Source organism: Pseudomonas sp. TE3895 (assembly GCF_056278855.1).
On sequence record NZ_JBWBQE010000001.1, the window covers coordinates 284,992 to 400,334 of the forward strand.

Sequence of the window (115,343 nt, forward strand, 5' to 3'; positions counted from 1 at the left end):
ATGTAGCATCCTTGAACCCACGCCGCAGCAGCACAAGGCTGCCGGCAGCGGCACTCAACCAGAACAGCAGCGGCAGTACCGCGCTGATGACCACCACCAGGGTGGCCTGCACACGACCGCGCATGATGAAACTTGCTAACGCTCGCATGCTAATCCCTTACTGCTTGTCGACGACCCGGTCTCAGCGGCCGTGGCTGTCGGTGTAGGGCAGCAGGGCCAGGAAGCGGGCGCGCTTGATAGCGGTAGCCAGCTGACGCTGATAACGAGCTTTGGTACCGGTGATACGGCTTGGAACGATCTTGCCGGTTTCGGATACGTAAGCTTTCAGGGTGTTGAGATCTTTGAAGTCGATCTCTTTCACGTCTTCAGCAGTGAAGCGGCAGAATTTACGACGACGGAAGAAACGTGCCATTTAATAGGCTCCTCTAAAGGTCCGTGGATTACTCGTCAGCGTTATCGCTGGAGTCGCTGTCATTGCTGTCGTCGCCTTCGGCGGAGTCAGCATGCTCAGGACGCTCGCGACGCTCACGGCGCTCGCTGCGGTTCTCTTCAGCCTTCAGCATCTCGGACTGGCCGGTAACGGCTTCGTCGCGACGGATGACCAGGTTACGGATAACGGCATCGTTGTAGCGGAAGTTGTCTTCCAGCTCGGCCAGGGCCTTGCCGGTGCACTCAACGTTCAGCATCACGTAGTGAGCCTTGTGAACATTGTTGATTGCGTAGGCCAGTTGACGACGGCCCCAGTCTTCCAGGCGGTGGATTTTGCCACCATCTTCTTCGATCAGCTTGGTGTAACGCTCAACCATGCCGCCGACTTGTTCGCTCTGGTCCGGGTGAACCAGGAAGATGATTTCGTAATGACGCATGAATGCTCCTTACGGGTTAGTAGTCTGCCAGTGAATCTGGTCAGACAAGGAGTGAATGACACTGTATGTCTTGCACGGAGGGGAGGCACATGAGCGCCTGCCAGCTCGGCAAGGGGCGCAATTGTAGAGAAGCCGGGGCGCACAAGCAAGGTGATTGGTGAATATTTGAACAGCCTGAAACATATTCACAGGCTGCGGGCCCTTTCGCGGGTAAACCCGCTCCTACAGGGGAACGCAATCACCCTGTAGGAGCGGGTTCACCCGCGAATAGGCCGGAACAGGCTGAGAATCAGCGCTTGGCCTGGCGCTGACGCACGGCTTCGAACAGGCAAACCCCGGTCGCCACCGACACGTTAAGGCTGCTGACGCTACCCGCCATCGGCAACTTCACCAGGAAGTCGCAATGCTCACGGGTAAGCCGGCGCATGCCCTTGCCTTCCGCCCCCATGATCATCACCAGTGGCCCGGTCAGGTCCTGCTGGTAGATCTCCTGCTCGGCCTCGCCAGCAGTACCCACTACCCACAGGCCACGCTGCTGCAACTTCTCAAGCGTACGCGCCAGGTTGGTCACAGCCACCAGCGGAATGACTTCGGCCGCCCCACAAGCCACCTTTCGCACAACCGGCGTCAGCGTTGCGGACTTGTCCTTGGGCACGATCACTGCCGTGGCACCGGCCGCATCCGCGGTACGCAAACAAGCACCGAGGTTGTGCGGGTCGGTCACGCCGTCCAGCACCAGGATCAGCGGCGGCGTTTCTGTGCGCTCAAGCAGCTCTTCGAGCATCAGCTCGCCCCACACCTGGCTCGGACTGACCTCGGCTACAACGCCTTGGTGCACGCCTTCGACCCAGGCATCCATCTCACGGCGCTCGGCCTGGCCGACCGGCACGCGGTTTTCCGCGGCCAGCGCCAGCAAGGTTTCGAGGCGTGGCTCGCTGCGGCCTTCCGACAGCCAGATCTGCTTGACCCGCTTTGGATGGTGCTGCAGCAATGCCTGCACGGCGTGTACGCCGTAGATTTTTTCCAGCTGACTCATGAATTGCTCTTGTTTTTGCGTGGTGCGCCGGACTTCGGCGGGCCTTTACGGTGCTTGGTCGGTTTGCCGGACGGCTTGCCACCTTTCTCCGATTTGCTGCCAGCACTGCTGCGCGCGTCGGTCATCAGCGCTTTCTTCATCTCGCGGCTTTTGCGCACTTCAGCGTTACGCTGCACAGCATCCTTGGGGAAGTACGCTTCGGACGCTTCGCTTTTGCGGCTGCGCGGCTTGGGCGTGGCTTTCGCTTCGGTTGCCGGCTGCTGCTCGGCTTTTTCGGCAACCGGCGCGGCGCCACGCTGCTTGCGGCCGATCGGTGCGGCGAGGGTCTTTTCCGACACTTCGAAGTCGATCTTGCGCTCATCCAGATCAACACGCATGACCTTGACTTCGATGGTGTCGCCCAAGCGGAAGCTGCGACCGGTGCGCTCGCCGGCCAGGCGATGGTGTACCGGGTCGAAGTGGTAGTAGTCACCCGGCAACGCACTGACGTGCACCAGGCCCTCTACATAGATATCGGTCAGTTCGACGAACAGGCCGAAACCGGTCACCGCAGTGATCACACCCGGGAAGGTCTCGCCCACGCGGTCTTTCATGAACTCGCACTTGAGCCAGTTGACCACGTCACGGGTGGCTTCGTCGGCCCGGCGCTCGGTCATCGAGCACTGCTCGCCGAGTTGCTCCAGGGTGTTTTCGTCGTACGGGTAGATACGCGCCTTGGGAATGCTCATGGCGCCTGCACGCTTGACGTGCGGGGTATCGACCTTGGAGCGGATGATGCTGCGAATGGCGCGATGCACCAGCAGGTCCGGGTAACGACGGATCGGCGAGGTGAAGTGGGTGTACGCCTCGTAATTCAGGCCGAAGTGGCCGTTGTTCTCGGTGCTGTACACGGCCTGGCTCAGCGAGCGCAGCATCACCGTCTGGATCAGGTGGAAGTCCGGGCGACCGGCGATGCTCGCCAGCAGGGCCTGGTAATCCTTCGGCGACGGGTCCTTGCCCTTGTGCAGGCTCAGGCCCAGCTCGCCGAGGAAGGCGCGCAGTTTTTCCAGGCGCTCCGGCGGCGGGCCGTCGTGCACGCGGTACAGGGCCGGTACGCCGTGCTTCTGCAGGAACTCGGCGGTGGCCACGTTGGCCGCCAGCATGCATTCCTCGATCAGCTTGTGGGCGTCGTTGCGCACGGTCGGGCGGATTTCGGCGATCTTGCGCTCGTCGCCGAAGATGATGCGGGTTTCCTGGGTCTCGAAGTCGATTGCACCCCGGGTGTGACGCGCCTCCACCAGCACCTTGTACAGGTTGTACAGGTTCTTCAGGTCGGGCACGACTTCCTTGTATTCCTCGCGCAGCGCCTTGCCCTCACGGGTACGCGAGTGCTCGAGCATGCTGCTGACCTTGTTGTAGGTCAGCCGGGCATGGGAGTGGATCACGCCTTCGTAGAACTGGTAGTCGACCATCTGGCCGGCTTTGTTCATGGTCATTTCACAGACCATGGCCAACCGGTCGACATGGGGGTTCAGCGAGCACAGGCCGTTGGACAGCTCTTCGGGGAGCATCGGCACCACGCGCTCGGGGAAGTACACCGAGTTACCGCGCTGCTGGGCTTCGACATCCAGGGCAGAGCCCAGACGCACGTAGCTGGAGACGTCAGCGATGGCCACGTACAGGCGCCAGCCACCGGAGAACAGACGCAGCTTGCCCAGCGGTTCGCAATAAACGGCATCGTCGAAGTCGCGGGCGTCTTCACCGTCGATGGTGACGAACGGCAGATGACGCAGGTCGACACGCTTCTCTTTGTCCTTCTCCTCGACTTCGGAGCGGAACTTGCGTGCCTCCTTGACCACATCATTAGGCCAGACGTGCGGAATGTCGTAGCTGCGCAGGGCAACGTCGATTTCCATGCCCGGTGCCATGTAGTTGCCGATGACTTCGACCACATCGCCTTGCGGCTGGAAGCGCGGCGTTGGCCAGTGGGTGATCTTGATCTCGACGAACTGGCCGATCTTGGCACCGCCGTTGCGCCCGGCGGTCACCAGCACTTCCTGCTGGATCTTCGGGTTGTCCGGGGTCACGTAGCCGATGCCGCCCTCTTCGAAATAGCGGCCGACCACGCTTTCGTGGGCACGGGAGATGACTTCGACCAGCACGCCTTCACGGCGACCACGGCGGTCCACACCGGAGACGCGGGCCAAACCGCGGTCGCCGTCGAACACCAGTCGCATCTGGGACGGGCTGAGGAACAGGTCTTCGCTGCCGTCATCGGGAATAAGGAAGCCGAAGCCGTCGCGGTGGCCGGAGACGCGACCACAGATCAGGTCCAGCTTGTCTACCGGGGCATAAGTGCCGCGCCGGGTATAGATAAGCTGGCCATCGCGCTCCATGGCACGCAGGCGGCGGCGCAGGGCTTCGATCTGGTCTTCTTCATACAGACCGAACTCTTTTGCCAGCTCCTCGCGGGCAGCAGGTTCGCCTCGGTCGGCGAGACGCTGCAGGATCAGCTCACGGCTGGGAATGGGGTTGTCGTATTTTTCCGCTTCGCGAGCGGCCTCGGGATCGAGGGATTGCCAATCGGCCATCAGAAGGGGTTCACCTTGGGGTATATAGATAGGAATTCTGGCATAGGCCTATTGAAACCGGAAATGTCTGCCTTGGACAGCCCCCGCTGCAGTGCATAAACAGCAGAAATAGGCCTGTGGAATCAACAAGTTGAATTTTTTGAATTTTTTTTCGATTGGGGGCTTTACAGCCTTGGGGAGCGTCCGTATAGTGCGCACCACAACGACGGACAACCCCGAAGTTGTAGTAGAGATGAACGACGCTGTAAAGCATCAAGTAACCTCGAATGTGTGCCCAGGTGGCGGAATTGGTAGACGCGCTGGTTTCAGGTATCAGTGACCGCAAGGTCGTGGAAGTTCGAGTCTTCTCCTGGGCACCAAGTATTTTCAAGTAGCAGATGACCAAGGATCTGTTACTACTGTGTGAAAGCGAACGATAGTCGCCTTCTGCAGATGATGTAAAGCTTTGCCCAGGTGGCGGAATTGGTAGACGCGCTGGTTTCAGGTATCAGTGACCGCAAGGTCGTGGAAGTTCGAGTCTTCTCCTGGGCACCATACAAAAACCCACTAGCTTGCTAGTGGGTTTTTTCTTGCCTGCGTTTTTTGTGCCCCCTCCCCCCCGATACGCGCACGTCGTAGGAGCGGGTTCACCCGCGAAGAGGCCCGTACAGGCAACACACGCCCAGCCCCCCCTCCTTGCACCATGGTCTGACCATGAATTTCTCGTCACCCGGCCACTTGAGAAACAATTTCGTTTACCATTGTTTCCAAATATGTAGCCGTAAGCGAGGAAGTACCCGCATGACGATCCGCCCGCAACCGCTGATGCGTACCCTGGCCGCCGCAGTGCTGAGCCTGGTCATCGGCGCTCCGGCCGCCATGGCAGACGCACCGGTCACGCTGACCATGTACAACGGTCAGCACAAGGAAATCGGCGAAGCCATTGCCAAGGCCTATGAGGCCAAGACCGGCATTCACATCGACATCCGCAAAGGCAGCAGCAACCAGCTGGCCAGCCAGATCATCGAGGAAGGCGACCGTTCGCCGGCCGACATCATCTACACCGAAGAGTCCCCGCCCCTGAACAACCTGGGCGAGCTGGGCCTGCTGGCCAAGATTGACGACGCCACGTTGAACATGATGCCCAAGGAGTACGTTGGCGCCAACGGCACCTGGATGGGTATCACTGCCCGTACGCGCATCGTGGTGTACAACCCGAAGAAAGTCGACGAGAAAGACCTGCCAACCACGGTGATGGACTTCGCCAACCCTGAGTGGGAAGGCCGCGTCGGCTACGTCCCTACCAGCGGTGCGTTCCAGGAGCAGGCCGTGGCCATTCTGAAGATGCACGGGCGTGAAGCCACCGAAGAATGGTTGACTGGCTTGAAAGCCTTCGGCAAGACCTACACCAACAACATGGTCGCCCTCAAAGCCGTGGAAAAAGGTGAAGTGGCTGCGGTACTGGTTAACAACTACTACTGGTACGCGCTTGAACGCGAACGCGGCAAGCTGGACACCAAGCTCTACTACCTGGCCGACGGCGATGCTGGCAACCTGGTCACTATCTCCGGCGCAGCCGTGGTCAAGGCCAGCAAACACCCGAAAGAAGCCCAGGCCCTGCTCAACTGGATGGCCAGCGAGGAAGGCCAGCGCGTGATCACCCAGACCACCGCCGAGTACCCGCTGCACAAGGGCATGGTTTCTGACCGCGGCCTGAAACCGTTCGACGAGCTGCGCCCGCCGAAGATCTCGCCAGCTGACCTGGGCAATGCCGAGGAAGCCATCGAACTTGAGCGTGAGGTCGGCCTGCTCTGATGACTGCCGCCCTGTCCGAACCGGTGCCGGTACGCTTCGTACCGCGCCGCAAGCGCCCTTCCGTCTGGGTAGTGCTGCCTGTGCTGTTCCTTGTGGCAATGAGCTTGCTGCCACTGGCTTATGTCGCCATCAAAGCCTGGGAAGCCGGCTGGCGCGAAGCTTTGCACCTGCTGTGGCGGCCCTTTGTCTGGGGGCTGATGCGCAACACCCTGATGCTGATGGTCGGGGTGACGCTGACCTGCATGGTGGTCGGCCTGGCACTGGCCTGGCTGCTGGAGCGCAGCAACCTGGCCGGCCGCCGGTTGTGGGGTGTGGTGCTGTGCCTGCCATTCGCCGTGCCGTCGTTCGTCAGCAGCTTCACCTGGGTGTCGCTAAGTTCGGACTTTGAAGGCCTGGGCGGCGCGATCATGGTCATGGCCCTGTCCAAATACCCGCTGGTGTTCCTGCCCGTTGCCGCGACCCTGCGCAACCTCGACACGTCGCTGGAGGAGTCGGCACGCACCCTGGGTTGCAGCCGCTGGGGGGTGTTCAGCAAAGTCACCCTGCCACTGCTGTGGCCGTCGATGCTCGGCGGTGCGCTACTGATTGCCCTGCATATGCTGGTGGAGTTTGGCGCATTGTCGATCCTCGGCCTGCAAACCTTTACCACGGCGATCTACCAGCAGTTCGAACTGGAGTTCAGCAACGCCAACGCGGCCATGCTGTCTGCCGTGCTGCTGGCGATGTGCCTGGCAATGCTGTGGCTGGAACTGCGGGTGCGCGGCAAAGCCCGCCATGTACGTATCGGCCAGGGCGTAGCGCGTCGTGCGCAACCGGTGCGGCTGCGCGGCTGGGCGGTGCTGGCTCAACTGTTCTGCGTGGGCCTGGCGGTGCTGGGCAGCGGCATTCCGCTGGCGATGCTCGGTTACTGGCTGAGCGTGGGTTCTTCGGCGGCATTCCCGGTGGCGGCCATCTCGAAGGCGTTGTTCACCTCGCTGTCGGTGTCGCTGGGCGGTGCCGGCTTCTGTGTGCTGCTGGCTCTGCCTATCAGCTTCCTGGTGGTGCGCTACAAAGGCCGCCTGGCGATTTGGGCCGAGCGTCTACCCTATCTGCTGCACGCCCTACCCGGCCTGGTGATTGCCCTGACGTTGGTGTTCTTCGCCCTGCACTACGTGCCGGCGCTGTACCAGACCACGGCCTTGCTGCTGTTGGCCTATGCGCTGCTGTTCCTGCCGTTGGCGCAATCACCGGTGCGCACCGCGCTGAACAAGGCTTCGCCGACGCTGGAAGAAGCCGCGCGCACGCTTGGCGCGAGCAGCTTTGCCGCGTTCTGCCGGGTGACCTTACCGATCATCTTCCCGGCCATGGCGGCAGCCTTTGCGCTGGTGTTCCTGGATGCCATGAAAGAGCTGACGGCTACCCTGCTGCTCAGCCCGACCGGCATGACCACCTTGGCCACCGAGGTGTGGGCACACACAGCCAACGTCGAGTTCGCGGCAGCGGCGCCTTATGCTGCGTTGCTGATCGTGGTGTCGGGGTTGCCGGTTTACTTGCTGACTACGCGGATGTATCTGAACAAGGCATGAACTTCTTCGCGGGTTTGCCCGCTTCCACAAGCACAGCGCCGTACTCAGGGCCTGCGCTGTACCTGTGGGGGCTTGCCGGCCATCAGATGTTACGCAGCATGCGCCGCACAATTGGCCCATGGGCCTTGCCGACCGGCAACATGTAAAGCCGGCCGAAGGTGTTGAAGCACTGCACCGAGGTGGTCACGCTCAAGCGCTGACACCCCTCCCCCTGATCATCTAGATCCACACTCACCATTACAGCCAGGTGCGTATCACGCGAGGTCAGGACCAGTTGCTGGTCGCTGATGGCCTCGACCCTGAAAAAGTCCAGATGCTCACCCACTGCCGGCACCCGCTCGGGGCTACGCGATGAGAAACCGTGAATGGCAGTGACGTTGAAGCGCCGCGAGATGAAGTCGCGCAAGCGGAACGCCTGGGCCAGCCAGCCGGGGACATCCGAGGTCATCGCGCAGTAGGCTTGAAGCGCGGTCATGGGTGCAGCGATGTGCACGCTGTCGCAATGAAGAAAATCCAGCTCGGCCGGGGCGGCGACTAGTTGGGCAGACATGAACAACTCCCTTTGCCATGTGTCGTCGCCATCATAGCAACAGCGCCCTCTGTAGGAGCGGCCTTGTGTCGCGATGGGCTGCGAGGCAGCCCCTGGGTATTGGCGACAACCTATGAATTGCCGGGGCTACTTTGCAGCCCATCGCGACACAAAACCGCTCCTACAAGAACCGGGTCAGGCCCTGAACTGGCCCAGGCTGGCTCGCAGCTGCGCTGCCAGTTCATCCAGCACCTTGCTGCTGGCCGTAGTCTGCATCACCACCTCGGCCGAGCGCTCGGCCTGGGCATGAATGGTTTCTACCCGCCCACGCACCGCCTGCGCACCGCTCGCCTGCTGTTCGGCCGCCCGCGTTGCCAGGCCTATGGCCGCATGCACCTGTTCCACGGCCGCCTGCACCGACTGCTGGCGGCGTTCGTTGTCACGCAGCACCAGCAACCCTTCACTGGCCTTGAGCCCGGCCTGGCTGATAGTGGCCACGGCTTCCTTGGCGCCCTTCTGCAACGCAGCGATATGGGCCTGGATATCCCCGGTGGAGCTCTGCGTCTTGCTCGCCAGTGCGCGCACCTCGTCGGCCACCACGGCAAAGCCGCGCCCGGTTTCGCCAGCACGGGCCGCCTCGATGGCGGCGTTCAAGGCCAACAGGTTGGTCTGTTCGGCAATCCCGTGAATCACCGTCAGCACCACTTCGATCTGCTCGCTCTGCTTGGCCAAGCGCTCGATCACCTGAGAGCCGGCATCCACCTGCCCGGCCAGGTTCTCGATCAAACCCGCCAGTTGGGTCGAAGTGCGGCTGTTTTCATCCGTGGCCTGGCGGATATCCACCACCTGCTGCAACGCCGCCTGCATCGCATGGCTTTCGGCCTGGGCTTCGTCGGCCATGCTCGACAGGTCGCGCAGGCTCGCCGCTACTTCGTCGCGCTGCAACGCGGCGGCAGCATCGGCACCGGCATTACGCTGGGCCATCGCGCCAATCTCGACACCGGTGCGCTGCGCCACTTCACCCGCCTCGCGCACAATCGGCTGCAACTTGTCGACAAAGCGGTTCACTGCCGAGGCCATGTCGCCGATTTCATCTCGGCTGTCGAGCGGCACGCGCTTGGTCAAGTCACCTTCGCCGGCCGCCAAGTCATCGAGAGCGGCAATCAACAGGCGCAGCTTGCTCAGTACCCGGCGGCCTAGCACCAAAGCCACCACTACCAGCACCCCGAGGCCGACCAGCACCAGGCCCAGACCGATACGCCAGCGCAGCTCTGCAGCGGCATCGCGCACGGTTTGCGCGGTATTGGCCTGCATGGCGGCAGCACTGCTCTGCGCCTTCTCCAGGCGCTCACGCAGGGTCTTACCGCTATCGGCAGCAGCACCGACCAGGCTGTCGCCAACCAACTGCTCTCCGCTAGCGATCAGCGCCGCGAAGCGCTGGTCCAGCGCCTTTAGCTCATGGTCGATGCCGGCAGTGGAAACCCCCATCACCACCTTACCGATTTCCGTGCCATTGGGGCTGATCGAGGCTTCGACGAAGTACACCGCCGGGTCACGCCGGGCAGCATCAATCACCTTGTCCAGCGCACGCTCGCCCTGACCCTTTTCCATCAAGGCCTGGTTGATCGGGTTTTGCCGGTTGAGGTAGCGCGTCAGGTGCTGACCCTGAGCGTCGTCATACACCACGAACAGCACGTTCGGGTTGCGCTGAGCGCGTCGTGCGAAATCCGAGAGCACCGGCACGTCGTTGTCCCAAATCGCCCGCGGCGCAACCGAAGCCAGCAGCTCGGCCATGTCGTTGGCGGAGTCCTTGAGGTTCTTCTCCAGGGTGCTGCGCAGTTGCTGCTGTTCGCTTTGCAGGCGCTCCGACAACCCTGCGCTCAGGCGCTGGCGGGTACTGCTCGACAGGCCGTCGAGCCCAGAGCGCACATCTTGCCCGGCTTGCTCCAGATCGCTTGCGAGTTGGCGACTGTCATTACCCAGTCGCTCGCCAAGGTCAGCCTCCAGGGCGGTGACCGTGCTTCGGGTGAGCGCAACGGCAACCAGCACCTGCACCAAAAGAGCGATACCAAGGGCAACAAACACAGGCCGCAAGAGGCGGCTTCGTAACAGTGAGAGGATGGCAGACACGGTGTAACCCTCGTGTTTTCTGGCGCCACTATTTTGATGGCATCTACAGAAACTTCTTACAGCAAGGGTTGTGCCGTAGGTTGCGGGGAAATGCGCCAAGGTCTAGCAATGGGGTTTCGTGTGCCGGCCCTTTCGCGGGTGAACCCGCTCCTACAACGGCCTGGGCCCCACCCCTGATGTGTACTCACACCCAATCAATGTAGGAGCGGGTTTACCCGCGAATACGGTAGCGGCGGCAACGGTGGATTGGCCAGCCCCGGCATACCCACAAATGAAAACGCCGCAGCCCTTCTCAGGGCCGCGGCGTCAGATCAGCCTGGAGGGCAGATCAGGCGAACGGATGACGCAGCACGATGGTCTCGTTGCGGTCCGGGCCGGTCGAAATGATGTCGATCGGCGCGCCAACCAACTCTTCGATGCGCTTGATGTAGTCACGCGCAGCTTGCGGCAGCTCTTCCAGGGTTTTCACACCCAGAGTCGACTCGCTCCAGCCTGGCATCTCTTCGTACACCGGCTCAAGACCAATGTAGCTGTCGGCATCGGAAGGCGCGTCAATGACGGCACCGTTCTCGTTCTTGTAGCCAACGCAGATGTTGATGGTTTCCAGGCCGTCCAGTACGTCCAGCTTGGTCAGGCAGATGCCCGAGATGCTGTTGACGTCGATGGCGCGACGCAGGATCACGGCATCGAACCAGCCGCAACGACGGGCACGGCCGGTGGTGGAGCCGAACTCGTGGCCACGCTTGGCCAGGGTAGCACCGGTCTCGTCGAACAGTTCGGTCGGGAACGGACCGGAACCCACGCGAGTGGTGTAGGCCTTGGTGATGCCGAGGATGTAGTCGAGGTACATCGGGCCGACGCCGGAGCCGGTGGAAATACCGCCAGCAGTGGTGTTGGAGCTGGTGACGTACGGGTAGGTGCCGTGGTCGATGTCCAGCAGCGAGCCCTGGGCGCCTTCGAACATGATGTCCTTGCCGGCGCGACGCAGGTTGTGCAGCTCGGCGGTGACGTCGAGCATCATCGGCTTGAGCTGTTCGGCGTAAGCCATGCACTCGTCCAGCGTCTGCTGGAAGTCGATGGCTGGCTCTTTGTAGTAGTTCACCAGCTGGAAGTTGTGGTAATCCAGCAGCTCACCCAGCTTGGCAGCGAAACGCTCGCGGTGGAACAGATCACCCACACGCAGGCCGCGACGTGCCACCTTGTCTTCGTAAGCTGGGCCGATACCACGGCCGGTGGTGCCGATCTTGGCTTCGCCACGGGCTTTTTCGCGGGCCTGATCCAGGGCCACATGGTACGACAGGATCAGCGGCGCAGCCGGGGAAATGCGCAGGCGCTCGCGCACCGGTACGCCTTTCTCTTCCAGCTTGGTGATTTCACGCATCAGTGCATCCGGGGCAACGACCACGCCGTTACCGATCAGGCACTGTACGCCTTCACGCAGGATGCCGGACGGAATCAGGTGCAGAACGGTCTTTTCACCGTTGATCACCAGGGTGTGACCCGCATTGTGGCCACCCTGGTAGCGCACTACGGCGGCAGCATGTTCGGTCAGCAGATCGACGATCTTGCCTTTGCCCTCATCACCCCACTGGGTGCCCAGGACGACGACATTCTTACCCATTACATTGGTCCTCATTCACGCAAACTTGGTTGCCGGCCTGTTGCCGACGCAGAAACTCACTGGGCCAGCGGCAGAACCTGCCAGCGCCCGTCTTGCTGAATCAATTGCCGATCACAATCCGCCTCGAGAGCAGCACTCAACGGCTGGCCAGGCAGAGCCTGAACCACACGCTGGCCCTCGTTGCGCAACTGGCAGACTTGCTGCCAGAGGGCCGCATCGCCACTGTCCGGCATCCAGATGCCGCCAGTTGGCAATACGACCTCCGCTCGCCCCAGTGTGACCAGGGTCTTCAAATCCGTGGAGAAACCAGTGGCCGGGCGCGCCCGGCCAAAGTCGGCGCCGATATCGTCGTAGCGCCCGCCCTGGGCGATCGATTGGCCTTCGCCTGGCACGAACACGGCGAACACCACGCCCGTGTGATAGTGGTAACCACGCAGCTCGCCGAGGTCGAAGTACAGCGGCAGGTCCGGGTAGCGCGACGCCAGGCGATCAGCGATCGCCAGCAGGTCGTCCAGCGCCGCCAGCACGCTGGCCGGGGCGCGACCGAGGCGCACGCGGGCTTCAGCCAGTACTTCACGACCACCGCACAGCTCGACCAGGGCGCGCAGCATGTTGCCCAGGTCTTTCGGCAGGTCGGCGGTCAGCGCCTGCACTTCATCGACAGCCTTGCGTTGCATGGCGTCGAACAGCTGCTGTTCGACCGCGCCAGACAGGCCGGCGGCACGGGCCAGGCCGCGGTAAATACCGACGTGGCCCAGGTCCATGTGCACATCCGGCACATCGGCCAGTTGCAGCGTGGCGAGCATCAGGCTGATGACTTCGACGTCGCTGGTAGGGCTGGCATCGCCGTACAGCTCGGCACCCAGCTGGATCGGGCTGCGCGAGGTGGACAGGGCACGCGGCTGGGCGTGCAGCACGCTGCCGGCATAGCACAGGCGGCTCGGGCCCTCACGGCGCAGTGTGTGCGCATCGATACGCGCTACCTGCGGGGTGAAGTCGGCGCGGAAGCCCATCAGGCGGCCGGACTGCGGGTCCACTACCTTGAAGGTGCGCTGATCCAGGTCCTGGCCGGCGCCGGTAAGCAGCGACTCCAGGTACTCGATATGCGGGGTGACGACCAGTTCGTAGCCCCAACTCTGGAACAGGTCCAACACCTGGCGGCGCGCGATTTCGATGCGCGCAGCCTCAGGTGGCAGTACTTCCTCGATGCCATCTGGCAGCAGCCAGCGGTCTACCGTTGCCATTACGCCATTTCCCCTCTGGTCCGGGCGGCTTGCCAGCAGGCAAACCGTCAGAAAAGCCGGTATCGCGCACAGCAGCGGGCAGCACTGATCCCAGCGCAGCCACCGTACCCGACACCCTCAAATTGCCTTGCGAGCTGACCAAACTGTCAACCGGCGCTGTGCCAATCAACCTTGCAGACGCAAAAAAGCCGGGAAATTTCCCGGCTGCCTCATCATACACCCCTTTTCATTCAGGATGCACCCCGCCTGGTGCATTAGCTGCCAGGCGGGGTGCCGCTGCATGAAAATCAGGGCCTGAGCATCACGGTCTGCTCTTGTCCAGGTAACGGAAGAATTCGTTCTTCGGGTCCAGGACCATCACGTCGCTCTTGCTCGAGAAGCTCTCGCGGTATGCCTGCAGGCTACGGTGGAACGCATAGAAATCAGCGTCCTGGCTGTAAGCCTTGGCATAGATAGCGGCCGCTTGGGCATCGCCATCACCACGGGTTTCTTCTGCTTCGCGATAAGCCTCGGCCAGCAGCACACGGCGCTGACGGTCGGCATCGGCACGGATACCCTCAGCCAGCTCGTTACCCTTGGCACGGTGCTCGCGGGCTTCACGCTCACGCTCGGTGCTCATGCGGTCGAACACGCTGCGGTTGACTTCCTTCGGCAGGTCGATGGCCTTGACGCGCACGTCGACCACCTCGATGCCCAGTTCCTTGCTCGCCATGCGGTTCAGCGATGCAGTGATGTCAGCCATCAGTGCATCACGTTCACCGGAAACCACTTCGTGCAGGGTACGTTTACCGAACTGGTCGCGCAGGCCACTTTCCAGACGACGCGACAGACGCTCGTCGGCGATCTGCTTCATGCCGGACGTGGCGGTGTAGAAGCGTTCAGCGTCCTTGACGCGCCACTTGGCGTAGGCGTCGACCATCACCGCTTTCTTTTCCAGGGTCAGGAACCGCTGGGTAGGCGCGTCGAGTGTCATCAGCCGGGCGTCGAACCTGCGCACCTGGTTCACGTACGGAATCTTTACGTGCAGGCCTGGCTGAACATCCGCCTGGACCACCTTACCGAAACGCAGCAGTACCGCCCGCTCGGTCTGGGACACGATGTAGAAGCTGTTCCAGGCCACAATGGCCAGGACCACGGCGGCGATCAGGGCGATCAGCGATCTATTGCTCATCAGCGGCTCTCCCTAGTACGCAGCGGCTGCTGTTGCTGTTGCATGTCCTGCGCGGCACGAGCGGCCGCATCGTTAGCCGATGGCGACGCGCTGGTGGTTGGCACGGACGGCTTGCGGCTGCCTTCGACCATCTTGTCCAGCGGCAGGTAGAGCAGGTTGCTCTGCCCGTCCTTGGTTGCCACCATGACCTTGCTCGAGTTGCTGTAGACCTCTTGCATGGTCTCCAGATACAGACGCTCACGGGTTACGTCAGGTGCCTTGCGGTACTCGGCAAGCAGCTTGGTGAAGCGGTCTGCCTCACCCTTGGCGCGGGCAATGACTTCGTCGCGGTAACCATTGGCATCCTCGATGATGCGCTGGGCCTGACCACGGGCTTCCGGCACCACGCCATTGGCATAGGACTCGGCCTGGTTGCGGGCACGCTGCTCGTCTTCGCGGGCGCGGATCACGTCGTCGAAGGCTTCCTGCACTTCACGCGGGGCTGCCGCGCTCTGTACGTTGACCTGGGTAACGGTGATACCGGTGCGGTAGTTGTCGAGGAAGCGCTGCAGGCGTTCGCGGATATCCACGGCCATCTGCTCACGACCTTCGGTCAACACCTGGTCCATCGAAGTGGAACCCACCACGTGGCGCAGGGCGCTGTCGGTCGCGTGCTGCAAGCTCACCTCAGGCTGGTCGACGTTGAGCACGAAGTCCTGCAGGTTGCTGATCTTGTACTGGACGGTCAGCGGCACCTCGACGATGTTCTCGTCTTCGGTCAGCATCTGGCCCTGCTTGGTGTAGGCACGCTCACGCGTGACGTTTTCCATGTACTTGCGATCAATCGGCGGGAAGTAGATGTTCAGGCCGGGACCGACCGTCTCATAGTACTTGCCGAAGCGCAACACAACCGCCTGCTCCTGCTCGTCGACCACATACACGGCGCTGTACAGCCAGATTGCAGCCAGCACCGCCAGGCCGATGCCCAGCAGGCCCAGGCCACCGCCCTTGCCGACATTGCGATCACCGCCGCCACGTTTCTTGCTGCCGCCGAACATGCCATTCAGGCTGTCCTGCAGTTTGCGGAAGGCCTCGTCCAGATCCGGTGGACCTTTCTTGTCACCACCGCCGCCACCGCCACCGCGGCGGCCGCCCCAGGGATCCTGATTGTTCGAGTTGCCACCCGGCTCGTTCCAAGCCATAGCGCTCTCCATCTGATAAAGCAAAGACGCGCCCACGGCGCGCCGTCCAATGCTACAGAATGCCTGTCACTGCTGCCCGGCGACCTCGACGAGCATTTATTGCAAAGTGTGTTGCTGGACAAACACTTGCGGCTCCATGCCTTCGCGGCTGACCAGGCGATTCAGTTCGACCATGGGCAGTCGCACGCTCAGCAGGCTGCGCCCTTCTTCATCATGCTCTTCACTCTGCACGGCACCCAGGGCAAAGAATTGCGCGCGCAAGCGGGCAAAACGCTGCTCCAGGCACAGGGTACCGACAAACAGATCATCCCCCAGCAACTCGGCAACCGCCTGGCCAACCAGCTCCAGGCCACGCCCATCGCGTGCCGATACCCAGACCCGTTCCGGCTTGCCATCGGCATTGCGCTGGATCTGTGGCTCGACATCTTCGAGCAAGTCGAGTTTGTTGTACACCTCCAGGATCGGCAACCCCTCGGCACCAATCTCACCCAACACCGCCAGCACCTGCTCGATCTGCTCCATGCGCTCTGGCTCATGGGCGTCGATCACATGCAGCAACAGGTCGGAGTTGCTCGACTCTTCGAGCGTAGCCCGAAATGCCTCGACCAGCTTGTGCGGCAAGTGGCGAATGAAGCCTACGGTGTCGGCCAGCACGATCGGCCCCAGGTCGTTGAGCTCGAGCCGGCGCAAGGTCGGGTCAAGGGTGGCGAACAACTGGTCCGCGGCATACACCTCGGATTCGGTCAGGGCGTTGAACAGCGTGGACTTGCCGGCGTTGGTATAACCCACCAGCGACACCGAGGGGATATCCGCGCGCTTGCGCCCGCGACGCGCCTGCTCACGCTGGCTGCGCACTTTCTCCAGGCGCGACTTGATCTGGCGTATACGCACCCGCAACAGGCGGCGGTCGGTTTCCAGCTGGGTTTCACCCGGGCCGCGCAGGCCGATACCACCTTTTTGTCGCTCAAGGTGAGTCCAGCCGCGCACCAGCCGCGTGCTCATGTGCTCCAGCTGGGCCAGTTCGACCTGCAGCTTGCCTTCATGGGTACGCGCCCGTTGGGCGAAGATATCGAGGATCAGCCCGGTACGGTCGAGCACACGACACTCGAACACACGTTCAAGGTTGCGCTCCTGACTGGGCGTGAGGGTGTGATTGAAAATCACCAGGTCTACCTGTTCGGCATGGACCAGGTCGTGCAGCTCTTCGACCTTGCCACTGCCAATCAGGTATTTGGCGGAAGGCTGATGCCTTGTCACCGTGACCAGCGAGACGATGTCGGCACCGGCCGACAATGCCAACTCCTGAAACTCCTGCGGGTCTTCGCGCGCCTCAGGGTTCTGACCTTCCAAGTGAACGAGCAACGCCCGCTCACCACCACCGTGGCGCTCAAAGAACAATGCAGGCTCCTATCAGGCGTTGCCTGGCTCGCTGTCGCCGTGCTCGCTGTCGGTCGGGCTTGGCAGGCGGACCGGACGGGCCGGAACTACGGTCGAGATGGCGTGCTTGTAGACCATCTGGCTGACGGTGTTCTTCAGCAATACCACGAACTGGTCGAACGATTCGATCGAGCCCTGCAGTTTGATACCGTTGACCAGGTAAATGGATACCGGGACCTTTTCTTTTCTCAAGGTATTCAAGTAAGGGTCTTGTAGCGAATGCCCTTTTGACATATGCCGCACTCCTGTAAGGATAAATAATAGAAAATCAATAAAAACGATAAATTAGGCCGCCCCTTCGCAAGAATAGACGGCAATCAGCAGGGACTCAGCTCAATATGGAGATGGCCCCAAGGTATTTCAAGGTGCGGGACAGATTGTCGCAGGCCAGGCTGTCAAGCCAGTGCACGTCAGGCCAGCCACGCAACCAGGTGAACTGCCGCTTGGCCAGCTGCCGGGTAGCAATGATACCGCGTTCACGCATCTCATTCTCAGTCAGCTTGCCATCCAGGTAATCCCACACTTGCCGATAACCCACTGCCCGTATAGACGGCAGCCCGGCGTGCAAGTCACTTCTGGCTCGCAGCGATCGGACCTCGTCAACGAAGCCCTGTTCCAGCATCTGCGAAAATCGTAACGCAATTCGCTGATGCAAAATGTGACGATCTGTAGGAGCAATCGCCAAACTGGCGACAGTATAGGGCAAATGTCCGCCGGCGCCTGCGTCTGCGCCGCGACTTTCCGCGAATTGACGCCGACGATGAGCTGTCATGCTCTCGCCGCTCACCCGGTATACCTCCAATGCCCGGATCAGCCGCTGCGGGTCATTGGGGTGGATACGTGCCGCGGACTCCGGGTCAACTTCAGCCAACTGGCGGTGCAGCTCGGCCAGGCCCAGGGCTTCAGCCTGCGCTTCCAGCTCGGCGCGCACCGTCGCATCGGCGGCCGGCATGTCGGCCAGGCCATCGATCAACGCCTTGTAATAGAGCATGGTGCCGCCGACCAGCAGCGGGATCTTGCCGCGCGCGGTGATCTCGGCCATGGCCTCCAGCGCGTCGGCACGGAACTGCGCGGCAGAATAGCTCTGGGCCGGGTCGCGAATGTCGATCAGCCGGTGCGGGTGAGCAGCGAGGATTTCTTTCGACGGCTTGGCCGAACCGATATCCATGCCACGGTAGACAAGTGCCGAATCGACGCTGATCAGTTCACACGGCAGCACCGTGGTCAGTTCGATGGCAAGGTCGGTCTTGCCGGCCGCCGTCGGACCCATCAGGAATATTGCAGGGGGCTTGCCGCTCATTTCATCGACCGCGCAGGAAAAGTTTGTCCAGATCGTCCAGGCCCATCTGGGTCCAGGTAGGACGGCCATGGTTGCACTGGCCGCTGCGCTCGGTGTTTTCCATGTCGCGCAGCAGGGCGTTCATCTCGGGAATTGCCAGGCGCCGGTTGGCGCGCACGGCACCGTGGCAGGCCATGGTACCGAGCAGTTCGTTGAGGTGCGCCTGAATGCGATCACTGGTGCCGTACTCCATAAGGTCGGCAAGCACGTCCTGCACCAGGCGGTTGGCTTCAGCCTGCTTGAGCAAGGCCGGGATCTGGCGAATCGCCAGGGTCTCAGGGCCCAGGCGCTGCAATTCGAAGCCCAGCCGCTGAAACCACTGTGCATGCTCTTCGGCACAGTCGGCTTCACGCTGGCTAAGGGCCAAGGTTTCCGGCACCAGCAGCGGCTGGCCACTCAGGCCCTCGCTGGCCATGGCCACCTTGAGGCGCTCGTACATTATCCGCTCGTGGGCGGCGTGCATGTCCACCAGCACCAGGCCAACAGCATTCTCGGCCAGGATGTAGATACCCTTGAGCTGCGCCAGGGCATAGCCTAGCGGGGGAATGTCGCCTTGGCTTTCGGGCAGTGCCGTCGCAGGCGCAGCACCGGTTTCCAGCGGCTTATAGAACTCGCGATACACCGCCTGTGCCTCTGCGGCCGGCAGCGGCTGTGAGGGACGTGGGGTGTATTGATACTGGTAACCGGCGCCACTGCCACCATTGGAAAACGACTGTTGCGGGGCTCGAGGCTGTTCAAGCACCGGCGAGGCCAGGCGCATTTCACCCTGGGGCCCGAACTCACCGGCCTGCTGGCCGGTGGGGCGAACCAGCTCAGGTACGGCAGCAGGTGCGGCCAGCTGGTCTTCCGGACGTACATCGGCCAAGGCACGGTGCAAGGTGCCATACAGGAAGTCATGCACCGAGCGCCCTTCACGGAACCGTACTTCATGCTTGGTTGGGTGCACGTTCACATCGACGCCGTTGGGCTCCAGCTCCAGGAACAGCACGAACGTGGGGTGGCGGCCGTTGAACAGCACGTCCCGGTAGGCCTGACGCACGGCATGGGCGACCAGTTTGTCGCGCACTGCCCGGCCATTGACGAAGAAGTACTGCAGGTCTGCCTGGCTGCGCGAGAACGTCGGCAAGCCGACCCAGCCCCATAGGCGCAGGCCGTTGCGCTCGACGTCGATCGGCAGTGCCTGCTCCATGAAGCCCGGGCCGCAGATGGCACCCACCCGCCGTGCACGGGCGGTTTCGTCGTGGGCCTCGTGCAGGCTGAGGATGCTCTTGCCATTGTGGCGCAGGTGGAAGCCGACATCGAAACGGGCCAGCGCCAGCCGCCGGATCACTTCCTGCAAGTGATCGAATTCGGTTTTCTCGGCTTTGAGGAACTTGCGCCTGGCCGGGGTATTGAAGAACAAATCGCGCACTTCCACCGAAGTACCGACCGGGTGCGCCGCCGGCTGCACCCGCGGCGTCATGTCGCGGCCTTCGGTTTCTACTTGCCAGGCCTCACTGGCACTGGCGGTACGCGAGGTCAGGGTCAGGCGCGCCACCGAACTGATCGAGGCCAAGGCCTCGCCACGGAAGCCCAGGCTCAATACCCCTTCAAGGTCTTCCAGCTCGCGGATCTTGCTGGTGGCATGTCGGGCCAGGGCCAGCGGCAGGTCGTCGGCAGAAATACCGCTGCCATCGTCCCGCACCTTCAGCAGTTTGACGCCGCCTTGCTCGACTTCGATATCGATGCGCCGGGCACCGGAGTCCAGGCTGTTTTCCAGCAGTTCCTTGGCCACAGATGCCGGCCGCTCGACAACCTCGCCGGCGGCAATCTGGTTGGCCAGCCGCGGGCTGAGCAGCTGAATTCGCGAACCGCCACTCATCATTGCGCGGCCAAGGTTGTGGCGGGTACATCGAGGCGCTGGCCAACCTTCAGCTCATCGGTCTTCAGGCTGTTGATGCTGCGCAGGCTGGCCACGCTGACCTGGTAACGCACGGCGAGCATCGCCAGGGTTTCGCCAGGGCGCACGGTGTGTTCACGCGGGCCGGCGGCGATCTTGCCGGTGTCACGCAACCAGGCGATGTAGGTGCCAGGTGGCGGGTTCTGCTGGAAGTACTGGTGCACCCCAGTGCGGATCGACCGGGCCAGCGCCTGCTGGTGGCTGGAGGAGGCCAGTTTGGCTGCTTCGTTGTTGTTCGAGATGAACCCGGTTTCAACGAGGATCGACGGAATATCCGGCGACTTCAGCACCATGAACCCGGCCTGTTCCACACGCTGCTTGTGCAACGAAGTGACACGCCCCATGTTGCCCAATACCTTTTGCCCCACGTTGAGGCTGGAGCTGAGCGTAGCGGTCATCGACAGATCAAGCAGCACGCCCGCGAGCATGCGGTCCTTGTCGTCGAGGCTGACATTACCCGCACCACCGATCAGGTCAGAACGGTTTTCCGTGTCGGCCAGCCAGCGCGCCGTCTCGGAGGTGGCGCCACGATCGGATAGGGCGAACACCGAGGCGCCAAAGGCTGCGCGCGACGGGGCCGCGTCGGCGTGAATCGAAATGAACAGGTCGGCGCCTTTCTTGCGGGCGATTTCCGTACGCTTGCGCAGCGGAATGAAGTAATCACCGGTGCGGGTCAGCTCTGCACGGAAACCTTTTTCGCTGTTGATCTGACGCTGCAGCTCCTTGGCGATCTGCAACACGATGTCTTTTTCGTGCTGGCCACGCGAGCCGGAAGCGCCAGGGTCTTCGCCGCCGTGCCCGGCATCGATGGCAACCACGATGTCACGCTTGCCACTGGGTACCGGTGGCAGCTTGATCGCCGGCTGGGTCGGCGTCACTGGCACCGCGGGCGTTGTCGCAGGCGTTTGTACCGGGGCCGGCGCAGGTGGCGGCGTGCTGGCCGCGATAGCGTCAGCCTCCTGGTCATACAGGTCGACCACCAAGCGGTTGCCGTACTGTGCGTTGGGCGCCAGGGTGAAGCTTTTCGGGGTAACCGACTTTTTCAGGTCGACCACAACCCGAAGGTCGGTTGGCGTACGCTGAGCCGAACGCACACTGCTTATCGGCGTGTTGGAGGTGGCCACATTCAGTGGCGCGGCCAGTGTTGCGCCATTGATGTCGATGACCAGGCGATCGGGTGCGCTCAGGGTGAAGACACTATGCTGCACGGGGCCAGACAGGTCGAAGACCAGCCGCGTGTTGTCCGGTGCGCGCCACAGGCGCATGCTCTTGACTTGAGTGACGGCCAGAGCCTCAACGGTCACCGTTGTCAGCAGCAGCCCAACGATGGCGACCAGTGCGCGTATGCGCATACCTACCCCACTTACTGTTTATAGTGTTCGGCCAGTGCCACGCACCAGGCCTCGCCGCGAGCCCCCTGCGGCGAAAGGTTCAGCGAGCGTCCACTCGCTTGGGGGCTTATGGTAATGGTCAGGTCAGGCTTTGGCAAAACGCCCGCACCCTTTTGTGGCCATTCGAACAGGCACAGCGGGTCGCCCTCGAAATAGTCACGAATGCCCATGAACTCAAGCTCCTCCGGGTCGACCAGGCGATACAGGTCGAAGTGAAAGGCTCGGACCTCGCCGATTTCATAGGGTTCGACCACGGTGAACGTCGGGCTTTTCACAGCCCCAGTATGGCCCAGACCGCGGATCAGGCCACGCGACAGGGTTGTTTTACCCGCGCCCAGGTCGCCCTCTAGGAAAATCACGCCGCGACCGCCGGTCACCTCGGCCAGTGCTGCACCGAATTTGACCGTGGCCTCTTCATCGGCCAGAAACAGATTTAAGCCAGACACGCAGAATGCTCCTCCAACAACTCACGAATGACCGGCGCCAGATCACTGGCCGCCAGGCCTCTACCTTTTTTCCCAAGGCGCTCGCCGGCACAGGCGTGCAGCCACACCCCCAGGCAGGCTGCGCCCCAGGCATCCAGGCCTTGGGCCAACAGGGCTGCCAGCACGCCAGTCAGCACATCGCCCAGGCCGGCGCCGGCCATCGCCGGGTGCCCGCGCTCGCACAACGCCAGCTGCCCGCTCGGGGCTGCCACCAGTGTGCCAGCCCCTTTGAGTACACAGACGCTGTTATAACGCCGCGCCAGCTTGCGCGCAGCGCCAGGGCGGTCGGCCTGCACGGCCTCAGTGGCAATGCCCAGCAGCCGCGCCGCCTCCCCCGGGTGCGGAGTAAGGATGCTGCCACTGGGCAGGGCCAGCGGGGTTCGCGCCAGCAAATTCAAGGCATCGGCATCCCACACTTGCGGCCGCTCGGCGTTGGCCACCGCCGACAACAGGCTGCAGCCCCACGCCGCCTGCCCCAGGCCGGGCCCGACCACCAGGACCGAGGCGCGCTCCAGCACACCCATCAGTTGGTTGGCCGAACGGACACCCAGGCACATGACCTCGGGCAGGCGCGCCAGGCTGGCCGACACGTGCTCGGGCCGGGTTGCCACGCTGACCAGCCCGGCGCCGCAACGCAGGGCGGCTTCGGCACTGAGCAACACAGCGCCTCCGGTACCCAGGTCGCCACCGACCACCAGTACATGGCCAAAGTCGCCTTTGTGGGCATGCGCCTGCCGCGCCGGCAGGCGGGCAACCGTCACGCTGCTGAGCAATTGTGGGGCATTACTGGGGTGTTTGGTCTGCGGCATGGGGTCAAAGGCTCCAATGTCTGGCAGAATTATACGCACCTGAGCCCGTATTGCCTTGCCCATCCATGTCCGCCTCTATACCTGACCTCGCCCAACTGGCCCAATCGATCAAGATTTGGGGCCAGGAACTCGGTTTTGCCCATGTTGGCATCGCCGGGGTCGACCTTGGCGAACACGAACACCACCTGCAGCGTTGGCTCGACGCCGGTTATCAGGGTGAAATGGAATACCTGGGCGCCCACGGCAGCAAAAGGTCACATCCCGACCAGCTGATCCCCGGCACGGTACGCGTGGTCTCGCTACGTATGGACTACCTGCCCGGCGACACGCAGATGGCGCAGCGCCTTGCCCAGCCCGAGAAGGCCTACGTGTCACGCTACGCGCTTGGCCGGGACTACCACAAGCTGGTGCGCAAGCGCGTGCAGTTCCTCGCCGACCGCATCCAGGAAGCCATCGGCCCGTTCGGCTACCGCGCCTTTGTGGACAGCGCCCCGGTACTGGAAAAAGCCCTGGCCGAACAGGCTGGGCTGGGCTGGATCGGCAAGAACACGCTATTGCTCAACCGCAAGGCGGGTAGCTACTTCTTCCTTGCCGAACTGTTCGTCGACCTGCCGTTGCCGGTGGACGAAGCCACCACCAGCGAGCACTGCGGGCGTTGCCAGGCCTGCCTGGACATCTGCCCGACACAAGCGTTTGTCGGGCCCTATGTGCTGGATGCGCGACGCTGCATCTCGTACCTGACCATCGAGCTGAGGGGCGCGATCCCTGTCGAGTTACGCGCAAAGATGGGCAACCGGGTGTTCGGTTGCGACGACTGCCAGATCGTCTGCCCCTGGAACCGCTTTGCCAAGCACAGCCAGGAGCAGGATTTCCAGCCACGGCACGGGCTGGAAAATACCGACCTGGCGGCGATGTTCCTGTGGGATGAACGCACCTTCCTGCGCAAGACCGAGGGCGGGCCTTTGCGGCGGGCGGGGTACGAGCGGTTCTTGCGCAACCTGGCGGTGGGGTTGGGCAATGCGCCCTCCACGATTCCGGTGATCGAAGCGCTGAAGGCCCGGCGTGACGATGAATCGGAATTGGTGCGCGAGCATGTGGAGTGGGCGCTGGCCCGACACGACATTTCCTAGCCACACAATCTTTGTAGGAGCGGGTTCACCCGCGAATGCTGTGGCGGTGGCAAAATTGAACGCCTGGTAGAAATTGGCCGACAGGCCCGGTCCTTTCGCGGGTAAACCCGCTCCCACAGGGCTGCATCAGGCTACTGCTGGTCGTTGTAGTGAAACTTGGGCATTTCCCAGTGGAAGCGTATCGCCAACAGGCGCACCAGGAAGCCGCCAAACAGAGTCAGCAACATCGCCTGCTCCGCCGGCACCTTGAAATACACGCATCCCAGATAGAACCAGGCCGCCGCAAATGACACACTGGCATACAGCTCGCGGCGGAACACCAGCGGGATGTCGTTGCAGAAGATATCCCGCAGGATCCCGCCAAACACCCCAGTGATCACCCCGCTGATCGACGCCACCAGCATGCCCTGCCCCATCTCCAGCGCCGTCATGCAACCTATCAGGGTAAACGCCACCAGCCCCAGGGCATCAAGCACCAGGAACAGCGAGCGAAGGCGGCGCATCATTGGCGCAATGAAAATGGTCAGCAGCGCCGCAAAACTGGTCAGCACCAGGTACTCAGGGTGCTTCACCCAGGTCAGCGGGTAGTGCCCGAGCAGCACATCACGCACCGAGCCACCCCCAAGCGCAGTGACGCAGGCGATCAGCACCACGCCAAACCAGTCCATGCCGCGACGCCCGGCAGATAGCGCGCCAGTCATGGCTTCGGCGGTAATGGCGATAAGGTAGAGCATCAACAACATGGTGCGGGTCCGTGCAGGAAAGGCGCGCAGTCTAACCAGTTGCCCAAGGCACCAAAAGGGGGCGCAGATACAATATCTGCGCCGTTTCGACTCACAGCTTGATGAAGTGCTCGCGATAGTGACGCAGTTCGGCGATCGATTCGCGGATATCGTCCAGCGCCAGGTGGGTATTGCCCTTCTTGAAGCTGTCACGCACGTCCGGCGCCCAGCGCGCGGCCAGCTCCTTGAGGGTGGAGACATCCAGGTTGCGGTAGTGGAAGTAGTTTTCCAGGTTGCGCATGTGGCGGTAAAGGAAACGACGATCCTGGCAGATACTGTTGCCGCAGATCGGCGACTTGCCTTTAGGCACCCACTGCTCGAGGAAGGCGATGGTCTGTGCCTCGGCTTCAGCCATGCTGACCTTGCTCTCGCGCACGCGCTGGGTCAGCCCCGAAGCGCCATGGGTGCGGGTGTTCCACTCGTCCATGCGCGCCAGCACTTCGTCACTGTGGTGGATGGCGATCACCGGGCCTTCGGCCAAGGTATTGAGCTCGCTGTCGGTGACGATGGTGGCCATTTCGATGATGACGTCGCTGTCCGGATCCAGGCCGGTCATTTCCAGGTCGATCCAGATCAGGTTCTGTGGGTTTTGCATGCAGGGGCTCCTCATATAGGCGGTCATATTAGCCTAGTGGCCAAGGCACGCCCATTCACGGCACAAAGGTGAGCAGAATAGTCCAGCGGCTGGCGTGCTAAACTGCCTGCCGTTTTCAATGCCCACGCCGGGCCTCTCTTACGGTACCTTCATGGCCAAACGCCAGCTCAATCGCCGCCAAAACTGGCGGATCGAAAAAATCCAGGGCGAGCGCGCCGCTCGCGCGGCCAAACGCGAGCAGCATGCACTGCAGGAACTGGAAGGTGGCGACCTGGGGCCGGAGCAACTGGGCCTGGTGATCGCGCACTTCGGCGTGCAGGTAGAAGTTGAAGCTCAGGATGGCGAAACCGCAGGCCAGGTGTTCCGCTGCCATTTGCGCGCAAACCTGCCAGCACTGGTCACCGGCGACCGTGTCGTGTGGCGTGCGGGTAACCAGGGCATCGGCGTAATCGTGGCGCAGATGCCGCGCAGCACCGAGCTGTGCCGGCCGAACAACCATGGTCAACTCAAGCCGGTGGCAGCCAACGTCGACCTGATCGTGATCGTGTTCGCCCCGGCGCCGGAGCCGCACCCGAACCTGATCGACCGCTATCTGGTAGCGGCCGAGCACGCCGGCCTGCGCCCGCTGCTGCTGCTGAACAAAGCCGACCTGATCAACGACGAGAACGGCCCCGGCCTGCATGCGCTGCTGGAGGTCTACCGCGAACTGGGCTACCCGCTGCTGGAAGTTTCGGCACACCACGGCGATGGCATGCAGCGCCTGCAGCAACAACTCGACGGCCATATCAGCGTGTTCGTCGGCCAGTCGGGGGTGGGCAAGTCGTCGCTGGTCAACAGCCTGCTGCCAGACGCTGGCACCCGCGTCGGCGACTTGTCGGAATGGTCAGGCCAAGGTACCCACACACCACCACCACGGCGCGGCTGTACCACTTCCCCAACGGCGGGGACCTGATCGACTCGCCGGGTATTCGCGAGTTCGGCCTTGGCCATGTCAGCCGCGACGACGTGGAGGATGGCTTCATCGAGTTCCGCGACCTGTTCGGCACCTGCCGCTTCCGCGACTGCAAGCATGACCGCGAACCGGGCTGCGCGCTGCTCAAGGCACTGGAAGAGGGTCGGATCAAGCCGCAGCGCATGAACAGCTACCGCTCGATCATCGCCAGCCTGGCAGAAGACAGCTACTGAAACGCTCGGATTGAAAGTTGCCGCGATCCCTTGTAGGAGCGGGTTTACCCGCGAATACGGTGGCGACTGCAACGGTGAACGGCGGGTGGAAATTGGCCAGCAGGTCCGGCCCTTTCGCGGGTGAACCCGCTCCTACGACGGCCTGCGCCCAATCACCGATGCGTATGTAGGAGCGGCTTTAGCCGCGAACACCGGCAACGCCGGTGCCATTCACCGCACTGGCGGCTTCGCGGGTAAACCCGCTCCTACAGTGATCGCGCCAGCGTTCAGGTGGTGGGTAGCACAGTTGCCCACCCCAAAAAGCCGCTTACTGATCCTTGGCTTCATCCATCTTCAGCGTGCCATCTTCAAAGATGTTCAGCTTCTGGCGCAGCTCGCGCGGTTGCATCGGTGCCTGTTCAGTTGCCCCTGGGTCAGCCGGTGCCGAAGCCCCTGGCGCAGCACCACTGGCTGGCGCTGCAGGTGCCGTTGGCGCAGCTGGCGGTGTTTCCGGCGCACCCTGCTCACCTTCGATATTGCGCTGGGCTTTCTTGGTCAGCACGATGATGTCGATACGGCGGTTGACCGGGTTGAACGGGTCCTTGCGGTCGAACAGTGACGACGAGGCGTACCCCACCACCCGTGCCACCTGGCCGTCCGGGTAGCCACCCGCCACCAGGGCACGCCGCGCGGCGTTGGCGCGGTTGGCCGACAGCTCCCAGTTACCGTACTCGCCAGTGCCAGCATACGGCTTGGCATCGGTATGGCCGCTGATGCTGATCTTGTTCGGCACCGCCTTGATGGTGTCGGCCATGGCCAGCAGGATATCTTCGAAGTAAGGCTGCAGGCGCGCGCTACCGATGTCGAACATCGGTCGGTTCTCAGCATCCATGATCTGGATGCGCAGGCCGTCCTGGGTGATCTCGAACAGGATCTGGTCCTTGAACTTCTGCAGCTGCGGGTTCTCTTCCACCTTGTTCTGCAGTTCCTGCAGCAACAGCTCCAGACGCTCGCGCTCGACCTGCTCGGCCATGGTCTCGACCTGGTCCTTGCTCAGCTGAGTGGGGGACTGCTGCGTCGGCTCGGTCTTCACTTCCGGATTGATGGTTTTGTCCGGCGCCATCTCCGGTGAACCCCCCAGGTCGATGACATAAGGCGTGCCACTCTCGGAGAAACCAATAGGGTCCTGGAAGTAGCCGGCAATGGCGATCTTCTGCTCAGGCGTGGCCGTGGACAACAGCCACAGCACCAGGAAGAACGCCATCATCGCCGTGGCGAAGTCGGCAAAGGCGATTTTCCAGGCGCCACCATGGTGGCCGCCGCCAAAGCGCTTGACGCGCTTGACGATGATGGGCTGATTGTTCTCCATGACTCAGCGACCGCGAACCGCTTGTTCCAGTTCGGCGAAGCTTGGGCGGTGCTTGGGGTACAGCACCTTGCGCCCGAACTCGACCGCCAGCGAAGGTGGCATGCCCGACGCCGAGGCCACCAGCGAAGCCTTGATCGATTCGTAGAGGTTCAGTTCTTCCTTGGCATCGTGCTCCAGGCACTTGGCCAAAGGGCCGAAGAACCCGTAAGCCGCCAGAATACCGAAGAAGGTACCCACCAGTGCCGCACCTACGTGCATGCCGATGGCCGCCTGATCGCCATCGCCCAGCGAGGCCATGGTCACCACGATACCCAGTACCGCCGCAACGATACCGAACCCGGGCATACCGTCGGCGATGCCGGTCACCGCGTGGGACGGGTGCTCCAGCTCTTCCTTCATGCTCAGCAGTTCCATGTCGAACAGGCCCTCGAGCTCGTGCGGGGCCATGTTGCCGGTGGACATGATGCGCAGGTAATCGCAGACGAAGGCGGTCATGCGCTCATCGGCCAGTACCGTCGGGTACTTGGCGAAGATCGGGCTGGCTGCGGCGTCCTCGATGTCGGCCTCGATGGCCATCATGCCTTCGCGACGGCTTTTGTTGAGGATTTCGTAAACGAGGCCCAGCACCTCCAGGTAGAAGGCATGGCTGAAGCGCGAGCCGAACATCTTCATCGACTTCTTGATGACGTGCATGGTCATGTGGCCAGGGTTGGCCTGCAGGAATGCACCAAAGGCCGCACCGCCGATGATCAGTACTTCGAACGGCTGGATCAGCGCTGCGATCTTGCCGTGGGAGAGCACGTAGCCGCCGAGCACGCTCGCGAATACGACGATGATGCCGATAATTTTAGCCATAGGTTCAAAGCACTTGCTGTCGTGGTCAGGGGAAGAGACGGGAGCTTTAAAACTCTTCTTCTACTTATCGGCAGAACTGCGCCAGACTATAGCCACTCAATGCGAAAAGCCAGTTCGGACTGATGTCAAAATGCCAATTGAAACCAAGGTGCCCACTCAGGCCCCGCGTACGCTAGAGGCCTGGGTAAAGCTGCTCGAGAGTGTTCGCATCCCCGTGCCGAAGCACAGCTACGACCGGGTCATGGCTGCCATCCACGATAGCCGCCGCTCGCTGCGCGATATCGCCGAACTGATGCAGGATAGCCCGGCACTGGTGCTGTCAGTGATGCGCGAAGCCAATCACCCCACCAATGCCAGCCTTGCCGAACCCGCCGAAAGCCTGGAGGTCGCTCTCAACCGCCTGGGCCTGGAGCGCAGCGAGCAGCTTCTCAAACGCCTGCCGGCGCTGCCCGTGGAGGAAATTCCGCCGGTACTGTGCCAGTTCCAGATGATCAGCCAGCATGCGGCACAGCAGGCCAGCGGCCTGTTCGCCAGCCGCCTGGCACGGCTGTGGCAAGAGATTCACTGGGGCAGCCTGCTGTTCCTGTCGCCACTCTGGCCACTGGCACTGGCCTACCCCAAGCTGCTCGACACTTGGGAGCTGCGGGTTATCCACAAAGGTGAAGACGCCGCCCACGTCGAGGAAGAACTGTTTGGCGTGCGCATCATGGCGCTGTGCCAGACCATGGCCGAGTATTGGCGCCTGCCCCAATGGGTCACCCAGGGTTATCGCCTGCTACTGGAAGAGCGCGAACAACTGGCCCAGGTGCTGAATATCGCCCGCGACGAAGACCTGCTCAGCCAGCAACACCGCCTGGACGCCGAGCCCGGCCTGCGGCGCTGGTTCAACCAGCCGGCCAATACCGTACTGCTGGCCAACAACCTGGCCCTGGCGGCACAGGTCGGCTGGGACAACCCGCACCTGCTGCGCTGGCAACTGCTGACCGCGCTGTACCTGCAAACCTCGCTGGAAGACGTGCAGCAGCAGGTGCACCAGCAGGCTGCCGCCAGCGCCCGCCGCCACGCCCGGCATGCCCTGTTCCACCCGGCCGAGGCCTTGATCTGGCCGTGGCACCAACGCCGCCCTCACCCGGACATGCTGGCCCCGCCACCGCCCAGCAGCGACGATCTGGCACGCTGGCGCACGCTGTGTCAGCACCTGCTGGCCCAACCCAGCCCGTTCACCAACACCGTGCACCTGGCCACGCAGGCCCGTGAGGCCCTGCTGGCCTGCGGCATGCAACGCATCATGCTGCTTAGCCTGGACAAGGCCAGTGACTACCTGCGCGTGCAGCAAATTGCCGGCCTGCCCAAGGAGGCCGGAGCTCTGGCCCTGCAGGTATCGCAGAACAAGCTGCTGCAAAAGCTGCTGAGTCAGGCCGGGCAGCTGCGCATCACACCGGAAAACCACAGCCAGTTCTCGGCGCTGTTGCCCGCCCCGCTGCGCACCTTGTTCCGCAGCGAACATGTACTGCTTCGCTCGCTGGCTGCGAACGACCAGGTGCTGATGCTGCTGGTGGCCGACCAGGGCTGCCGGCCTTTGGCCGATATCAGCGTGCAAGCCTTCGGCAAGACCGCGCAATGCATCGAGCGGGCCTTGTCGGTGTTTACCAACCGCAAGGGTTGAGCCTTGCGCTACAATCGCCCCTCTTTCCACACTGGAGACCGTGGATGACCGACTTTTCCGGCCTGCCCCTGGTGATCGAAGCTGCAGACCTGCTGCCACGCCTGGATTCGCCGCAGCTGATCCTGGTCGACCTGAGCAGCGCCAACCGCTATGTCAGCGGGCATATCCCCGGCGCGCGCTTTGTCGAAGGCAAGCGCACCCAGCTCGGCCAGCCCCCGGCGCCCGGCCTGCTGCCAGCCCTGGGCGAGCTCGAAAAACTGTTCAGCGAACTCGGCCACCGCGCCGATGCCGTGTATGTGGTGTACGACGATGAAGGCGGCGGCTGGGCCGGGCGCTTCATCTGGCTGCTCGATGTCATCGGCCACGAGCGCTACCACTACCTCAATGGCGGTATCCAGGCCTGGCCGGCAGACAAGCTGTCCACCGCAGTGCCTGCCATTGGCAGCGCCCCGGTGCACCTGCACATAGACAGCGCACCCACTGCCACCCGCGAGTACCTGCAAAGCCGCCTGGGCGCCGATGACCTGGTCATCTGGGACGCGCGCGGCCCGCAGGAATTCAGCGGCGAAAAAGTGCTGGCAGCCAAAGGCGGCCACATCCCCGGCGCGATCAACTTCGAGTGGACCGCCGGCATGGACCTCAATGACCACCTGCGCATTCGCCAGGACATCAAACAAGTCCTCGAGCAACTGGGCATCACCCCTGACAAGGAGGTGATCACCCACTGCCAGACACACCGCCGCTCCGGTTTCACTTACCTGGTGGCCAAGGCCCTCGGCTACCCACGCGTCAAGGCCTACGCCGGCTCGTGGAGCGAATGGGGCAACCACCCGGACACGCCTGTAGAAGTCTAAGGAACCTGCATGAAATCCCGTCTGTTCATCATCAGCCAGTACCTGCTGCCGCACCACCTGCTGTCGCGGCTGGCCGGCTGCATCGCCGAGTGCCGCGTGCGCTGGTTCAAGAACGCCTTCACCGCATGGTTCGCCAAGCGCTACCAGGTGAACATGAGCGAGGCGCTGGTCGAAGACCTGAGCGCTTACGAGCACTTCAATGCGTTCTTCACCCGCGCCTTGAAACCTGGCGCCCGTCCACTGGACGAAACCCCGGGCGCCATCCTGTGCCCGGCCGACGGTGCGGTCAGCCAGCTTGGCCCAATCGAGCACGGCCGCATCTTCCAAGCCAAAGGCCACGGTTTCAGCGCGCAAGAGCTGCTGGGCGGTGATCCAGCCATGGCCGCGCCGTTCATGGGCGGCGAGTTTGCCACCATCTACCTGTCGCCCAAGGACTACCACCGCGTGCACATGCCGCTGGCCGGCACCCTGCGCGAAATGGTCTATGTACCGGGCCGCCTGTTCTCGGTCAACCAGACCACCGCAGAGAATGTCCCCGAGCTGTTCGCTCGCAACGAGCGTGTGGTCTGCCTGTTCGATACAGAGCGTGGGCCAATGGCTGTGGTACTGGTCGGCGCGATGATCGTCGCCTCGATCGAAACGGTATGGGCCGGGCTGGTCACGCCGCCCAAACGTGAGCTGAAGACCTTCCGCTACGACGAAGCCAGCCGCACGCCGATCCACCTGGAGAAAGGTGCCGAACTAGGCCGCTTCAAGCTGGGTTCGACCGCCATCGTGCTGTTCGGGCCGGAGCAGGTGAAGTGGGCTGAGAGCCTGGGTGCGGGTTCTGCAGTGCGCATGGGGCAGCAGCTGGCGGCGCCTGCGCAGGCTTGATTCGAGCCATATGAAAAAGGCCCTGCATATGCAGGGCCTTTTCATTGGGCCGCCATGCGGCCCCAGATTTACGGATCAGCCGCGGGCGTCGCGGTCACGCAGGCCCAGCAGGTACAGCACCCCGTCCAAACCCAAGGTGGAAATCGCCTGCTTGGCCGACTGGCGCACCAGCGGCTTGGCACGAAACGCCACGCCCAAACCGGCCAGCGACAGCATCGGCAGGTCATTGGCACCATCGCCCACGGCGATGGTCTGCTCCAGTTGCAAGCCTTCGTCACTGGCCAGCTTCTTCAACAAATCGGCCTTGCGCTGGGCATCGACAATCGGCTCAACAGCCACGCCCGTCACCTTGCCATCGACCACTTCAAGTTCGTTGGCGAACACATAGTCGATACCCAGGCGCGCCTGCACCTGACGAGCGAAATAGGTAAAGCCACCGGACAGAATCGCGGTCTTGTATCCCAGGCGCTTGAGCTCGGCAAACAGGTTCTCGGCACCCTCGGTCAGGCGCAGCGATGCCCCGATCTCGTCCAGTACCCCCACATCCAGGCCCTTGAGCAGCGCCATGCGCTCTTTGAAGCTGGCGCGGAAGTCCAGTTCACCGCGCATGGCGCGCTCGGTGATCGCCGCCACCTGCTCACCCACACCCGCCGCCTTGGCCAGTTCGTCGATGACTTCGGCCTCGATCAGCGTGGAGTCCATGTCGAACACCGCCAGGCGGCGGTTGCGGCGGAACAGATCGTCCTTCTGGAAGGCGATGTCGACGCTCAGCTCTTCAGCCAAGGCAAAGAAGTCGGCACGCAGGGCCTGGGCATCGCTCGGCACACCGCGCACGGAGATCTCGACGGCTGCCTTACCCTTGTCGGTTTCGGCATCCAGTGCCACCCGGGCCGACAGGCGCTCGATACGCTCGATGGTCAGGCCGTACTGGCTGATCACCGCACTCACCCGCTGCAGCTGCTCGGGTGTGATCTTGCGGCTGAGCAGGGTAACGATGTGGCGCGCTTCGCCATGCCCATCGGCCCAGTGCTGGTAGTCCGCCTCGGAAATCGGCGTGTAACGGGCCTGCAGGTTCAGTTCGTGGGCTTTGGCCTGCACGCTTTGCAACAGCGCGGTAGCCACTTCGTTGTCCGGGATGTCGACCAGGATGCCAAACGACAAGGTGCCGTGCATGACCGCCAGGCCGATGTCGAGGATACTCACACCGCCCTGTAGCAGGACGCCGGTGATAGCCGCAGTGAGACCGGGACGGTCCTCACCGGTGATGTTGATCAGGACGATTTCGCGCACAACCTGGCTCCGACTTCGATGAAAAATGCGCATTCTACCGATTTTCCATGACCATCGGGCGCCAACGATACTTTGCCGACAAAACCCGGCTCGCTATACTCCCCCCACTTTCATGCCATTAAGAGCCGAGCTCTGTGAACCGGCCCACGCCAGTCAAACCAGACAATTTCTTCCTGATGATCTATCGCGCCCTGAGTCAACGTCGCGTGCCGCTGGCACTGCGCATCGCCTGCACCAACATTTTCCTGGTGGCGCTGGCGCTGGTGATCTACGCCTGCGTGATGGGCCTGCAGTTCAAGCAGGCCATGCATGAGCAGGCCGATGCCTTGGGCCAGAGCCTGACCACCCAGACGGCCACATCGGCCACCGAGCTGCTGGTGTCCAATGACATCCTCAGCCTCAACGTGCTATTGGGCAACCTGGTTAAAAACCCGCTGGTGGCCCATGCCGCAATCTACAGCGTGGATAACCGCATCCTCGCCGAAGCGGGCCAGCGCCCGCGCAACAGCCTGCTGGGCGAGGCCGAAGGCCTGTACCAGACCAAAATCACGTTCCAGGACGTGACGGCCGGGCAGCTGCGCATCAGCCTGGACATGAGCCAGTTCCAGCAACCGATGCTGATCAGCCTGCAGAGCATGGGCATTCTGGCCGCTATCCTGCTGGCCCTGGCCTTGGCCCTCAGCTTGCGTCAGGGCCGCTTCATCACCCTGCCACTGCTGCAGCTGCGGGTATGGCTGCGCGACCCGCAGCCCTATACCCCGGCCACCGACCGCCAGGACGAAATTGGCGACATCGCCCGCCAGCTGCATGCACGCCTGGCCCCGCCTCCGCCCCCCGGAGCCGGAGCCTGAGGAAGAAGACGACGAGCAGTTCGACGACCTGCCCGCCGCTGCCCCGGCACCCAAGGCCGTACCGCGCGCCAAGGCTGCCCTGGAAGACGAGGATGACGACGAGGCCTTCGCCGGCCTGCTGGACGACGACACTGCCCCCAAGGCCGCCGCAGAGGTCGAGTCCGACGAGCCGCAGTACAGCGCCGTACTTGCCGTGCAGCTGGGCTCGCAGGAGCAACTGCGTCGCCTGCCACGCACACGCCTGGCCGAGCTGACCGAGCGCTACCGCGATTGCCTGGAGCACGCAGCCTCGCTCTACGACGGTGAAACCCACACGCTGAACGACGGCAGCACCTTGGTGCTGTTCCACAGCCGCGAGTGTGGCGAGGACTACCTGACCAACGCCATCTGCTGTGGCGAACTGTTGCGCGCCCTGGGCCACGCCCTGCAGATCGAGGTAGCCGACAGCGGCATTACCCTGCAACTGCAGCTAGGCCTGGTCTTGGGCAACGACCTGCATGGGCTGGAACTGGTTGACCTGTTGATGGCCGAGAAGGTCCAGGATGCCCTGGCGTTGTCGCAGCACAGCCGCAACCTGTTGCTGGTGGAGCGGCAAATCAACGATGACGCCCTGATCCGCCAGCGCGCACGTATTCGCCCGATCGCCAGCCCCGAAGGCGCCTGCTGTGTGGAGCGACTGATGGAGCCCTACCCGTCAATGCTGGAACGGCAACTGGCACGCATGCATGAGCACCGCGCCTGACAGGCATACGCTGCATCTACAGCGCATGTCTTGAGCCAGGCTGGTTTCCTTGCGATCACGTGCCTGGCGCAAGATCCAGCCAATAGCGCCCCCCCGGTAGGAGCGGGTTTACCCGCGAATACGGTAGCGGCGGCAACGGTGAACGGCGGGTGGAAATTGGCCAGCAGGGCCGGCCTCTTCGCGGGTAAACCCGCTCCTACAGCGGCCAGTATCAACCCCCGATGTGTGTCCACCCCAATCAGATGTAGGAGCGGGTTTACCCGCGAATACGGTAGCGGCGGCAACGGTGAACGGCGGATGAAAATTGGCCAGCAGGGCCTGCCTCTTCGCGGGTAAACCCGCTCCTACGAAGACCGGCAGATACAAAAAAGCCCGCAGCGAATGCGGGCTTTGTCGTATCTGGCCGTTTGATCAGAACCGATAAACTTCCATATCGGTGCGAATCGGCGAGGCCATCGGGATTTTGGGTTTCTCCGGCCCCTTCTTCACCTGCGTCGGTGCAGCGGGCTTTTTCGGTGCTTCTTCGGCAATCGCCGGCTGGTTGGCCAGCGGCTTCACCGCCGTGCTCAGCTGTTCCGCCAGCTTCTGCAGCAGTTGGCCCTGAGCCTGCACCTGCGACGACTCACTGCCCTCGTGCTGCTGCTCGAGGTGAATGATACGGTTGTCACGCACACGGCCACGGCGGTCAAGCAGACGCCACTGGGCATCCAGGATGGCCGGCTGGTTCTTGCCCGAGTCCAGGCGTGTAATCGACAACAGCACTTGCACGTCCGGGCTGAAGCCTGCGGTCGCCGGGGCCAGTACTACGCGTTGGCTGTCCAGGCGCCAGGCCAGTTGACGCACCAGCAGCTGGTCGATATCCGATGAAAGGCTGCCAGCCCAACGACCGTCGGTCGCCGCGCTCAGGCTGCCATCAGGTTGACGCTGCAGAAACGTCTCACGCTGAAGGTAATCGGCCACCGATACCGGGCCGAGTACCACGGCCATGCCCGCACTCTGCGACGGCTGGCCAGGATCACCACTGTCGAGCTGATACAGGGCAACCGGCTGATGCATGGTGCACCCGCCAAGGCCCAGCAGGCCAGTCATCAACAGCGCAAATGGAAGGCGCAGAAATTTCATCATCCCATCCAGGCGGCTGCCACAAGGCACACCGCAGTGATACATGTAGATTCAAACGGGCACACGGCCACGCCGGCACCGCAAGGGGCATATCATCCGCGAAATAACCGTCCGACTCCAGCATTTCTGCCCGAAACGGCGTTGAAATTGCCGTTCCAGACATTACAACCGGTTATGTCGGCACTTCCACCTGCAACCCATCGACGCGCTGGAACCCGCGTGGCAGCTTGCTGCCGCGCCGACCGCGCTCGCCCTTGTAGTGCTCCAGGTCGTCCGCCTTCAAAGACAGGGTACGCTTGCCGGCTTGCAATACAAGGGTCGCGCCTTCGGGAATCACCGCCAGATCGGTAACAAATTCTTCACGGCTGGCCACCCGGTCACCCGGCACGCCAATGATCTTGTTGCCCTTGCCTTTACCCAGCTGCGGCAAGTCGCTGACCTTGAACACCAGCAAGCGGCCTTCGGTGGTCACGGCCGCCAACCAGTCCTGCTCGCGATCAGCTACTGGACGCGGGGTCATGACCTTGGCCCCGTTGGGCAAGCTGAGCAGGCCTTTGCCGGCCTTGTTCTTGGCCTGCAGGTCTTCACCCTTGACCACGAAGCCGTAACCGGCATCCGAAGCCACCACGTACAGCGCATCGTCGTCAGGCAACAACACACATTCGAAAGTCGCCCCCGGGGGCGGCGTCAGACGGCCAGTCAGCGGCTCGCCCTGGCCACGTGCCGATGGCAGGCTGTGGGCCGCCAGCGAGTAGCTGCGGCCGGTGGAATCGATGAGCACAGCAAACTGGTTGGAGCGCCCGGCCGCGGCGGCCTTGAATCCGTCGCCGGCCTTGTAGGAAAGGCCAGTGGCGTCAATATCGTGGCCCTTGGCGCAGCGCACCCAGCCCTTCTCCGACAGCACCACAGTGACGGGCTCGGTCGGCATCAGCTCGTTTTCCGACAGGGCCTTGGCTTCGGCACGCGCTACGATCGGCGAGCGACGATCATCGCCATAGGTTTCGGCATCCTTGATCAGCTCGCTGCGCACCAGCTTGCGCAGTTTGGCCTCGCTCCCCAGCAAGGCCTGCAGCTTGGCTTGCTCCTTCAGCAACTCATCCTGCTCACCGCGGATCTTCATCTCTTCCAGGCGCGCCAACTGCCGCAGGCGGGTCTCGAGGATGTAGTCAGCCTGGATCTCGGTCAGCTCGAAACGTTCGATCAGGGCCTGCTTGGGGTATTCCTCGGTACGGATGATGTGGATCACTTCATCCAGGTTGAGGAATGCGGTGAGCAAACCGTCCAACAGGTGCAGGCGCCTCTCGACCTTATCCAGACGGTGCTGCAGGCGGCGACGAACGGTATTGGTGCGGAACTCCAGCCACTCCACCAAGATGGTTCGCAGGTTTTTCAACTGCGGCCGGCCGTCCAGGCCGATGATATTCACGTTGACCCGATAGGTGCTTTCCAGGTCGGTGGTAGCGAACAGGTGCTGCATCAGCTCGTCGACATCGACGCGGTTGGATCGCGGGATGATGACAATACGGCACGGGTTCTCGTGGTCCGACTCGTCGCGCAGGTCGGCGACCATCGGCAGCTTCTTGGCCTGCATCTGCGCGGCAATCTGCTCCAGCACTTTGGCCCCGGAGACCTGGTGCGGCAGCGCAGTGACGACGATATCGCCATCCTCGACGCGGTACACGGCACGCATGCGGATCGAGCCGCGGCCGCTTTCGTACATCTTGAGAATTTCAGCCCGCGGCGTGACGATCTCCGCCTCGGTCGGATAATCCGGCCCCTGGATGTGCTCGCACAACTGCTCGATGGTTGCCTTGGGCTCATCGAGCAGTCGCACACAGGCACTGGCCACCTCTCGCAGGTTGTGCGGCGGCACGTCGGTGGCCATGCCCACGGCGATACCGGTGGTACCGTTGAGCAGGATGTTGGGCAGGCGCGCAGGCAGCACGGCCGGCTCCTGCAATGTGCCGTCGAAGTTCGGCACCCAGTCCACGGTACCCTGGCCGACTTCGCTGAGCAGCACTTCAGCGTAGCGTGACAGCCGCGCCTCGGTGTAGCGCATGGCGGCGAACGACTTCGGATCATCCGGCGCACCCCAGTTGCCCTGGCCATCGACCAGGGTGTAGCGGTAGCTGAACGGCTGCGCCATCAGCACCATGGCCTCGTAGCAGGCCGAATCGCCATGGGGATGGAACTTGCCGAGCACGTCACCGACGGTACGTGCCGACTTCTTGTGCTTGGCATCGGCATCGAGCCCCAACTCGCTCATGGCGTAGACGATGCGGCGCTGCACCGGCTTCAGGCCGTCGCCGATATGCGGCAAGGCACGGTCCATGATCACGTACATGGAGTAGTTGAGGTAGGCCTGTTCGGTGAAGTCAGCCAGCGAGCGGCGTTCTACGCCGTCCAGGCTGAGTTCCAGTGAGTCGCTCATGCGGGCCTCGTCATTTCAGGTTCTGGCGCAGCAGCATGGTGCCACCGCGCTGGGTAAATTCAAGTTGTTGCAGGGCACTCATGCCCAGCAGTACGGTGGCCCCATCCAGGCCCGGCACCACGATGGCGCGTACGTTCTGCAGGCGGATATCGCCCAGTTGCAGGCTGGTCAGGCGCGTGCGGTAGCCTTCGGTGCGGCCATTGGCGGTGCTCAGTAGCACCGGGCTACCGCGCTCCAGGCTCAGTTCATGAGCCAACGCCTCCGGGATCGCCACATCGGTGGCGCCGGTGTCGAGCATGAAATGCACCACCTGGCCGTTGATGGCACCATCCACCACGAAGTGGCCCTGGCCATTACTCAGCAGGCGCACTTCGATAAAGCCTTGACCATGCTCGGATTGCACCTGGCTGTTGGGATTACGCTGGCTGTCTTCCCACTGGCCGAAAAAACGCGTGGCAAGAAACAGCGCCGCCGCCCAAGCGACGATCATCAGCAACTTGCCCGCGCGCTTGCCCGGCGCCTGGCTCATGGTTTGGCGCTCCAGCCACCTTCCGGTGCGTCGAAGCGCCAGACGACTGGGCGGATTTCACCGTCGGCACGGGCGCCGTTGTTGTTGTCCAGGCCAATCCAGGCGCCCTTGGCATCGATCACCAGTGCTTCGGCCAGGCCAAACGGCTGCGCGTAGCGCCGTGACTCGACCAGCGCATCAGCAGCGAACGACCAGCACCGCTCGACCTTGCCACTGTCGACATCACGTCGGCACACCCGGTAGGCGTTGCGTTCGAGGGTAAACAGCTTGCCCTCGAACCAGGCCAGGTCAGCGAAGTCGCGCGACAGGGCCCTGGCATTGGGCATCTGCGCGGGTTGCATTTCGACCCCCGCCTCGCTCAGCAGCACGCAACCACGCCCGCAGGTCCAGACCGACTGCTGGCGCTCGATAGCCAGCAGGCCACGGCGCTCACGCTCGGCAGCCAGCCACAGGCGGTCACCCGCGGGGTTGATCGCCAGGCCTTCGAACAGGGCATTGAAGTTCAGCAGCATGCCGCTTGCCCGGGCCTGGCGCACCATGGCCGAGTCGATCCTCAACCAGTCCGGCTCGCCTTCCAGCGGCAATTGCAGCACCGCGGCATGCGCCTCGCTGACCAGATAGAGGTTACCCGCCTGATCACAGGTGATACCTTCGAAATCCAGCTCGCCACCGCGAATGTACGATGCCGCCCAGTTGCGCGACTTCAACCCCCATGGCAGGCCGCTTTCCGGGACAGCCGGCGGGGTGAAGGTAAGCGGCTGCGCGCGCCAGGTGGGGTTCTGCTGATCGAAGCGGTAGATACGGTCGTCGTCACGGTCGGACACGCCCCACAACCCGCCCCGGCATTCCACCAGCCCCGACAGGTTGCCACCGCGCATACCGTCGATCGGGTGCTCGGCTGTCATCTTCAGCTCTGGCCAGTTGCCCGCCAGGGAAGGCAGGGCAACCAGCGCCAGGCAAACGGCAAGTACTTGCCGAATCAAACCATGACCTCGGCCAGGTTGCCCTTGGTTTCCAGCCAACTCTTGCGGTCACCGGCGCGCTTCTTGGCCAGCAGCTTGTCCATCAGCTCGCAGGTGGCTTCTACGTCGTCCAGGGTCAGCTGCACCAGGCGCCGGGTGTTCGGGTCCATGGTGGTTTCGCGCAACTGCGGCGGGTTCATCTCGCCCAGGCCCTTGAAGCGTGTTACCTGCGGCTTGCCGCGCTTCTTCTCGGCCACCAGGCGGTCGAGGATGCCGTCACGCTCGGCTTCGTCGAGGGCGTAGTAGATTTCCTTGCCCAGGTCGATGCGGTACAGGGGCGGCATGGCCACGTAAACGTGCCCAGCTTCGACCAGTGCCCGGAAGTGCTGAACAAACAGCGCACACAGCAATGTGGCGATGTGCAGACCATCGGAGTCAGCGTCGGCGAGGATGCAAATCTTGCCATAGCGCAGCTGCGCAAGGTCGGTTGCCCCCGGATCGACGCCAATGGCCACGGCAATGTTGTGCACTTCCTGGCTGGCCAGGACTTCGCCACCATCTACTTCCCAGGTGTTGAGGATCTTGCCGCGCAGCGGCAGGATGGCCTGGAATTCCTTGTCCCGCGCCTGCTTGGCCGAACCACCGGCCGAGTCACCCTCGACCAGGAACAACTCGGCACGCATCGGGTCCTGGCCCGCACAATCGGCCAGCTTGCCGGGCAATGCCGGGCCCTGTGTGATGCGCTTGCGCTCGACCTTCTTGCTGGCCTTGAGGCGGCGACCGGCGTTGCTGATGGCCAGTTCTGCCAGTTGCATGCCCAGCTCGGGGTGGGCGTTGAGCCACAGGCTGAAAGCGTCCTTGACCACACCGGAGACGAACGCGGCGGCCTCGCGCGATGACAGGCGCTCTTTGGTCTGCCCGGAGAACTGCGGGTCCTGCATCTTCATCGACAGTACGAAGGTGATGCGCTCCCAAACGTCTTCCGGCGCCAGCTTCACCCCGCGCGGCAGCAAGTTGCGGAACTCGCAGAACTCACGCATGGCATCCAGCAGGCCCTGGCGCAGGCCGTTGACGTGGGTGCCGCCCTGGGCGGTGGGGATCAGGTTGACGTAGCTTTCCTGAATGCTGTCGCCGCCTTCGGGCAGCCACAGCAAAGCCCAGTCAACCGCTTCCTTGTTACCCGCCAGGCTGCCACAGAACGGCTCGTCGGGCAGGCGCTGGAATTCGTTGACCGAGTCGACCAGGTAGGAGCGCAGGCCATCCTCGTAGTGCCATTCCACCTTTTCGCCGCTGGCCTTGTCCTCGAAGCTGACCAGCAGCCCCGGGCACAATACCGCCTTGGCCTTGAGCACGTGCTTGAGGCGGCTGATGGAAAACTTGGGCGAGTCGAAGTACTTCGGGTCTGGGCTGAAGTACACGCTGGTGCCGGTGTTGCGCTTGCCGACCGAGCCGACCACTTCCAGCTCGCTGGCCTTGAAGCCATCGGCAAAGGTCATCTGGTATTCATTGCCGTCACGCTTGACGCGCACACGCACCTGCGTCGACAAGGCGTTGACCACCGAGATGCCCACCCCGTGCAGGCCGCCGGAAAACTGATAGTTCTTGTTGGAGAACTTACCGCCGGCGTGCAGCTTGGTAAGGATCAGCTCGACCCCGGACACGCCCTCTTCCGGATGGATGTCCACCGGCATGCCGCGGCCGTCGTCGCTGACTTCCAGCGAATGGTCGGCATGCAGGATGACCTGCACCGAGCGCGCGTGGCCGGCCAGTGCTTCGTCGACACTGTTGTCGATGACTTCCTGGGCCAGGTGGTTGGGGCGGCTGGTATCGGTGTACATGCCCGGCCGCTTGCGGACCGGATCAAGGCCCGAGAGGACTTCGATGGCGTCTGCGTTATAGGCGCTAGCGCTGGGATTGGCCATAGGGTCTCGTCGTCAGTCTGGTGAATGCAAAAAAGTCAAAATACAGAAAAATCGAGCGCCGCATACTGCCCACGGGCAATGCCAGCGAAGGCCAGCAGCGCCGGCAGGCGCTCGGCAAAGCCCTGGAAGCTGTGGTCGCCACCGGCCTGGATACGCAGGGCACAAGCACGGTAATAGCGCTCGGCGTGGCGATAGTCCAGGGTTTCATCGGCGGTCTGCAGCCACACTTGATAGCGGTCGGCATCGGCCGGGGCCGCCACTTCCAGCTCGGCCAAGGCCTGCACGTGATCGTGGGTCAGTTCCCAGGTTTCACCGCTGTAATGATTGCGCTGGGTGCCCAGGTAACCGTCAAAATGCTTGTGCGGGGTTACCGCCGGGTTGACCAGCAGGGCCTTGAGGCCATGGCGCTCGGCCAGATGGGTGGCATAGTAGCCGCCGAGCGAACTGCCCACCAGCAGTGGCGCCCCCAGTTCGGCGATGGCCGCTTCGAGCTGGACCATGGCTTGCCGTGGGTGGTGGTGCAGGGCCGGCACTCGCAGCTGGTCGGCCAGGCCGAGCTGCTGCATGACTGCCTCCAGCTGACGCGCCTTGGTCGAAAGCGGCGAGCTGTTGAAGCCATGGATATAGAGGATGGAACCCGACATGCTGCCCCCGGAATCTGTGGCTTCGCGCCTGATAATGCGGGCGCAGGGACGCGCAGTGTAGCGCGTTCGCCGGGTTTTGGCGCCGCACAGGGGTTTTAGCAACACATTCTTCAACAGCTTTGAGAGTGCCGGGGGCGCTTTGCGCCCCTATCGCGACACAAGGCCGCTCCCACAGGGGTACGCGATCTCCTGTGGGAGCGGCCTTGCGTCGCGATAGGGCTGCGCAGCAGCCCCAAAATCATCAATAGCCAGGGCTATCGAAGTCGAGACTCACCTCGAAATCCAGCGCCCGCTCCACCCCGGTCTCCAGCCGCCCGTCGGCATGCAGGCGCAACCAGCGGTACCCCGGATGCTCTTCGCTCACCTGGAAGTCTTCGCTGCGCGCCGCGAACTGAATGCAGGTCGACGGCGTGGCCAACAGGCGCCGCCCCTCTCGGACCTCATCCCATTCCTGATGCACATGCCCCCATAGCAAAGCCCGTACCTGTGGATATCCTTCAACGATATCGAACAGCGCCTGGGCATTGCGCAAGCCGATCGGCGCGATCCAGGCGCAGCCGATGTCCACTGGCTGATGGTGGAAGCACACCAGGCAATGCCGCTCGCCGGCCTCTTTCAAGGCGGCTTCCAGTACGGCCAGCTGGTCATCTTGCAAAAACCCGTGGGTAGCACCCTGCACGGCGGTGTTGAGCATGACCACCCGCCACGCGCCGATATCGGTCACCGCCTGCACCAGTTCCGGCGCCACCTGCGCCATCACCTGAGCCTCGTCATGGTTGCCCGGCAGCCAGCGAGTGGGTACGGCAAACGGTGCGGTCAGCTCACGAAACGCTTCATAGGATGCCACGCTGGCATCCTGGGACAGGTCGCCCGTGCACAGCAGCAAGTCGACAAGCGGCTGCTCGCGCCGCACCTGGGCCACCACGTGGCGCAGGCTGTCTCGGGTCTTGAGGCCCAGCATGCTGCCAGCCGGGTCGGCGAACAGGTGGGCATCGGTCAGTTGCACCACATGCACGGGGCGGGATTGGTCTGGCGGCGACAACGGCCATCTCCTCGAATGGATTCAGCGGGAATTATGGCTGTGCGACGGTGACGAGCAAACACCCGCAACCGACTCACGTCACAATTCAGCGAACACTTGCCAGTTCGTGGCCGCAGGCCAGGCAGTGGCTGAGCCATTCACCCAGGAACAGGTTGAGCTGGGCCTTTTCGTCCGGCTGGTGCATGGCATCGTTCGGATACGGGTAGATGCTGCGCAGGCGCCGGGTGTGTTCGGCGCTGACCACTTCGGCCATGCGCGCATCGTGATACACCTGCACTTCCAGGTGTGGCACTGGCAACCACGGCAGGCTGTGTTCCTGGCGCACATGCAGGGTTGTGGTGTACGGGCAGGCCAGCACCACGTCGAGCACCAGCACGCCAAGCATCTGGTCACCCTGGGTCATGCCGATGCGGCGCGAGCTCTGGGTGGTGCGCATGTCGGGCAACAAGCGCATCAGCCGGGCGTAGTTGGCCTCGCAGGCTGCCTGCAGCCCGACCAGGTCGACTCGATAGCGCTCGCGCAGCAGGTTCACTTCCACATACCTCTTACTTCGTCACGGTTCAGCGCCAGCCATTGCAGGCCAATGATGGTGGCCGCATTGCAGATGCGCCCGTCGCGCACCGCCTGCAGGGCATCCTCGAACGCCCACACGCGTACGCGAATGTCTTCGCCCTCTTCCTCCAGGCCATGCAGCCCTCCCGCGCCCTCGCTGCTGCAACGGCCGAGGAACAGGTGAACGTATTCGTCACTGCCGCCGGGCGACGGGAAGTAGCGGGTCATCGGCCACAGGGCGCTGAACGTCAGGCCTGCTTCTTCTTCAGCCTCGCGATGGGCGACTTCCTCGGGCTGCTCGTCTTTGTCGATCAGCCCGGCAACCATCTCGATCAGCCAAGGGTTGGCGACCTTGTCCAGTGCGCCCACGCGGAACTGCTCGATCAGCACCACTTCGTCGCGCACAGGGTCGTACGGCAGCACGCATACCGCATCGTGGCGCACAAACAGTTCGCGACTGATCTCGCGCCCCATGCCCCCGGCAAATAGCTCGTGGCGCAGGCGTAACTTGTCGAGCTTGTAAAAGCCCTGGAAGCAATTGGCCCGCTCGATGATTTCGAAGCCCTTGGGCACAGCGTTCAACGCGTCTGACATGGAAATCCTCATTACCTCAAATACTGCTTCGCGCCATCCTACTCCGCACGCCTGTTGGTTTCACCCCTTTCCAGCAACCGCTGGCGCACTCGGGACAGCAGCCCTTCACTCTGTTAGCTTAGTGGCGAACTGAAGGCCGCGCAGACGGTCAAAGGCCGACTTTTCCCTGTTCTGCAAGGATCATCATGACACTTGTCAAACTGACTTCCGTGGCCGTGCTGGCACTCGCTCTGGGCGCCTGCCAGAGCCTGTTCACGCCCAACTACCGGGCCCCGCTCGAGGTCAAGCGCGACGCCTGGGAGCATGTCAAACCCGGCTGCAGCGAGAGCGACTGCCCGCTGGTGAACATCGACATGATCCACTTCCCGGCCCTGCCCAAGCTCGACGGCATCGTCGAAAAACGCCTGCTGCAACTGACCGAAGACAATCAGCATGGCACCGCACCAGCCACCCTGCAGGCCTACGAACAGCAATATCTGGCCAGTGCCGACAAACGTAACAGCAGCTACTTGCAAGCCAAGGTACGCGAGCAGCATGACGGGCTGGTGATCATCGAGTTGTCCAGCTACCTGGACAGCGGTGGCGCCCACGGCATGCCCGGGCGCGGCTTCATCAACTATTCACGCAAGCTGGACAAGGTGCTGACCCTGCAGGACATGCTGGTGCCCGGCCAGGAAGACACCTTCTGGAAAACCGTCGAAGAATCGCACCGTGCCTGGCTGATGAGCGTGGGAATGGACAAGGATGCCGAGTTCGTCAAAACCTGGCCGTTCAAGAAATCGCCGCACGTCGCCCTGACGTACGGCGCGGTGGTGGTCAAGTACGAGGTCTATGCCATCGCGCCCTATTCCATGGGCCACGTGGAGCTGAAGATCCCCTACCCGCGCCTGAATGGCGTACTCAAGCCTGAACTGTTTCCCGGCCGCGGCTGAGGCTTAGCAGCCCATGCAGCACACCTGCCAGCAGCAATGCGGGCAGGGTAGCGCCCAGTTCCGGCGCCTTGGCGGCAATCAGGTGATAGGCCACCGCCCCGGCAAACCAGGCCACCAACGCCTGCCAGTGCAAGCCATTGACCTGCGCTGGCAGACGGCGTCGACGGACCACGTAGTGGTCCATCAGCACCACGCCGAACAGCGGTGCGAACACCGAGCCGATCAGCAACAGGAAGTTTTCGTACTGTGCCAGTGGCGCCAACAGGGCAATCAGGGTGCACAACACGCCGATGGCCAACGCCAGGTGCTCGACCTTCAGCGGTAGCAGCACACCGGTGGAAACCGCCGCCGAGTGGATGTCGGCGAAGGCCTTTTCCGACTCGTCCAGCAGAATAAGCAGCAGCGGAATCCCCATGCCGGCGCCCGCCAGGGCCAGCAGCAAGGCATTGACTTCGCCATTGGCGGCGAACGCCAGCGTGTAGGCCACGCCCAGGCTCATCAGCCAAGTGTTGCCGATGAAGTAGCCAACGACCGTGCCGCCGAACACATGCTTGCCATTGCGGGCAAAGCGCGAGTAGTCCGCGATCAGCGGCAGCCAGGACAGCGGCATGGCGATGACGATATCGAAGCCAACCGCCAGCGACATCGAACCATCCCCGGCTCGGTTCCACAGCTCCGCCAGGTCGGCCTTGGCGAACAGGTTCCAGGTCAGCCACAGACAGGCGCCCAGCAACAACCAGATGCCCCAGGCGCGCAGCACCTTGCGCACGAAGGCCAGTGGCCCGCTGACAGCCAGCAGGGTGGCCAGGGCACCGAAGCACAGCGTCCAGAGCATGGGGCTGTTCCAGGCACTTTCCTCACCGAACGCTCGCGCACCCAGCAAGCTGGCAGCATCGCGCATGACGATAATCTCGAAAGCGCCCCAACCCACCAGTTGCAGCAAGTTGAGCAGCGCCGGCAAGCGCGCGCCATGGCTGCCCAGGCTGAGTTTCAGGGTGCCCATGGCGGACAGGCCGGTGTCGCTGCCGATAACCCCCGCCGCACCCAGCAACAGCACACCGACACCGGTGCCCAGGGCGATGGCCAGCACGGCGCCAGCAAGGCCTAGGCCTGGCGCCAGCATGGCGCCGACCTGCAGCACCATCAGGCCGATGCCCAGGGAAAACCACAGTGAAAACAGGTCGCGAGCACCGAAGATGCGCTGCTGGATGGGGATTGGATGGTCGGGAGAGAACTGGCTGGGTGATGTCATGGTTGGCGCTCGCCGGCAATATTGTTGGTGTTCCTGGCGAGGACTTCGTCCTCGTATCCCGACGCAAGGCCGCTCCCACAAAAACCACGCAGGCTTCGAGGCTTGCGCGGTTGAGCTGCGCCCCAGATGTTGGACGGTCGGTGCTAGGCTACCTCAGCTTGAGTTCTGTAAGCCACAGGACTCAGGCCGTTGAGTTTCATTTTAATGCGGTCATGGTTGTAATAGTGGATGTACTCATCCAGTCCCGCCTGTAGCTCTGCGACGCTTTTGAAGCGCTCACGGTAGAAGTATTCCGATTTCAGCGTGCCGAAAAAACTCTCCATCGCGGCGTTGTCCAGGCAGTTACCTTTGCGTGACATGCTTTGCTCAAGCCCTGCTTCCTTCACACGTGCACAGTAATCAGGGTATCGGTAGTGCCATCCTTGGTCCGAGTGCAGCAGTGGTTTGTTGCCCGCCGGAAGCAGTTGAATCGCGCGCTCCAGCATTTCGCCGACCAAGGTGAAGCGCGGTCTGGTGTCGGTGCGATACGTCACGATTTCGCCGTTGTACAGATCCATTACAGGCGAGAGGTACAGCTTTTCACCCGCCACTTTGAACTCAGTGACATCGGTAACCCACTTCTGGTTAGGCTGATCAGCCTGGAAATTACGCTTGAGAATATTAGGCGCGGCTTCTCCCATCAGGCCCCGATACGCCTTGTACTTCTTCGGACGGACCGTGCACTTGAGGTCTAGAGCAGCCATCAGCCGGCGCACCTTTTTACTGTTAACCAACTGCCCAGAACTGCGCAGCGCAGAGGTAACCCGCCGATAACCATAACGACCGCGATGTCGGTCGCAGATCTCCTGGATCGAGATTTTGAGAGAGGCACACTTATCCCCGGCCTCAAGCAGCCCTAGCTGGTAATAGTAAGTACTGCGTGGCAGGCCGGCAGCCTTGAGCAGATCGGCAAACGGGTAGTGTTCGCGCAAAGCCCTTACTAGCCGGGTTTTTTCCTGGCTTTCTTCAGCCTCGCCTTCTCCTCGTCGAGCTCCTCGAGCTTTTTTAGGTAGGCGTTCTCCGCTTCAAGCTGGCGAAGTCTCTTGAGCAGCTCCGCATGGGTAAGCTCCTCGATAGGTTTGGGAGCGGTCTCTTCGGGCTTGCGCGGGGCTTTAGGCATAGGGTTAACCAATATCTTTTTGCTTGAGGACAGGGCTTGGAAGCCGCCACTGTAATACTGTTCCTCCCAGTGCCGCACCTGAGATGAGTTACCCAGGTTGAACAACGCTGCGGTGGCCCGGAGCGACAGCTTCTCGCGCCACATACGGTAGAGCACAGAAAGCTTGAACTCGCTGCTGTAATGACCGCCAGGCTTCTCGAAGCTGGCCTCACCATGTAACTGATAGGACATGACCCAACGGCGCAGCAAAGTCGGATCGATTTGAAACAGCGCCGCGATGTGGCGAAAGCCTCGGCCACGCTTGAGGAAAGCCTGGATGGCTGACTGCTTGAATTGTGTTGAGTACTTGCTCATGAAAACCCCCAGATGATGGACAGATGTCCAACATCTGGGGCGCAGCTCAGGTCCTTGTGGGAGCGGCCTTGCGTCGCGAAAGGGCCGCAAAGCGGCCCCAGCGTGCTTAGACTTTGTGGTACAGCTGGCTGCCTTCCTGGCGGAACCGCTCGGCCTGCTCACGCATGCCTTGCTCGACCGTCACATCCACGGCCTCGATCTTGGCTGCGTACTCACGCACTTCCTGGGTGATCTTCATCGAGCAGAACTTCGGCCCGCACATCGAGCAGAAGTGCGCGACCTTGGCCGATTCCTTCGGCAGGGTCTCGTCGTGGAAAGCGCGGGCAGTGTCAGGGTCGAGGCCCAGGTTGAACTGGTCTTCCCAACGGAACTCGAAACGCGCCTTGGACAAGGCGTTGTCGCGAATCTGTGCACCCGGGTGGCCCTTGGCAAGGTCGGCGGCATGCGCGGCGATCTTGTAGGTGATGATGCCGGTCTTGACGTCGTCCTTGTTCGGCAGGCCCAAGTGCTCCTTCGGCGTGACGTAGCAGAGCATGGCGCAACCGAACCAGCCGATCATCGCCGCACCAATGCCCGAGGTGATGTGGTCGTAACCCGGCGCGATGTCGGTGGTCAGTGGGCCGAGGGTGTAGAACGGCGCCTCGTCGCAGCACTCCAGCTGCTTGTCCATGTTCTCTTTGATCAACTGCATCGGCACGTGGCCGGGGCCTTCGATCATGCATTGCACGTCGTGCTTCCAGGCAATCTTGGTCAGCTCGCCGAGGGTTTCCAGCTCACCGAATTGCGCGGCGTCGTTGGCGTCGGCAATCGAGCCAGGGCGCAGGCCGTCGCCCAGCGAGAAGCTGACGTCGTAGGCCTTCATGATTTCGCAGATTTCGTCGAAGTGGGTGTACAGGAAGTTTTCCTTGTGGTGCGCCAGGCACCACTTGGCCATGATCGAGCCACCGCGGCTGACGATGCCGGTGACGCGCTTGGCGGTCAGGGGCACATAGCGCAGCAACACACCGGCGTGAATGGTGAAGTAGTCCACGCCCTGTTCGGCCTGCTCGATCAGGGTGTCGCGGAACAGTTCCCAGGTCAGGTCCTCTGCCACGCCGTTGACCTTTTCCAGGGCCTGGTAGATCGGCACGGTACCGATCGGCACCGGCGAGTTGCGAATGATCCACTCGCGGGTTTCGTGGATGTGCTTGCCGGTGGACAGGTCCATGACCGTGTCCGATCCCCAGCGGATGCCCCAGGTCAGCTTGGCCACCTCTTCCTCGATCGAGGAACCCAGGGCGCTGTTGCCGATGTTGCCGTTGATCTTCACCAGGAAGTTGCGACCGATGATCATCGGCTCTACTTCCGGGTGGTTGATGTTGGCCGGAATGATCGCGCGGCCACGGGCGATTTCCTGGCGAACGAATTCAGGGGTGATTTCTTTCGGGATGTTGGCACCGAAGCTGTGGCCGGCATGTTGCTCATTCAGCAGGCCGGCGGCGCGGGCCTCCTGCAGCTTCATGTTTTCGCGGATGGCCACGTATTCCATTTCGGCGGTGATGATGCCCTGACGGGCATAGTGCATCTGCGAGACGTTGGCGCCGGCCTTGGCACGACGCGGGTTGCGCACATGGGCGAAACGCAGCTTGGCCAGCTCTGCATCGTTCAGGCGCTGCTGACCGAAGTCGGAGCTCAGGCCTTCCAGGCGCTCGGTGTCACCGCGGGCTTCGATCCACGCCGAACGCACATCGGCCAGGCCTTTGCGCACGTCGATGATCACGTCGGGGTCGGTGTACGGGCCAGACGTGTCATACACCAGCACCGGGGCGTTGGACTCGCCGCCGAAATCGGTCGGGGTGTCATCCAGGCTGATTTCACGCATGGGGACACGGATGTCCGGGCGCGAGCCTTCGACATACACCTTGCGCGAACGCGGAAAAGGTTGCACGGACTGCTGATCGACTTGTGCCGATTCGCTGAGGTTGATCGCTTTTTCTTGTTTGGTCATCACAGGCTCTCCTGACGGCTTCCTAGCAGTGGAATGTCGGGGTGAACCTGAAACGCGCGGACGCACCCTCTTTGGGTGCAGTGCCGGACATGGGGGGTGCCTGAAGCTGTATGCAGCTGTGACAATCCCGGACCTGGCACAAGAGGCTCCCCGGGAAGGCGAGCAATCTTGTTCCCTACGCAGGCGCTAACCTGATCAGGTTCAACGGGATCCGCACCTCTGCGATCTCAGCCTTTGCTTCAAGGCACCCCGACAAGAACATGCGCAGTCTAGACTGGAGTGGTCAGCAAAGCCAAGCAGGTAAATGCGCGGATGATGAAAGGCACACCGAGCGATTGTTGCCGGGTGCGCATGGCACTACACTGGCCCATCGCTCGATACTCAACAGTTCAGTAATTAATTTCGTACAAGGATTGCCTCTATGCTGCGCAAACTCTCACTGGCGATAGCCGTGTCTTGTGCGTCCAACGGAGTGGTCTGGGCAGCGGACGTGCCTTCGACAGTCAAAACCGATCTGGTCAGCGTCTACCAGGAAGCAGTGGACAACAACGCTGACCTGGCTGCAGCACGCGCCGATTACGGGGCACGCCGCGAAGTGGTGCCGCAGGCCCGCGCCGGGTTGCTGCCAAACCTGTCGGCCGGTGCCGAGATGATGAACACCCGCACCAAGCTGGACGAGCCGTCCATGACGTCCAATCGCAGCGGCAACGCCTGGAGCGCGACCTTGGCTCAGCCGATCTTCCGCGCTGATCGCTGGTTCCAGTTGCAAGCCGCCGAAGCAGTCAACGAACAGGCAGCACTGGAGCTGTCGGCGACCGAGCAAAACCTGATCCTGCAAACCGCGCAAAACTACTTCGCCGTCCTCCGCGCCCAGGACAACCTGGCCGCCACCAAGGCAGAAGAAGCCGCCTTCAAGCGCCAGCTGGATCAGTCCAACGAGCGTTTCGACGTGGGCCTTTCGGACAAGACCGACGTGCTGCAATCCCAAGCCAGTTATGACACTGCACGGGCCAACCGGATCATCGCCGAACGCCAGGTGCAGGATGCCTTCGAGGCCTTGGTGACCCTGACCAACCGTGAGTACACCTCTATCCAGGGCGTGGTGCATAGCCTGCCGGTACAAGTGCCAACGCCCAACGATGCCAAAGCCTGGGTCGAAACCGCCGGGCGCCAGAACCTCAACCTGCTGGCCACCAACTACGCGGTTTCTGCCGCAGAAGAGACCCTGCGTCAGCGCAAGGCCGGGCATGCACCGACACTGGACGCCGTGGCCAAGTACCAGAAGGGTGACAACGACAGCCTTGGCTTCACCAACCCGGCGCCGCAGCAAAACGTGCGCTACGGCGGCGACGTCGAGCAGACCAGCGTTGGCCTGCAACTGAACATACCGATCTACAGTGGCGGCCTGACCAGCTCGCAGGTACGCGAGGCTTACCAGCGCCTGAGCCAGAGCGAGCAACAGCGTGAAAGCCTGCGCCGCCAGGTCGTGGAAAACACCCGCAACCTGCACCGCGCAGTGAACACCGATGTGGAACAGGTACAGGCGCGCAAGCAGTCGATCATTTCCAACCAGAGCGCGCTGGAAGCCACCGAAATCGGCTACCAGGTCGGTACCCGCAACATCGTCGACGTGCTTGATGCCCAGCGCCAGCTGTACACCTCGGTGCGCGACTACAACAATAGCCGTTACGACTACATCCTCGACAACCTGAGCCTGAAGCAGGCAGCCGGCACCCTGAGCCCGCAAGACCTGCAGGACCTGAAGCGCTACCTGAAACCTGACTACAACCCGGACAAGGACTTCCTGCCGCCGGACCTGGCGGCAGCAGCGGCCAAGAACTTCGAGCGCAGGCCTTGAGGTAGGGGCTGGACCATTCGCGGGCAAGCCCACTCCCACACGTACCGTGCCAGGCCTGAAGGCATGATGCACCTGTGAGAGCTGGCTTGCTGGCGATAGGCCTCCAATATCACTCCAGCCCTGAACGACAACGCCTAGGCGGCTACGGCAATCGTCGAGTCGATGCGTTGCGCCGACATATCACCGATAAGCACAGGCCCCGCAGGTTCAGGGGCGAACGCAGCCATTGCGTCAACAAGATTCCCCAGGCTCGGTAGCGAGTGCTCGACAGCAACCAGCGATGACCCTGCTGAAAGGGCGGAAATCTCAGGCACGGCAACCGCTTCAGATGTGACCATTGCCGGCTGCGCAAAGATAAAGTCCTCCGCGGTCACCTGCGCAACTTCGAGCGCATCCAGGTACAGCATCTTCACAATACCTTCCTGCCCCGGCACTGCCTGGGTATCAACGGCTACACCGTGAATCTGCGCAAAGTCATTGAGTTTGAAGCGCTGGACTTTGCTGACGTGCAGATCCTCGAAGCGACTGATGCCTACCTGGGTCAGGTCAATCTTGTCGATACCGTGTCGGAACCCCCGAAGGGTGTTCTTGTAGTCGCTCACACCTTCTTGTTTTGTCACCAGAAACACGCTGGGCGCAACCGTCGGCGGGGAATATACCGTGCCTGCCAAAGAAGCCACCAACTGCCCGGATGCGTCACTGGCAAGCGACACGCCACCTGCACCACCGGTAAGCAGAACATTCGCGGTGACAGGCGGGGTCGTCTGCTCTTCAGGGCTGCCCTCGAAATAACCTGGCGCAGCGGTGAAAGCGTCAAGGAAACGGAAGTTCGCTGACCGCAGTTCGGCAATCGTAGTGTCCGCAAGCGTCAGCTTCTGCCCACTGCCAAGGTCGAGCACAGTCGAATTGCCGTCCTGTTGCATCTGCAAGTCAGCAAACCCTGAACCACCAAAGCCGACCAGGTCGATCACCTCACGCGAAGTCTCGAACTGCTTGAGTACATCGTTACCGCCTGCACGCCTGTGGATGACAAAGCGGTCGGTACCCTCACCCCCCTTGAGGAGATTGTACCCACGGCCACCATCCAGTAATGCCCCGGCGGGCCCGGCGATCAAGGTATCGTCGCCATCACCACTGATAAGGTTTTGCACCGAACCAGGGGCTATGGTGAGCGCCGCACCGGCAATACTGGCGCTGCCGCTGGCCAGATCCACCGAGATACTGCGACTTACTGCAGCCGCGTTCAACGTATTGCGCCCGCCAGCGGTGCCGCTGATGGCATCGTCAAGCTTCGCGCGCCCTGGGTTTTCTGCCACCAGGTTCGCGTAGTCGTCGGTGAAGTAATAGACATCATCGGTGGTGCCGGGGCTGCCGACGAGGCGCAGCGTCCAGCGATCAAGCGTTAACGGTAAGCCAGCAACAGCATTACGCACCTCAAGCTTCCACTCCCCAGCCGAGCGCTCTGCGCGATGATGGGTCGACATGAACCCATATTTGAACGCCCCTGAACGCGAATCGCCCAGATCGTCATCACCAGAGCCCGGCGCCTTGCCTGTGCGATCGAGCAGTACGCTGCGCGTGCCGCCAGGCGACACCAGCGTGAGCGTCATGTCGCCAAGGCGGCCGACCATCGAGTGGACATCGACCTCCACATGCTCCACCAGCAAATCAGCCGGCAGGGTCAAAGACAAAGTCGCAACCTGCCCCGCCGCAACCTGTTGAGCCACTGGTGCACTGCTGGCTGTCAGCAGCCGTTCATTGGCCTTGGTCGCCCGGCTCCCCCAGGACTCGGCAAGGCGCACCGCGGCGCGGGCGTCGATCATGCCAAAGCCGTAGTCGTGGCTGGCGTGCATGCCACCGCCATTCCAATTGCGCCCTGCGTTGTAAGCCCATTGGGTTGATGCGTCATCCACTTTGCGCGCAGACAGTGCGAGGATCTGCTGAACATCCCGATAACCCAACCCCGGGTTGGCCTGCAACATCAACGCCACCACGCCTGAGACGATCGGCGCGGCGAAGCTGGTGCCCTGAGTCGTGCTGTAGGCGCTGCCGACCGACGCACCGCGCTCCGCTTCAAGGCTGACGCCACTGGATAGAACATGGCTCCCCGGTGCAGCGACCAGCAAGCTGGAGCCTGGATTGGAAAAGGGTGCCGTGGCAGCTTGCAGTACCGAGAGGTCTGCCTTTGCGTTGATGGCCGCCACTTCAATGGCGTGGCGGTTGTTGTTGGTCAGCGAGCCCTGTGCATTACCGCCTTTATGGCGCTGGTTGCCACCAGAGGCGACGACGATGGTGCCTAGCCCACCACGGCCGTTGGTGGCGGCAAGCGTAGTGCTGAACGCCAGCGCCAGAGCAGTATCGACTTTTCCTTCTGGAACATTTGTAAGTCCGAAGTCCGTTTTGAAACCCCAACTGTTGTTGGCTATGTCGTAGTTGACCATTTGCCCCAGATTGGTCAGGTCATCGCCTTTGTTGGCCAGGTAGTGCCCGCCGATCTTCGCCTCATATGCGATGCCGATCCCTCCTTGATCATTGCGCGCGCCAACCATGACCCCAGCCACTTGAGTGGCGTGATTGGACGCCAGAGCGGGCAGCGTGCCATTGGTGCGTTGGGTTTGCAGCCAGATGGGATCGATATTCGGCTTGAGATCGGGGTGCCCGATGTCGAAGATTTCCGGCGCCACGGCAAACTCCCCACCCGGCTCGAACTGCCCTATCCTCACCCCCTTGCCCGTGAAGTCACGCCATACCGGCGCGACATTGATCTCGTCCAGATACCACTGCCGCCCCGACAGCGGGTCAGCGGGGGATTGTTCATGGCGCAACGTTACCGTTGCCCGCAAGGGTGCTGATGCAGCACTGCCCACCTCGGTCACACTCATGGAGGCGTTGCCGGCAGCATCGACCAAGTCGTAGCGGAAACTGACATCACCGTCATGGCCTGGCAACGGCGTGACCTCCACATCACCCTGCTCATTCAGCCGCACTGTTGCACCCTTGCCAGCGCTGACTGAGGCGATGCGCAATGGCCCGCTGCTGCCAAGTGGCTGGTCATTGCCCAGCAGCGCCGTTGCAGGGACTATCAGCGCCGTGTCAGTGGTGGCGAATGTAGCCAGTTGCTCAGGCGAGAGCCTGTCGCCGATTGGCATGGCGCCCCCGCCGAGAAGATCGATGGCAGCAATGTCGGCGAAGCTGAGTTTCTGGATGTTGCTCAAGCTCAGACGGCCATCTCGTCCCGCCACGGTGTCGGTGATCAGGTGGCCCGATTCGGTACGTGTGATCAGGTACTCGTCGTGAGCACCATGCAAACTGACCAGGTTGGTGCCTGCGCCTCCGTCGATCGTGGCATCGCCGCGTCCGGCCTCGATCACGTCATCGGCAGCACCGCCCGTAATCCGATCAGCGCCACCACCGGCGTAAATGATACTTCCGCCCGCCGAGGCCCGGATGCGATCCCCCTTGGGGCCCGCATAGATCACCGACTTGCCGGTACCGCCAATGATGTCGTTACGGCCTGTACCCCCCACAAGCACATCGTTGCCGCCCCCGCCAATCAGCAAGCTGTCGCCCGAGCCGCCCTTGATGAAAACTCCGCGTTGACCGCCGCTGGCGATGATGTCCTTACCCCGCCCGCCTTGCGCGATGGTCAGCCCGGCCTTGGCCATGTTCAGCCCAACGCCATGCTCCCCCACGATCAGTGCCGTGTCGCGCCCACCATTGCCCTGCATGTTCGCCCAATCGTCGCTGGCACTGATCACGAATACATCGTCGCCCGCCCCGCCGTGATAGGTGTTGCTGCCACCGCCACCAACCAGCCAACTGCCCTCTGGAGCCGCGGTCAAGACATCATCGCCCGCGCTGCCGTACAGCGTCTGTACGCCGAGCGCTGCGGCGTCCAGCGTGCTGCCTTGAGCACTCTGGCTGATGTAGGCCCTTCGGGAAGTGGGCCCGCTTGACGAAGTCAGTAGAGTGCCACCCTCCTGGGCCTCGATCCGATTACCGACGGTATCGGCGAGAAACCTCACCGCCAGTACTTCCCGGTCCTCACCATTAACAGTGAAAGCGCCTCGGGAAATGACCTCGTTACCCTGACGCACCTCTCCTACCGGCTCGACCTGGCCGAGCTTGATCTGGCTAATGCCATGCTCCTGCAATGCCCTCAGCTCACCGGCATCGGCACGCCCGTCGTGGTTGCCATCGACCCACACTTTCAATTGCGCCCACACGGCGTCTTCAACGTTGATGACGCCATCGGCGTTGGCGTCAACACTTGCCAGGGCGGCGAAGCCATCCTTGAACGGTGTTTCACCAGAGCTGCCGTCGCTGCCTGCCTTGCCGCCGTAGTATTCGGAGAACAGCTGGCTGACGTTGCTCACCTGGCCGGTACCGTTGTCATGCACCAGCATGCCGGTCAGCCGATCTGCCCAGCCGGTGCGGCGCAGTGAACCACTGTTATCGATATCGAACAGTACGCCTTCCTCGATACCCGTCAGGCCAACGCCCTTGCCGCTCAGGTCGAGCAAGAGCGGGTCGACAAACGTGTTCAGCGTAGTCATTGCTGCCAACCCGTTGAGTACCACGGCATTGCGCAGGCTGAAATCCGGTTGTTCATTGCCATCACGATAGAACTGAGCCAGATGCTGATTGGGTCGCACGTTGGGGTCGATCTGGAGCTCGCCGGGGCGAACACCACCGCTGGCCAAACTGCCCAACTGAGCGGAGGTGAAGTCGGTGTTGTCGAGGGTGCTGTCGGTGAATGCGATACTGTGGGTCAGGCGACGATCGACGTAGCCGTTGGAGACGTCATTGCGGATATCGTCCTGGCCTTGGAGGTCGCGGCGGGATTCGGTTGTGGGGGTGATTTCGATGTTCAAGGATGGATCTATAGCCCCTGGGTTCTCAGAATCTACGAGTTCGGAGATCACACTGGCCAAGCCATTTCCCGCAACTTCTCCTATTGAATAAAGAAAAGATGCAATGGCGGTCGGCGAATCAATACGAGATTTCCAATACTTGGCCATGCCACGCATATCATCCGGAGCCACTACAGTGCTATTAGCCATTCTACTATCAGTCTGAATGGACAACCAAAACTCACTACCCGGGCTTCCCGCCGCATCCAGTACCTTTTTCCAATATGACTCGCGATACTCCGGATCGGTTAACTCAAACACAGAATTCAAAGTCCAGGCATCTTTCGACCTACCCAAGCTTTTAAATACGTCACTATGGAAATCCCAAACCTCCATATGATTTGGATCACCATCTAACGTACCATCCATCACCCTGCGCTCTTGAAGCTCCAAATAAGCTTTCCCCATTTCCAATCTTACTTCTTCAACATCTGCCTCGCTCATGGGGCGCCCGGCATCTGCCTCAGTTCGTTTCATGAAATTTATAGCAGCCAACCCTGCTATGGAGTTGCCTTTAGCAACGCCATTGGCAAGCACGGCATATCGATCCCCCTTCATAGCCATATAGTCATACATATCCCCAACACCTTTGGACTCAAAAATTTTACGCGCAACCGCTATATCTTCTTTTGTCAACCCCGACATTTGCCACCTCATCTTCTGCTATTAATTAAAAAATCGACCACTGAGCGCCTCACTTCCAACCACCGCACTAACTTATCAGGGCGCATTATCACCTTGACGAGTACGTCTCCAAACACTACAAATGTCATTCCGCACGAATAGTAATTCGGCACTTTCGGGCGCCAGCTGCAATACCCCACAGCAGCCAAGTCATCGAGCTCACCCTGCCAATAGATAAGCTTCTTGTGATTTTCAAAAATCGTGTCACGCGCCTCTACACGATAGAGGCTGCTTGACTCATCGTACTCAGCAAGCGTTATTGTTTCTGCTGGGCTTTTCCGCAAAAGAAACTCGAGTTGACGCCGTAAATCCCCCTCTCTTGCAGTTATCGGGCCCACTGCGACCAACAGCCCCTCATGCTCCAAGCCCTGCCGGAACACTAAACTGTCATCCGCCGGCTCGAGCTCTGGCCAGGTCATTGACAAAAATACAGATACCAGGTTTGCGTCACAGCCTTTTTTGTTATAAATAAAGCCAGGATCAAAAGAGCTTTTTCCCTCATATTCTGGCCAAAATGGAAAGTACAACCTAGAGAACTTGTACACTTCCCCTGAAATTCTGCCGCACACGAAAGGATCAAACGTTACCTCCCCTGGCTTCCAAGGTTCGCTTTTCCAAGCCACAACTATCATCACCAGCACGGGAGTCAACAAGAGTACAGCGGAGCAAAGCCTCAAAAAATTCCAAGCCCATAGGAAAAACAAACATGGTATTTTTCTCATAATGACTTAGCGCTCCTTCAAGCTTTCTCGGACATGCAACCAAAAGAGGGCAGAATCTAACTTTGATCATTTCCCTTCTCCTTGCCTTACACCTCGCCTTGCAATTCTTCAATTCTATTAATCACACACCTCAACTCACCCCGAAAAAAAATCAACACTCACAAGAGCCAGCCCTCTTATCACGCTAAGCCTGACGCGCCTCTTCCACATCGGACATTTCCATCCTGATCATTTATCGACCCGATACCTCGCAGCATTCATGAAAAACTCACCCACTGCCAAAGCAATGTTATGCCACTCCCCAAGCCTCTCCCATAAAAACTCCACATTAACAATTGCATCCCCTCCGGGTATCAAAAACTTCAAATAGCAACGCGAGTAATTGGCCTTGGGTTCCACCCAGTTGCAATAACCGATGTATTGCATGCGTCCCTTGGCCTCCAGCCAGAAAAAGCCCTTGCGCCGATTAGGAAATTCACTATCAACACCCTCGAGAAAATTTAGGCCGAGATCTTCGTTCAGCTTGCTAGCCTTAACTAGAGCCGCGGGTGTTTCACGAAGATAATGCTGGAGCTGTTTTCTCAACCCCGCTTCCCCATGCAGCCAAGGCCCAATTGCGACCGATATCCCATCAAAGCGAAAAGACGTCGCCTCACCGTAAGAGACGGGCTGCATCTCCGGCCAACTCATTGCCATATAGAGTGACGCCAAGTTTGCACCACAGCCTTTTTTGATATTTATAAATACCGGCTCCCAAGAACTCTTGCCCTCATCCTCAGGCCAATAGATCACATACCTCCTAGGGAGCTCATAAACAACACCCGAGACCTTTCCACACACCATTGGATTAGGGGTCGTCAGCTTCTTCGGCGCCCAAGTCGGGGCAATAACAATGGAGACCAACAACCACACCACACTTAGCAACAACAACAATTTGCTAGAACCCCACAGCACCAAACCAAATCTTCTACACAGCGCAATTAGCTTTCCGAACAGCACCTTCACAAAGAGAAAGATATACCTGAAACTAATCATCACCCCTCCCTAGAGCCAGACTGCCCATATCAGGCACTAAGCAAACTGCGCTTCAGACAACGCATAAACTTTTCCAAAATTTCTTTCGCACAACACGGAAATGCTGCTCCCAGCCCCAAACGCATCTGAACCACTGTGCCGCTGCAGGGGGTTCAAGAAGAAACTGATAACTCTGCGCCCATCCACAATCACTTCTGCACGCACAGCCATACATATTGTCAGCGGTGCGTCTTTATCCCCTACGCGTAAAATATCCTTGGCCAGTTCTATTTGAGCGCTATACATCAGCGCCGCGCCGCTCATCTTCAATATCGTCATCAGAAATACTCTCCCCCTTGGACATCCCCGTACTTGGCAAACGTTAACACCTCAACTTTAATTTCCACTTACCGCCCCTAATCAGAAGAGGTTAACTTCATCATTAAAAAATCACCCTTACACCCCATTAGATGCCAAGAATTTCTTGACACGCGACACCATCTCACCCCACTCGCTTAATTTGTCCCATCCAAAATCAATCTTTACAATAGTTTTACTGCCCTCCAGCAAATATCTAAAATGACACCGATGGTATTTAGACCTATACTTACTCCAACTACACCTTCCAATTTGCTCCATATGCCCATTTCTTTCAGACCAGAAAATCATCCGTGGTGAATTGGGGAAAACGCTATCAACACCTTCCACTCGATTCAAACCTAATTGTCTATCAAACACCTTGGCCTCTCGCTGCTTATAAGTTGCCTCGGAAATGAAAAAATCAAAGGTTTCGCGCAGTCCCCTCTCACCAGCGGGCCATGGTTCAAGCGTCACTACGATTCCACTAAACGTCTCTGAGAAATAGTTTCCCGGCGTTAACTCAGGCCAGTTCATGGCCAGACTTAAAGAATATAAATTTGATTCACACCCTCTATCAACGCCGCCAGAACCTCTCTTATAATTTCCTTCATCCTCATATTCCGGCCAGAAAGGAACATATTCGCTTGAAAACTCATACATAACACCGGACACCACACCACATACTTTTGGCGCAGGGGGTGCGACCGGCTTCGATTTCTCGCTTAAAGCAACAGTCGCCACTGCTAAAGCAACACAGCTCGCGGGAAGACACAACGCGACCGCTGCGCTAACCCTCAGTGCATTCCATATAATTTCGTACAGCATTCTCCAGCCGCTTTTTTCTCGTAGCCGATTCGCGTCCATCTGTTATCACCCTCACCAGTAATCACTTAGCGCTCCGTTAAACTTTCCTGCACATGTCGCCGCAAAGGCCTTAGAAAATAACTTATAACCTTGCGCTTATCCGTAATAACCTCCGCACGCACTGACATACCCGCCGTCAACGGAACATCCTGTTTTCCTACACGCATTATTTCCTTACCCAGGCGGACTCGAGCGCTATAAACCAACCCTCGCTTCTCATCTTCAATGGCATCGTCAGAAATACTCTCCACCACCCCCGGGACAACCCCGTACTGGGTAAAGGTGAATGTCTCGATCTTCACTTCCACGTGCTGACCCGGAAAAACAAAGCCGATATCTTTGTTCTCGACTTTCACTTCCACTTCCACCGGCTCGCCCGTCGGCACAATGACCATCAGTGTCTGCGCGGGTGTAACCACCCCGCCCTGTGTATGGATCGCCAACTGCTGGACGGTGCCGTCAACGGGGGATGTCAGTACCTTGAGGCGATGCCGCTGCTCGGCCTTGTTCAACTCCTGCTCAAGGGTTGCAATGCGCCGTTGCGCCTCACCGTGAAGGTCGAGCATGGCTCTGCGCAGTTGGGCAATGGCACCGCTACGGCGGTGCTGAGCAGCAAGCCGTGCAGCGTTCAGTTCGTCGATGCGCGAGCGCTGGAGTGCCAGTTCGCGTTCCTGCTCCAGGCGGGCCTGCTCCTTTTCCAGGTAGGTGTGCTTGGCCACGGCCGATTCGCTGAACAACAGCTTGTAATCCGCCGTCAGTTGGCGGGTGATCACCAGCAGTTGCTGGAGCGCGTCAGCCCGGCCCTGGGCGGAACGGATTTCGGCAGCGCGTTGACCGATTTCGGCATCGGCCTGTTCCAGCGTGGCCTGCAACTCCAGGTATTGCCCCTCCAGCCAGCGCTGCGCGCCTGCCTGCTGCGCGGCCGTGGCCTGCGGTATCAAGGGTGCCAGGGAGGCAGGTGCCACATCGCCGTCCAGCGCACTCAGCAGTGTGCTGGCGCGGGCCTGGTCGATCTGTGCAGCCAGCAGTTCGCTGCCCAGGCGCTTGATGTCAGCCTCGGTCAACTGCCCTTCCAGCTCGACCAGCACATCACCTTTGCGCACCGGCTGGCCATCGACGACGTGGATCGACTGCACCACCGCGACCTCGCTGGCCTGTATCAACTTGCTCCTGCCACTGGGCACGATCTTGCCTTCGGCACTGGCGATGACATCGATCTCACCGATGCAAGCCCAGGCAAGCGCCAGCCCAATGAACATCAATAGGCTCCACTGCAGGTAGCGCGGCAAGGGATGCACTGGCGTTTCTTGCAAGGACAGTGCCGCAGGTAAAAAGGCCAGTTCGTCGGGTTCACGTACGGGGCCATCCATGCACCGGCGCTTGCGCCATGCCGTCCTCCACGCATCCCGGTAGCGCTCGGCAAGGTCTTTGAACGCCACACTCATACGGCGGCCCCGAGCTGCAGTTGATGCAGGTAGGCATAGGTGCCCTGTGGATAACCCAGCAGCTCATCATGAGTCCCTTGCTCGATGATCTGCCCACGCTCCATGACCACGATGCGGTCGGCATGGCGTACTGCCGAAAGCCGATGGGCAATGATGATGACCGTGCGCTGCGCGCAAATCCGCGCCATGTTCTGCTGGATGATCCGTTCGGACTCATAGTCCAGCGCACTGGTGGCTTCGTCGAAAATGAGGATGCGTGGGTTGCCGAACAGCGCTCGGGCGATGGCTATGCGCTGTCGCTGCCCACCCGACAGGCTGGCGCCGTGCTCACCAATCAGGGTTTCGTAGCCATCCGGTAATTCGAGGATGAACTCGTGAGCACCCGCCAGTGTCGCTGCGGCGATCACTTCTTCAAGCGGTGCTGCTGGGTTGCCGAGGGCAATGTTCTCGCGCACGGTGCGCCGAAAAAGCACGTTGTCCTGCAACACCACCCCGATCTGCCGACGCAGTGACGCCACATCGGCTACCGCCAGGTCAGCACCGTCGAGCAATACCCGCCCCCGCTCGGGTGAGTACAGCCGCTGAATCAAGCGTGTCAGCGTGCTCTTGCCTGACCCCGAGCGACCTACAACGCCTATCACTTCTCCGGCTGCGATCTTCAGGCTGACATCGCGCACCACTTCGCCCCCGTCCGGCCGATAGCGAAAACACACACGATCGAGCTCGATCTGCCCGACAAGTGTGGGCAGCACCGTGCCCTTGCCTTGGTTGACCTCGGTACGGGTGTTGAGAATGTCGCCCAGGCGTTGAATCGATACCCCTGTCTGCTGGAAGCTGGTCCAGAGTTGGGCCAGGCGGATGATGGGCTGCGACACGCGCCCTGCGAGCATGTTGAAGGCGATCAGCTCGCCCACCGTGAGTGCGCCTTCGATGACCAGCCGGGCCCCCAGCCACAAGGTGGCTACCGTGACCAGCTTGCCGATCAGGCCGACGCTTTCATTGGCGAGACTGGAAAGGTTCTGGGTCTTGAAACTGGCAGATACATAAGCGGCCAGCTGATCATTCCAGCGCCGGGTAACCTGAGGTTCCACGGCCATCGACTTCAGTGTGTCGATGCCGTTGACCGCCTCGACCAAAAAGGCCTGGTTCTCGGCGCCGCGTTGGAAGCTTTGATCAATCAACGCCCGCAGTAGCGGAGTAACGACCAGGGATACGAGAAAATAGAAAGGCAGCGAGCCAACGACGACCAGCGTCAACCATCCGCTATAGAGGAACATGACAGCGATGAAGACCACCGAGAACAGCACATCCAGCACTAGCGTGATGCTGTTGTTGGTCAGGAAACTTCTGATGTTCTCCAGTTCTCGCACTCGGGCAACCGAGTCACCGACTCGCCTGGCGTGAAAATAGGCGGTGGGAAGATCGATCAAATGCCTGAACAGTTTTGCACCCAGTTCGACATCGATTCTTGACGCTGTATGAGCTGCCACATAGGTACGCAACCCACTCAGCAATGTTTCAAATAGAACGACGACCAATAAACCCAAGGCGATAACATCCAGCGTGGTCAAACCGCGATGCACCAGGACTTTGTCCATTACCACCTGAAAGAACAAAGGCGTCAGCAAAGCCAGTATCTGAATGACCAGGGAAACCACGAGCACTTCGCCAAATAGCCGCCTGTACTTCACCAGGGCAGGAATGAACCAGGTAAAGTCGAAGCGCGACAGCCCGAGGGGCAACTGGGCATCGGAGCGAACCAGAATGAGTTCTCCCGACCAGCGCACCACCAGTTCCGCGAGGGTCAGCGCTTGCGGCGCGCGGGAATGCGGGTCCTGCACCAGAACCTGCTCGCCCTCCACGCGCGCGATGATGAAGTATTCACCACGGGTATCCACTGCAATAGCGGGCAAGGGCGTCTGCTGCAGCCGGGCCGGATCGACGCTGCGGTGTTTGGCCTTGAGGCCAAGTTGCTGAAATGCCCGAAGTAGTGTGCCGGTAGAGAACCGCTCACCCGCTGCTGCATGATCGTGCTGCAACTGCTCGGCAGAGACGACAACACCATGGTAACGCGCCAGCGTGATAAGACACACCAGCCCACTTTCAATAGTGTTGGCATTGCCATCAGATAAATCAGCCATCACGCCACCTCTTATGAAAACCGGACATGAGGCGATACTAGCCCGAAGCAATAGGACAAACGTCCTACAAGCTTCCGACGCAAGCGTGTGACACTTCTGACTTTTAAAGTCTATTCGTAGGAAGTTTCCTAACGGCGAGAAATCCAGCGTAGGAAGTTATAACTTACGCCGTAGGAATAAATAACCAGAATCAGACATATCCACTCTAGACCGGGTCTTTGAGTGGATATGTCGGTTATCAGCGGATCAAGGCCCCCAGACCCTCGAGCAATCGCTGCAGCGCCCCCTGATTGGCCCGCATCACCGCCCTGCCCGCCTCGCCCATGCGCTGGGCGTCCTGCGGCAGTTCCACCAGACGGCGCACCGCACCAGCCAGCCCGTCAGCATCATCCACCTGCTGCAACGCCCCCGCCTCGCGCAGCATCGCGCTGATTTCGAGGAAGTTGAACACATACGGCCCCATGAGCACCGGCAAGGCCAGCGCCGCAGGCTCCAACGGATTGTGCCCACCGGTCGGCACCAGGCTGCCACCGACGAAGGCAATGTCGGCCAGGGCATACAGGAACAGCAGTTCGCCCATGGTGTCGCCCAGCAATACCCGCGTTTGCGCATCGACCAGCGTACCGGCAGAGCGGCGCACGGTGGTGAACTGCTCGCTGCACAGCGCATGCACTGCATTGAAGCGCTCGGGGTGGCGCGGCACCAGGATCAGCAAGGCATCGCCATGCACCTGCAACAACTGCCGATGCGCCTGCAGGATCAAGGCATCTTCCCCTTCATGGGTGCTGGCGGCGATCCACACAGGGCGCTGGCCGCCCCCCCACTGTTCACGCAATGCCCTGGCGCGCGGCAGCAGCTGTTCGTCGATCGTCAGGTCGAACTTGATCGAACCGGTGACTTGCACGCGCTCAGGGCGTGCACCCAGGTCACGGAAGCGCTGGGCCTCGGTTTCGGTCTGCACGGCAATCAGGCTCATCTCGGCCAGCATCGGCCGGGTCAGCCTGGCAAAGCGCCCATAACCACGGGCCGAGCGCTCAGACAAGCGCGCATTGGCCAGCGCCACCGGAATGCCGCGCCTGGCACACTGGTGAATGTGGTTGGGCCAAAGCTCGGTTTCCATGATGATGCCCAGCTTAGGCTGCACATGATCGAGAAAACGCCCCGCCGCCCAAGGCAGGTCGTAGGGCAGGTAGCAATGCTGCACGCGTGGTTCGTTGGCGAACAGGGCGCGAATGCGTTCAGAGCCGGTAGGGGTCATGCAGGTCAGTGTGATCGGCAGCTCCGGGTAAGCCTTGAGCAAGGCACGCACCATGGGTGCGGCAGCAATGCTCTCGCCCACCGATACCGCATGTACCCAGATACCACCCTGGCGCATGGCCGGCAGCTTGAAAGCAAAGCGCTCGCCGATGCGCTGGCCATAGGCCGGCGCCTTGCGCGCGCGCAGGTACAGGCGCAGCGCAACCAGCGGCAGGCCCAGGTGAAACAGCAAGGTATAGAGAGTTCTGTTCATGGCGGCTAAGTCTACCCGATCGCGCGAAGGTGCACTGCAAAGCGCTCGGCCAGCCACTGCGCGGCCGGGCCCAGAGGTTCATCGCGGCGCCAGGCCAGCTCTGCCACCAAGGCCGGCGGCCGCCAGTCGCTGTCCAGTTCGACCATGTGCGCCTGGTAGGTCGGGTACTGCACCACATGCCGGGGTAACCAGGCCCAGCCCAGGCCGCGCATCAGTAGTTCGGCCATGGCGTAGAAACTGTCGGCACGCCATACCTGCGGGCTGATCGCCTCGCCGCCGGGGTAACCGCTTTGTTGTGGCGTGATCAGCAACTGCCGGTGGCGGGCCAATTGTTGGCGGGTGACCCGGCCTTCGCCCGCCAGCGGGTGGCCGACCGCGCACACCGTGACCATCTCCACGCTGCCCAACGCACGGCGCTCCAAGGAAGCCGGGATGCTTTCGTGGAGGAAGAACAGGCCCAGATCGGCGCGCCGCTCCACCAGCTTGCGCGCCACATCGCCCTGGGCTCCGCTGGCCAGTTGCACCTCCAGGAACGGGTAGCGGCTAGCCAGTTCGTCGAGGCTGTCGATCACCGGCTGATACGGCATGGCTTCGTCCTGCGCGACCCGCAGCAAGGCCTCCTGCCCGCGCATCAGGGCCAGGGCGCGGCCATCCAGGCGTTCGCACTGGCGTAACAATTCGCGGGCGTCTTCCAGCAAGGCGCTGCCGTTTTCAGTCAATTTCGGCTGCCGGCCGCTGCTGCGCTCGAACAGGGTGACCCCCAGGTCGGTTTCGAGCAGCGCGATGGCACTGCTGATCGCCGACTGGGCTTTGTGCTGCTCACGTGCCACCGCGGAGAACGAGCGCAGTTCTGCAACGCGCAGAAAGGTACGCAATTGTTCAAGGTTCCACTGCTCGGCCATCAACCTATCTCCCACATTGATAGGTAATGACTTTACCCCATCCAGGCAACGTCTAGAATGCCCGCTCAGTAACGGAGGATCCCGCCATGAATGCCTATACCTACCTCGCCATTGCCATCTGCGCCGAAGTCATCGCCACCGCCTCGATGAAAGCGGTGAAAGGCCTGAGCACGCCGTTGCCACTGCTGCTGATGGTGGTTGGCTATGGCATTGCGTTCTGGATGCTGACGCTGGTGGTCCGCAGCATTCCGGTGGGGATTGCCTACGCCATCTGGTCGGGGCTGGGGATTGTGCTGATCAGTGTGGCGGCGCTGCTGATCTATGGGCAGAAGCTGGATATGCCGGCGATGCTTGGCATGGCCATGATCGTGGGTGGCGTGGTGGTGATTCAGCTGTTCTCGAAGACCGCTGGGCATTGAGAGCCCGTGTGCGGGGCTCGCCGACGATAGGGCCATCTCAGGTATAGCCTGTATACTTGCCAGCTGTCCCAGTCTTCGAGGTACCGCCATGCCATCTGCCATTTCCACTGACGTGCTGATCGTCGGCGCCGGGGTCGCAGGCCTCTGGCTCAATGCCCGCCTGCGCCGCCTGGGCTACTCGACAGTGCTGGTGGAGCGCGCCAGCCTTGGCGGCGAGCAGACCATCAAGTCGCAGGGCATCATCCACGGCGGCACCAAATACGCCCTGCACGGCGCCCTGACCGGTGCCTCGGAAGCCATCGCCGACATGCCGCGCCGCTGGCGCGAGGCCTTGGCCGGCAACGGCGAACTCGACCTCGGGCGTACCCGCCTGCTCTCCGATGCCCACTACCTGTGGTCGCCGGGCACCTTGGCCGGCAACCTCACAAGCTTCTTCGCCAGCAAGGCCGTGCGCGGCCGGGTCGACCAGGTCAAGGGTGACCAGCTGCCACCCGCACTGCAGGACCGCGCGTTCAAGGGCAAGGTGTATCGCCTGGCGGAACTGGTGATCGATGTCCCAAGCTTGCTGGCCAACCTGGCCGAGCTGGCCGGCGAGTCCTTGCTGGCAGGTGAACGCATCGAACCCTTACGTGAAGGTAATGCGTTGGTTGGCCTGCGCGTGGACGACCGGGAAATCCGTGCCCAGCGCATCGTATTGAGTGCCGGAGCCGGCACCGAAGGCTTGCTGCAGGCGCTGGGCCTGGATCAGCCGGCCATGCAAACCCGCCCGCTGCACATGGTCATGGCCAAGGGCCCGAACCTGAAACCTTTGTACGCCCACTGCCTCGGCGGCGGGCCCAAGCCGCGGGTAACGGTGACCACCCATCCGGCAGCCGATGGCCAGTGGGTCTGGTACCTCGGTGGGGACCTGGCCGAAGCCGATGGCGTGGCGCGCGAGCCGGCAGCGCAGATTGCTGCAGCGCAGAAGGAAATCGCCAACCTGCTGCCCTGGGTCGATCAGAGCCTGGTGCGCTGGGCCACACTGCGCGTCGACCGCGCTGAGCCTGCACAATCCGGCCTGGCACGCCCGGACAACGCCTTCCTTGCCGACCAGCAGCGCCTGCTGGTGGGCTGGCCAACCAAACTGGCACTGGCACCGGACTTCAGCGACCGGGTAATCAGCCACCTGGAGCGCGACGGCATTCGTCCACAAGCACAGGCCGACCTGGCCGACCTCCCACGCCCTCCACTGAGCGTACCGGCCTGGGAGCAGTTGCTGCCATGAGCCTGCCAACCCTGCACGCATTCCATCGCCCGCTGGGCAGCACTGGCCTCACGGTCTCTCCACTGGGCCTCGGCACGGTCAAGCTGGGCCGCGATCAGGGCGTGAAGTACCCCACTGGCTTCACGATCCCCGGCGATGAGGAAGCCCGCCTGTTACTGGCCCAGGCCCGCGAGCTTGGCATCAACCTGATCGACACCGCCCCGGCCTACGGCCGTAGCGAAGAACGCCTGGGCCCGCTGCTGCGCGGCCAACGTGATGAATGGGTAATCGTCAGCAAGGTCGGTGAAGAGTTCGAGGAAGGCCTGTCGCATTTCGACTTCAGCGCTGCCCACACCCGCCGCTCGGTGGAGCGCAGCCTGCGCCGGCTCGAAACCGACCGCATCGAACTGGTGCTGGTGCATTCCGACGGCAACGACCTGGCCATCCTCGAACAGCAGGAGGTCTACCAGACCCTGGCCGAACTCAAGCAGGAGGGCAAGATCCTCGGTTTCGGGCTGTCCGGCAAGACCGTCGCCGGCGGCCTGAAGGCACTGGAGCAAGGCGACTGCGCCATGGTCACCTACAACCTCAACGAACAGGCAGAACGCCCGGTGCTGGACTACGCTGCCGAACACGGCAAGGCCATCCTGGTAAAGAAGGCCTTGGCGAGCGGGCATATCTGCCTGGCCCCGGGCGTCGACCCGGTGCAGGCCAGCTTCGAGCTGCTGTTCGCCCACCCGGGCGTCAGCAGTGCTATTGTCGGCACCATCAACCCGTTGCACCTGGCCCACAACGTGGCCACCGTCGCCCGTATCCTGGGCCAGCCTTGAGTTACCTCAGGCTCCCGATTCAGGGACTGGAGACTGACCCGACGCAAGGAGGAGCCTCGTGGCGCGAACGCTGATCCGCAAGAACCCGAGCAACTTCAAGACACTGCCACTGCATGTCGAGGCCACGCCCGAAGGCTTGATTTACCAAAGCATCGGCATGCCGCTGAACTTTGCCCAGACCCAGCAACGGCGCAAGGCCATCCAGTTACCCGATACACAACACTTCGTGGTCGAACTGGCCAACCTGGGCGTGTCAGTGCGCCTCACGCTGCATTGGCAGAACCGCGATTACTGGGTACTGGTGCGTCAGCGCCGACAAGACCGTGGCGATGTGGTACTGAAACTGATTTCCGGTTATGTACCGGCGCAGGAGCTGAACCTGCCGCTGCACACGGCCGTACAGGAAGTGGCCGAGGAGTGCCTGCTGGAAACCCCGGAAGGTTGGCTGGGCGGGCGCTTCAACGACACCTGGCTGCCCATCCCCTACGCCGCCGCCCTGCACTACCGCGAAACACCCCACTTCGTGCTGGCTCCGGAGTCCGGTGCCGCACGCCCGGTGCATTGCGGCAAGCTGATGCTCCTGGAGCGCCCACGGGCCTATGTGCACCTGCCCACCGCTTCGCTACAGCTGATCTATGACATGCGCCTGCAAGTGCCCCGGGACGCCAAGAAACTCAGCTTGTTCCACGTTGACGAGCGGCTGGAGGGCGACCAGCTGGTGGCGCGGCTCAACCGCAAACGCCCCGACCTGTACCTGATGCCATTGAAGGACGGCCAGCCACTGGCAGAGCTGTACACGCTGAAAAAGGATGAGCTGGTGCCGGCGAGTACGCGTGGGCTGTACCTGGCAGAAAGTTTTGCCCGGCAGGAAGGCTGGGTGGTGGCAGATGAACGGGTACGCTGGAAGGATTGGGTGAAGCAGCAGGGGTTGGTGGAAAGCAAGCCCGCAAGGGCGTCGCACTTGCAACGGTTTGGCGACAAGGCGCGAGCGCTGCTGGAGCGGGCGCGGACCTCGCTGAACAAGTGACATCCCGGGAGCTTTCGCCTGCTTGCTGGGGCGGGTAAACCCGCCCCAGCCGAGGGCCGCCACAACGGCCCCAAGGTCAGATCAGTTCTTGCGAATTTTCTCGACAATCGCCGTGGTCGAGCTGTTCTCGACCAGCCCCAGCACCTTCACGGTGCCGCCATAGCCCTTGACGATATCAGCGCCAACCACCTGGTCGATGCCATAGTCTCCGCCCTTGACCAACACATCCGGCTTGACCTGGCTCAGCAGGTTTTCCGGGGTGCCTTCCGGGAAACTGATCACCCAGTCCACCGCGCCCAAACCGGCCAGCACGGCCATACGCCGGTCAACGCTGTTGATCGGCCGGCCCGGCCCTTTCAGGCGGCTGACCGAAGCATCGTCGTTTACCGCAACGATCAGGCGATCACCCTGGGCCCGCGCCTGTTCCAGGTAGGTGACATGCCCGGCATGCAGGATGTCGAAGCAGCCATTGGTAAAGACGATCTTCTCGTTGTGCGCCCGCGCGTCATCAATGGCCAGCAGCAGTTGCTCAAGGCCCAGCACGCCGCGTTCGGAGCCTTCCTCACGCTGGATGGCCCGGCGCAGCTCAGGGGCGCTGATGGCAGCCGTACCCAGCTTGCCGACCACAATGCCCGCTGCCAGATTGGCCAGGGCCACCGCATGGGGCAGGTCCTCACCCGCGGCAATGGCTGCGGCAAGGGTGGAGATGACAGTATCGCCGGCACCGGTCACATCGAACACCTCGCGTGCCCGTGCAGGCAGGTGCAACGCAGGCTGACCAACGCGCAGCAGGGTCATGCCATGCTCGCCGCGGGTGACCAGCAGGGCGCCCAGGTCCAGGTCCTGCAGCAACTGCAAGCCCTTGGCGACCAGTTCGGCCTCATCGACGCAACGGCCAACGATGGTCTCGAACTCGCTGAGGTTCGGGGTAATCAGGCTGGCGCCACGGTAGATGGAAAAGTCCTTGCCCTTGGGGTCGGCCAGCACCGGAATGCCCTTGGCCCGCGCCGCCTGGATCAGGTTTTGGTGGTTCTTCAATGCACCTTTGCCGTAGTCGGACAGGACCAGCACCTTGACGCCTTCGAGCAGGCTGTCGACCTCCGCGCCCAGCGACAGTGGGTCGGTGGCGAACGGCTCTTCGAAATCGATACGCAGCAGCTGCTGGTGACGGCTCATGACCCGCAGCTTGACGATAGTCGGCTGGTGCGCGATGCGCTGGAATACCGAACGGACACCCGCAGCCTGCAGGCTGTTGGCCAGGCTGTCGGCAGCCTCATCCTGGCCGGTGACGCCGATCAGCGAAGCCGGCGCGCCCAGCGCAGCAATGTTCAAGGCAACGTTGGCCGCGCCGCCGGGGCGATCCTCGATTTGATCGACCTTGACCACCGGGACTGGCGCTTCAGGCGAAATACGCGAAGTACCGCCATGCCAGTAGCGGTCGAGCATGACATCGCCGACCACCAGTACCGGGGCTTGATCGAAACGCGGCATGGACAACTTCATGGGCAACCCATATGGAAATAATGAACAGGGGCAGGATATTAGCACAGGGTAGTCAATGGCTTTATGGCCAGATCATCCCTGGAAAATTCCCGTGACAATCGGGGCCATAACGGCCCCGATCAAGGAGGGTTCAGGTGATATCGGCCTTGGCCGGCTCATCCAGCCCCATGGCATGCAGACGGGCATAATGGCCATTAGCCGCAAGTAACTCGGTGTGAGTACCGCGCTCGACCAGGCGGCCCTGGTCCATCACCAGGATCTGGTCGGCCTTCTCGATGGTCGACAGGCGATGGGCAATCACCAGCGTGGTACGGCCTTGCATCACGTGGTCCAGGGCGGCCTGGATATGCCGCTCGGACTCTGTATCCAACGCCGACGTCGCTTCGTCGAGGATCAGCAACGGCGCGTTTTTAAGCAGCGCACGGGCAATTGCCAGGCGCTGGCGCTGGCCCCCGGAAAGCAGTACACCGTTCTCACCCACTTCGGTATCGAAGCCCTTTGGCAGCCGGTCGACGAATTCCTTGGCATAGGCATCGGCCGCGGCGGCTTCGATGTCTGCGCGCGGCGCGCCGGCCAGATCGCCATACGCGATGTTGTTGGCCACGGTGTCGTTGAACAAGGTGACATGCTGGGTGACTTGCGAAACATGGCGACGCAGGTTGCGCAGGCGATAGTGCTCGATCTCCACGCCATCGAGCAGGATCTGCCCCTTGTCGTGGTGATAGAAGCGTGGAATAAGGGCCGCCAGGGTAGACTTGCCACTGCCGGAGCGGCCGACCAGGGCGATCATCTGCCCGGGCTCGGCGACAAAACTGATGTCGCTCAACACTTCACGCTCGGTACCCGGGTAAGTGAAGCTCAGGTTGCGCACTTCCAGGCGCCCTTCCACGCGCTCCTTCTCGACCGTACCAGTGTCCACTTCAGGCGCTTCGTCCAGCTGTTCGAAGATGCTCTCGGCACCTGCCAGGCCCTTCTGGATGGTCGAGCTGACTTCCGACAACTGGCGAATCGGCTTGGGCAGCAGGCCGGCAGCGGTGATATAAGCCACCAGGTCACCGGCAGTGGACTCACCGCGCAGGAACAGTACCAGGAACATCAGCGCAGCCATGGCGCTGTAGATCACCAGCTGAAGCATCGGCGTGTACAGCGAGCCGGTCTTGGTCATGCGCAGTTGCTTGTCGGTGTTGCTCTGGCTGGCCTGGCCGAATCGCTGCTGTTCGTAGGCCTCGCCACCGAAGCTACGGACCACGCGGTAACCCTGGATGGTTTCCGAGGCAACGTGGGTGACGTCGCCCATGGCTACCTGGATCTTCTTGCTCTGCTTGCGGAATTTCTTGCTGGCGATGCTGACCATAACCGCGATCACCGGCAAGATGGCAACCATCACCAGGGTCAGGTGCCAGTTCATCCAAAGCAGGTAGGCAAACAGGAACACCACGGTCAGGCCTTCGCGGATTACCACCTTGATGGCGTCGGTAGCGGCGCCAGTGACCATGGTCACATTGAAGGTAATGCGCGAAATCAGGTGCCCGGAGTTGTGGTTGTCGAAGTAGCGGTTGGGCAACACCAACAGCTTGTTGAACAACGCCACCCGCAGGTCATGCACCAGGCTCAGAGAGACCTTGGCCAGGAAGTAGTTGCCGAGGAACGAGCCCAGGCCCTGCCACGCAGCGATCAGGATGATCAGCAGCGGCACCGCCTGCAGCAATTGCAGGTCACGCAGGTAGGGGACGTTGGGGAACAATACCGCTTCGGGGTTGCTCAGCCCATCGACGAAGTACTTGAGAATGCCGGCCAGCATTGGCTGGGTCGAGGCAAAGATCACGAAACCGACAATGCTCAGCAGGAAAATGCCGACATAGGGTTTCACATAGCTCAACAGCCGGAAGTAGATCTTCAGGCTGGAGGTGTGCTCCGCTGGTCGCGGTGTTTCGGCCATTATCGAGCTCGCTGTTCAGGTTGAACCGGCAATTTTACCACAGGCGTCATTTTCGGCACGCCCCCATGGCAGCAACATGGCAAGGCCCACCGGCAGCCAGCTGATGAACCATTCGGCACGTGGCGTACCGGTGAGGCTGGCGGCATCGAACTGCATGGCCAGGGTCGAATAGACCCAGAAGCCCAGCAGGACCTTGCCGAGCAGGGTGCCACGGGCGCGCACGATTTCGCCCAGCGTGAACAGCCACACCATTACCCACAGCAACATGCCGGGCAAGCCCATCTCAACGGCAACATGGGTGAACATGTTGTGGGTGTGATCGAAGTGCATGCCGACGGCGCTCACTTCGTAAGCAGCCCCCAGACCAAGACCAGTCCAAGGGTGCGCGGCTATCATCTGGACCACGGCATGGAAAATTTCCGGCCGGTAGGACGAGCCCCGTTGGGCGATAACGTCGTACACGGCCCAAAAGGCCAGGCCGGTGGCAAGCAGTGCCAGAACAGAGAACACCCGGCTGTGGCGGTCACGGAACCACAACGGCGCCATCACCACGGTAATCACCAGTGCCAGAACCGCACCACGGCTCTGGCTGAGCATGGCGAAGGCCCCCAGGCAAGCCAGTGCCGCCAGCCACAACACCTGCAAGCCACGCCGCCGAGGAGGCTCGTAGAGCATCAAGAGCACAGCCGAACCAATGACATAGGCCCCCAGGATGGGGTGGGATATTTCGCCGATACCCGCCAGCCTGAACAGCAGAGGCGCACGCTGCACCCCATAGAACTTGATGATGGAGACTAACGCAGCGATGGCCAGCAGCGCGCTGCCAAGCAGCAATAACTGACGAATGCGGGCTTGGCCAAGCTGGGCCAACAGCGGAAACGCCAGCAGGAACACCAGGATGTAGAGCAAGCGCTTGAGCTCGCGCATGGGCTCCTCGGCGGGCGACCATGCCAGGCTCAGGCCGCTCCAGGCCAACAGCAGCAGCACACTCCCCCACAGCGCCGGTTGCCGCCTCCAGGCTTGCACCAGCACACCTCGGGCCGACCAAGCCAATACCAGCGTTGGCAGCCACAAGAACAACACCAGACCTTGCTGATAAACCTTGTTGCTGGGTGCCAGGGCAATCGCCGCCAGGAACCAGACCAGGCCCAAACCTAACCACGCTTGTGCCCAGTTTTTTTGATACAACATCCTTTCCCCCGATGAATCAGAAACACCATCCATGGTGCTACAGCATTATTTTCGGCATTATTGCCGGTCATTTTGCTCGCCAGACGACAAGGCTCTATTCATGCAATGCTCCCGGCTCACCCAGGTCGACTTCGATCAGCTGACACTCGGCGCACAGGTGCTTGAGGCAGACAGCCATGGCGCCAAAGTCTACCTGCTCACAGATGGAAATTTCCTCAAGGTTTTTCGTAGGAAGCGGCTGATTTCATCTGCACTGCTACGTCCTTACTCGCAGCGTTTCGTCGATAACGCCGCGCGCCTGGCGCAACTGGGCATCCCTACCCTCGAAGTGATCAGCCAGCACAAGCTCGACCTGCCGGGCCGCACTGCGGTGCTGTATCGCCCGCTACCTGGGCGGACGCTGCTGCAGATGTCGCGCGATGACGGCTTCAGCTGGGACACTTACCTGCCACGCCTGATCGAACTGATCCGCCAGTTGCACCGCAGCGGCGTTTATTTCCGCTCGCTGCACTTGGGCAACGTGGTGGTCACCCCCGACCAGCGTCTGGGCTTGATCGACGTGGCCGACATGCGCTTTCTGCGCCCGCCACTGTCAGCCCGCATGATTCGACGCAATGTGCAGCACATGGTGCGCTATATCGAGCGGGAGAACCTGGGCGACCGGTTCCCCCTTGCCGCCTTCGAGGCAGCCTTGCTGACACGCTGAGCGTCAACTGCGCAACAGGCTCTGCGAGCCGCTGCAGAACGCCTGCCAGGCCTGCTCCGGTGCCAGTGCCTGGCGCTGCTTCGCGGCGATCGTCGATGCACTGAGCACCGCACAGCGCTCGATCGCCTCAGCCCAGGCGCTTTCGTCGGCAACCGGCAGGTAGCCACCCGTGTCGCGCAACTGCTCGCGGAACACCTCCAGGTCGCTGCACACCACCGGTACGTCGGCCATCACCGCCTCTTGCACCACCAACCCCAGGCCTTCGGAACGCGAAGGTACCAATAGCCAGTCGAATGCCCGATACAGCTGCTGCAGGTCTTCGCGGTGACCGCGCAGATGAACGCGCTCGGCCAGGCCCAACGCGTCGATACGCTGCTGCAGCACGGCATGCTGCGGCCCCTCGCCAATGATCGCCAGCTGCAAGCCCGGTTGCCGTGCACTGGCCCTGGCGAATGCCTCGATCAGCATTTCGAAGCCTTTGCTCTCTACCAATCGCCCTACCGCACCCAGCATCACCTCGGCGCCCTGAGGCAACTTCAGCGCCTGCCTGGCCTGGTCCCGGTTCAGCAAAGGCTCGACGAATGCAAGCGGGTCGAGCGCCATGCGCAGCGTCTGCACCGGCCTGCCCAGGTCGCGCTCCAGCGACTCGGCCAACGTCTGTGATACCGCCGCGATACTCAGACGCTCGGACGGAAAACTCTGCAACAAGCGGATATCGCTGGCATGCAGGCGCGTCTTGCCATGGAACAGTACCTTGGCACGCACGTGCGTGATGCGCTGCAACAAAGGCAGCACCAACCGGGCGACACCAATACCGTCGAGCAGCACCACTTCTGCCCCGGCCTCGGCCAATGCCTTGCGCAAGCGCATGCGCAGCCACGGGCGCAGCAAGCGCCACAAGTGCCGCCCTTTGAGCGCACGCGAGGGCATATGCCATTCCCGGGTCGAACCGAGCCCACAGCAGAGCCCGCTCCCCAGCAGCAGCCAGTTACTGATCCGGGCATCGGCACCCGCGTTCGACAAGACCTGCCGGTGCACCTTGTGGATGGACATGTACGGCGTTCCACCCGCCCACATCATATTGACGATGTTCATGGGCCCTCTCCCGCTCAAGTCAGGTGGGACAGCGACTTCATTGAACAAAAATGGTGATTCCCATGCCGATCAAGGCACCCGCAACCAGCGTCAATGCCAGCTTCATCCGATCACGTTGACGGCGCTTGGCCTTACGCTCCACCTCGATAGGCAAGGTCACGTGATTGCCAAAACCAGTGTGCAATACTGCATCACCCTCCAAGGTGACCGCTGTCAGATTTAACTCAGCGTAGCGGCGGGAAAGCGCCTTTTCTCCAGCATAGGCGGCAAATGGCGCACAGCGCTGGTAATCGCTCAATCGGCGCAGCCCAGGGTTGAGCGAGAACGCCTGCCACTCGGCCTTGTCGGACAGCAGCGGATAGCACGGCACCCCGGCGATCACCTGGCGATCGCCCAAGTGGATGTACGGGCTGTGGATGGCCAGGTCGTGGGCATGGCTGCGCAACCACACCTGCAAGATGTTGGGACTGACATCCAGGATGGCCTGCGAGTCTTCGACAAAGCCTTGGCGATAGAATTGCCAGTCGTCTTCGCAGTGAAAAATGTACGGCGTCTTGACCTGGCTGTAGGCCAGGTCGATAGACGGCAACTGGCCAAGTTTGGGCCGGTTGACGAACACCTTGCAGTACGGCTTCCAGTGCGCCGGCACAGCGGCATGCACAGCATCGTCGCCAGAGTCTTCGGTGATGAATACCTCGCGAATGGGCGCGGTGTTGTAGCGATCGAAACTCTCAAGGGTGTCTTTGAGCAGATCGAACCGCCCACAACTGGTCACGACAAGCGTGACGTCACTCTCATTTGAAAAGCGCACCGGATTCCCTCCGCATTACGACTGTCGGCCTTCAACAACCCGCTCCTGGGCGTGAAAGCTCTTATTTAGATGCCCAGCTTCAGACGCAGCCGCTGCCATGCAGACAGTGGCGGATGGGGCCTGAGCGCAGGGCGCATGTGGTCGACGATGCTACGTCCAACTGCGCCGAAACTAAAACGGGAAACCGCCAGATGGCGGCCATTTTCTGCAATCTGCCGTGCTAGCTCGGGGTTGGCGCGCAAGCGACGGAGTTTTTCCTGAAGGGTCGGGATGTTGTCATAGAACACCACGTTGTGCATGTCTTGCAGGCCCAGCGCACGGTTCTCTTCCTCGCCCTGGTCGTATGCCAGCAACACACAGCCACAGGCCATGGCTTCGAAGTTCTTGATCATGTATTCGCCCATGCCGACATCGGCACTGACGAAGAAGCGAATACGGTTGAGCGTGTTGCAGTAGTCCTCGCCCGACTTGGTACGGGTTACCAGCAGGTTCTCGACCTGCCCCAACTCGTCCAGCAGTGCCTTGCGGCCACTGTAGGCCACGCTGTTGACGCTGCCGACAAAGGCCAGTTCGATATCACGCTCACGCCCTTGGTCGGCCAGCAACTGCTCGTCATAGCCCTTGGGCACGAACACCGCATCGAAACCTTCCTGGCGCAAGCGCTCGCTGACCATGTAGCCGGAGCTGATCACCCGCGCCCATGGCAACTGACGGTAATGAGCGCTGAACTTGCCGGTGTACTTGCACGGGATGTAGTTCTGGTAAGCGTCGTGCTCGAGAATCACCAGGTTCGGCACAGTGCGGATGAAGGCCACCTGGCGGATCTCCTGCTTGAAACGCAGGAAGAACACGATGCGGTCATAGCGCTCGACCTGCACCTCACGCTTGAAGTAACGGCGCAGGTTGCGCTGATCCTGGCTGGTCAGCCAGCGCAGGTCGCACTCGCAGTTGGCCGCGACGCCATCGTACAGGCGGTCAAGAATCGCCCGCTGTTCCTTCTGCACCAGAAATAGGACTTTCATTGCTTTCCTTGGGCGCTCTGCGCCTTCGCGGTCAACCATGGGGCGTGCTTACAGCTCACGCCGCCAGAACAGTTCGTGTCGGCGCACGGCCTTGCGGAAGAATTCGTTCTCCCCATAAGGCGATGGCTGTCGCCCGGCAAGCCAGCGTTGCAGCAGGCGGCGCAGGCGGCGCTTGAACGGTGCCGGCGGCTGCAGGTCGTGCATCATGCCCAAGGCCATGGCCTTGTCGCGCTGGGTCGCGCAGTCCAGCACCAGGCTGCAGGGTGCCCAGGCCTGGGCAGCGCTCAATTGCGGCGGCAAAGCCACGCCATCGCCACTGTCGCCCATCGGCCAGCGGTCGTTATCGTGCAGGTGGTTGGCGTAGCACAGCAAGGTTTGTGGCTGCCAGGTCATGCCTTGCAAGGCTTCCAATACCGCCGCCTGAGCGCAGATATGGTCCGGATGGGGGTCTAGCTGCGGGTGCGGCATCACCAGCACCTCTGGCTTGGCCCGTTCCAGCAAGGCTCGCAGGTCGGCCAGCAGGTTGTGCCAGGTGGGTGCGCCATCACGGTCGCCCGGTAACGGGAACGGGTTGAACTGGCGGAACACGCGGATATCGGCCAGGTCGGCTTCACGTGAGGCCGCCGGCTGGTCGGGGGCGGCCTGCATGGCAGGCAGCTGCAGGCAAAAGTAGCCCAGCTGTATGCAACGCGACTCCGGCACCCCGGCCCAACGCGGCACGGCGATGCTGTCCCAGGCACGCAGGCGCCCCTTCAGGCGCGCGGCCTCGGCCTTTGCAAGGCCCATCTGCTGGTAGTGCTCGGCCTCTATCTCACCGGCGGTCAGGGTCACCACCCAGCTTTCGTCGGCCTGGCTGTACAAACCATACGCGGCCAACTCGGCGTCGTCGGCATGTGGCGCGATCACCATCACTCGGCGCCGCTGCAGCTCGACCGAGGGGGTTATCCACAGGCGCAGCTGACCCTGCAGCCGGCAATGCCGGCCGCGCAGTCGCAACGTACCGGCCTGCAGTGGCGCAGCAAGGCCGGTCAGGTTAAGGAAGCGCACCCCATCGACGCCACGCTCGAACGTTTGCCGATCGGCCTGTTCGCCAGCCAGCAGCTCGACCCGAGGGTCGAGAAAGCGCCCCAACCAGCTGCTCTTTAGCCGCAGCTCAAGCACCAGGGTTTCGTCGCCCTGCAACGTGCAATCAGCCTTGAGCCAGCCATCGTGCAGGCTGGCAGGAACCTGCCGCACCTGATCGCCGAAGTCGTAGGCATAGTCCTCACCCGGTGCATAGAACAGGTGGTCGGCAAACCAGGCCTCATGGGCAGCCCAGAGCAGCGGCAACAACAGCAGTGGCAACCACCACCAACTGAATACACCGAGGGCGACCAGCGCAACCAGGCCCGCCAGCAGCCCCAGGCGTTTGTTGCGCCGGTGGCGCTTGAGCAACTGCTGCTTGCGGCTCACGCTTGATACACCGGCACAGGGTTGCACCAGCGGTCCTTGTACTCACGGTCAGCACGGCCGAATGAGAACCGCAGCGGCTTGTTGCGCGCCCGGGCGTCTTCCCAGGCGGCCTGGGTATTGAGGAAGCTCAGCACGCTGCCTGGGCTGAAGGCCTTGGTTTCAGGGTCGACACCGCCATTGATGTACTCGACGCTAATCCATTCCGGCGCTTCGACGCGGTACACCAGCTGGATGGCAATCGGTTTACCGTCCAGCAGCAGCACCGAGCCGATCAGCAGCTCGCGCAAGCGGTCCAGCACATCGGCCATACGCTCGGCACCGGTGGCAGGGAACCCCCAGCGGCGCAGGAACAGGTCGCAGTACATGCTGGCGATTTCCTGAGCACTGAAGTCGCTGATCGGGCGTACCACACCACCCGCTTCTTCCAGCAGGCGAAGTTCACGGCGCTGGTTGTAGCGGAACTTCTTCGACAGGTCTTCAGGCGCCCGGGCCATGGCCAACTGCTCCTTCTGCGCCTTCAGGCCGCTGAAGCGGCCCTGGTTCAGTTCGGACAGGTAACGCATTGTATGGCGCAACGGTGCAGCGGCATCAGACGCCGCCGGCAGAATGATCTCGGCATTACCGAGGTCGAACAGGGCCTTCTTGCCAGCACGCTTCAGCACGTCCTTGGACAGTGCCAGATGACGCCCCCAGGCCGGGATGGCGGCTTTCAGCTCGCCAGCCTGGTGCCAGCCCAGGTAACGCACCGGGATCTGTGCCAGGTCCGCCAGTTGCTCGACCACCAGCGGATGGGTGGCAACACTGCCGCCAAAGCGCGCCCATGCCTGGGCATAAGCATTGGCATCGATAGCTTGCCAACCGCGTTCGCGGAAGGCCTGGATACGATTGAGCATCAGGCCTGCCCCACCAACGCGCGCACCTGCGGGAGTTGCCAGAAGGCCTCGCGCACCGCCTGGTCAGAGAAACGCTCGCGCAGGCGCTGCAGCATGTGCCTGGCACAGGCCTGGCGCTGCTCAGCGTCCAGTACGGCCATGTGCTTCAGGCCCTGAGCCAGCTGCGCGGCGTCGCCCAGCGGGAACAGCACGCCAACGCCCTCGACCACTTCGCGGGCACCGCCACAGGCCGTGGCCAACACCGGTACACCGGCAACCATCGCTTCGAGCAGGACCATGCCGAACGGCTCGTGATCAGAACTCAACGCGAACACGTCGAACGCCTGGAAATAACGGCGCGCATCCGGTACCTGGCCAAGAAAGTCGACTTGCCCGGCAATACCAAGTTCGGCGGCCAACGCCTTGAGCTTGGCCTCCAGGCGCCCCTTGCCGAGGATTGCCAGGCGGGCGCCAGCCGGCAGCCCCGGCAATGCCTGGGCAAAACCGCGCAACAGGGTGGCCTGGTCCTTGTCCGGGTGCAGGCGCCCGACATTGCCGACGATCCACGCCTGAGCATCCAGGCCCAAGGCCTGGCGTGCGTCAGCGCGCGGCACCAGGGCTGCTTGCAGGGCGTCGATGTCGATGCGGTTGTACAGGGTCTGGATGCGTTCGGCCGGCCACTGCGGCAAGCAACGGCGCATATCGTCACGTACCGCGTCCGAAACACCCAACAGGCTCAGACGCTTGCCGAACAGGTTCGCGAACAGGCGGCGGCCTTTGCGCTGGTAGTCGCCAAAGGCATGGTGCACACCAATCACCGGCAGGCCGGTCCCCAGCAGGGCAACGTAGATCGGCTTGAAGCGATGGGCGATGCAGAAAGCGAAATTGCGCTCGGCCGCAATGCGCCGCAATGCGCGGATGGCGCCGAGTTTCAGGCCACGCACGGCCTTGGAGCTGAACTCAAGGAACAGCACCTCGTCCGACGCACAGCCAGCCGCCACCTGCGCATCGGCGGCGCCAGTGAGGAACACCGTGGTCACCTGGTACCCACGCCCCTGAAACAGGCTGGCGTACTGACGGGCGCAGTCCAGGAACGGCCCGTCATAGCCATGGCAGAACTGCAGGATGCGCGGTTCAGAGCGGCTGGTCATACGGGGCCGCGCCGTCCTTCACAACCAGGATGTCTTCCATGATCAGGTACTGCAGGTCCGAGCCGAAGAACATGTTCAGGGCATCGGTCGGCGAGCAGATCATCGGTTCGCCACGACGGTTCAGCGAGGTGTTCAGCGACACGCCGTTGCCAGTCAGGTCTTCCAGTGCCTTCATCATGTCGTAGTAGCGCGGGTTGTACTCGCGCTTGAGCACCTGGGCACGCGAAGTGCCGTCCTCGTGCACCACTTCCGGCACGCGGGTTTTCCACTCTTCAGCGACTTCGAAGGTGAAGGTCATGAACGGCGCGGGATGGTCGACCTTGATCATCTGCGGGGCGACAGTGTCGAGCATCGACGGGCAGAAAGGTCTCCAGCGTTCACGGAACTTGATCTGGTGGTTGATGCGGTCAGCCACGCCTTCCACGCTTGGGCAGCCGATGATCGATCGGCCACCCAGGGCACGCGGCCCGAACTCCATGCGGCCCTGGAACCAGGCTACCGGGTTGCCATCGACCATGATCTGGGCGATCTGCTGCGGCATGTTCTCGAGTTTGCGCCACTTTGGCTGGTTCGGGTGACGGGCGCAGGCGGCGATCACGTCTTCGTTGGAGTACGACGGGCCGAGGTAGACGTGCTCCATCTTCTCGACCGGAACGCCACGGGCGTGGGAAACATACGCAGCGGCGCCAACGGCAGTTCCGGCGTCACCGGAGGCCGGCTGGACGAACAGCTCTTTCACGTCCGGACGGGCGATGATCTTCTGGTTGAGCTTGACGTTCAGCGCACAGCCGCCGGCGAAGGCCAGCTTGCCGGTTTCACGCAGGGTGTCGCCCAGGTAATGGTCGATCATCTGCAGCGCCAGTTTCTCGAACAGCGCCTGCATGCTGGCGGCGTAATGGATGTACGGCTCGTCGGCGATGTCGCCTTCGCGCTTGGGGCCCAGCCATTCGATCAGCTTTGGCGAGAAGTAGAAGCCCTTGCCCTTCTCTTTGTAACGGCGCAGGCCGATAACGTTGGCGTACTCGGTGTTGATGACCAACTCGCCATTTTCGAAGCTGGCCAGACGCGAGAAATCATACTTGCTGGCGTCGCCATACGGCGCCATGCCCATGACCTTGAACTCGCCATCGAGCATTTCGAAGCCCAGGAACTCGGTGATGGCACCGTAAAGGCCACCCAGCGAGTCCGGGTCGAAGAATTCCTTGATCTTGTGGATCTTGCCGTTTTCGCCGTAGCCAAAGAAGGTGGTGGCGTACTCGCCCTTGCCGTCAATGCCGAGGATTGCGGTTTTTTCCTTGAAGCCCGAGCAATGATAAGCACTGGAAGCGTGGGCCAGGTGGTGCTCGACCGGCTCGATCTTGACCTTTTTCGGGTCGAAGCCCAGTTGCTCCAGGCACCAGACGATCTTCTTGCGATAGCGCTTGTAGCGACGGTTGCCCATCAGGATGGCATCGAGTGCACGATCCGGGGCGTACCAATAGCGCTTGGCATAGTGCCACCGCGCCTTGCCGAACAGGCTGATCGGGGCGAACGGGATGGCTACCACGTCGACGTCGGACGGCTTGATGCCTGCCTGTTCCAGGCAGAACTTCGCCGACTCGTAGGGCATGCGGTTCTTCGCATGCTTGTCACGCACGAAGCGCTCTTCTTCGGCGGCGGCAATCAGCTTGCCGTCAATGTACAGGGCCGCGGAAGGGTCATGGCTAAGGGCGCCGGACAGGCCAAGAATCGTCAATGCCAAGGGATTAGCCTCTTCATTCGGTAAAAATGCGCCAGCGGCCTCTTGGGCGGATGGCGGCTAAAGGGCGGGATTATAACGCAAACATTGGAGGCACACCGCCCCCTTGTAGGAGCGGGTTCACCCGCGAAGCAGGCAACGCGGTGGATGGCACCGGCGTCGCCGGTGTTCGCGGGTAAACCCGCGCCTACAGGTTTACTCGGCGATCAGCCAGTCCATGCGGTAACTGCCGGCGGTCTGTGCCAGCTCTTTGGCCAGCCATGGCAGCAGCTCCTTAAGTTCATCCTCCAGCCCCCACGGCGGGTTGGCGATGGCCAGGCCAGAGCCGTTCAGCCCCTGAGGGCTGTCCTGGTGATGCACATACAGCTCAACCCGCAACAGTTTCGGCGCGCCAGTGCTGGTCAGGTCCTGGTAATAGCGGGTCAGCGAACGCTGGTCTTTGATCGGGTACCAGATGGCCACAACCGTCTGGCGCATGCGGCCGATCGCCTCTTTCATGGCCGTGGTGCAGCGCTTGAGCTCATCGGCCTGCTCGAACGGCGGGTCGATCAGCATGATCGCGCGCTTTTCCTGCACCGGCAGCAAGGCCCGCGGCACATGCCAGCCTTCACCCAGGTGCACGGTCACGCGCGGGTCTTTTTTCATGTTTTCTTTAAGGAGCGGCCCGTCTTCGGGGTGCTTCTCGTTGAGCAGGGCGCGGTCCTGCTGGCGCATCAGGCGACGGGCCAGTTCGGGCGACCCCGGGTAGTAGCGCAGCTCGCCATCGGCATTCAGGCGCTTGATGATGCGCAGGTAGTCGTCGGCCATGGCCGGCAGGTCATCGCGATTCCACAGGCGGGCTACGCCTTCCAGGTACTCGCCGGTACGGCTTGCCTGATCGCCCTGCAGGTCGTACAGGCCGAGCCCTGCGTGGGTATCGATATAGGCGAACGGCTGCTCCTTGCGCGACATCAGGGCGATGAGGCGGGTCAGCACGATGTGTTTGAGGACGTCGGCGTGGTTGCCGGCGTGGAAGGCGTGACGATAGTTCATGGCAACTCCTGCGAAGGCGGCAAGTTTACCTTGCCTTGCAGGCGGAGTCAGGCCTGGCTGCTGATTGGCGGCACCCGCAAAGCAGGCACCGCCAATTCAACGGGTGTTACTTGTCGGCGTGATACGCCGCATCAGCTGCTTCGAAGCGCTTGACCATCGCCTGCGAAGGGCTGCCCAGCTTGCTCACCAGAACAATGGCGATGCTGGCGAACAGGAAGCCCGGGATGATTTCGTACAACCCGAGGGTGTCGAAGTTCTTCCACAGGATCACCGTCAGCGCACCCACCACGATACCGGCCAGCGCACCGTTACGGGTCATGCCTTTCCACAGCACCGAAATCAGCACCACCGGGCCGAAGGCGGCACCGAAGCCGGCCCAGGCATAGGCCACCAGGCCCAGCACGCGGTTTTCCGGGTTGGAGGCCATGGCGATGGCGATCAGGGCCACGGCCAGCACCATCAGACGGCCGACCCACACCAGTTCGACCTGCGAAGCATTCTTGCGCAGGAAGGCTTTGTAGAAGTCTTCGGTCAGGGCGCTGGAGCACACCAGCAGCTGGCAGCTCAGGGTACTCATGACTGCGGCCAGGATGGCCGACAGCAGGACACCCGCAATCCATGGGTTGAACAGGATCTTGGCCAGCTCGATGAACACACGTTCGTGGTTCTCGCTAACCGGGCCTGCCAGTTCAGGATGAGCCGAGAAGTAGGCGATGCCGAAGAAGCCAACGGCGCAGGTACCCGCCAGGCACAGGATCATCCAGGTCATGGAAATGCGGCGCGCCTTGGCGATGGACTTCACCGAATCAGCGGCCATGAAGCGCGCCAGGATATGCGGCTGGCCGAAGTAACCCAGGCCCCAGCCCATCAGCGAGATGATGCCGATGAAGGTGGCACCCTTGAGCATGTCGAAGTTCGCCGGGTTCACCGCCTCGATAGCGGCGAAGGTCTGGTCGAAGCCACCGGTGGAGATCAGCACGATTACCGGGGTCAGGATCAGCGCGAAGATCATCAGTGAAGCCTGTACGGTATCGGTCCAGCTCACCGCCAGGAAGCCACCAACGAAGGTGTAGGCGATGGTCGCCGCTGCACCAGCCCACAAAGCGGTTTCGTACGACATGCCGAAGGTGCTCTCGAACAGACGGGCACCGGCCACGATGCCGGAGGCACAGTAGATGGTGAAGAACACCAGGATGACGATGGCGGAAATGATACGCAGCAGCCCGGTATTGTCTTCGAAACGGCTGGAGAAGTAGTCCGGCAGGGTCAGCGCGTCACCGTTGTGCTCGGTCTGCACGCGCAGCCGGCCGGCCACGAACAGCCAGTTCAGGTAGGCACCCACCGTCAGACCGATGGCGATCCAGGCCTCGGACAGGCCCGCGAAGTAGATGGCACCGGGCAGGCCCATCAGCAGCCAGCCACTCATGTCGGAGGCACCGGCAGACAGCGCGGTAACCACGCTACCGAGGCTGCGACCGCCCAGAATGTAATCGGAAAGGTTGTTGGTAGCGCGATAGGCGGCGAAGCCGATCAGCACCATTGCTGCGATGTAGATCACGAAGGTGATCGTTAGTGGATTGCCCATGCGTGTGCCCTGGCGTTTGTTTTTATCATGCGCAACCACAGCGATGGCGGTTGCACCCAGGCGGCGAATGCTATGCAACAACGCAAAGAAGGTGCAACCATTTTTCTTTTGCAAGTTGCACCTGCCCGTGCATTTTCCGACAAAGCCCACTTCTTGCTCCTTTCGGGAGCAAAAAACCGCTTTTTCAGAATAAATCGCACCGAAAGCGCCCCTTTTCAGGGTATGGGAATAGCTGTCGGACGAGTTGCACCTTTCACACGAAAAAATCGGGTTGCACCTGGTTGCACCCGAATTGTCCTACAGATACTCTTGACGCCAGCTTAGGCCACAACCGTGGCAATAACGAGGATAAGAAATGGCGACTACCACCCTTGGGGTCAAACTCGACGACCCGACCCGTGAGCGACTCAAAGCAGCTGCGCAGTCCATTGACCGCACGCCGCACTGGTTGATCAAGCAAGCGATCTTCAACTACCTGGAGAAGCTCGAGGGTGGCGCCACCCTGACCGAACTCAACGGTCATGTCAGCAACCTGGCCGACGATGCCGGTGAAGTCCAGGCTGACCACAGCCACCAGTGCTTCCTCGAATTTGCCGAAAGCATCTTGCCGCAGTCGGTACTGCGCTCGGCGATCACCGCTGCCTACCGCCGACCGGAGCAGGAAGTGGTGCCGATGCTGCTGGAGCAGGCGCGCCTGAGCGCGCCACTGGCCGAGGCCACCAACAAGCTGGCCGCGGGCATTGCCGAAAAGCTGCGCAATCAGAAAAGCGCCGGCGGCCGTGCCGGTATCGTCCAGGGCCTGCTGCAGGAATTCTCGCTGTCGTCTCAGGAAGGCGTGGCGCTGATGTGCCTGGCCGAAGCCCTGCTGCGTATCCCCGACAAAGGTACCCGTGATGCGCTGATCCGCGACAAGATCAGTACCGGCAACTGGCAGCCGCATCTGGGCAACAGCCCGTCACTGTTCGTCAACGCCGCCACCTGGGGGCTGCTGCTGACCGGCAAGCTGGTCAGCACCCATAACGAAACCGGCCTCACCTCCTCGCTCACCCGCATCATCGGCAAGAGCGGCGAGCCGATGATCCGCAAGGGCGTCGACATGGCCATGCGCCTGATGGGTGAGCAGTTCGTCACCGGCGAGACCATTGCCGAAGCCCTGGCCAACGCCAGCCGTTTCGAGGCCAAAGGCTTCCGTTACTCCTACGACATGCTCGGCGAAGCCGCACTGACCGAGCACGACGCGCAGAAGTACCTGGCGTCCTACGAGCAGGCCATCCACTCGATCGGCAAGGCCTCGCATGGCCGTGGCATCTATGAAGGCCCAGGCATCTCGATCAAGCTGTCGGCACTGCACCCGCGCTACAGCCGCGCCCAGTACGAGCGCGTGATGGAAGAGCTGTACCCGCGCCTGCTGTCGCTGACCCTGCTGGCCAAGCAGTACGACATCGGCCTTAACATCGACGCCGAAGAAGCCGACCGCCTGGAGCTTTCGCTGGACCTGCTCGAACGCCTGTGCTTCGAGCCATCCCTGGCTGGCTGGAACGGCATCGGCTTCGTTATCCAGGCCTACCAGAAGCGCTGCCCGTACGTGATCGACTACGTCATCGATCTGGCCAAGCGCAGCCGCCACCGCCTGATGATCCGCCTGGTAAAAGGCGCCTACTGGGACAGCGAGATCAAGCGTGCCCAGGTCGAAGGCCTGGAAGGCTACCCGGTCTATACCCGCAAGGTGTACACCGACGTGTCCTACGTCGCCTGCGCCCGCAAGCTGCTGGCCGTGCCAGAAGCCATCTACCCACAGTTCGCCACCCACAACGCCCACACCCTGTCGGCCATCTACCACATTGCCGGGCAGAACTATTACCCGGGCCAGTACGAGTTCCAGTGCCTGCACGGCATGGGCGAGCCGCTGTACGAGCAAGTGGTCGGCAAGATTGCCGATGGCAAGCTGAACCGCCCGTGCCGCGTGTATGCACCGGTCGGCACCCATGAAACGCTGCTGGCCTACCTGGTGCGCCGCCTGCTGGAAAACGGCGCGAACACCTCGTTCGTCAACCGCATTGCCGACCACTCGATTTCCATCCAGGAACTGGTCGCCGACCCGGTGGCCAGCATCGAGCGCATGGGTACCCAGGAAGGCAGTATCGGCCTGCCGCACCCACGCATTCCCCTGCCGCGCGACCTTTATGGCACCGAACGGGCCAACTCGGCCGGTATCGACATGGCCAACGAACACCGCCTGGCATCGCTGTCCTGCGCCATGCTGGCCACCGCTCACAATGACTGGAAGGCTGCCCCGCTACTGGCCTGCGCCGCCAGCGAGAGCGCTGCCGCACCGGTGCTGAACCCGGCAGACCACCGCGACGTCGTCGGCCATGTGCAGGAGGCCACCGTTGCCGACGTGGACAACGCCATCCAGTGCGCACTGAACGCCGCACCGATCTGGCAGGCCACCCCACCCGCCGAGCGTGCTGCCATTCTGGAGCGCACCGCCGACCTGATGGAGGCCGAGATCCAGCCGCTGATGGGCCTGCTCATCCGCGAGGCCGGCAAGACCTTCGCCAACGCCATTGCCGAAGTGCGTGAAGCCGTGGACTTCCTGCGCTACTACGCGGTGCAGGCACGTAACGACTTCAGCAACGACGCCCACCGCCCACTGGGCCCGGTGGTGTGCATCAGCCCGTGGAACTTCCCGCTGGCGATCTTCACCGGCCAGGTGGCCGCAGCCCTGGCTGCCGGCAACCCGGTACTGGCCAAGCCTGCCGAGCAAACCCCGCTGATCGCCGCCCAGGCCGTGCGCCTGCTGCTGGAAGCGGGCATCCCAGAAGGCGTGCTGCAGCTGCTGCCGGGCCGCGGTGAAACCGTCGGAGCCGGCCTGGTCGGGGACGAGCGCGTCAAAGGCGTGATGTTCACCGGCTCCACTGAAGTCGCCCGCCTGCTGCAGCGCAACGTCGCTGGCCGCCTGGACAACCAGGGCCGCCCGATCCCGCTGATCGCCGAAACCGGCGGCCAGAACGCGATGATCGTCGACTCCTCGGCACTGACCGAACAGGTCGTGATCGACGTGGTGTCCTCGGCCTTCGACAGTGCCGGCCAGCGTTGCTCGGCCCTGCGCGTACTGTGCCTGCAGGAAGACTCCGCCGACCGCGTAATCGAAATGCTTAAGGGCGCCATGGCTGAAAGCCGCCTGGGCTGCCCGGACCGCCTGGCCGTGGACATCGGCCCGGTGATCGATGCCGAAGCCAAGGCTGGCATCGAGAAGCACATCCAGGGCATGCGCGAGAAAGGCCGCCCGGTCTACCAAGTCGCTATTGCCGATGCTGCCGAGATCAAGCGTGGCACCTTCGTCATGCCAACCCTGATCGAGCTGGACAGCTTCGACGAGCTGAAGCGCGAAATCTTCGGCCCCGTGCTGCACGTGGTGCGCTACAACCGCCGCAATCTGGACCAGCTGATCGAGCAGATCAACAACTCTGGCTACGGCCTGACCCTCGGCGTGCACACCCGTATCGACGAGACCATCGCCAAGGTGGTGGAAACCGCCAACGCCGGCAACATGTACGTCAACCGCAACATTGTGGGTGCAGTGGTGGGCGTGCAGCCGTTCGGTGGTGAAGGCCTGTCGGGTACCGGCCCGAAAGCCGGCGGCCCGCTGTACCTCTACCGCCTGCTGTCGACCCGCCCGGCCGACGCCATCGGCCGCCACTTCCAGCAGCAGGACGGCGAAGGCAAGCCGGATCGCACCCTGCACGAACAGCTGGTCAAGCCACTGCACGGCCTGAAGGCCTGGGCCGAGAACAACCAGCTGGCCGACCTGGCCGCGCTGTGCAGCCAGTTCGCCAGCCAGTCGCAGAGCGGCATCGCCCGCCTGCTGCCTGGCCCGACCGGCGAGCGCAACAGCTACACCATTCTGCCGCGTGAGCACGTGCTGTGCCTGGCCGACAACGAAACTGACCTGCTGGCGCAGTTCGCCGCAGTACTGGCCGTTGGCAGCTCGGCGGTGTGGGTTGACGGTGAACCGGGCAAGGCCCTGCGCGCCCGCCTGCCGCGTGAGCTACAGGCCAAGGTGAAGCTGGTCGCGGACTGGAACAAGGATGAAGTGGCGTTCGACGCCGTGATCCACCATGGCGACTCGGACCAGCTGCGCGGCGTATGCCAGCAGGTGGCCAAGCGTGCCGGGGCGATCGTTGGGGTGCACGGGCTGTCCAGCGGTGATCACCAGATTGCGCTGGAGCGCCTGGTCATCGAGCGCGCGGTGAGCGTGAACACTGCAGCGGCAGGCGGTAACGCCAGCCTGATGACCATTGGCTAAAGGCTGAGGGTTGTTGAAGAAGAAGGAGAGCCTCGGCTCTCCTTTTTTATGCGTGCATGTCCTGAAGCAGGGGCTGGACTAACAGGTGCTCACCAGAACGTGGTCATGCCAACGGTGACTTGGGTGTCTTCTGTTGTTACCGTTTATCCCCTGGAAATTCTCGGCTGCCTGGGCCGGTCCTTTCGCGGGTAAACCCGCTCCTATACACATGCACAGGCCGTCGTGTAGGAGCGGGTTCACCCGCGAAGAGGCCGGACCTGCCGGCCAATTTCTACCCGCCGTTCACCGTTGCCGCCACCACCGTATTCGCGGGTAAACCCGCGAATACACCGGATCAGTGCCGGACACAGGTCGGGGGTTGGACACAGGCCGCTGTAGGGTTTACCCGCGAAAGGACCCGTCCAGACAGACATATCAAAAAAAAAGCCTTGCAGCAGGCTTCTACCCCAGCATCGTATTGTCTTCAAGGCAAGTGGAAGCGCGGGGTGGATCGGGGACTATCCGGAGCTCCCCTCAGACAGAGCTCCGGCCAAAAATTGCTCAAACCATTGGTGAAAGCGCAATCAAAGCAAACAGCTGTGCTGCCATAAGCGCAATACCCAGCAGCATCCAAAGCCAATTGGCCAGCGTGAACTGGCTGTTGGCCTTCCCTTCTTTGTCACCCGCACCGAAATTGATGCCCTTCTGCATGAACACCAGAATGATCAGCCAAGCTGCCTGAATGGCTATGCCCGCAAAATAGGCCGGCCACAGCTGGCCTTCCAACACGACGCTGGCAACCACCCAGACAACGCAAAAACCGTAATAGCCCAGCGTGAGCCCCAGGATGGACCACGGATAGGTTTTACCTGAGTCGCGAATATGGTCATTTGCCCTTCTCAATAATGGATAGATGAAGAACACTGCAAAAGCGCTTCGCCAGAGCGGACTTACGCGCTCTCCCGTTTTCTCTCTATGCAGACTCCAACTTTGATAGAAGCAATAAACCCAGTAGAAGCCCAAGGTAAAGAAAGTCATTACACCAAATTTCATGGGTGAGACTACGAAGAAGGGAACCTGGTTGCCGTTGGCCTCAGCCAAGTCAGCGTGGTGGGCATCACTCATCTGAAACGTTTCCTTGTGAACACCAAAACGCACATTCAAGGCCAACTGATATTCGATCCGCAGCAGTCCATTTCCGATCGGGATTGTGGGAAACGTCTCTATATTGTCCCGAGCAGGCATTACACGACCTGACCTTGCGTTGGTTTCACCAATAACCGGCAGGCTTCCCGGCGTTCTCAACCCATATCACGCAAACCTATTAACCTGTCCCCAGTCTCACCACGCTCCTACACTCGCAGCATCCCGCCTCAGGACCGCCACCATGCCCGAGACCTTGCTCAGCCCCCGCAACCTCGCCTTCGAGCTCTACGAAGTCCTCGACGCCGAAGCCCTGACCCAGCGCCCGCGCTTCGCCGAGCACAGCCGTGAAACCTTCGATGCGGCACTGACCACCGCCCGCACCATCGCCGAAAAGTATTTCGCCCCGCACAACCGCAAGGCCGACGAAAACGAGCCACGCTACGTGGACGGCCGCGCGGAGCTGATCACCGAAGTGAAGCCCGCCGTCGACGCCTTCCTCGAAGCCGGTTTCCTCAACGCCAACCGCGATTTCGAAGTGGGCGGCATGCAATTGCCCAGCCTGGTCTCGCAAGCCTGCTTCGCCCACTTCCAGGCCGCCAACGCTGGCACCACGGCCTACCCATTCCTGACCATGGGCGCGGCCAACCTGATCGAGAGCTTCGGCACTGAAGAGCAGAAGCGCCTGTTCCTGCAGCCGATGATCGAGGGCCGCTACTTCGGCACCATGGCGCTGACCGAACCCCACGCCGGCTCGTCGCTGGCCGACATCCGTACCCGCGCCGAACCAGCAGGCGACGGCAGCTACCGGCTCAAAGGCAACAAGATCTTCATTTCCGGCGGCGACCACGAACTGTCGGAAAACATCGTGCACATGGTGCTGGCCAAGCTTCCGGACGCCCCGCCCGGGGTCAAGGGCATCTCGCTGTTCATCGTGCCCAAGTACCACGTAAACCCGGACGGCAGCCGCGGCCCGCGCAACGATGTGCTGCTGGCCGGGCTGTTCCACAAGATGGGCTGGCGCGGCACCACCTCGACCGCGCTGAACTTCGGCGACAATGGCCAGTGCGTCGGCTATCTGGTCGGCCAGCCGCACCAGGGCCTGGCCTGCATGTTCCAGATGATGAACGAGGCGCGGATAGGCGTAGGCATGGGCGCGGTGATGCTGGGTTACGCCGGCTACCTTTACTCCCTGGAATACGCTCGCCAGCGGCCGCAAGGCCGGCTGCCGGACAGCAAAGACCCGCTCAGCCCGGCAGTACCGATCATCGCGCACACCGATGTGAAACGAATGCTGCTGGCACAAAAGGCTTATGTAGAAGGCGCCTTCGACCTGGGCCTGTACGCAGCGCGCCTGTTCGACGATACCCAGACCGCCGACGACGAAACGTCGCGCAACCAAGCGCAGGCGCTGCTCGACCTACTGACCCCGGTCGTCAAGTCCTGGCCTTCGACGTTCTGCCTCAAGGCCAACGAACTGGCAATCCAGATTCTCGGTGGCCACGGCTACACCCGCGAATACCCGGTAGAGCAGTACTACCGGGACAACCGCCTGAACCCGATCCACGAGGGTACAGAAGGCATCCAATCGCTCGACCTGCTCGGTCGCAAGCTGGCCCAGAACCAAGGTGCCGGGCTCAAGCAACTGATCCGCCTGATCGCCACAACCGGCGAGCGTGCAAGCCACCACCCTGAACTCGACCCACTGCGCCAGCCGCTGGAGCAACTGGTCAACCGCCTGCAGGGCGTCACACTGGCCCTGCTAGGCGACATGGCCCAAGGGAAGGTCGCGGGCGCCCTGGCGAACTCGGCCTTGTACCTCAAGGCCTTCGGCCACTGCGTGATCGGCTGGCGCTGGCTGGAACAGGCCATTTACGCCGAGCTTGGCCTGCAGAAAGGTCACCCTGCCGATCGCGACTTCTATCAGGGCAAGCTGCAGGCCGCGCGTTATTTCCTGACCTGGGAAGTACCGGGCTGCCACCACGAATTGGCTCTGCTCGAGGCGCGCGACAACGCCTGCCTGATCATGCAAGAAGAGTGGTTCTAAGGGGTGCCTCCATGTTCGACGCCCGCTGCCCGCCCCGACCTGCGTGGGTTACGAGTAATAGCGAGGCCTGTCGCGACTACTGCGATGCCCACATAGGTCGTCCAGTGGATAGCGTCGCCGAACATCAGCGCGGCCCACAGCAGCGTGACAGGAGGCTCCAGATAAACCAGCGCCGACACGCGGGTCGCCGACAGCTTTGTCAGCAATATCCAAAGGCTCAAGTAGGCGATGAAAGTCGAGAAGAACGTCAGCCAGGCAACTGCCGCCCACACCTGCGTACTGGCAGGCACTTCGATCAAGCCCAGCGGCAAGCCTGTGGCAGTGAGCAATACCAGCGTCGCAGTGGACTGCAGAAACAGCGGCATCAGCAAGCCATCCTTGCTGTGGTCTGTTGCCATGACCGATTGCCGCCGCTGATAGAGAGTGGCGATGGACAGCGTGATCGCGGCGATCAGCGGCAGCGCGTACAGCCAGAGGTCCAGCCGGGTGGTGGAGAGGTTGTACTCACCGAAAATAACCACGCTCACGCCAGCAAAGCCAACCCCAAGCCCCACCCACTCCTGGCGGCCGCTGCGTTCATGCTGGCCCCTGTTGCTCATGGATGCCGTGATCAATGGCTGGAGCGCACAGATGATGGCGGCTATTCCTGCCGGCAGCCCGCCCCGTATGGCGATATATACGCTGACCAGATAAGCGAACTGGGCTAAAAAGCCTATCACCGTGTTGTAGCGCACCTGCGCCCACGACAGCGTACGCAAGCGATGCACCACGAAAGGCAGCAGGCAGATGCTGACCAGCAGAAACCGCCAGAACAGCAGGTTTATTGCGCCAGCTTCCTCCGTGCCCAGGCGGGCACCAATGAAGCCTGAGCTCCACGAAAGAACAAAGATGACTTGCAGCAGAATCAGGTATGGCGCACTGCTTGGCATGATCACGCCCCTGTGTTGTGCAGTTCCTCGAACGTGATCGGCTCGATACCGATACGTGCATATTGTCGGGCGGCCGACCGCTGCAAGGCCCAGTGCAACCCCAGCCAGTTGGGGATGGTCGTCGCAATGCCATCGTCGGAGGCCAGGTGCCAGAAGCGGTTGGAATCGTCACTGAAGCAGGGGCAGTGGAAGGACAGCACCAGCGACATGCGTCGGCCACTGAGGACAGGGCGAACACCGTGGAACAATCGACTGCCGTAGATGAACAAGGCATCACCCGGCTGGTCCAGCCGGGCGGTTTCAAAAGTTCGGTAATCCAGGGCGTCAAAGGTATCGACGGTACCGTTATGAAACAGGAACTCTCCCCCGCTGTAGTCGGAGCGATCCGACAGCACGATGTTCAACACATAGTTGGTGCCGTCTGTGTGCCACATACCCAGTTGCTGCTGTTGCTCGGCTGGCTTCGGATAGAAGTAGTTGATCTGCGAGCGGGCATTAAGCACGGGGTAAGGTACAAGCGGCACGCCCGCAATACGCGAGACCGCCAGCAGGAATGCGCGGCTGCACATCATGTCGTTGAGAAACGGCGACAGTGCGGTCACCCCTCGCGTACGCCGGGATATGATCCAGTCACTGTCCCCGGCCCCCTGCTCCAGATGAGAACAGATGTCTTGCAACACCGCGACACCCTCGGCAGTGAACAAGCGTTGGACCACTGCCACCCCGGTGATGGTATCCACCGCAATTTCTTTGTGCGGGCTGTGAGCATAGCCCAGCTGATCAAGTGTCCTGGTGCCGCTGACGTTGCAGCCTTGACTTAGCAGGTCGTCACGCCAGGCTGGCTGCTCGCCCAACCAGGTCGGTGAAGACCTTGGTGCGCGTTTCAACGTCGACTTGAGTGCCAGCTTCACGCGGCCAAAGCCGCGTTCGAAAAGGGGTAAGCTGTCTGAGTGATTCATGATCTGTGTGTCCCCGTGAAGTTGCTACTGGAGGTACTTCGCGATCTGGTAGCGCACCGAGCCATCGCCACTGGCGAACTCGTCCACCACACGGCAGTTGCAGTGCCGGGCGCCTCTGAAAAGATGGAGGTGTAATCCCCTGCCAGTTACCGATCAGCCTGTTCGTACTCACTGGCAGCTCATTGCACGTCTCGAAACCGAACAAAGTGATGAGGCTCAGCTCCTGATGGTGAAGCAAAGTCTCTTGGGCCACTGTGAGGTCGATGTAATAGGCGCTGAAATTTTTGCGCCGAACACATGGCGGCCCTGATGCACCTTGAACATAGGCCTCACTGCTTCATCCCCAACTCAGCATCGTCCATCAGCGCCTTGGCCATCGCGCTCAGATAGTGGGCAGCCCAGATCATCATCGGCTTTTCATCCATCAACCCAGTGATCGTCAGTTCGCGCACATAGCCCATCAATTCAGAAGACTGCTCGCGGGCGTCCCTACACGGGATGCCGGGCTCGATGCGGAACAGTGGGTGGGCGCCGTTTTCGCCTTGGTAGAAGGTAGTCTTGCCGGCGGTCAATTGCGTGTCTTCTATTGTCATTGCTCAAATTCCCTGGAATTTATCGATTCCCTGTGCGGCGCTTTCGCCGGTAAACCCGCTTCAAAGTCCACCGCAAGCCATGGCAGGGGATGAGCGTTGTAGAAGTGGGTTTACCCGCGAAAAGGTCCGCTCAGGCAACACATCACTAGCCTCGATGAAAAGTCCAAAACTCAGCAGACACCTGTAGCCGAATCGATGTCGACTCCAGCCGGGCCTGTTACTCATCCGTATCATTCCATTGCATTTTCGAGGGGCAACCGTGCTGTAGCCACACAGTAGGAGGGGGTATAAAGCCTGTACAGTTGATTAAATCGAAGTGCTGGTTCGATCCGACCAAATCAGGTGGTTACATGGGTAAAGCCCTCGACATAGACGTATTGAGAACCTTCCAGGCAGTCGCCCGGCTTGGCCGCTTCAAGGATGCAGCCGACTATGTACACCGCAGCCCATCGGCAGTGACGACGCAGATCCAGAAGCTGGAGGAGAAGGTCGGCCAACAATTGTTTGCCCGTAGCAACCAGTCGGTGGAGCTGACCCCGGCAGGCCGGCACTTGCTGGGTGAGGCAACCCGCTTCCTGATGGCCCATGACCGGCTGCTTGCTACGCTGTCGTCGCAGCAGATCACTGGCAAGGTCCGCCTGGGTGTACCGGACGGCTATGCCGCCAACCTCATGAGCGATTTTTTACCGGTGTTCGTCGCCAGCAACCCGAAACTGGAACTGGAAGCGGTGGCATGCTCCAGCGCAGAACTCATCGACCTGTTTGCGCGACAACGACTGGACCTGGCAGTGGCGGTCAGCAGTGAACACTGGCAGCAAGGTGAATGGCTTCGCACCACCCAGCCGCGCTGGGCCGCTGCGCCTGGGTTCGAGTACGATGCCAGTCGCCCCTTGCCGCTGGCACTGCAGCTGAAGGGCTGCCCATATCGAGAAGCGGCCCTGCAGGCGTTGAAGGCTCACGGCATTGCCTACCGTATCCTGCTTGAAAGCGCCAACTGGCATGCGGTGCTGGCATGCATGCGCAGTGGCCTGGCCGTCGGCATTGTCGAAGGGCTGGACAGCGGCGATACATCGCTCGCGTTCATGGAAGGGAGGGGCCTGCCCGCCCTCCCCGAGCATCACCTTTACCTGCTGACGGATACCTCCCACCATGTCGCGTTGCAACTGAACGAAATGTTGAAAGCCGCCATTCAGAAAGATGGGCTGTCAGCAACCGGCGTTATTTCCTGACCTGGGAAGTACCGGGCTGCCATAATGAGCTGGCATTGCTCGAGGCACACGACGATACCTGCCTCGGCATGCAAGACGGGTGGTTCTAGGGGGAGCCACCGTGTACACGGAGGCATCCGCATGTTCGATTCCAGCACCCTGCTGCGCCAGCGCTTTGCTGCGCTGCGCAGTACGGCCGAGTTGTTTTCCCTGCGCCATGTGAAACAGTCGCACCAGGCGCTTTCGGTTCGCCGCAACGTCGCCGAACCACCCTTCTTCAGCCAGGATGAGGGCGCCATGCTCACCGTGCGGGTCAATGGCGTGGAGGCCTACGCTGCCACCGCCGACCTGTCCCAGGCTGGCCTGCAGCGCGCCCTTGAGCAAGCCGAGGCGCTGGCGCGGCAGATCGCCCGGCACAGCCTGCTGGACCTGCGCGAACAAGCCGTGACCAGCGCACGCCACGACCATGTTTCGCCCAACTTCGACCAACCCGTGCCCAGCCTCGCCGACTGCCTTGGCCTGCTCGCCGCCGAATCGGCCAGCGTGCCCAAGGACAGCCGTTTGGTGGACTGGCAGGCCAGCCTGGGGCTGAGCCTGGTCGAGCAAACCTACCTGAACTCGGCCGGCGCCGAACTGCGCCATGCCCAGCGCTTCCTGTTCCCGGGCCTGGGGGTGACCGCCAGCGACGGCCAGGACAGCCAAAGCCGCAGCCTGGGCCGCGACAACTTCGGCCAACAGGGTGGTTTCGAGATCATCGAGCGCTGCGGCCTGGTCGGCGCGGCCAGCCGGGTGGCCGACGAAGCACTGCAACTGCTGCTGGCACCGAACACCCCCAGTGGCCCGCGCGACCTGCTGTTGATGCCGGACCAGATGATGCTGCAGATTCACGAATCCATCGGCCACCCGCTGGAGATGGACCGCATTCTCGGCGACGAGCGCAACTACGCCGGCACCAGCTTCGTCAAAACCAGCGACTTCGGCCACCTGCAGTACGGCTCCAGCCTGCTGAACGTGACCTTCGACCCGACCATTGGCGAAGAGCTGGCCAGCTACAGTCATGACGACGACGGCACCCCGGCCAGCAAAGCGTTCCTGATACGCGACGGCCTGCTGCTGCGCCCGCTGGGTGGCGCGCTGTCGCAGTTCCGCTCTGGCCTGGACGGCGTGGCCAACAGCCGTGCCTGCGGCTGGAACCGCGCGCCGATCGACCGCATGGCCAACCTCAACATCGAGCCGGGCGACCAGTCTTTCGAGCAACTGATCGGAGGCATCGAGCACGGCATCCTGATGCGTACCAACCGTTCCTGGTCCATCGACGATGCACGCAACAAGTTCCAGTTCGGCTGCGAATGGGGCCAGTTGATTGAAAATGGCGAGCTCAAGGGCATCGTCAAGAACCCCAACTACCGCGGCATCTCCGCGCAGTTCTGGCGCAACCTGTCGGCGGTTGGCGACCACAGTACCTTCCAGGTGCTGGGCACGCCCAACTGTGGCAAGGGCGAACCCAATCAGGTGGTGCGGGTCGGCCACGCCTCGCCGGCCTGTGTGTTCCGCCAGATCGATGTATTCGGAGGAGACGCGTGATGAAACAGGCTTTCGAAACCCTGGTCGGGGAGGTGCGCACCGCCCTTCAGGCGGGCGAGCAGTTCACCCTCGGTTACAGTGCCGAGCAATCGCAGTTCGTGCGTTTCAACCATGCCAAGGTGCGCCAGGCCGGCGAAGTTAGCCAGGCCAGCGCGCAACTGCGACTGGTGCGCGATGGGCGCCAGGCGGAACAGCAGGTGACCTTGAGTGGCGACGTGCAACTGGATCGCGAGCGCCTGAACGTTGCGCTCGAGCAGCTGCGCCAGACCTTGCCGCTGCTGGCACTCGACCCTTACCTGCGCCTGGACGAAAATGCCTGGCACAGCCATAGCCTGCAGAAACACCCCCTGCCCGCACTGAACGAAGTACTGGCCCTGCTCGAGCGTGAAGCAGGCGACCTGGACCTGGTCGGCATCTACGCCGCCGGCCCGGTCTGCCGTGGTTTCGCCAGCTCGTTCGGCGCCTTCGGCTGGCACCAGGCCAACAGTTTCAACGTCGACTGGAGCCTATTCCACGATAATGGCCAGGCAGTGAAGGCCAACTATGCCGGCCAGGTCTGGAGTGCCGACGACTTCGCCGCACGCCTGCGCCAAGCACGAGAGCAGCTGGGTTTCCTCGGCCGCCCGGCAGTTACCCTCAAGCCCGGCACCTACCGCGCCTACCTTGCACCTGCGGCCATGGACGAAGTCGCCGGCATGTTGTGCTGGGGCGGCTTTTCCGCGCAGGCCCTGGCCACTGGCAACAGCGCTCTGCAGCGCCTGTACAATGGCGATGCACGGCTTAGCCCGCTGGTCAGTTTTACCGAGCAGGTCAGCGGCTCGCTTAGCCCGGCATTTTCCGATGAAGGTGCGCCGCGCCTGGATGTGCCGCTGATCCAGCAAGGCGAGGCCCGGCAGCGGTTGATCAGTGCGCGCAGTGCGGCCGAGTTCGAGCTGCAGGCCAATGGCGCCGACGGCTACGAGTCGCCCTGTGCGCTCAGCCTGGCGCCGGGCAGTCTGGCCAGTGCGCAGATCCTTGAGCGTCTAGGCACCGGGCTGTACATCAGCAACCTGTGGTACCTGAACTACTCGGACCTGCCAGCGGCGCGCATGACCGGGCTGACCCGCTTCGCCACTTTCTGGGTAGAAGATGGGCAGATTCAGGGGCCGGTGAGTACCATGCGCTTCGATGACAGCCTGTACAGCTTGCTGGGCAGCCAGCTGGAGGACCTGACCCAGGAGCGCGAGATGATTCTGTCGACCAGTACTTATGGACAGCGCAGTACCGGGTCGAGTCATTTGCCCGGAGCACTGGTCAAAGGCCTGACCCTGACATTGTGACTGGACTTGCCGGCCCTTTCGCGGCTAAAGCCGCACCTACAAGGAACGCGTAACCCTTGTAGGAGCGGCTTTAGCCGCGAAAGGGCCGGCACTGACAAACGAGGAAGTCATGCCCGAACGCACCCCGCTGGACCCCGTCACCGCCCGCTGGATCCCTTGGGTGGTGGCCATCGCCTTCTTCATGCAGTCCCTGGACGGCACCATCCTCAACACTGCCCTGCCGGCCATGGCCCGCTCGTTGGCCGAAGACCCCTTGCGCATGCAGGGTGTGATCATTGCCTACATGCTCACCGTGGCCCTGCTGATCCCTGCCTCAGGCTGGATCGCCGACCGTTTCGGCACCAAGCGCATCTTCTTCAGCGCTATCTTGCTGTTCAGCTTTGGCTCGCTGCTGTGCGCCGCAGCCAACAGCCTTGGCTTCCTGATCTTCGCCCGCGTGGTGCAGGGGCTGGGCGGTGCGCTGATGCTGCCGATCGGGCGGCTGGTGGTGCTGCGCGCCTACCCACGCAGCGAGCTGGTGCGGATCATGAGTTTCATCACCATCCCCGGCCTGCTCGGGCCATTGCTGGGGCCAACGGTCGGTGGCTGGCTGGTGGAAATCCTCAGCTGGCACTGGATCTTCCTGCTCAACCTGCCTGTCGGCCTGCTTGGCTGCATTGCCGTGTGGAAGTTCATCCCGGACTTGCGCGGCGCCGAGCGCACCACCTTCGACGGCCCTGGTTTCCTGCTGTTCGGCGCAGCGATGGTACTGATCACCATTGCCATGGAAGGCCTGGGCGAGCTGCACCTGCCGCACTTGCGGGTAATGTTGCTGCTGTTCGCTGGCATGGCCTGCCTGGCCGCGTACTGGCTGCGCGCCGGGCGCGACCCGGAGCCGCTGTTCTCGCCAAGCCTGTTCCGCGTGCGCACCTTCGCCATCGGCATCCTCGGCAACCTGTTCGCCCGCCTGGGCAGCGGCGCGCTGCCGTTCCTGGTGCCGTTGCTGCTGCAGGTTGCGCTGGGCTACTCACCCGCCCAGGCAGGCATGAGCATGATCCCGCTGGCGGCGGCGGCCATGCTGGCCAAATCCATTGCCCGACCGCTGATCGAACGGTTCGGCTATCGCATCATCCTCACCGGTAATACCTTGCTGCTGGGCATCCTGCTGGCAAGCCTGGGCCTGGTGGACGAGCAGACCCCTTATTGGCTGCTGTTGGTGCAACTTGGCCTTCTGGGGGCGGTGAACTCCATGCAGTTCACTGCGATGAACACAGTGACGCTCATCGATCTCGACGACGCCAGCGCCAGTAGCGGTAACAGCCTGCTGTCGGTGGTCGCGCAACTGTCGCTGAGCCTGGGTGTGGCCTGCGCCGGCGCACTGTTGGGCGGCTTTACTGCGGCAGGCAGCGCCGAGGGCGTGGAAACCACCCTGGGCGCGTTCCAGCTGACCTTCGTCACCATCGGTGTAATGGCCATGCTGGCAGCGGCGATCTTCCTGCAGCTGGCGCCGACGGACGGAAGGCGTGCCCGTCGTCCGGAACAACACATGGAGTCGTAGGGCGAATGGCCACGAGGCTGGTAGACTATGCGGCATTTTTCGCTTCGCACCGCAGGCCCGCCTCGTGACCACCGAATCCACCGCCTTTGCCACCTTGCCGCTGTCCACTGCCATGCTGGCCAACCTGGAAGCCCTTGGCTATGCCTCGATGACGCCGATCCAGGCCCAGAGCCTGCCTGTCATCCTCAAAGGCCAGGACCTGATCGCCCAGGCCAAGACCGGTAGCGGCAAGACTGCCGCCTTCGGCATCGGCCTGCTCAACCCGATCAACCCGCGCTATTTCGGCTGCCAGGCGTTGGTGCTCTGCCCTACCCGCGAACTCGCCGACCAGGTGGCCAAGGAGCTGCGCCGCCTGGCCCGTGCCGAGGACAACATCAAGATCCTGACCCTGTGCGGCGGCGTTTCGCTGGGCCCACAGATCGCTTCGCTGGAGCACGGTGCGCACATCATCGTCGGCACCCCAGGGCGCATCCAGCAGCATCTGGACAAAGGCACCCTGGTCCTGGACGGGTTGAACACCCTGGTGCTGGACGAAGCCGACCGCATGCTCGACATGGGCTTCTTCGACGCCATCGCCAGTATCATCGGCAAGACCCCGTCGCGCCGCCAGACCCTGCTGTTCTCGGCCACCTACCCGGCCGGCATCAAGCAACTGGCCGCCGACTTCATGCGCAACCCGCAGCAGGTCAAGGTCGAAAGCCTGCACACCGACAACCAGATCGAGCAGCGTTTCATCGAGATTGACCCGCAGCAACGCCTGGAAGCCGTCACCCGCGTGCTCGGCCACTACCGCCCGCAGTCGTGCGTAGCGTTCTGCTTCACCAAGCAGCAATGCGAGGACGTGGTTGCCCACCTGACCGCCAAGGGCATCGTCGCCCAGGCCCTGCACGGCGACCTGGAGCAGCGCGACCGTGACCAGGTGCTGACCATGTTCGCCAACCGCAGCAGCTCGGTGCTGGTGGCTACCGACGTGGCCGCGCGCGGCCTGGACATCGATGGCCTGGACATGGTCATCAACGTGGAGCTGGCGCGTGATGCCGAAATCCACGTGCACCGCGTGGGCCGTACCGGCCGCGCCGGCGAGAAAGGCGTTGCGGTCAGCCTGGTGGCACCGGCCGAAGGCCACCGCGCCCAGGCCATCGAAGCGCTGCAGAAGAGCCCGCTGCGCTGGGACCAGCTGGACAGCCTGAAAAACAAGGGCGGCGAGCCCCTGCTGCCGGTGATGACCACACTGTGCATTGCCGCTGGCCGCAAGGACAAGCTGCGCCCTGGCGACATCCTGGGGGCCTTGACCGGTGATGCCGGCATCCCGGGCAAGCAAGTGGGCAAGATCGCCATCTTCGACTTCCAGGCGTTTGTGGCCGTGGAGCGGGCGCTGGCCAAGCAGGCCATGCAGCGGCTGAACAGCGGCAAGATCAAGGGTCGCGCCCTGAAAGTCCGCATTCTCTAAAGCCAGGCAAAGCCCCCTGTAGGAGCGGGTTTACCCGCGAATACGGCAGTGAATGCACCATCGCATCGCGGGTGATCCCACTCCCACAGGGTTCAGCATTTCAATCTGAAGGTTCATACCGTGCACTCCACCGACGTGATCATCCTTGGCGCCGGCGCCGCCGGCCTGATGTGCGCCCAGCTCAGTGCCCGTCGCGGCCGCCGGGTGCTGCTGCTCGACCACGCCAACAAGCCAGGCAAGAAAATCCTCATGTCCGGCGGCGGGCGTTGCAACTTCACCAACCTGTACACCGAGCCGGCCAACTTCCTTTCGCACAACGCGCACTTCTGCAAGTCGGCCCTGGCCCGCTACACCCAGTGGGACTTCATCGAGCTGGTGTGCAAGCACGGCGTGGCGTACCACGAGAAGAAGCTCGGCCAGCTGTTCTGTGACAACAAGGCCAGCGACATCCTCGACATGCTGCTGGCCGAGTGCGACGAGGCCGGTGCCGAGATCCGCATGCACACCAGCATCGAACAGATCGAGAAGACCGAAAGCGGCTACCTGCTGCAGACCAGCGGCGGCCAGTTCGCCTGCCAGTCGCTGGTCATCGCCACCGGCGGCCTGTCGATCCCAACCCTGGGCGCCACCGGTTTCGGCTACCAGGTGGCCCGCCAGTTCGGCCACACCCTGCTGCCAACCCGCGCCGGGCTGGTGCCATTCACCATCACCGAGCCCCAACTCAAGGCGATGTGCACCGAGTTGTCCGGCACCTCGCTGGACTGCACCGCCAGCTGCAATGGCACCAGCTTCCGCGAAAACCTGCTGTTCACGCACCGCGGCCTGAGCGGCCCGGCAATCTTGCAGATCTCGTCGTTCTGGGAGGCCGGTGACACGGTCGAGATCAACCTGTTGCCCGACCGCGATGCGCTTTCCTGGCTGCAACAGATGCAGGCCGAGCGCGCCAATGCCGAACTGAAGACCGTGCTGGGCGAGGTGTTCACCCGCAAGCTGGCCAACTTGCTGGCCGAGCAGTGGTTCGAGTCGAAGCCGATGAAGCAGTACACCCCGGCGGAACTGGCGCACATCGCCGAAAAGCTGGCGAACTGGCAAGTGGTGCCAGCCGGCACCGAAGGCTACCGCACCGCCGAAGTGACCCTGGGCGGCGTGGATACCCGCGAGGTGTCGTCCAAGACCATGGAATCGCTGAAAAGCCCCGGCTTGTACTTCATCGGTGAAGTGCTGGATGTCACCGGCCACCTGGGCGGTTTCAACTTCCAGTGGGCTTGGGCATCGGCGAACGCCGCCGCGCAGTTCGTGTAGAGTAGAATCCTTTCAGCAGCACGGAACGCTTCTTGCTGGCCCGTGCTGCAGTGCATTCTTCGCTCACCGCCTGGCAGGCCATCATGTCATCGAGCTCGTTCCGTCAGTCACTGCGTCGCCTGTGGGGCCAAGACAAGTTCAGCTACAGCATCCGGGTCACCATTGCCCTTACCGGCAGCCTGGCCCTGTGCTGGTACCAGAACGAGATGGCCCTGCTGATTCCGCTGTTCCTCGGCATCATCGCCAGCGCCCTGGCCGAAACCGACGACAGCTGGCAGGGCCGCCTCAGCGCCCTGGCCGTTACCCTGGTGTGCTTCGCTATCGCTGCACTGGCAGTCGAGTTGCTGTTCCCCTACCCCTGGATCTTCGTCATTGCCCTGGCCCTGGCTGCCTTTGGCCTGACCATGCTAGGGGCGCTGGGCGAGCGCTACGGCGCCATCGCTTCGGCCACCTTGATCACTTCGGTCTACACCATGATCGGGGTGGACCAGCGCGGCGGCCAGGTCACCGATTTCTGGCACGAACCGCTGCTGCTGGTGGCAGGTGCGGCCTGGTACGGGCTGTTGTCGGTGCTGTGGCAGGCGCTGTTTTCCAACCAGCCGGTACAGCAGAGCCTGGCCAGACTGTTCTTCGAGCTGGGCAGCTACCTGAAGCTCAAGGCCAGCCTGTTTGAACCGGTCCGCACGCTCGACGTCGAGGCACGGCGCCTGGAACTGGCCCAGCAGAACGGCAAGGTGGTGGCCGCGCTGAACGCAGCCAAGGAGATCATCCTGCACCGGGTGGGCAACAGCCAACCAAACTCGAAGGTAAGCCGCTACCTCAAGCTGTACTTCCTGGCCCAGGATATCCACGAGCGTGTCAGTGCCTCGCACTACCCCTACAACGCGCTGACCGAGGCGTTTTTCCACAGCGACGTCATGTTCCGCTGCCAGCGCCTGTTGCGTAAACAGGGTTCATCCTGCCAGGAACTGGCCCGCTCGATCCGCCTGCGCCAACCGTTCGTGCTGGCCAGCGGTTATCCAGAAGCCCTCGAGGACCTCAACGCTTCGCTCGAACACCTGCGCATCCAGAGCAACCCGGCCTGGCGCGGCCTGTTGCGCTCACTGCGGGCACTCGCCGCCAACCTGGCAACACTGGACCGCCTGCTCAGTGCCGCCAGCAACCCGGATAGCCTGGCCGACGCCAGCGACAGCAGCCTGCTCGACCGCTCGCCACACTCGCTGAAGGACGTGTGGACGCGCCTGCGCACTCAGCTCACACCGACTTCGCTGTTGTTCCGCCATGCCTTGCGCCTGCCGCTGGCGTTGTCGATCGGCTATGGCATGGTGCACCTGATTCACCCGACCCAGGGCTACTGGATCATCCTCACCACGCTGTTCGTGTGCCAGCCCAACTACGGGGCCACGCGGCGCAAGCTGGTGCAGCGAATCTTCGGCACTGCCGTTGGCCTGACAGTGGGCTGGGCCTTGTTCGACCTGTTCCCCAACCCAGTCATCCAGTCGTTGTTCGCCGTGGTTGCCGGGGTGGTGTTCTTCGTCAACCGCACCACCCGCTACACCCTGGCCACTGCCGCGATCACCCTGATGGTGCTGTTCTGCTTCAACCAGATCGGCGATGGCTACGGCCTGTTCCTGCCACGCCTGTTCGATACGCTGGTGGGCAGCCTGATTGCCATTCTTGCAGTGTTCCTGTTCCTGCCTGACTGGCAGGGCCGACGGCTGAACAAGGCGCTGGCCAATACCCTGGCCTGCGCCAGCGTGTACCTGCGCCAGATCATGCAGCAGTATGCCCACGGCAAGCGCGACGACCTAGCCTACCGCCTGGCCCGGCGCAATGCCCACAACGCTGACGCGGCGCTGTCCACCACCTTGGCCAACATGCTGATGGAGCCGGGGCATTTCCGTAAGGAGGCCGACGTTGGCTTTCGTTTCCTGGTGCTGTCGCACACGTTGCTCAGCTACCTCTCGGGATTAGGCGCGCACCGCGACACGGCGTTGCCAGCAGAGGTGCAGGAGCAGTTGATCGAAGGCGCCGGGCAAAGCCTGGCCAGCAGCCTGGACGAAATTGCCAACGGCCTGGCCGCACGGCTGCCGGTGGCGATTCACAGTGATACCGAAGAGGCGTTGGCCAATGCCCTGGAGCAGATGCCGGAAGATCTGGATGAGCATCAGCGGCTGGTGCAGACGCAACTGGCGTTGATATGCCGCCAGCTGGGGCCACTGCGGACCCTGGCGGCACACCTGATCAAGGAGAATGCCCCGGCCTGATCGTTTTAGTGCCTGTGCTCAAAAGCCATACTGACGCAGCAGCCGGGCATAGCTGCCATCGGCCTTCATCGCCGCTATCGCCTGCTCGAAGCGCTCGACGATCCGCTTGTGCTCCGGGTGCTTCAGGCTGACCAGAATATGCAGGGTGTTCTCCCCCAGCGGCGGATCCACCAGCATCACCCCATCACGCACATCCTGCGGCTCACGCTGCAGGTTGTAGCGGGCCACGTACTCGTCTTCCACCGCCAGGCTTACCCGCCCTGCCGCCAACATGCGTACCGCAGAAGAAAAGTTGCGCACCGGCACTTTGTGCAGACGGGGATCCCCGTCGAATTCCGGTGAATAGGCGTAATCACGCACTACGGCAATGCTATAGGCATAAAGGTCAGACAGACGCTTGTAGCTAAACGCCTCGCCCTTACGCTGCAGCAGGCGAATACGATTACTCAGGTAGGCGTTGGAAAACTGCCCGATACTGGCGCGCGAGTCGTTGTACCAGGCATTGATCAGCACGTCGTAGCGCCCTTCACCTACCCCCAGCAACGCACGCGCCCACGGCACCTCTTCATAGCCGCTGGCGTAGCCGGCACGCGCCAGTGCCGTGGTAACGATGCTGGTCGCAAGGCCGCCGCCCGGCATCTTGGCATCGGTGAACGGTGGCCAGTTGTCGGCCACCAGGCGTAGCTTGGCGTGACCCGGGGAAGGTGTTGCCAGCATCGTTGCCAGTAAACCCAGAACACAAAGCAGTGGCCGCATGCTCACGTCCTTTCGCAATGGAGGGCAACACTGCCAGTGAGATTACACAAAGCGCTTGCCGAGGGCAGCGGCCAATAGTGTCATTTAGCCTCTATTTTGGCCGAAGCACGTGCAGCATGCGATGATCGAGCCTCATCCAAGGAGTTCGTGCCCATGTCAATCGACTGGCTCTGCAAGCACCACACCGACCTCGGCAAGGAGCAGCTCTATGCCATTTTGCAGCTACGCACTGAAGTACTCGTGGTGGAGCAGCGCCACGCCTACCAGGAAGTCGATGGTCAGGACCTGACTGGCGATACCTTGCACCTCATGGCCTGGCAGGAAGACAAGCTGGTGGCCTACCTGCGCCTGCTGGATCCGCAGTCACAAGGTGGGGATGTGGTGATCGGACGAGTGGTGACATCACCGCAGGCGCGAGGTTTGCAGCTCGACGAAAGCTTGCTGCTCAAGGGGCTGGAAGCGGCGGAGCATTGTTGGCCGGGGGTGCCGGTTTATCTGTCGGCTCCGGCGCATTTACAGGCGTTTTATGCCCGCCATGGGTTTGCGGTGGTGGGCGAGGAGTCTTTGGAGAACGGCATCGCGTCCATTGGAATGCGCAAGGGATGAGCCCACCCTGTGCGGGCTTTGCACATCAGGGGTAACCCAGCACTTCGCGGATCTGCCGCAAGTGACGGATGATCCACTGCTTGTCGATCGCCCCCCAGTCATGAATGCGATAATGCCCGGCGTGGTTGCGTGCGCCTTCCTGCTGTTCGAACTCGCAGACGATGTCCAGGTCGGCCAGCGCGGCGATAGTGTCCTGGGCTGTGCGACGGGGCATGCCGGTGGCCTCCATCAGGGCGGGCACGCTGGTCGCGGTCTGGCTATCGATCAGCCAGGCCACGTACAGGCGGCGGTAGAAGCTGCTCTTGGTCTTGCTCACTTCCATGCTGCATGTTCCTTAGAGGTTGCCCGGCAGCTCCCGGTAGGTCAGGTAGACGCGCAGGTCGAATTCCAGTTGGTGATAGTCCGGCTCCATGTGCTGGCAGAGCTGGTAGAACGCTTTGTTGTGATCTCGCTCGCGCAGGTGCGCCAACTCGTGCACAACAATCATGCGCAAGAACTGTGGCGCGGCCTCCTTGAACAGCGAGGCAATGCGGATTTCCTTCTTCGCCTTGAGCTTGCCGCCCTGCACCCGCGACACCGCCGTGTTCAAGCCCAGGGCCCGATGCGTCAGATCGAGGCGGCTGTCGAACAATACCTTGTCCAGGTTTGGCGCACTTCGCAGGTACTGTTGGCGCAAATCCTGGGCATAGCCATACAGCGCCTTGTCGTTTTGCACGTCATGGCGGTCAGGGTAACGGCGCTGCAGGTATTCACCCAGGCGGTCGCTGTCGATCATCTGCCGCACCTGCGCCTGCAGGTGCGGGGGGTAGGCTTGCAAGTAACGTAGTACGGTCATGGCGCTGTATTCGGCGTAACGAATGCCGATTCTAGCCAATCACGGCCCTGGCCAGGAGAAAATTGCCGGGAAGCCGCTAGCGTCAGCAGCGGTCATCGGATAAGCCACCAGGAAACCCTGAACGTATTCGCAACCATTGGCCTTGAGCCAGGCTGCCTGCGCCGGGGTCTCCACCCCCTCGGCGATCACCGTGATACGGTAGTCGGCGCACAAGCCGATCACGCTGCGAACCAACGCAGCATCTACCGCCGAATCGGGCAGACGTGCCACCAGATGACGGTCGAGCTTGAGGGTGTCGATAGGCAGGTCGCGCAGCATGCGCAACGAACAGTCACCCGCACCAAAGTCATCCAGGGCCACCCTCACGCCCAGCCCACGCAAGCGGTGTATCTGTTTGACGGCCGCGTCGATGTTATACATCAGCGACGTTTCCGCCACTTCCACCTCCAACTGCGTCGGGACAAGCTGGTAAAGCTGGATGACCCGTTGCAGTTCTTCGACCAGGCCAGGCATGACGAACTGCGCGCGGCTCAGGCTGATGCCGAGTACAAGGTCCGGCGGAAACCTGTCGTACCAGGCCTGCCGCTGCGCGGCCCCCTGGCGGTAGATCCAGCTGGCCAGGCGATTGATCAGCCGCGCTTCTTCCAGCAACGGGATGAACAGCCCCGGCGGCACATCGCCAACGCTGGGGTGCTGCCAGCGCAGCAAGGCCTCGAAACCACGCAGGCGGCCATCGTGGAAGGCGACCTGTGGCTGGTACACCAAGGTAAAGTCCTGCTGCTCGATGGCCATGCGCACGCTGTCCTCGAGCATCAATCGCGAGCGCGCCCGTCCGTTGAGTTCCTGGTCGTAGAAGCGGTATTGCTGACGCCCCGCTTGCTTGGCTGCGTACATCGCTGCATCGGCCGAACGCAGCAGGCCTTCGACATTGGCGCCACAGTCCGGGTAGGTGGCAATGCCGATGCTGACCCCAAGGCACACATCGAGCCCGTCTACCTCATGGCTGATGGAAACACGTTCGAGCAACCGTTCGGCAAAACGCCCGGCCTGCTCCGGGTAGGGCAAGCTGTCAAACAGTGCAGTGAACTCATCACCGCCCATACGCGCCAGCAAGGCCTCACTGCCCAGGCAGTCCTTGAGCTGCTCGGCCACCCAGCGCAACACCCGGTCGCCCGCGTCGTGGCCGAGCGAGTCGTTGATGCGCTTGAAGCCATCCAGGTCCATGTACATCAGCGCCTGCGCCTTGTCCGAGCGCTCGTTGCGCAACAGAGCACCTTCAGCCGCCTGGTAGAAACCACGGCGGTTGAGCAGGCCGGTGAGCGGGTCAGTAATGGCCTGGTATTCCAGCTGCTGGTGCAAGTTACGCACTACCGACATGTCCAGCACGGTCACCACCATGGCCTGTTGGTCGGCCGGCAACGGCGCACAGGACAGCGCCACCGGCACAAGCTCCCCCCCTTGGGTCCGCAGTTGGGCATCGTGTACGCGGAAGATCTGCCGCCCCTGGTAGGCCTTGTAGAAGTCCGACTCGCGCCACAGGCTGGTACTGGTCAGTTGCACAACGTCGAGCAATTGGGTGCCCTGCAATTGTTGCACCGGTGCCGCCAGCAAACGGGAAATGGCCGGATTGGCAAAACTGATGATGCCATGGGCATCAACCACCAGAATGCCTTCGGCGGCATTTTCCAGGATGGACGCATTGAATGCCCTGGCCGTCTCCAGCTCGCGACTCAGCTGCTGCAGCATGCGCCGGTTGCGCTGCTGGTCGAGCAGCGCCTGGACCTTGGGCTTGAGTATTTGCGGGTCGAACGGTTTGAACATGTAGTCCACGGCGCCGCTGGCGTAGCCTTTGAGCACGGCCGCGTCGGACTGTTCGTTGGCGGTGAGGAAAATGATCGGGGTCAGTCGGGTACGCTGATTGCCGCGCATCAGCCGGGCGACTTCAAAGCCGTCCATTTCCGGCATCTGTACATCCATCAACACCAGGTCGACTTCGTACTCAAGCAACGCGCTCAAGGCTTCTATCCCAGAGCTTGCCGTCAATACTTGCCAATCCTGCCGGGCTAGCAAGGCCCGCATGCTGATGAGGTTCTCGGGGTAGTCGTCTACCACCAGAAGAACTGAGCTGCCATCCAGTGGCTGCTGCTGTTGAGGGTGAGCGCCATCCATGCTGCTTCTCTGTTATGTGACCGACTTCAAAATACGGTTGGATCCATTAGTACTCTAGACCTGAGGCTGCAACACGCAATGCAATCAGAACGCTATCAATGGTCAAACTGTACGGTAGCCGACTAACGGTCGGTCTGCCGGAATTATGTACAGGTTTCCATCGCCCATAAAAAAACCCGCATCGCTGCGGGTTTTTCAGGGTTACCTGTCGATCAGTTGACCTTGGCGGCCAGCTCACCTTTCAGGTAGCGCTGGTACATACCGTCCAAAGAGATCGGCTTGATCTTCGAAGCATTGCCCGCGGTGCCGAAGGCTTCATAACGTGCGATGCACACGTCGCGCATGGCCTTGATGGTTTCACCGAAGAACTTGCGTGGGTCGAACTCGCTCGGGTTCTGCGCCATCAGACGGCGCATGGCACCGGTAGAGGCCAGACGCAGGTCGGTATCGATGTTGACCTTGCGCACGCCGTGCTTGATGCCTTCAACGATTTCTTCGACCGGTACACCGTAGGTTTCTTTGATGTCGCCGCCGTACTGGTTGATGATCGCCAGCCACTCTTGCGGTACCGAGGACGAACCGTGCATCACCAGGTGGGTGTTGGGGATGCGCTTGTGGATTTCCTTGATGCGATCGATGGCCAGCACGTCACCGGTTGGTGGCTTGGTGAACTTGTAGGCACCGTGGCTGGTACCGATGGCGATCGCCAGGGCGTCGACCTGGGTCTTCTTGACGAAGTCGGCGGCTTCTTCCGGGTCGGTCAGCATCTGGCTGTGATCCAGCACGCCTTCGGCGCCGATCCCGTCTTCTTCACCGGCCATGCCGGTTTCCAGCGAACCCAGGCAGCCCAGCTCGCCTTCAACCGAAACGCCGCAGGCGTGAGCCATGGCAACGGTCTGCTGGGTAACGCGGACGTTGTACTCGTAGTCGGTCGGGGTCTTGCCGTCTTCACCCAGCGAACCGTCCATCATGACCGAGCTGAAGCCCAGTTGGATCGAGCGCTGGCAGACGTCAGGGCTGGTACCGTGGTCCTGGTGCATGCACACCGGGATGTGCGGGAACTCTTCGATGGCAGCCAGGATCAGGTGGCGCAGGAATGGCGCACCCGCGTATTTGCGGGCACCGGCCGAAGCCTGAACGATCACCGGGGAGTCGGTCTTGTCGGCCGCTTCCATGATGGCGCGCATCTGCTCGAGGTTGTTGACGTTGAAAGCTGGTACGCCGTAGCCAAACTCGGCGGCGTGGTCCAGCATCTGGCGCATGCTAATGAGTGCCATTGTGTATCTCTCTCCCGACAAGCGTCGTTTGTTTCGTGCAAGCCTGCCGCAGGGGCGGTTGCTGTTCAAGTAGTGTGGGCCACCCTCGCGGCCCGGCCAGTCACGGTGCCTTGCAGCCCCGCCCAATCAGATCGTTGGTTGCCACCCAGTACACCAGGCCTTCTTCGCCCTTGGTGTGGAAGGCCAGCATGCCATCGCTGTACAGCGCACCCGAGGCACCCGGTTCAGCCTTGAGCCGGTACACCTGGTCGCCGCCGCCAAGGCGCACGTCAACCTGGTCACGTTGCGCATCGGCGAAGCGCCAAAGCACCTCAGCCTGGGTGTCGCAGACCCAACGGGTCCAGTTGTCTGCCGGGGCCGGTTGCGCCGGCTGCAGCAGTGAGCATCCTGCCAGTGTCGCCAGGGCCGTCACGGCCAAAAGCGCTTTCATTCAGTTTCCTCGATTTGGGGCTGCTGTGCAGCCCTTCCTCAAGACCACAAATCAACGTTCAGGTTGCCTATTACCCGATCAAGGGCAACCCGGCGCCTTGCGCTGGTGGTCTTCGTCGTACTTTTCCAGGCCTTCCGGGCCCACGCGCTTGCCGATGACCGGCACAGTCTCGGCCTGCCAGTCGGACTGATAGCAACCGCCCTTGTGCGACTGCGCCGGGTCGGCATCCGAGGCCGGGCTGCCCGCGCAAGCGCTCAGCAGACCGGCCAGCATCATCACAGGCAATTGTTTGACCACCAGGCCACTCCCTTTGCCAAGCGCCGACGTCATCAGGCCTTGGCCCGCTCTTCCAGGATTGCCACAGCTGGCAGGACCTTGCCCTCGACGAACTCGAGGAAGGCGCCACCACCGGTAGAAATGTAGGAGATTTCCTTGCTGACGCCATATTTGTCGATGGCTGCCAGGGTGTCACCGCCACCGGCGATGGAGAATGCGGCGCTGTCGGCGATGGCCTTGGCCAGTACCTTGGTGCCGTTGCCGAACTGATCGAATTCGAACACGCCCACCGGGCCGTTCCACAGAATGGTTTTCGACGATTTCAGCAGCTCGGCGAAGTTGGCCGCGGTTTGCGGGCCGATGTCCAGAATCATGTCGTCGGCAGCAACGTCGGCGATGGCCTTGACGGTGGCTTCGGCGGTCTCGGCAAACTCCTTGGCAACCACCACATCAACTGGCAGCGGCACGCTGACCTTGGCAGCAATGGCCTTGGCGGTGTCGACCAGGTCAGGCTCGTACAGCGACTTGCCCACCGGGTGGCCAGCAGCGGCCAGGAAGGTGTTGGCAATACCGCCACCGACGATCAGCTGGTCGCAAACACTGCTCAGGCTGTTCAGCACGTCCAGTTTGGTGGAAACCTTGGAGCCGGCAACGATGGCCGCCATTGGTTTGGCCGGGGCCTTCAGGGCCTTGCCCAGGGCGTCCAGTTCGGCAGCCAGCAGCGGGCCTGCAGCAGCGACTTTGGCAAACTTGGCTACACCGTGAGTGGAACCCTCGGCGCGGTGGGCGGTGCCGAAGGCGTCCATGACGAACACGTCACACAGGGCAGCGTACTTCTGCGCCAGCTCGTCGGCGTTCTTTTTCTCGCCCTTGTTGAAGCGCACGTTCTCGAACAGCACCAGTTCACCGGCCTGTACCGCGACACCGTCCAGATAGTCGGCAACCAGCGGCACGTCACGGCCCAGAGCCTTGCTCAGGTAATCGGCGACCGGCTTGAGGCTGTTCTCGGCAGAGAATTCGCCTTCGGTCGGGCGGCCCAGGTGAGAGCAGACCATTACCGCTGCGCCCTTCTCCAGGGCCAGCTTGATGGTCGGCAGCGCTGCCAGGATACGCGCGTCGCTGGCTACCACACCGTCCTTCACAGGCACGTTGAGGTCTTCGCGGATCAGTACGCGTTTACCTTGCAGGTCGAGGTCGGTCATCTTCAACACGGTCATGAATGCAGTCCTTCAGGGCTGTTTGTTGCGGGTTGGGTGAACGACGTGCAGAAAGTGTTCGGCAACGTCGAGCATACGGTTGGCAAAACCCCATTCGTTGTCGAACCAGGCCAGCAGGTTTACCAGGCGGGGGCCGGAAACACGCGTCTGGCTGGCATCGACGATCGCCGAATGCGGGTCATGGTTGAAATCACAGCTGGCGTGCGGCAGCTCGGTGTAAGCCAGCAAGCCTTTAAGCGGACCGTCCAGCGCAGCCTCGCGCAGCACTCGGTTGACTTCGGCCGCACTGGTGTCGCGGGCGGTCTGCAGGGTGATGTCCAGGCACGAGACGTTGACGGTCGGTACACGTACCGCTTTGGCCT

93 protein-coding genes, 2 tRNA genes, 3 pseudogenes and 1 riboswitch (2 of these 99 only partly in view) are annotated in these 115,343 nt (G+C 61.9%); of the genes and pseudogenes, 28 read left to right on the plus strand and 70 right to left on the minus strand.

Annotated elements, in window-relative coordinates:
* From ACZ889_RS01285 to rnr, 5 genes are all read right to left on the minus strand, one after another.
* Window positions 1–148: the 5' end (the start) of a hypothetical protein gene (locus tag ACZ889_RS01285; protein ID WP_003249565.1), read on the minus strand. The gene continues 716 nt to the left of window position 1, outside the view; the window shows 148 of its 864 coding nt (coding positions 1–148); its start codon is at window positions 146–148; the stop codon falls past the left edge of the window.
* A 33-nt stretch (window positions 149–181) separates the two neighbouring features.
* A complete protein-coding gene (rpsR, locus tag ACZ889_RS01290) occupies window positions 182–412 on the minus strand; it encodes a 30S ribosomal protein S18 (RefSeq protein WP_003249563.1) in 231 nt (76 codons plus the stop codon).
* Window positions 413–440: 28 nt separating this feature from the next.
* Window positions 441–866: a 30S ribosomal protein S6 gene (gene rpsF / locus ACZ889_RS01295; protein WP_003249557.1), complete on the minus strand. Its 426-nt coding sequence runs from the start codon at window positions 864–866 to the stop codon at window positions 441–443.
* Window positions 867–1,155: 289 nt separating this feature from the next.
* Window positions 1,156–1,902 carry a 23S rRNA (guanosine(2251)-2'-O)-methyltransferase RlmB gene (gene rlmB, locus ACZ889_RS01300; protein ID WP_003249554.1) on the minus strand — a complete coding sequence of 249 codons (747 nt, stop codon included), beginning with the start codon at window positions 1,900–1,902 and terminating at the stop codon, window positions 1,156–1,158.
* The gene (gene rnr / locus ACZ889_RS01305; protein WP_003249552.1) at window positions 1,899–4,472 is read right to left on the minus strand and encodes a ribonuclease R; all 2,574 of its coding nucleotides are present in this window, start codon (window positions 4,470–4,472) and stop codon (window positions 1,899–1,901) included. The genes rlmB and rnr overlap by 4 nt, the downstream gene beginning before the upstream one ends.
* A gap of 272 nt (window positions 4,473–4,744) precedes the next feature.
* Between rnr and ACZ889_RS01310 the strand changes: the two genes are divergently transcribed.
* The 4 genes from ACZ889_RS01310 (at window position 4,745) to ACZ889_RS01325 (ending at window position 7,831) form a co-directional block, all read left to right on the plus strand.
* Window positions 4,745–4,831: transfer RNA gene (locus tag ACZ889_RS01310), tRNA-Leu, on the plus strand.
* Between the two features lie 88 nt (window positions 4,832–4,919).
* Window positions 4,920–5,006 (plus strand) — tRNA-Leu (locus tag ACZ889_RS01315).
* A 246-nt stretch (window positions 5,007–5,252) separates the two neighbouring features.
* A complete protein-coding gene (locus tag ACZ889_RS01320; protein WP_476257132.1) occupies window positions 5,253–6,266 on the plus strand; it encodes an extracellular solute-binding protein in 1,014 nt (337 codons plus the stop codon).
* Window positions 6,266–7,831, plus strand: coding sequence for an ABC transporter permease (locus tag ACZ889_RS01325; RefSeq protein WP_476257133.1), 1,566 nt, complete (start codon window positions 6,266–6,268; stop codon window positions 7,829–7,831). Before ACZ889_RS01320 ends, ACZ889_RS01325 begins: the two co-directional genes overlap by 1 nt.
* Before the next feature lie 82 nt (window positions 7,832–7,913).
* Here ACZ889_RS01325 and ACZ889_RS01330 read toward each other — a convergent pair whose 3' ends face one another.
* The 13 genes from ACZ889_RS01330 to ACZ889_RS01390 form a co-directional block, all read right to left on the minus strand.
* Entirely contained in the window at window positions 7,914–8,381 is a 468-nt protein-coding gene (locus ACZ889_RS01330) for a DUF2867 domain-containing protein (protein WP_180689176.1), read from the minus strand.
* 174 nt (window positions 8,382–8,555) lie between these two features.
* A complete protein-coding gene (locus ACZ889_RS01335) occupies window positions 8,556–10,490 on the minus strand; it encodes a methyl-accepting chemotaxis protein (protein ID WP_180689175.1) in 1,935 nt (644 codons plus the stop codon).
* Window positions 10,491–10,818: 328 nt separating this feature from the next.
* Window positions 10,819–12,111, minus strand: coding sequence for an adenylosuccinate synthase (locus ACZ889_RS01340; protein ID WP_003249542.1), 1,293 nt, complete (start codon window positions 12,109–12,111; stop codon window positions 10,819–10,821).
* 56 nt (window positions 12,112–12,167) lie between these two features.
* A complete protein-coding gene (locus tag ACZ889_RS01345) occupies window positions 12,168–13,355 on the minus strand; it encodes an ATP phosphoribosyltransferase regulatory subunit (protein WP_003249540.1) in 1,188 nt (395 codons plus the stop codon).
* 301 nt (window positions 13,356–13,656) lie between these two features.
* Entirely contained in the window at window positions 13,657–14,526 is an 870-nt protein-coding gene (gene hflC / locus ACZ889_RS01350) for a protease modulator HflC (RefSeq protein WP_003249538.1), read from the minus strand.
* Window positions 14,526–15,707, minus strand: a complete 1,182-nt coding sequence (hflK, locus tag ACZ889_RS01355) for an FtsH protease activity modulator HflK (protein WP_003249536.1) — start codon at window positions 15,705–15,707, stop codon at window positions 14,526–14,528. The genes hflC and hflK overlap by 1 nt, the downstream gene beginning before the upstream one ends.
* 96 nt (window positions 15,708–15,803) lie before the next feature.
* A complete protein-coding gene (gene hflX, locus ACZ889_RS01360) occupies window positions 15,804–17,105 on the minus strand; it encodes a ribosome rescue GTPase HflX (RefSeq protein ID WP_003249534.1) in 1,302 nt (433 codons plus the stop codon).
* Between the two features lie 12 nt (window positions 17,106–17,117).
* Window positions 17,118–17,378, minus strand: coding sequence for an RNA chaperone Hfq (hfq, locus tag ACZ889_RS01365; protein WP_003249532.1), 261 nt, complete (start codon window positions 17,376–17,378; stop codon window positions 17,118–17,120).
* A 94-nt stretch (window positions 17,379–17,472) separates the two neighbouring features.
* Window positions 17,473–18,444 carry a tRNA (adenosine(37)-N6)-dimethylallyltransferase MiaA gene (gene miaA / locus ACZ889_RS01370; RefSeq protein ID WP_392493145.1) on the minus strand — a complete coding sequence of 324 codons (972 nt, stop codon included), beginning with the start codon at window positions 18,442–18,444 and terminating at the stop codon, window positions 17,473–17,475.
* 1 nt (window position 18,445) lies between these two features.
* On the minus strand, window positions 18,446–20,344 hold the full coding sequence (gene mutL / locus ACZ889_RS01375; RefSeq protein ID WP_004577531.1) for a DNA mismatch repair endonuclease MutL: 1,899 nt from the start codon (window positions 20,342–20,344) through the stop codon (window positions 18,446–18,448).
* Window positions 20,344–21,774, minus strand: a complete 1,431-nt coding sequence (locus ACZ889_RS01380; RefSeq protein ID WP_003249525.1) for an N-acetylmuramoyl-L-alanine amidase — start codon at window positions 21,772–21,774, stop codon at window positions 20,344–20,346. Before ACZ889_RS01380 ends, mutL begins: the two co-directional genes overlap by 1 nt.
* 11 nt (window positions 21,775–21,785) lie before the next feature.
* On the minus strand, window positions 21,786–22,259 hold the full coding sequence (gene tsaE / locus ACZ889_RS01385; protein ID WP_003249523.1) for a tRNA (adenosine(37)-N6)-threonylcarbamoyltransferase complex ATPase subunit type 1 TsaE: 474 nt from the start codon (window positions 22,257–22,259) through the stop codon (window positions 21,786–21,788).
* Window positions 22,247–23,107, minus strand: a complete 861-nt coding sequence (locus tag ACZ889_RS01390; protein ID WP_003249520.1) for an NAD(P)H-hydrate dehydratase — start codon at window positions 23,105–23,107, stop codon at window positions 22,247–22,249. The genes tsaE and ACZ889_RS01390 overlap by 13 nt, the downstream gene beginning before the upstream one ends.
* Before the next feature lie 65 nt (window positions 23,108–23,172).
* On the opposite strand from ACZ889_RS01390, the gene queG reads away from it, so the two are divergent.
* Window positions 23,173–24,237 (plus strand): tRNA epoxyqueuosine(34) reductase QueG, encoded by a 1,065-nt coding sequence (gene queG / locus ACZ889_RS01395; RefSeq protein ID WP_054889011.1) that lies wholly within the window; start codon window positions 23,173–23,175, stop codon window positions 24,235–24,237.
* A gap of 131 nt (window positions 24,238–24,368) precedes the next feature.
* Here queG and ACZ889_RS01400 read toward each other — a convergent pair whose 3' ends face one another.
* Both ACZ889_RS01400 and orn read right to left on the minus strand, forming a co-directional pair.
* Window positions 24,369–24,980, minus strand: a complete 612-nt coding sequence (locus tag ACZ889_RS01400) for a trimeric intracellular cation channel family protein (RefSeq protein ID WP_003249516.1) — start codon at window positions 24,978–24,980, stop codon at window positions 24,369–24,371.
* Window positions 24,981–25,071: 91 nt separating this feature from the next.
* Window positions 25,072–25,614 carry an oligoribonuclease gene (gene orn / locus ACZ889_RS01405; RefSeq protein ID WP_003249514.1) on the minus strand — a complete coding sequence of 181 codons (543 nt, stop codon included), beginning with the start codon at window positions 25,612–25,614 and terminating at the stop codon, window positions 25,072–25,074.
* A 151-nt stretch (window positions 25,615–25,765) separates the two neighbouring features.
* Here orn and rsgA point away from each other — a divergent pair.
* Window positions 25,766–26,799 (plus strand): annotated as a pseudogene (rsgA, locus tag ACZ889_RS01410) (small ribosomal subunit biogenesis GTPase RsgA).
* Window positions 26,800–27,106: 307 nt separating this feature from the next.
* On the opposite strand, the gene motB reads toward rsgA, so the two are convergent.
* Both motB and motA read right to left on the minus strand, forming a co-directional pair.
* Window positions 27,107–28,147 (minus strand): flagellar motor protein MotB, encoded by a 1,041-nt coding sequence (motB, locus tag ACZ889_RS01415; RefSeq protein WP_173881214.1) that lies wholly within the window; start codon window positions 28,145–28,147, stop codon window positions 27,107–27,109.
* A gap of 3 nt (window positions 28,148–28,150) precedes the next feature.
* Window positions 28,151–29,002 (minus strand): flagellar motor stator protein MotA, encoded by an 852-nt coding sequence (gene motA / locus ACZ889_RS01420; RefSeq protein ID WP_003249507.1) that lies wholly within the window; start codon window positions 29,000–29,002, stop codon window positions 28,151–28,153.
* A 130-nt stretch (window positions 29,003–29,132) separates the two neighbouring features.
* On the opposite strand from motA, the gene ACZ889_RS01425 reads away from it, so the two are divergent.
* From ACZ889_RS01425 to asd, 3 genes are read left to right on the plus strand one after another with little or no spacing between them, the layout of a single operon-like run.
* Window positions 29,133–30,668, plus strand: coding sequence for an HDOD domain-containing protein (locus tag ACZ889_RS01425; RefSeq protein WP_003249505.1), 1,536 nt, complete (start codon window positions 29,133–29,135; stop codon window positions 30,666–30,668).
* A gap of 44 nt (window positions 30,669–30,712) precedes the next feature.
* On the plus strand, window positions 30,713–31,522 hold the full coding sequence (locus ACZ889_RS01430; protein WP_014859346.1) for a rhodanese-like domain-containing protein: 810 nt from the start codon (window positions 30,713–30,715) through the stop codon (window positions 31,520–31,522).
* Between the two features lie 9 nt (window positions 31,523–31,531).
* A complete protein-coding gene (asd, locus tag ACZ889_RS01435) occupies window positions 31,532–32,395 on the plus strand; it encodes an archaetidylserine decarboxylase (protein WP_010955490.1) in 864 nt (287 codons plus the stop codon).
* A 75-nt stretch (window positions 32,396–32,470) separates the two neighbouring features.
* On the opposite strand, the gene serB is transcribed toward asd, so the two are convergent.
* On the minus strand, window positions 32,471–33,685 hold the full coding sequence (gene serB / locus ACZ889_RS01440; protein WP_003249498.1) for a phosphoserine phosphatase SerB: 1,215 nt from the start codon (window positions 33,683–33,685) through the stop codon (window positions 32,471–32,473).
* A gap of 134 nt (window positions 33,686–33,819) precedes the next feature.
* Between serB and ACZ889_RS01445 the strand changes: the two are divergent.
* A pseudogene (locus tag ACZ889_RS01445) lies at window positions 33,820–35,278 on the plus strand (AhpA/YtjB family protein).
* A gap of 411 nt (window positions 35,279–35,689) precedes the next feature.
* Here ACZ889_RS01445 and ACZ889_RS01450 read toward each other — a convergent pair.
* The 9 genes from ACZ889_RS01450 to ACZ889_RS01490 form a co-directional block, all read right to left on the minus strand.
* The gene (locus tag ACZ889_RS01450) at window positions 35,690–36,400 is read right to left on the minus strand and encodes a PqiC family protein (RefSeq protein ID WP_003249494.1); all 711 of its coding nucleotides are present in this window, start codon (window positions 36,398–36,400) and stop codon (window positions 35,690–35,692) included.
* Between the two features lie 172 nt (window positions 36,401–36,572).
* The gene (gene parC, locus ACZ889_RS01455) at window positions 36,573–38,831 is read right to left on the minus strand and encodes a DNA topoisomerase IV subunit A (protein ID WP_003249492.1); all 2,259 of its coding nucleotides are present in this window, start codon (window positions 38,829–38,831) and stop codon (window positions 36,573–36,575) included.
* Window positions 38,832–38,841: 10 nt separating this feature from the next.
* On the minus strand, window positions 38,842–39,360 hold the full coding sequence (locus ACZ889_RS01460; protein WP_003249490.1) for a retropepsin-like aspartic protease family protein: 519 nt from the start codon (window positions 39,358–39,360) through the stop codon (window positions 38,842–38,844).
* On the minus strand, window positions 39,357–40,343 hold the full coding sequence (locus tag ACZ889_RS01465) for an esterase-like activity of phytase family protein (RefSeq protein WP_004577398.1): 987 nt from the start codon (window positions 40,341–40,343) through the stop codon (window positions 39,357–39,359). Before ACZ889_RS01465 ends, ACZ889_RS01460 begins: the two co-directional genes overlap by 4 nt.
* Window positions 40,340–42,244: a DNA topoisomerase IV subunit B gene (parE, locus tag ACZ889_RS01470; RefSeq protein WP_003249486.1), complete on the minus strand. Its 1,905-nt coding sequence runs from the start codon at window positions 42,242–42,244 to the stop codon at window positions 40,340–40,342. Before parE ends, ACZ889_RS01465 begins: the two co-directional genes overlap by 4 nt.
* Before the next feature lie 35 nt (window positions 42,245–42,279).
* Window positions 42,280–42,888: a YqiA/YcfP family alpha/beta fold hydrolase gene (locus tag ACZ889_RS01475; protein WP_003249484.1), complete on the minus strand. Its 609-nt coding sequence runs from the start codon at window positions 42,886–42,888 to the stop codon at window positions 42,280–42,282.
* A gap of 241 nt (window positions 42,889–43,129) precedes the next feature.
* On the minus strand, window positions 43,130–43,930 hold the full coding sequence (cpdA, locus tag ACZ889_RS01480) for a 3',5'-cyclic-AMP phosphodiesterase (RefSeq protein WP_476257134.1): 801 nt from the start codon (window positions 43,928–43,930) through the stop codon (window positions 43,130–43,132).
* Between the two features lie 85 nt (window positions 43,931–44,015).
* On the minus strand, window positions 44,016–44,468 hold the full coding sequence (locus ACZ889_RS01485) for a DUF1249 domain-containing protein (protein ID WP_003249480.1): 453 nt from the start codon (window positions 44,466–44,468) through the stop codon (window positions 44,016–44,018).
* Window positions 44,459–45,076: an NUDIX domain-containing protein gene (locus ACZ889_RS01490; RefSeq protein WP_179053250.1), complete on the minus strand. Its 618-nt coding sequence runs from the start codon at window positions 45,074–45,076 to the stop codon at window positions 44,459–44,461. The genes ACZ889_RS01485 and ACZ889_RS01490 overlap by 10 nt, the downstream gene beginning before the upstream one ends.
* Window positions 45,077–45,261: 185 nt before the next feature.
* Between ACZ889_RS01490 and ACZ889_RS01495 the strand changes: the two genes are divergently transcribed.
* Window positions 45,262–46,008, plus strand: a complete 747-nt coding sequence (locus ACZ889_RS01495; RefSeq protein ID WP_003249476.1) for an RsiV family protein — start codon at window positions 45,262–45,264, stop codon at window positions 46,006–46,008.
* On the opposite strand, the gene cytX is transcribed toward ACZ889_RS01495, so the two are convergent.
* From cytX to thiC, 3 genes are all read right to left on the minus strand, one after another.
* Window positions 45,977–47,260, minus strand: a complete 1,284-nt coding sequence (gene cytX, locus ACZ889_RS01500) for a putative hydroxymethylpyrimidine transporter CytX (RefSeq protein WP_267825554.1) — start codon at window positions 47,258–47,260, stop codon at window positions 45,977–45,979. The two genes, ACZ889_RS01495 and cytX, sit on opposite strands and share 32 nt — an antisense overlap.
* A gap of 143 nt (window positions 47,261–47,403) precedes the next feature.
* A protein-coding gene (locus ACZ889_RS01505) for an IS3 family transposase (RefSeq protein WP_372340364.1) occupies window positions 47,404–48,773 on the minus strand; the annotation gives its coding sequence in 2 pieces (ribosomal slippage) (window positions 47,404–48,273 and window positions 48,276–48,773; 1,368 coding nt in all).
* Window positions 48,774–48,879: 106 nt separating this feature from the next.
* Window positions 48,880–50,760 carry a phosphomethylpyrimidine synthase ThiC gene (gene thiC, locus ACZ889_RS01510; protein ID WP_003249473.1) on the minus strand — a complete coding sequence of 627 codons (1,881 nt, stop codon included), beginning with the start codon at window positions 50,758–50,760 and terminating at the stop codon, window positions 48,880–48,882.
* A 155-nt stretch (window positions 50,761–50,915) separates the two neighbouring features.
* Window positions 50,916–51,022: riboswitch (TPP riboswitch) on the minus strand.
* Window positions 51,023–51,181: 159 nt separating this feature from the next.
* Between thiC and ACZ889_RS01515 the strand changes: the two genes are divergently transcribed.
* Window positions 51,182–52,618, plus strand: coding sequence for a TolC family outer membrane protein (locus ACZ889_RS01515; RefSeq protein WP_064613788.1), 1,437 nt, complete (start codon window positions 51,182–51,184; stop codon window positions 52,616–52,618).
* Window positions 52,619–52,752: 134 nt separating this feature from the next.
* Here the strand turns inward: ACZ889_RS01515 and ACZ889_RS01520 are convergent, their stop codons facing one another.
* The 10 genes from ACZ889_RS01520 to ACZ889_RS01565 form a co-directional block, all read right to left on the minus strand.
* The gene (locus tag ACZ889_RS01520; protein WP_476257135.1) at window positions 52,753–58,176 is read right to left on the minus strand and encodes a S8 family serine peptidase; all 5,424 of its coding nucleotides are present in this window, start codon (window positions 58,174–58,176) and stop codon (window positions 52,753–52,755) included.
* 8 nt (window positions 58,177–58,184) lie between these two features.
* Window positions 58,185–58,760 (minus strand): hypothetical protein, encoded by a 576-nt coding sequence (locus tag ACZ889_RS01525; protein ID WP_441253034.1) that lies wholly within the window; start codon window positions 58,758–58,760, stop codon window positions 58,185–58,187.
* A gap of 31 nt (window positions 58,761–58,791) precedes the next feature.
* Window positions 58,792–59,007, minus strand: coding sequence for a hypothetical protein (locus tag ACZ889_RS01530; protein ID WP_157814216.1), 216 nt, complete (start codon window positions 59,005–59,007; stop codon window positions 58,792–58,794).
* A gap of 158 nt (window positions 59,008–59,165) precedes the next feature.
* Window positions 59,166–59,972 (minus strand): hypothetical protein, encoded by an 807-nt coding sequence (locus ACZ889_RS01535; RefSeq protein ID WP_180689172.1) that lies wholly within the window; start codon window positions 59,970–59,972, stop codon window positions 59,166–59,168.
* A gap of 36 nt (window positions 59,973–60,008) precedes the next feature.
* On the minus strand, window positions 60,009–60,290 hold the full coding sequence (locus ACZ889_RS01540; RefSeq protein WP_047604654.1) for a hypothetical protein: 282 nt from the start codon (window positions 60,288–60,290) through the stop codon (window positions 60,009–60,011).
* A 117-nt stretch (window positions 60,291–60,407) separates the two neighbouring features.
* On the minus strand, window positions 60,408–61,175 hold the full coding sequence (locus tag ACZ889_RS01545; RefSeq protein ID WP_144000472.1) for a hypothetical protein: 768 nt from the start codon (window positions 61,173–61,175) through the stop codon (window positions 60,408–60,410).
* 26 nt (window positions 61,176–61,201) lie between these two features.
* Window positions 61,202–62,620, minus strand: coding sequence for an HlyD family type I secretion periplasmic adaptor subunit (locus tag ACZ889_RS01550; RefSeq protein ID WP_476257136.1), 1,419 nt, complete (start codon window positions 62,618–62,620; stop codon window positions 61,202–61,204).
* Window positions 62,617–64,761, minus strand: a complete 2,145-nt coding sequence (locus ACZ889_RS01555) for a type I secretion system permease/ATPase (RefSeq protein ID WP_447810305.1) — start codon at window positions 64,759–64,761, stop codon at window positions 62,617–62,619. Before ACZ889_RS01555 ends, ACZ889_RS01550 begins: the two co-directional genes overlap by 4 nt.
* 238 nt (window positions 64,762–64,999) lie before the next feature.
* Entirely contained in the window at window positions 65,000–66,271 is a 1,272-nt protein-coding gene (waaA, locus tag ACZ889_RS01560; protein ID WP_476257137.1) for a lipid IV(A) 3-deoxy-D-manno-octulosonic acid transferase, read from the minus strand.
* Between the two features lie 11 nt (window positions 66,272–66,282).
* Window positions 66,283–67,173 (minus strand): LysR family transcriptional regulator, encoded by an 891-nt coding sequence (locus ACZ889_RS01565; RefSeq protein ID WP_003249460.1) that lies wholly within the window; start codon window positions 67,171–67,173, stop codon window positions 66,283–66,285.
* An 86-nt stretch (window positions 67,174–67,259) separates the two neighbouring features.
* Between ACZ889_RS01565 and ACZ889_RS01570 the strand changes: the two genes are divergently transcribed.
* From ACZ889_RS01570 to ACZ889_RS01585, 4 genes are all read left to right on the plus strand, one after another.
* Window positions 67,260–67,592, plus strand: a complete 333-nt coding sequence (locus tag ACZ889_RS01570; protein ID WP_098089472.1) for a DMT family transporter — start codon at window positions 67,260–67,262, stop codon at window positions 67,590–67,592.
* Between the two features lie 88 nt (window positions 67,593–67,680).
* Window positions 67,681–68,856 carry an NAD(P)/FAD-dependent oxidoreductase gene (locus ACZ889_RS01575; RefSeq protein ID WP_003249456.1) on the plus strand — a complete coding sequence of 392 codons (1,176 nt, stop codon included), beginning with the start codon at window positions 67,681–67,683 and terminating at the stop codon, window positions 68,854–68,856.
* Complete coding sequence (locus tag ACZ889_RS01580; RefSeq protein WP_004577389.1) at window positions 68,853–69,665, plus strand: aldo/keto reductase; 813 nt, start codon at window positions 68,853–68,855, stop codon at window positions 69,663–69,665. The genes ACZ889_RS01575 and ACZ889_RS01580 overlap by 4 nt, the downstream gene beginning before the upstream one ends.
* Window positions 69,666–69,723: 58 nt before the next feature.
* Complete coding sequence (locus tag ACZ889_RS01585) at window positions 69,724–70,692, plus strand: hypothetical protein (RefSeq protein WP_003249451.1); 969 nt, start codon at window positions 69,724–69,726, stop codon at window positions 70,690–70,692.
* An 81-nt stretch (window positions 70,693–70,773) separates the two neighbouring features.
* Here the strand turns inward: ACZ889_RS01585 and hldE are convergent, their stop codons facing one another.
* From hldE to ACZ889_RS01600, 3 genes are all read right to left on the minus strand, one after another.
* Complete coding sequence (gene hldE / locus ACZ889_RS01590; RefSeq protein WP_003249449.1) at window positions 70,774–72,195, minus strand: bifunctional D-glycero-beta-D-manno-heptose-7-phosphate kinase/D-glycero-beta-D-manno-heptose 1-phosphate adenylyltransferase HldE; 1,422 nt, start codon at window positions 72,193–72,195, stop codon at window positions 70,774–70,776.
* Between the two features lie 130 nt (window positions 72,196–72,325).
* Window positions 72,326–74,134 carry a lipid A export permease/ATP-binding protein MsbA gene (gene msbA / locus ACZ889_RS01595; RefSeq protein ID WP_003249447.1) on the minus strand — a complete coding sequence of 603 codons (1,809 nt, stop codon included), beginning with the start codon at window positions 74,132–74,134 and terminating at the stop codon, window positions 72,326–72,328.
* Window positions 74,135–74,149: 15 nt separating this feature from the next.
* Entirely contained in the window at window positions 74,150–75,325 is a 1,176-nt protein-coding gene (locus tag ACZ889_RS01600) for an O-antigen ligase family protein (RefSeq protein WP_014859636.1), read from the minus strand.
* A gap of 100 nt (window positions 75,326–75,425) precedes the next feature.
* On the opposite strand from ACZ889_RS01600, the gene ACZ889_RS01605 reads away from it, so the two are divergent.
* Window positions 75,426–76,031 (plus strand): serine/threonine-protein kinase, encoded by a 606-nt coding sequence (locus ACZ889_RS01605; protein WP_003249444.1) that lies wholly within the window; start codon window positions 75,426–75,428, stop codon window positions 76,029–76,031.
* A gap of 3 nt (window positions 76,032–76,034) precedes the next feature.
* Here ACZ889_RS01605 and ACZ889_RS01610 read toward each other — a convergent pair whose 3' ends face one another.
* The 9 genes from ACZ889_RS01610 to putP all read right to left on the minus strand — a co-directional run bounded on the left by ACZ889_RS01610 (window position 76,035) and on the right by putP (window position 86,789).
* The gene (locus ACZ889_RS01610) at window positions 76,035–77,126 is read right to left on the minus strand and encodes a glycosyltransferase (RefSeq protein ID WP_003249442.1); all 1,092 of its coding nucleotides are present in this window, start codon (window positions 77,124–77,126) and stop codon (window positions 76,035–76,037) included.
* A gap of 37 nt (window positions 77,127–77,163) precedes the next feature.
* Entirely contained in the window at window positions 77,164–77,937 is a 774-nt protein-coding gene (locus ACZ889_RS01615; protein WP_054830858.1) for a glycosyltransferase family 2 protein, read from the minus strand.
* Between the two features lie 65 nt (window positions 77,938–78,002).
* Window positions 78,003–78,959, minus strand: a complete 957-nt coding sequence (locus ACZ889_RS01620; RefSeq protein WP_003249439.1) for a glycosyltransferase family protein — start codon at window positions 78,957–78,959, stop codon at window positions 78,003–78,005.
* A gap of 48 nt (window positions 78,960–79,007) precedes the next feature.
* Window positions 79,008–80,411: a PIG-L deacetylase family protein gene (locus ACZ889_RS01625; RefSeq protein WP_476257138.1), complete on the minus strand. Its 1,404-nt coding sequence runs from the start codon at window positions 80,409–80,411 to the stop codon at window positions 79,008–79,010.
* Complete coding sequence (locus ACZ889_RS01630) at window positions 80,408–81,304, minus strand: antimicrobial resistance protein Mig-14 (protein ID WP_180689169.1); 897 nt, start codon at window positions 81,302–81,304, stop codon at window positions 80,408–80,410. The genes ACZ889_RS01625 and ACZ889_RS01630 overlap by 4 nt, the downstream gene beginning before the upstream one ends.
* Window positions 81,304–82,434, minus strand: coding sequence for a glycosyltransferase (locus ACZ889_RS01635; protein ID WP_047604647.1), 1,131 nt, complete (start codon window positions 82,432–82,434; stop codon window positions 81,304–81,306). The genes ACZ889_RS01630 and ACZ889_RS01635 overlap by 1 nt, the downstream gene beginning before the upstream one ends.
* On the minus strand, window positions 82,418–84,175 hold the full coding sequence (locus tag ACZ889_RS01640; protein ID WP_003249431.1) for a carbamoyltransferase family protein: 1,758 nt from the start codon (window positions 84,173–84,175) through the stop codon (window positions 82,418–82,420). The genes ACZ889_RS01635 and ACZ889_RS01640 overlap by 17 nt, the downstream gene beginning before the upstream one ends.
* Before the next feature lie 192 nt (window positions 84,176–84,367).
* On the minus strand, window positions 84,368–85,204 hold the full coding sequence (locus tag ACZ889_RS01645; RefSeq protein WP_003249430.1) for a 23S rRNA (adenine(2030)-N(6))-methyltransferase RlmJ: 837 nt from the start codon (window positions 85,202–85,204) through the stop codon (window positions 84,368–84,370).
* A gap of 106 nt (window positions 85,205–85,310) precedes the next feature.
* Complete coding sequence (putP, locus tag ACZ889_RS01650; protein ID WP_003249420.1) at window positions 85,311–86,789, minus strand: sodium/proline symporter PutP; 1,479 nt, start codon at window positions 86,787–86,789, stop codon at window positions 85,311–85,313.
* Window positions 86,790–87,144: 355 nt separating this feature from the next.
* On the opposite strand from putP, the gene putA reads away from it, so the two are divergent.
* A complete protein-coding gene (gene putA, locus ACZ889_RS01655) occupies window positions 87,145–91,098 on the plus strand; it encodes a trifunctional transcriptional regulator/proline dehydrogenase/L-glutamate gamma-semialdehyde dehydrogenase (protein ID WP_003249419.1) in 3,954 nt (1,317 codons plus the stop codon).
* Window positions 91,099–91,638: 540 nt separating this feature from the next.
* Here the strand turns inward: putA and ACZ889_RS01660 are convergent.
* Window positions 91,639–92,322 (minus strand): hypothetical protein, encoded by a 684-nt coding sequence (locus tag ACZ889_RS01660; protein WP_476257139.1) that lies wholly within the window; start codon window positions 92,320–92,322, stop codon window positions 91,639–91,641.
* Window positions 92,323–92,464: 142 nt separating this feature from the next.
* On the opposite strand from ACZ889_RS01660, the gene ACZ889_RS01665 reads away from it, so the two are divergent.
* Entirely contained in the window at window positions 92,465–94,267 is a 1,803-nt protein-coding gene (locus ACZ889_RS01665; protein WP_476257140.1) for an acyl-CoA dehydrogenase, read from the plus strand.
* Here ACZ889_RS01665 and ACZ889_RS01670 read toward each other — a convergent pair.
* The 3 genes from ACZ889_RS01670 to ACZ889_RS01680 all read right to left on the minus strand — a co-directional run bounded on the left by ACZ889_RS01670 (window position 94,264) and on the right by ACZ889_RS01680 (window position 96,748).
* Window positions 94,264–95,196, minus strand: coding sequence for a DMT family transporter (locus ACZ889_RS01670; RefSeq protein ID WP_180689167.1), 933 nt, complete (start codon window positions 95,194–95,196; stop codon window positions 94,264–94,266). The two genes, ACZ889_RS01665 and ACZ889_RS01670, sit on opposite strands and share 4 nt — an antisense overlap.
* A gap of 2 nt (window positions 95,197–95,198) precedes the next feature.
* Window positions 95,199–96,155: a 2OG-Fe(II) oxygenase family protein gene (locus ACZ889_RS01675; RefSeq protein WP_180689166.1), complete on the minus strand. Its 957-nt coding sequence runs from the start codon at window positions 96,153–96,155 to the stop codon at window positions 95,199–95,201.
* Window positions 96,156–96,484: 329 nt separating this feature from the next.
* Complete coding sequence (locus ACZ889_RS01680) at window positions 96,485–96,748, minus strand: DUF3077 domain-containing protein (RefSeq protein WP_180689165.1); 264 nt, start codon at window positions 96,746–96,748, stop codon at window positions 96,485–96,487.
* Window positions 96,749–97,098: 350 nt separating this feature from the next.
* On the opposite strand from ACZ889_RS01680, the gene ACZ889_RS01685 reads away from it, so the two are divergent.
* The 8 genes and pseudogenes from ACZ889_RS01685 to yccS all read left to right on the plus strand — a co-directional run bounded on the left by ACZ889_RS01685 (window position 97,099) and on the right by yccS (window position 107,415).
* Window positions 97,099–97,977 carry a LysR family transcriptional regulator gene (locus ACZ889_RS01685; RefSeq protein WP_180689164.1) on the plus strand — a complete coding sequence of 293 codons (879 nt, stop codon included), beginning with the start codon at window positions 97,099–97,101 and terminating at the stop codon, window positions 97,975–97,977.
* Window positions 97,965–98,066 (plus strand): annotated as a pseudogene (locus ACZ889_RS01690) (hypothetical protein); the annotation flags it as partial. The gene ACZ889_RS01685 and the pseudogene ACZ889_RS01690, both read left to right, overlap by 13 nt.
* Before the next feature lie 31 nt (window positions 98,067–98,097).
* Complete coding sequence (locus ACZ889_RS01695; protein WP_180689163.1) at window positions 98,098–99,540, plus strand: TldD/PmbA family protein; 1,443 nt, start codon at window positions 98,098–98,100, stop codon at window positions 99,538–99,540.
* Entirely contained in the window at window positions 99,540–100,859 is a 1,320-nt protein-coding gene (locus ACZ889_RS01700) for a TldD/PmbA family protein (protein WP_435653003.1), read from the plus strand. Before ACZ889_RS01695 ends, ACZ889_RS01700 begins: the two co-directional genes overlap by 1 nt.
* Window positions 100,860–100,968: 109 nt before the next feature.
* The gene (gene mdtD / locus ACZ889_RS01705; RefSeq protein ID WP_476257141.1) at window positions 100,969–102,396 is read left to right on the plus strand and encodes a multidrug transporter subunit MdtD; all 1,428 of its coding nucleotides are present in this window, start codon (window positions 100,969–100,971) and stop codon (window positions 102,394–102,396) included.
* A 112-nt stretch (window positions 102,397–102,508) separates the two neighbouring features.
* Window positions 102,509–103,846: an ATP-dependent RNA helicase DbpA gene (gene dbpA / locus ACZ889_RS01710; RefSeq protein ID WP_230623076.1), complete on the plus strand. Its 1,338-nt coding sequence runs from the start codon at window positions 102,509–102,511 to the stop codon at window positions 103,844–103,846.
* 120 nt (window positions 103,847–103,966) lie between these two features.
* Window positions 103,967–105,148: an aminoacetone oxidase family FAD-binding enzyme gene (locus ACZ889_RS01715; protein WP_161774346.1), complete on the plus strand. Its 1,182-nt coding sequence runs from the start codon at window positions 103,967–103,969 to the stop codon at window positions 105,146–105,148.
* A gap of 83 nt (window positions 105,149–105,231) precedes the next feature.
* Complete coding sequence (gene yccS / locus ACZ889_RS01720; protein WP_180690084.1) at window positions 105,232–107,415, plus strand: YccS family putative transporter; 2,184 nt, start codon at window positions 105,232–105,234, stop codon at window positions 107,413–107,415.
* An 18-nt stretch (window positions 107,416–107,433) separates the two neighbouring features.
* Here yccS and ACZ889_RS01725 read toward each other — a convergent pair whose 3' ends face one another.
* Window positions 107,434–108,171 carry a substrate-binding periplasmic protein gene (locus ACZ889_RS01725; protein ID WP_180689161.1) on the minus strand — a complete coding sequence of 246 codons (738 nt, stop codon included), beginning with the start codon at window positions 108,169–108,171 and terminating at the stop codon, window positions 107,434–107,436.
* Window positions 108,172–108,324: 153 nt separating this feature from the next.
* On the opposite strand from ACZ889_RS01725, the gene ACZ889_RS01730 reads away from it, so the two are divergent.
* The gene (locus tag ACZ889_RS01730) at window positions 108,325–108,777 is read left to right on the plus strand and encodes a GNAT family N-acetyltransferase (RefSeq protein WP_014859623.1); all 453 of its coding nucleotides are present in this window, start codon (window positions 108,325–108,327) and stop codon (window positions 108,775–108,777) included.
* Window positions 108,778–108,802: 25 nt separating this feature from the next.
* Here ACZ889_RS01730 and ACZ889_RS01735 read toward each other — a convergent pair whose 3' ends face one another.
* The 8 genes from ACZ889_RS01735 to epd all read right to left on the minus strand — a co-directional run.
* Window positions 108,803–109,099 carry a winged helix-turn-helix domain-containing protein gene (locus tag ACZ889_RS01735; protein WP_003249396.1) on the minus strand — a complete coding sequence of 99 codons (297 nt, stop codon included), beginning with the start codon at window positions 109,097–109,099 and terminating at the stop codon, window positions 108,803–108,805.
* 12 nt (window positions 109,100–109,111) lie between these two features.
* A complete protein-coding gene (locus ACZ889_RS01740) occupies window positions 109,112–109,612 on the minus strand; it encodes a M48 metallopeptidase family protein (protein WP_004576612.1) in 501 nt (166 codons plus the stop codon).
* 39 nt (window positions 109,613–109,651) lie between these two features.
* Window positions 109,652–111,781, minus strand: a complete 2,130-nt coding sequence (locus ACZ889_RS01745; protein ID WP_476257142.1) for a putative bifunctional diguanylate cyclase/phosphodiesterase — start codon at window positions 111,779–111,781, stop codon at window positions 109,652–109,654.
* Between the two features lie 212 nt (window positions 111,782–111,993).
* Window positions 111,994–113,058: a class II fructose-bisphosphate aldolase gene (fba, locus tag ACZ889_RS01750; protein WP_003249389.1), complete on the minus strand. Its 1,065-nt coding sequence runs from the start codon at window positions 113,056–113,058 to the stop codon at window positions 111,994–111,996.
* 100 nt (window positions 113,059–113,158) lie between these two features.
* A complete protein-coding gene (locus ACZ889_RS01755; RefSeq protein WP_004576614.1) occupies window positions 113,159–113,488 on the minus strand; it encodes an MliC family protein in 330 nt (109 codons plus the stop codon).
* A gap of 78 nt (window positions 113,489–113,566) precedes the next feature.
* The gene (locus ACZ889_RS01760; RefSeq protein WP_003249384.1) at window positions 113,567–113,818 is read right to left on the minus strand and encodes a hypothetical protein; all 252 of its coding nucleotides are present in this window, start codon (window positions 113,816–113,818) and stop codon (window positions 113,567–113,569) included.
* Window positions 113,818–114,981: a phosphoglycerate kinase gene (locus ACZ889_RS01765; protein WP_003249382.1), complete on the minus strand. Its 1,164-nt coding sequence runs from the start codon at window positions 114,979–114,981 to the stop codon at window positions 113,818–113,820. The genes ACZ889_RS01760 and ACZ889_RS01765 overlap by 1 nt, the downstream gene beginning before the upstream one ends.
* Before the next feature lie 12 nt (window positions 114,982–114,993).
* A protein-coding gene (gene epd / locus ACZ889_RS01770) for an erythrose-4-phosphate dehydrogenase (RefSeq protein WP_180689159.1) crosses the window boundary here: on the minus strand, window positions 114,994–115,343 show its 3' portion. The gene runs 712 nt beyond the window's last position; the window shows 350 of its 1,062 coding nt (coding positions 713–1,062); the start codon falls outside the window, past its right edge; the stop codon is at window positions 114,994–114,996.

Bases quoted from the DNA above. Each gene is read 5' to 3' on its own strand.
- rpsR (WP_003249563.1), bottom strand. From the start codon at position 412: ATGGCACGTTTCTTCCGTCGTCGTAAATTCTGCCGCTTCACTGCTGAA.
- rpsF (WP_003249557.1), bottom strand. From the start codon at position 866: ATGCGTCATTACGAAATCATCTTCCTGGTTCACCCGGACCAGAGCGAA.
- rlmB (WP_003249554.1), bottom strand. From the start codon at position 1,902: ATGAGTCAGCTGGAAAAAATCTACGGCGTACACGCCGTGCAGGCATTG.
- rnr (WP_003249552.1), bottom strand. From the start codon at position 4,472: ATGGCCGATTGGCAATCCCTCGATCCCGAGGCCGCTCGCGAAGCGGAA.
- ACZ889_RS01320 (WP_476257132.1), top strand. From the start codon at position 5,253: ATGACGATCCGCCCGCAACCGCTGATGCGTACCCTGGCCGCCGCAGTG.
- ACZ889_RS01325 (WP_476257133.1), top strand. From the start codon at position 6,266: ATGACTGCCGCCCTGTCCGAACCGGTGCCGGTACGCTTCGTACCGCGC.
- ACZ889_RS01330 (WP_180689176.1), bottom strand. From the start codon at position 8,381: ATGTCTGCCCAACTAGTCGCCGCCCCGGCCGAGCTGGATTTTCTTCAT.
- ACZ889_RS01340 (WP_003249542.1), bottom strand. From the start codon at position 12,111: ATGGGTAAGAATGTCGTCGTCCTGGGCACCCAGTGGGGTGATGAGGGC.
- ACZ889_RS01345 (WP_003249540.1), bottom strand. From the start codon at position 13,355: ATGGCAACGGTAGACCGCTGGCTGCTGCCAGATGGCATCGAGGAAGTA.
- hflC (WP_003249538.1), bottom strand. From the start codon at position 14,526: ATGAGCAATAGATCGCTGATCGCCCTGATCGCCGCCGTGGTCCTGGCC.
- hflK (WP_003249536.1), bottom strand. From the start codon at position 15,707: ATGGCTTGGAACGAGCCGGGTGGCAACTCGAACAATCAGGATCCCTGG.
- hfq (WP_003249532.1), bottom strand. From the start codon at position 17,378: ATGTCAAAAGGGCATTCGCTACAAGACCCTTACTTGAATACCTTGAGA.
- miaA (WP_392493145.1), bottom strand. From the start codon at position 18,444: ATGAGCGGCAAGCCCCCTGCAATATTCCTGATGGGTCCGACGGCGGCC.
- mutL (WP_004577531.1), bottom strand. From the start codon at position 20,344: ATGAGTGGCGGTTCGCGAATTCAGCTGCTCAGCCCGCGGCTGGCCAAC.
- ACZ889_RS01380 (WP_003249525.1), bottom strand. From the start codon at position 21,774: ATGCGCATACGCGCACTGGTCGCCATCGTTGGGCTGCTGCTGACAACG.
- ACZ889_RS01390 (WP_003249520.1), bottom strand. From the start codon at position 23,107: ATGCCGCAGACCAAACACCCCAGTAATGCCCCACAATTGCTCAGCAGC.
- queG (WP_054889011.1), top strand. From the start codon at position 23,173: ATGTCCGCCTCTATACCTGACCTCGCCCAACTGGCCCAATCGATCAAG.
- ACZ889_RS01400 (WP_003249516.1), bottom strand. From the start codon at position 24,980: ATGTTGTTGATGCTCTACCTTATCGCCATTACCGCCGAAGCCATGACT.
- orn (WP_003249514.1), bottom strand. From the start codon at position 25,614: ATGCAAAACCCACAGAACCTGATCTGGATCGACCTGGAAATGACCGGC.
- motB (WP_173881214.1), bottom strand. From the start codon at position 28,147: ATGGAGAACAATCAGCCCATCATCGTCAAGCGCGTCAAGCGCTTTGGC.
- motA (WP_003249507.1), bottom strand. From the start codon at position 29,002: ATGGCTAAAATTATCGGCATCATCGTCGTATTCGCGAGCGTGCTCGGC.
- ACZ889_RS01425 (WP_003249505.1), top strand. From the start codon at position 29,133: ATGCCAATTGAAACCAAGGTGCCCACTCAGGCCCCGCGTACGCTAGAG.
- ACZ889_RS01430 (WP_014859346.1), top strand. From the start codon at position 30,713: ATGACCGACTTTTCCGGCCTGCCCCTGGTGATCGAAGCTGCAGACCTG.
- asd (WP_010955490.1), top strand. From the start codon at position 31,532: ATGAAATCCCGTCTGTTCATCATCAGCCAGTACCTGCTGCCGCACCAC.
- ACZ889_RS01450 (WP_003249494.1), bottom strand. From the start codon at position 36,400: ATGAAATTTCTGCGCCTTCCATTTGCGCTGTTGATGACTGGCCTGCTG.
- parC (WP_003249492.1), bottom strand. From the start codon at position 38,831: ATGAGCGACTCACTGGAACTCAGCCTGGACGGCGTAGAACGCCGCTCG.
- ACZ889_RS01460 (WP_003249490.1), bottom strand. From the start codon at position 39,360: ATGAGCCAGGCGCCGGGCAAGCGCGCGGGCAAGTTGCTGATGATCGTC.
- parE (WP_003249486.1), bottom strand. From the start codon at position 42,244: ATGGCCAATCCCAGCGCTAGCGCCTATAACGCAGACGCCATCGAAGTC.
- ACZ889_RS01475 (WP_003249484.1), bottom strand. From the start codon at position 42,888: ATGTCGGGTTCCATCCTCTATATCCATGGCTTCAACAGCTCGCCGCTT.
- ACZ889_RS01490 (WP_179053250.1), bottom strand. From the start codon at position 45,076: ATGTCAGACGCGTTGAACGCTGTGCCCAAGGGCTTCGAAATCATCGAG.
- ACZ889_RS01495 (WP_003249476.1), top strand. From the start codon at position 45,262: ATGACACTTGTCAAACTGACTTCCGTGGCCGTGCTGGCACTCGCTCTG.
- cytX (WP_267825554.1), bottom strand. From the start codon at position 47,260: ATGACATCACCCAGCCAGTTCTCTCCCGACCATCCAATCCCCATCCAG.
- thiC (WP_003249473.1), bottom strand. From the start codon at position 50,760: ATGACCAAACAAGAAAAAGCGATCAACCTCAGCGAATCGGCACAAGTC.
- ACZ889_RS01515 (WP_064613788.1), top strand. From the start codon at position 51,182: ATGCTGCGCAAACTCTCACTGGCGATAGCCGTGTCTTGTGCGTCCAAC.
- ACZ889_RS01520 (WP_476257135.1), bottom strand. From the start codon at position 58,176: ATGTCGGGGTTGACAAAAGAAGATATAGCGGTTGCGCGTAAAATTTTT.
- ACZ889_RS01530 (WP_157814216.1), bottom strand. From the start codon at position 59,007: ATGATCAAAGTTAGATTCTGCCCTCTTTTGGTTGCATGTCCGAGAAAG.
- ACZ889_RS01535 (WP_180689172.1), bottom strand. From the start codon at position 59,972: ATGATTAGTTTCAGGTATATCTTTCTCTTTGTGAAGGTGCTGTTCGGA.
- ACZ889_RS01540 (WP_047604654.1), bottom strand. From the start codon at position 60,290: ATGACGATATTGAAGATGAGCGGCGCGGCGCTGATGTATAGCGCTCAA.
- ACZ889_RS01545 (WP_144000472.1), bottom strand. From the start codon at position 61,175: ATGGACGCGAATCGGCTACGAGAAAAAAGCGGCTGGAGAATGCTGTAC.
- ACZ889_RS01550 (WP_476257136.1), bottom strand. From the start codon at position 62,620: ATGAGTGTGGCGTTCAAAGACCTTGCCGAGCGCTACCGGGATGCGTGG.
- ACZ889_RS01555 (WP_447810305.1), bottom strand. From the start codon at position 64,761: ATGGCTGATTTATCTGATGGCAATGCCAACACTATTGAAAGTGGGCTG.
- waaA (WP_476257137.1), bottom strand. From the start codon at position 66,271: ATGAACAGAACTCTCTATACCTTGCTGTTTCACCTGGGCCTGCCGCTG.
- ACZ889_RS01565 (WP_003249460.1), bottom strand. From the start codon at position 67,173: ATGGCCGAGCAGTGGAACCTTGAACAATTGCGTACCTTTCTGCGCGTT.
- ACZ889_RS01570 (WP_098089472.1), top strand. From the start codon at position 67,260: ATGAATGCCTATACCTACCTCGCCATTGCCATCTGCGCCGAAGTCATC.
- ACZ889_RS01575 (WP_003249456.1), top strand. From the start codon at position 67,681: ATGCCATCTGCCATTTCCACTGACGTGCTGATCGTCGGCGCCGGGGTC.
- ACZ889_RS01580 (WP_004577389.1), top strand. From the start codon at position 68,853: ATGAGCCTGCCAACCCTGCACGCATTCCATCGCCCGCTGGGCAGCACT.
- hldE (WP_003249449.1), bottom strand. From the start codon at position 72,195: ATGAAGTTGTCCATGCCGCGTTTCGATCAAGCCCCGGTACTGGTGGTC.
- msbA (WP_003249447.1), bottom strand. From the start codon at position 74,134: ATGGCCGAAACACCGCGACCAGCGGAGCACACCTCCAGCCTGAAGATC.
- ACZ889_RS01600 (WP_014859636.1), bottom strand. From the start codon at position 75,325: ATGTTGTATCAAAAAAACTGGGCACAAGCGTGGTTAGGTTTGGGCCTG.
- ACZ889_RS01605 (WP_003249444.1), top strand. From the start codon at position 75,426: ATGCAATGCTCCCGGCTCACCCAGGTCGACTTCGATCAGCTGACACTC.
- ACZ889_RS01610 (WP_003249442.1), bottom strand. From the start codon at position 77,126: ATGAACATCGTCAATATGATGTGGGCGGGTGGAACGCCGTACATGTCC.
- ACZ889_RS01620 (WP_003249439.1), bottom strand. From the start codon at position 78,959: ATGAAAGTCCTATTTCTGGTGCAGAAGGAACAGCGGGCGATTCTTGAC.
- ACZ889_RS01630 (WP_180689169.1), bottom strand. From the start codon at position 81,304: ATGCTCAATCGTATCCAGGCCTTCCGCGAACGCGGTTGGCAAGCTATC.
- ACZ889_RS01635 (WP_047604647.1), bottom strand. From the start codon at position 82,434: ATGACCAGCCGCTCTGAACCGCGCATCCTGCAGTTCTGCCATGGCTAT.
- ACZ889_RS01645 (WP_003249430.1), bottom strand. From the start codon at position 85,204: ATGAACTATCGTCACGCCTTCCACGCCGGCAACCACGCCGACGTCCTC.
- putP (WP_003249420.1), bottom strand. From the start codon at position 86,789: ATGGGCAATCCACTAACGATCACCTTCGTGATCTACATCGCAGCAATG.
- putA (WP_003249419.1), top strand. From the start codon at position 87,145: ATGGCGACTACCACCCTTGGGGTCAAACTCGACGACCCGACCCGTGAG.
- ACZ889_RS01660 (WP_476257139.1), bottom strand. From the start codon at position 92,322: ATGCCTGCTCGGGACAATATAGAGACGTTTCCCACAATCCCGATCGGA.
- ACZ889_RS01665 (WP_476257140.1), top strand. From the start codon at position 92,465: ATGCCCGAGACCTTGCTCAGCCCCCGCAACCTCGCCTTCGAGCTCTAC.
- ACZ889_RS01670 (WP_180689167.1), bottom strand. From the start codon at position 95,196: ATGCCAAGCAGTGCGCCATACCTGATTCTGCTGCAAGTCATCTTTGTT.
- ACZ889_RS01675 (WP_180689166.1), bottom strand. From the start codon at position 96,155: ATGAATCACTCAGACAGCTTACCCCTTTTCGAACGCGGCTTTGGCCGC.
- ACZ889_RS01680 (WP_180689165.1), bottom strand. From the start codon at position 96,748: ATGACAATAGAAGACACGCAATTGACCGCCGGCAAGACTACCTTCTAC.
- ACZ889_RS01685 (WP_180689164.1), top strand. From the start codon at position 97,099: ATGGGTAAAGCCCTCGACATAGACGTATTGAGAACCTTCCAGGCAGTC.
- ACZ889_RS01695 (WP_180689163.1), top strand. From the start codon at position 98,098: ATGTTCGATTCCAGCACCCTGCTGCGCCAGCGCTTTGCTGCGCTGCGC.
- ACZ889_RS01700 (WP_435653003.1), top strand. From the start codon at position 99,540: ATGAAACAGGCTTTCGAAACCCTGGTCGGGGAGGTGCGCACCGCCCTT.
- mdtD (WP_476257141.1), top strand. From the start codon at position 100,969: ATGCCCGAACGCACCCCGCTGGACCCCGTCACCGCCCGCTGGATCCCT.
- dbpA (WP_230623076.1), top strand. From the start codon at position 102,509: ATGCTGGCCAACCTGGAAGCCCTTGGCTATGCCTCGATGACGCCGATC.
- yccS (WP_180690084.1), top strand. From the start codon at position 105,232: ATGTCATCGAGCTCGTTCCGTCAGTCACTGCGTCGCCTGTGGGGCCAA.
- ACZ889_RS01725 (WP_180689161.1), bottom strand. From the start codon at position 108,171: ATGCGGCCACTGCTTTGTGTTCTGGGTTTACTGGCAACGATGCTGGCA.
- ACZ889_RS01730 (WP_014859623.1), top strand. From the start codon at position 108,325: ATGTCAATCGACTGGCTCTGCAAGCACCACACCGACCTCGGCAAGGAG.
- ACZ889_RS01735 (WP_003249396.1), bottom strand. From the start codon at position 109,099: ATGGAAGTGAGCAAGACCAAGAGCAGCTTCTACCGCCGCCTGTACGTG.
- ACZ889_RS01740 (WP_004576612.1), bottom strand. From the start codon at position 109,612: ATGACCGTACTACGTTACTTGCAAGCCTACCCCCCGCACCTGCAGGCG.
- ACZ889_RS01745 (WP_476257142.1), bottom strand. From the start codon at position 111,781: ATGGATGGCGCTCACCCTCAACAGCAGCAGCCACTGGATGGCAGCTCA.
- fba (WP_003249389.1), bottom strand. From the start codon at position 113,058: ATGGCACTCATTAGCATGCGCCAGATGCTGGACCACGCCGCCGAGTTT.
- ACZ889_RS01755 (WP_004576614.1), bottom strand. From the start codon at position 113,488: ATGAAAGCGCTTTTGGCCGTGACGGCCCTGGCGACACTGGCAGGATGC.
- ACZ889_RS01760 (WP_003249384.1), bottom strand. From the start codon at position 113,818: ATGACGTCGGCGCTTGGCAAAGGGAGTGGCCTGGTGGTCAAACAATTG.
- ACZ889_RS01765 (WP_003249382.1), bottom strand. From the start codon at position 114,981: ATGACCGTGTTGAAGATGACCGACCTCGACCTGCAAGGTAAACGCGTA.